The organism is Pseudoclavibacter sp. JSM 162008, assembly GCF_041366455.1.
Taxonomy (GTDB): domain Bacteria; phylum Actinomycetota; class Actinomycetes; order Actinomycetales; family Microbacteriaceae; genus Pseudoclavibacter.
On the sequence record NZ_JBEWYX010000007.1, the window covers coordinates 1 to 113,992 of the forward strand.

Annotated in this window: 98 protein-coding genes, 1 tRNA gene and 1 pseudogene (1 of these 100 cut by a window edge); 54 read left to right on the plus strand and 46 right to left on the minus strand. The window is 69.1% G+C overall.

Going from position 1 to position 113,992, the window contains the following annotated elements:
• Positions 1 to 251 precede the first annotated feature (251 nt).
• The 7 genes from ABVF28_RS07435 (at position 252) to ABVF28_RS07465 (ending at position 10,575) form a co-directional block, all read left to right on the plus strand.
• Positions 252 to 1,466 (plus strand): DUF6361 family protein, encoded by a 1,215-nt coding sequence (locus tag ABVF28_RS07435; protein WP_371030025.1) that lies wholly within the window; start codon positions 252 to 254, stop codon positions 1,464 to 1,466.
• Entirely contained in the window at positions 1,459 to 3,327 is a 1,869-nt protein-coding gene (locus ABVF28_RS07440; protein ID WP_371030026.1) for a phospholipase D family protein, read from the plus strand. The genes ABVF28_RS07435 and ABVF28_RS07440 overlap by 8 nt, the downstream gene beginning before the upstream one ends.
• Positions 3,324 to 6,722 (plus strand): helicase-related protein, encoded by a 3,399-nt coding sequence (locus ABVF28_RS07445; protein WP_371030027.1) that lies wholly within the window; start codon positions 3,324 to 3,326, stop codon positions 6,720 to 6,722. The genes ABVF28_RS07440 and ABVF28_RS07445 overlap by 4 nt, the downstream gene beginning before the upstream one ends.
• 272 nt (positions 6,723 to 6,994) lie before the next feature.
• A complete protein-coding gene (locus tag ABVF28_RS07450; protein WP_371030028.1) occupies positions 6,995 to 7,807 on the plus strand; it encodes a hypothetical protein in 813 nt (270 codons plus the stop codon).
• Positions 7,808 to 7,967: 160 nt separating this feature from the next.
• Positions 7,968 to 8,642: a DUF433 domain-containing protein gene (locus ABVF28_RS07455; protein ID WP_371030029.1), complete on the plus strand. Its 675-nt coding sequence runs from the start codon at positions 7,968 to 7,970 to the stop codon at positions 8,640 to 8,642.
• A 1-nt stretch (position 8,643) separates the two neighbouring features.
• Complete coding sequence (locus tag ABVF28_RS07460; RefSeq protein WP_371030030.1) at positions 8,644 to 9,051, plus strand: hypothetical protein; 408 nt, start codon at positions 8,644 to 8,646, stop codon at positions 9,049 to 9,051.
• Between the two features lie 108 nt (positions 9,052 to 9,159).
• Complete coding sequence (locus ABVF28_RS07465; RefSeq protein WP_371030031.1) at positions 9,160 to 10,575, plus strand: APC family permease; 1,416 nt, start codon at positions 9,160 to 9,162, stop codon at positions 10,573 to 10,575.
• Positions 10,576 to 10,747: 172 nt separating this feature from the next.
• Here the strand turns inward: ABVF28_RS07465 and ABVF28_RS07470 are convergent, their stop codons facing one another.
• Both ABVF28_RS07470 and ABVF28_RS07475 read right to left on the minus strand, forming a co-directional pair.
• Positions 10,748 to 11,818: a GIY-YIG nuclease family protein gene (locus tag ABVF28_RS07470; protein ID WP_371030032.1), complete on the minus strand. Its 1,071-nt coding sequence runs from the start codon at positions 11,816 to 11,818 to the stop codon at positions 10,748 to 10,750.
• Positions 11,769 to 12,347, minus strand: coding sequence for a hypothetical protein (locus ABVF28_RS07475; protein WP_371030033.1), 579 nt, complete (start codon positions 12,345 to 12,347; stop codon positions 11,769 to 11,771). The genes ABVF28_RS07470 and ABVF28_RS07475 overlap by 50 nt, the downstream gene beginning before the upstream one ends.
• A 212-nt stretch (positions 12,348 to 12,559) precedes the next feature.
• Between ABVF28_RS07475 and ABVF28_RS07480 the strand changes: the two genes are divergently transcribed.
• The 5 genes from ABVF28_RS07480 (at position 12,560) to ABVF28_RS07500 (ending at position 16,837) form a co-directional block, all read left to right on the plus strand.
• Positions 12,560 to 13,513 (plus strand): ADP-ribosylglycohydrolase family protein, encoded by a 954-nt coding sequence (locus tag ABVF28_RS07480; RefSeq protein ID WP_371030034.1) that lies wholly within the window; start codon positions 12,560 to 12,562, stop codon positions 13,511 to 13,513.
• A gap of 138 nt (positions 13,514 to 13,651) precedes the next feature.
• Positions 13,652 to 14,236 (plus strand): hypothetical protein, encoded by a 585-nt coding sequence (locus ABVF28_RS07485; protein ID WP_371030035.1) that lies wholly within the window; start codon positions 13,652 to 13,654, stop codon positions 14,234 to 14,236.
• 102 nt (positions 14,237 to 14,338) lie between these two features.
• Complete coding sequence (locus ABVF28_RS07490) at positions 14,339 to 15,388, plus strand: PLP-dependent cysteine synthase family protein (RefSeq protein WP_371030147.1); 1,050 nt, start codon at positions 14,339 to 14,341, stop codon at positions 15,386 to 15,388.
• Positions 15,389 to 15,461: 73 nt separating this feature from the next.
• Entirely contained in the window at positions 15,462 to 16,055 is a 594-nt protein-coding gene (locus ABVF28_RS07495; protein WP_371030036.1) for a TetR/AcrR family transcriptional regulator, read from the plus strand.
• Complete coding sequence (locus ABVF28_RS07500; RefSeq protein ID WP_371030037.1) at positions 16,052 to 16,837, plus strand: SDR family oxidoreductase; 786 nt, start codon at positions 16,052 to 16,054, stop codon at positions 16,835 to 16,837. The genes ABVF28_RS07495 and ABVF28_RS07500 overlap by 4 nt, the downstream gene beginning before the upstream one ends.
• Before the next feature lie 64 nt (positions 16,838 to 16,901).
• Here the strand turns inward: ABVF28_RS07500 and ABVF28_RS07505 are convergent, their stop codons facing one another.
• Positions 16,902 to 17,258 (minus strand): zinc ribbon domain-containing protein YjdM, encoded by a 357-nt coding sequence (locus tag ABVF28_RS07505; RefSeq protein ID WP_371030038.1) that lies wholly within the window; start codon positions 17,256 to 17,258, stop codon positions 16,902 to 16,904.
• 135 nt (positions 17,259 to 17,393) lie between these two features.
• Here ABVF28_RS07505 and ABVF28_RS07510 point away from each other — a divergent pair, with 135 nt between their 5' ends.
• The gene (locus ABVF28_RS07510; RefSeq protein ID WP_371030039.1) at positions 17,394 to 17,774 is read left to right on the plus strand and encodes an SdpI family protein; all 381 of its coding nucleotides are present in this window, start codon (positions 17,394 to 17,396) and stop codon (positions 17,772 to 17,774) included.
• A gap of 54 nt (positions 17,775 to 17,828) precedes the next feature.
• Here ABVF28_RS07510 and ABVF28_RS07515 read toward each other — a convergent pair whose 3' ends face one another.
• From ABVF28_RS07515 to ABVF28_RS07585, 15 genes are all read right to left on the minus strand, one after another.
• The gene (locus ABVF28_RS07515; RefSeq protein ID WP_371030040.1) at positions 17,829 to 18,131 is read right to left on the minus strand and encodes a cupin; all 303 of its coding nucleotides are present in this window, start codon (positions 18,129 to 18,131) and stop codon (positions 17,829 to 17,831) included.
• 43 nt (positions 18,132 to 18,174) lie between these two features.
• Positions 18,175 to 18,375, minus strand: a complete 201-nt coding sequence (locus tag ABVF28_RS07520) for a hypothetical protein (protein WP_371030041.1) — start codon at positions 18,373 to 18,375, stop codon at positions 18,175 to 18,177.
• Positions 18,376 to 18,523: 148 nt separating this feature from the next.
• Positions 18,524 to 19,585, minus strand: a complete 1,062-nt coding sequence (locus ABVF28_RS07525) for a M17 family metallopeptidase (protein WP_371030148.1) — start codon at positions 19,583 to 19,585, stop codon at positions 18,524 to 18,526.
• A 392-nt stretch (positions 19,586 to 19,977) separates the two neighbouring features.
• Positions 19,978 to 21,222, minus strand: coding sequence for an amidohydrolase family protein (locus tag ABVF28_RS07530; protein WP_371030042.1), 1,245 nt, complete (start codon positions 21,220 to 21,222; stop codon positions 19,978 to 19,980).
• Complete coding sequence (locus tag ABVF28_RS07535) at positions 21,219 to 21,695, minus strand: GAF domain-containing protein (protein ID WP_371030043.1); 477 nt, start codon at positions 21,693 to 21,695, stop codon at positions 21,219 to 21,221. Before ABVF28_RS07535 ends, ABVF28_RS07530 begins: the two co-directional genes overlap by 4 nt.
• Positions 21,692 to 23,200, minus strand: coding sequence for a helix-turn-helix domain-containing protein (locus tag ABVF28_RS07540; RefSeq protein WP_371030044.1), 1,509 nt, complete (start codon positions 23,198 to 23,200; stop codon positions 21,692 to 21,694). Before ABVF28_RS07540 ends, ABVF28_RS07535 begins: the two co-directional genes overlap by 4 nt.
• Complete coding sequence (locus ABVF28_RS07545) at positions 23,197 to 24,285, minus strand: DUF917 domain-containing protein (protein WP_371030045.1); 1,089 nt, start codon at positions 24,283 to 24,285, stop codon at positions 23,197 to 23,199. The genes ABVF28_RS07540 and ABVF28_RS07545 overlap by 4 nt, the downstream gene beginning before the upstream one ends.
• On the minus strand, positions 24,282 to 25,625 hold the full coding sequence (locus tag ABVF28_RS07550; protein ID WP_371030046.1) for a hypothetical protein: 1,344 nt from the start codon (positions 25,623 to 25,625) through the stop codon (positions 24,282 to 24,284). Before ABVF28_RS07550 ends, ABVF28_RS07545 begins: the two co-directional genes overlap by 4 nt.
• Before the next feature lie 90 nt (positions 25,626 to 25,715).
• On the minus strand, positions 25,716 to 26,711 hold the full coding sequence (locus ABVF28_RS07555; protein ID WP_371030047.1) for an ABC transporter permease: 996 nt from the start codon (positions 26,709 to 26,711) through the stop codon (positions 25,716 to 25,718).
• Between the two features lie 12 nt (positions 26,712 to 26,723).
• Positions 26,724 to 28,226 (minus strand): sugar ABC transporter ATP-binding protein, encoded by a 1,503-nt coding sequence (locus ABVF28_RS07560; RefSeq protein ID WP_371030048.1) that lies wholly within the window; start codon positions 28,224 to 28,226, stop codon positions 26,724 to 26,726.
• Positions 28,227 to 28,301: 75 nt separating this feature from the next.
• Positions 28,302 to 29,306, minus strand: a complete 1,005-nt coding sequence (locus tag ABVF28_RS07565; RefSeq protein WP_371030049.1) for a sugar ABC transporter substrate-binding protein — start codon at positions 29,304 to 29,306, stop codon at positions 28,302 to 28,304.
• A gap of 45 nt (positions 29,307 to 29,351) precedes the next feature.
• Positions 29,352 to 31,046 (minus strand): hydantoinase B/oxoprolinase family protein, encoded by a 1,695-nt coding sequence (locus ABVF28_RS07570; protein ID WP_371030050.1) that lies wholly within the window; start codon positions 31,044 to 31,046, stop codon positions 29,352 to 29,354.
• Between the two features lie 3 nt (positions 31,047 to 31,049).
• Entirely contained in the window at positions 31,050 to 33,104 is a 2,055-nt protein-coding gene (locus ABVF28_RS07575; RefSeq protein ID WP_371030051.1) for a hydantoinase/oxoprolinase family protein, read from the minus strand.
• 277 nt (positions 33,105 to 33,381) lie between these two features.
• The gene (locus ABVF28_RS07580; RefSeq protein WP_371030052.1) at positions 33,382 to 34,503 is read right to left on the minus strand and encodes an NAD(P)-binding domain-containing protein; all 1,122 of its coding nucleotides are present in this window, start codon (positions 34,501 to 34,503) and stop codon (positions 33,382 to 33,384) included.
• Positions 34,496 to 34,987 (minus strand): MarR family winged helix-turn-helix transcriptional regulator, encoded by a 492-nt coding sequence (locus ABVF28_RS07585; RefSeq protein ID WP_371030053.1) that lies wholly within the window; start codon positions 34,985 to 34,987, stop codon positions 34,496 to 34,498. The genes ABVF28_RS07580 and ABVF28_RS07585 overlap by 8 nt, the downstream gene beginning before the upstream one ends.
• A gap of 96 nt (positions 34,988 to 35,083) precedes the next feature.
• Between ABVF28_RS07585 and ABVF28_RS07590 the strand changes: the two genes are divergently transcribed.
• The 5 genes from ABVF28_RS07590 to ABVF28_RS07610 all read left to right on the plus strand — a co-directional run bounded on the left by ABVF28_RS07590 (position 35,084) and on the right by ABVF28_RS07610 (position 38,410).
• The gene (locus ABVF28_RS07590) at positions 35,084 to 36,172 is read left to right on the plus strand and encodes an LLM class flavin-dependent oxidoreductase (RefSeq protein WP_371030054.1); all 1,089 of its coding nucleotides are present in this window, start codon (positions 35,084 to 35,086) and stop codon (positions 36,170 to 36,172) included.
• A complete protein-coding gene (locus ABVF28_RS07595; RefSeq protein WP_371030055.1) occupies positions 36,165 to 36,935 on the plus strand; it encodes an NADPH-dependent F420 reductase in 771 nt (256 codons plus the stop codon). The genes ABVF28_RS07590 and ABVF28_RS07595 overlap by 8 nt, the downstream gene beginning before the upstream one ends.
• A 96-nt stretch (positions 36,936 to 37,031) precedes the next feature.
• Complete coding sequence (locus ABVF28_RS07600) at positions 37,032 to 37,214, plus strand: antitoxin (RefSeq protein WP_104251373.1); 183 nt, start codon at positions 37,032 to 37,034, stop codon at positions 37,212 to 37,214.
• Between the two features lie 216 nt (positions 37,215 to 37,430).
• On the plus strand, positions 37,431 to 37,955 hold the full coding sequence (locus tag ABVF28_RS07605; protein ID WP_371030056.1) for a hypothetical protein: 525 nt from the start codon (positions 37,431 to 37,433) through the stop codon (positions 37,953 to 37,955).
• Positions 37,956 to 38,017: 62 nt separating this feature from the next.
• The gene (locus ABVF28_RS07610; RefSeq protein ID WP_371030057.1) at positions 38,018 to 38,410 is read left to right on the plus strand and encodes a hypothetical protein; all 393 of its coding nucleotides are present in this window, start codon (positions 38,018 to 38,020) and stop codon (positions 38,408 to 38,410) included.
• A 139-nt stretch (positions 38,411 to 38,549) separates the two neighbouring features.
• Here the strand turns inward: ABVF28_RS07610 and ABVF28_RS07615 are convergent, their stop codons facing one another.
• The gene (locus ABVF28_RS07615; protein WP_371030058.1) at positions 38,550 to 43,160 is read right to left on the minus strand and encodes a metallophosphoesterase; all 4,611 of its coding nucleotides are present in this window, start codon (positions 43,158 to 43,160) and stop codon (positions 38,550 to 38,552) included.
• Positions 43,161 to 43,350: 190 nt separating this feature from the next.
• The gene (locus tag ABVF28_RS07620; RefSeq protein ID WP_371030059.1) at positions 43,351 to 44,679 is read right to left on the minus strand and encodes an NAD(P)/FAD-dependent oxidoreductase; all 1,329 of its coding nucleotides are present in this window, start codon (positions 44,677 to 44,679) and stop codon (positions 43,351 to 43,353) included.
• Positions 44,680 to 44,902: 223 nt separating this feature from the next.
• Here ABVF28_RS07620 and ABVF28_RS07625 point away from each other — a divergent pair, with 223 nt between their 5' ends.
• The 3 genes from ABVF28_RS07625 (at position 44,903) to ABVF28_RS07635 (ending at position 47,695) form a co-directional block, all read left to right on the plus strand.
• Positions 44,903 to 45,754 (plus strand): ABC transporter permease, encoded by an 852-nt coding sequence (locus tag ABVF28_RS07625; protein ID WP_371030060.1) that lies wholly within the window; start codon positions 44,903 to 44,905, stop codon positions 45,752 to 45,754.
• A 64-nt stretch (positions 45,755 to 45,818) separates the two neighbouring features.
• Entirely contained in the window at positions 45,819 to 46,874 is a 1,056-nt protein-coding gene (locus tag ABVF28_RS07630) for an ABC transporter substrate-binding protein (protein WP_371030061.1), read from the plus strand.
• Positions 46,875 to 46,876: 2 nt separating this feature from the next.
• The gene (locus ABVF28_RS07635; protein ID WP_211891819.1) at positions 46,877 to 47,695 is read left to right on the plus strand and encodes an ABC transporter ATP-binding protein; all 819 of its coding nucleotides are present in this window, start codon (positions 46,877 to 46,879) and stop codon (positions 47,693 to 47,695) included.
• 200 nt (positions 47,696 to 47,895) lie between these two features.
• Here ABVF28_RS07635 and ABVF28_RS07640 read toward each other — a convergent pair whose 3' ends face one another.
• From ABVF28_RS07640 to ABVF28_RS07655, 4 genes are all read right to left on the minus strand, one after another.
• On the minus strand, positions 47,896 to 48,774 hold the full coding sequence (locus ABVF28_RS07640) for a sugar phosphate isomerase/epimerase family protein (protein WP_371030062.1): 879 nt from the start codon (positions 48,772 to 48,774) through the stop codon (positions 47,896 to 47,898).
• The gene (locus ABVF28_RS07645) at positions 48,771 to 49,949 is read right to left on the minus strand and encodes a dihydrodipicolinate synthase family protein (RefSeq protein WP_371030149.1); all 1,179 of its coding nucleotides are present in this window, start codon (positions 49,947 to 49,949) and stop codon (positions 48,771 to 48,773) included. Before ABVF28_RS07645 ends, ABVF28_RS07640 begins: the two co-directional genes overlap by 4 nt.
• A 23-nt stretch (positions 49,950 to 49,972) precedes the next feature.
• Entirely contained in the window at positions 49,973 to 51,130 is a 1,158-nt protein-coding gene (locus ABVF28_RS07650) for a Gfo/Idh/MocA family protein (RefSeq protein ID WP_371030063.1), read from the minus strand.
• A 108-nt stretch (positions 51,131 to 51,238) separates the two neighbouring features.
• Positions 51,239 to 52,276: a LacI family DNA-binding transcriptional regulator gene (locus tag ABVF28_RS07655; protein ID WP_371030064.1), complete on the minus strand. Its 1,038-nt coding sequence runs from the start codon at positions 52,274 to 52,276 to the stop codon at positions 51,239 to 51,241.
• A 100-nt stretch (positions 52,277 to 52,376) separates the two neighbouring features.
• On the opposite strand from ABVF28_RS07655, the gene ABVF28_RS07660 reads away from it, so the two are divergent.
• Positions 52,377 to 53,528, plus strand: a complete 1,152-nt coding sequence (locus ABVF28_RS07660) for a glycerate kinase (protein WP_371030065.1) — start codon at positions 52,377 to 52,379, stop codon at positions 53,526 to 53,528.
• Between the two features lie 19 nt (positions 53,529 to 53,547).
• Here the strand turns inward: ABVF28_RS07660 and ABVF28_RS07665 are convergent, their stop codons facing one another.
• Both ABVF28_RS07665 and ABVF28_RS07670 read right to left on the minus strand, forming a co-directional pair.
• Positions 53,548 to 54,063: an O-acetyl-ADP-ribose deacetylase gene (locus ABVF28_RS07665; protein WP_371030066.1), complete on the minus strand. Its 516-nt coding sequence runs from the start codon at positions 54,061 to 54,063 to the stop codon at positions 53,548 to 53,550.
• Positions 54,064 to 54,116: 53 nt separating this feature from the next.
• Positions 54,117 to 55,268 (minus strand): Fic family protein, encoded by a 1,152-nt coding sequence (locus ABVF28_RS07670; protein ID WP_371030067.1) that lies wholly within the window; start codon positions 55,266 to 55,268, stop codon positions 54,117 to 54,119.
• A gap of 262 nt (positions 55,269 to 55,530) precedes the next feature.
• Here ABVF28_RS07670 and ABVF28_RS07675 point away from each other — a divergent pair, with 262 nt between their 5' ends.
• Positions 55,531 to 57,141, plus strand: coding sequence for an L-lactate permease (locus tag ABVF28_RS07675; RefSeq protein ID WP_371030150.1), 1,611 nt, complete (start codon positions 55,531 to 55,533; stop codon positions 57,139 to 57,141).
• 111 nt (positions 57,142 to 57,252) lie between these two features.
• On the opposite strand, the gene ABVF28_RS07680 is transcribed toward ABVF28_RS07675, so the two are convergent.
• Positions 57,253 to 57,645, minus strand: coding sequence for a VOC family protein (locus tag ABVF28_RS07680; protein WP_371030068.1), 393 nt, complete (start codon positions 57,643 to 57,645; stop codon positions 57,253 to 57,255).
• Between the two features lie 184 nt (positions 57,646 to 57,829).
• A complete protein-coding gene (locus tag ABVF28_RS07685) occupies positions 57,830 to 60,829 on the minus strand; it encodes an ROK family protein (RefSeq protein WP_371030069.1) in 3,000 nt (999 codons plus the stop codon).
• Between the two features lie 202 nt (positions 60,830 to 61,031).
• Here ABVF28_RS07685 and ABVF28_RS07690 point away from each other — a divergent pair, with 202 nt between their 5' ends.
• Positions 61,032 to 61,694 (plus strand): carbonic anhydrase, encoded by a 663-nt coding sequence (locus tag ABVF28_RS07690; protein ID WP_104311206.1) that lies wholly within the window; start codon positions 61,032 to 61,034, stop codon positions 61,692 to 61,694.
• 247 nt (positions 61,695 to 61,941) lie between these two features.
• On the opposite strand, the gene ABVF28_RS07695 is transcribed toward ABVF28_RS07690, so the two are convergent.
• The 4 genes from ABVF28_RS07695 to ABVF28_RS07710 all read right to left on the minus strand — a co-directional run bounded on the left by ABVF28_RS07695 (position 61,942) and on the right by ABVF28_RS07710 (position 65,629).
• Entirely contained in the window at positions 61,942 to 62,937 is a 996-nt protein-coding gene (locus tag ABVF28_RS07695) for a putative zinc-binding metallopeptidase (protein ID WP_371030070.1), read from the minus strand.
• Positions 62,938 to 63,066: 129 nt separating this feature from the next.
• The gene (locus ABVF28_RS07700) at positions 63,067 to 63,768 is read right to left on the minus strand and encodes an RraA family protein (protein WP_371030071.1); all 702 of its coding nucleotides are present in this window, start codon (positions 63,766 to 63,768) and stop codon (positions 63,067 to 63,069) included.
• Entirely contained in the window at positions 63,765 to 64,754 is a 990-nt protein-coding gene (locus ABVF28_RS07705) for a hydroxyacid dehydrogenase (protein WP_371030072.1), read from the minus strand. The genes ABVF28_RS07700 and ABVF28_RS07705 overlap by 4 nt, the downstream gene beginning before the upstream one ends.
• Positions 64,755 to 64,828: 74 nt before the next feature.
• Positions 64,829 to 65,629, minus strand: a complete 801-nt coding sequence (locus ABVF28_RS07710) for an IclR family transcriptional regulator (RefSeq protein ID WP_371030073.1) — start codon at positions 65,627 to 65,629, stop codon at positions 64,829 to 64,831.
• A 104-nt stretch (positions 65,630 to 65,733) separates the two neighbouring features.
• Here ABVF28_RS07710 and ABVF28_RS07715 point away from each other — a divergent pair, with 104 nt between their 5' ends.
• The 5 genes from ABVF28_RS07715 to ABVF28_RS07735 are packed head-to-tail and all read left to right on the plus strand — an operon-like array spanning position 65,734 to position 70,946.
• On the plus strand, positions 65,734 to 66,720 hold the full coding sequence (locus ABVF28_RS07715) for a Bug family tripartite tricarboxylate transporter substrate binding protein (protein ID WP_371030074.1): 987 nt from the start codon (positions 65,734 to 65,736) through the stop codon (positions 66,718 to 66,720).
• On the plus strand, positions 66,717 to 67,367 hold the full coding sequence (locus tag ABVF28_RS07720) for a tripartite tricarboxylate transporter TctB family protein (protein ID WP_371030075.1): 651 nt from the start codon (positions 66,717 to 66,719) through the stop codon (positions 67,365 to 67,367). The genes ABVF28_RS07715 and ABVF28_RS07720 overlap by 4 nt, the downstream gene beginning before the upstream one ends.
• Positions 67,367 to 68,884, plus strand: a complete 1,518-nt coding sequence (locus tag ABVF28_RS07725; RefSeq protein WP_371030076.1) for a tripartite tricarboxylate transporter permease — start codon at positions 67,367 to 67,369, stop codon at positions 68,882 to 68,884. Before ABVF28_RS07720 ends, ABVF28_RS07725 begins: the two co-directional genes overlap by 1 nt.
• Complete coding sequence (locus tag ABVF28_RS07730) at positions 68,881 to 70,095, plus strand: CaiB/BaiF CoA transferase family protein (RefSeq protein ID WP_371030077.1); 1,215 nt, start codon at positions 68,881 to 68,883, stop codon at positions 70,093 to 70,095. Before ABVF28_RS07725 ends, ABVF28_RS07730 begins: the two co-directional genes overlap by 4 nt.
• On the plus strand, positions 70,092 to 70,946 hold the full coding sequence (locus tag ABVF28_RS07735; RefSeq protein WP_371030078.1) for a citryl-CoA lyase: 855 nt from the start codon (positions 70,092 to 70,094) through the stop codon (positions 70,944 to 70,946). The genes ABVF28_RS07730 and ABVF28_RS07735 overlap by 4 nt, the downstream gene beginning before the upstream one ends.
• On the opposite strand, the gene ABVF28_RS07740 is transcribed toward ABVF28_RS07735, so the two are convergent.
• The 4 genes from ABVF28_RS07740 to ABVF28_RS07755 form a co-directional block, all read right to left on the minus strand.
• Positions 70,936 to 71,754, minus strand: a complete 819-nt coding sequence (locus ABVF28_RS07740) for a carbohydrate ABC transporter permease (protein WP_371030079.1) — start codon at positions 71,752 to 71,754, stop codon at positions 70,936 to 70,938. The two genes, ABVF28_RS07735 and ABVF28_RS07740, sit on opposite strands and share 11 nt — an antisense overlap.
• Positions 71,751 to 72,665, minus strand: coding sequence for a carbohydrate ABC transporter permease (locus ABVF28_RS07745; RefSeq protein WP_104311227.1), 915 nt, complete (start codon positions 72,663 to 72,665; stop codon positions 71,751 to 71,753). The genes ABVF28_RS07740 and ABVF28_RS07745 overlap by 4 nt, the downstream gene beginning before the upstream one ends.
• A gap of 72 nt (positions 72,666 to 72,737) precedes the next feature.
• Positions 72,738 to 74,096 carry an ABC transporter substrate-binding protein gene (locus ABVF28_RS07750; protein WP_371030080.1) on the minus strand — a complete coding sequence of 453 codons (1,359 nt, stop codon included), beginning with the start codon at positions 74,094 to 74,096 and terminating at the stop codon, positions 72,738 to 72,740.
• 54 nt (positions 74,097 to 74,150) lie between these two features.
• Positions 74,151 to 75,335 carry a PfkB family carbohydrate kinase gene (locus ABVF28_RS07755; RefSeq protein ID WP_249312507.1) on the minus strand — a complete coding sequence of 395 codons (1,185 nt, stop codon included), beginning with the start codon at positions 75,333 to 75,335 and terminating at the stop codon, positions 74,151 to 74,153.
• Between the two features lie 123 nt (positions 75,336 to 75,458).
• On the opposite strand from ABVF28_RS07755, the gene ABVF28_RS07760 reads away from it, so the two are divergent.
• The 4 genes from ABVF28_RS07760 (at position 75,459) to ABVF28_RS07775 (ending at position 79,579) form a co-directional block, all read left to right on the plus strand.
• Positions 75,459 to 76,208, plus strand: coding sequence for a DeoR/GlpR family DNA-binding transcription regulator (locus ABVF28_RS07760; RefSeq protein WP_104311229.1), 750 nt, complete (start codon positions 75,459 to 75,461; stop codon positions 76,206 to 76,208).
• A complete protein-coding gene (locus tag ABVF28_RS07765; protein WP_371030081.1) occupies positions 76,205 to 77,560 on the plus strand; it encodes a 6-phospho-beta-glucosidase in 1,356 nt (451 codons plus the stop codon). Before ABVF28_RS07760 ends, ABVF28_RS07765 begins: the two co-directional genes overlap by 4 nt.
• A gap of 466 nt (positions 77,561 to 78,026) precedes the next feature.
• The gene (locus tag ABVF28_RS07770) at positions 78,027 to 78,815 is read left to right on the plus strand and encodes a DUF475 domain-containing protein (RefSeq protein WP_371030082.1); all 789 of its coding nucleotides are present in this window, start codon (positions 78,027 to 78,029) and stop codon (positions 78,813 to 78,815) included.
• Positions 78,816 to 78,877: 62 nt separating this feature from the next.
• On the plus strand, positions 78,878 to 79,579 hold the full coding sequence (locus ABVF28_RS07775) for a carbonic anhydrase (RefSeq protein WP_371030083.1): 702 nt from the start codon (positions 78,878 to 78,880) through the stop codon (positions 79,577 to 79,579).
• A gap of 17 nt (positions 79,580 to 79,596) precedes the next feature.
• Here ABVF28_RS07775 and ABVF28_RS07780 read toward each other — a convergent pair whose 3' ends face one another.
• On the minus strand, positions 79,597 to 80,394 hold the full coding sequence (locus tag ABVF28_RS07780) for an SDR family NAD(P)-dependent oxidoreductase (protein ID WP_371030084.1): 798 nt from the start codon (positions 80,392 to 80,394) through the stop codon (positions 79,597 to 79,599).
• Positions 80,395 to 80,653: 259 nt separating this feature from the next.
• Here ABVF28_RS07780 and ABVF28_RS07785 point away from each other — a divergent pair, with 259 nt between their 5' ends.
• On the plus strand, positions 80,654 to 81,439 hold the full coding sequence (locus ABVF28_RS07785; protein ID WP_104311234.1) for an SDR family oxidoreductase: 786 nt from the start codon (positions 80,654 to 80,656) through the stop codon (positions 81,437 to 81,439).
• A 151-nt stretch (positions 81,440 to 81,590) separates the two neighbouring features.
• On the opposite strand, the gene ABVF28_RS07790 is transcribed toward ABVF28_RS07785, so the two are convergent.
• Positions 81,591 to 82,967, minus strand: coding sequence for an MFS transporter (locus ABVF28_RS07790; RefSeq protein WP_258068017.1), 1,377 nt, complete (start codon positions 82,965 to 82,967; stop codon positions 81,591 to 81,593).
• A gap of 191 nt (positions 82,968 to 83,158) precedes the next feature.
• Between ABVF28_RS07790 and ABVF28_RS07795 the strand changes: the two genes are divergently transcribed.
• From ABVF28_RS07795 to ABVF28_RS07805, 3 genes are read left to right on the plus strand one after another with little or no spacing between them, the layout of a single operon-like run.
• A complete protein-coding gene (locus tag ABVF28_RS07795) occupies positions 83,159 to 83,821 on the plus strand; it encodes a response regulator transcription factor (protein ID WP_371030085.1) in 663 nt (220 codons plus the stop codon).
• Positions 83,818 to 85,440, plus strand: a complete 1,623-nt coding sequence (locus tag ABVF28_RS07800) for a sensor histidine kinase (protein ID WP_371030086.1) — start codon at positions 83,818 to 83,820, stop codon at positions 85,438 to 85,440. The genes ABVF28_RS07795 and ABVF28_RS07800 overlap by 4 nt, the downstream gene beginning before the upstream one ends.
• On the plus strand, positions 85,434 to 86,366 hold the full coding sequence (locus ABVF28_RS07805) for a TAXI family TRAP transporter solute-binding subunit (RefSeq protein ID WP_211891728.1): 933 nt from the start codon (positions 85,434 to 85,436) through the stop codon (positions 86,364 to 86,366). The genes ABVF28_RS07800 and ABVF28_RS07805 overlap by 7 nt, the downstream gene beginning before the upstream one ends.
• Positions 86,367 to 86,449: 83 nt before the next feature.
• Here the strand turns inward: ABVF28_RS07805 and ABVF28_RS07810 are convergent, their stop codons facing one another.
• Positions 86,450 to 87,721: a DUF445 domain-containing protein gene (locus tag ABVF28_RS07810; protein WP_371030087.1), complete on the minus strand. Its 1,272-nt coding sequence runs from the start codon at positions 87,719 to 87,721 to the stop codon at positions 86,450 to 86,452.
• A gap of 105 nt (positions 87,722 to 87,826) precedes the next feature.
• Here ABVF28_RS07810 and ABVF28_RS07815 point away from each other — a divergent pair, with 105 nt between their 5' ends.
• The 3 genes and pseudogenes from ABVF28_RS07815 (at position 87,827) to ABVF28_RS07825 (ending at position 89,707) form a co-directional block, all read left to right on the plus strand.
• Positions 87,827 to 88,114, plus strand: a complete 288-nt coding sequence (locus tag ABVF28_RS07815; RefSeq protein ID WP_371030088.1) for a hypothetical protein — start codon at positions 87,827 to 87,829, stop codon at positions 88,112 to 88,114.
• A gap of 347 nt (positions 88,115 to 88,461) precedes the next feature.
• Positions 88,462 to 88,608, plus strand: coding sequence for a hypothetical protein (locus ABVF28_RS07820; RefSeq protein WP_371030089.1), 147 nt, complete (start codon positions 88,462 to 88,464; stop codon positions 88,606 to 88,608).
• A 106-nt stretch (positions 88,609 to 88,714) separates the two neighbouring features.
• Positions 88,715 to 89,707: pseudogene (locus tag ABVF28_RS07825) on the plus strand (IS481 family transposase).
• A gap of 181 nt (positions 89,708 to 89,888) precedes the next feature.
• Here ABVF28_RS07825 and ABVF28_RS07830 read toward each other — a convergent pair.
• Complete coding sequence (locus ABVF28_RS07830; RefSeq protein ID WP_371030090.1) at positions 89,889 to 90,608, minus strand: GNAT family N-acetyltransferase; 720 nt, start codon at positions 90,606 to 90,608, stop codon at positions 89,889 to 89,891.
• A 208-nt stretch (positions 90,609 to 90,816) separates the two neighbouring features.
• On the opposite strand from ABVF28_RS07830, the gene ABVF28_RS07835 reads away from it, so the two are divergent.
• Positions 90,817 to 92,367 (plus strand): DUF222 domain-containing protein, encoded by a 1,551-nt coding sequence (locus ABVF28_RS07835; protein WP_371030091.1) that lies wholly within the window; start codon positions 90,817 to 90,819, stop codon positions 92,365 to 92,367.
• A gap of 394 nt (positions 92,368 to 92,761) precedes the next feature.
• On the opposite strand, the gene ABVF28_RS07840 is transcribed toward ABVF28_RS07835, so the two are convergent.
• The 3 genes from ABVF28_RS07840 to ABVF28_RS07850 form a co-directional block, all read right to left on the minus strand.
• Positions 92,762 to 92,899 (minus strand): hypothetical protein, encoded by a 138-nt coding sequence (locus ABVF28_RS07840; protein WP_371030092.1) that lies wholly within the window; start codon positions 92,897 to 92,899, stop codon positions 92,762 to 92,764.
• Positions 92,900 to 92,985: 86 nt separating this feature from the next.
• The gene (locus ABVF28_RS07845; RefSeq protein WP_371030093.1) at positions 92,986 to 93,816 is read right to left on the minus strand and encodes a Cof-type HAD-IIB family hydrolase; all 831 of its coding nucleotides are present in this window, start codon (positions 93,814 to 93,816) and stop codon (positions 92,986 to 92,988) included.
• Positions 93,817 to 93,819: 3 nt separating this feature from the next.
• A complete protein-coding gene (locus ABVF28_RS07850; RefSeq protein ID WP_371030094.1) occupies positions 93,820 to 95,286 on the minus strand; it encodes a PLP-dependent aminotransferase family protein in 1,467 nt (488 codons plus the stop codon).
• 97 nt (positions 95,287 to 95,383) lie between these two features.
• Here ABVF28_RS07850 and ABVF28_RS07855 point away from each other — a divergent pair, with 97 nt between their 5' ends.
• Entirely contained in the window at positions 95,384 to 95,530 is a 147-nt protein-coding gene (locus ABVF28_RS07855) for a hypothetical protein (protein ID WP_179557363.1), read from the plus strand.
• 149 nt (positions 95,531 to 95,679) lie between these two features.
• Positions 95,680 to 96,579: a type II CAAX prenyl endopeptidase Rce1 family protein gene (locus tag ABVF28_RS07860; RefSeq protein WP_371030095.1), complete on the plus strand. Its 900-nt coding sequence runs from the start codon at positions 95,680 to 95,682 to the stop codon at positions 96,577 to 96,579.
• 219 nt (positions 96,580 to 96,798) lie between these two features.
• Here ABVF28_RS07860 and ABVF28_RS07865 read toward each other — a convergent pair whose 3' ends face one another.
• Positions 96,799 to 97,122 carry a branched-chain amino acid transporter permease gene (locus tag ABVF28_RS07865; RefSeq protein ID WP_371030096.1) on the minus strand — a complete coding sequence of 108 codons (324 nt, stop codon included), beginning with the start codon at positions 97,120 to 97,122 and terminating at the stop codon, positions 96,799 to 96,801.
• Positions 97,115 to 98,026 (minus strand): AzlC family ABC transporter permease, encoded by a 912-nt coding sequence (locus ABVF28_RS07870; protein WP_371030097.1) that lies wholly within the window; start codon positions 98,024 to 98,026, stop codon positions 97,115 to 97,117. Before ABVF28_RS07870 ends, ABVF28_RS07865 begins: the two co-directional genes overlap by 8 nt.
• A gap of 79 nt (positions 98,027 to 98,105) precedes the next feature.
• On the opposite strand from ABVF28_RS07870, the gene ABVF28_RS07875 reads away from it, so the two are divergent.
• The 4 genes from ABVF28_RS07875 to ABVF28_RS07890 all read left to right on the plus strand — a co-directional run bounded on the left by ABVF28_RS07875 (position 98,106) and on the right by ABVF28_RS07890 (position 101,193).
• The gene (locus ABVF28_RS07875) at positions 98,106 to 98,540 is read left to right on the plus strand and encodes an Lrp/AsnC family transcriptional regulator (RefSeq protein WP_104311247.1); all 435 of its coding nucleotides are present in this window, start codon (positions 98,106 to 98,108) and stop codon (positions 98,538 to 98,540) included.
• Positions 98,537 to 99,757, plus strand: coding sequence for an MFS transporter (locus ABVF28_RS07880; protein WP_371030098.1), 1,221 nt, complete (start codon positions 98,537 to 98,539; stop codon positions 99,755 to 99,757). The genes ABVF28_RS07875 and ABVF28_RS07880 overlap by 4 nt, the downstream gene beginning before the upstream one ends.
• A 219-nt stretch (positions 99,758 to 99,976) precedes the next feature.
• Positions 99,977 to 100,858, plus strand: a complete 882-nt coding sequence (locus ABVF28_RS07885; protein ID WP_104252443.1) for an SDR family oxidoreductase — start codon at positions 99,977 to 99,979, stop codon at positions 100,856 to 100,858.
• Positions 100,859 to 100,914: 56 nt separating this feature from the next.
• On the plus strand, positions 100,915 to 101,193 hold the full coding sequence (locus tag ABVF28_RS07890; RefSeq protein ID WP_104311250.1) for a Rho termination factor N-terminal domain-containing protein: 279 nt from the start codon (positions 100,915 to 100,917) through the stop codon (positions 101,191 to 101,193).
• Positions 101,194 to 101,257: 64 nt separating this feature from the next.
• Here ABVF28_RS07890 and ABVF28_RS07895 read toward each other — a convergent pair whose 3' ends face one another.
• Positions 101,258 to 101,920, minus strand: a complete 663-nt coding sequence (locus ABVF28_RS07895; protein WP_371030099.1) for an MBL fold metallo-hydrolase — start codon at positions 101,918 to 101,920, stop codon at positions 101,258 to 101,260.
• A gap of 173 nt (positions 101,921 to 102,093) precedes the next feature.
• On the opposite strand from ABVF28_RS07895, the gene ABVF28_RS07900 reads away from it, so the two are divergent.
• The 7 genes from ABVF28_RS07900 to ABVF28_RS07930 form a co-directional block, all read left to right on the plus strand.
• A tRNA-Glu gene (locus tag ABVF28_RS07900) sits at positions 102,094 to 102,169 on the plus strand.
• Between the two features lie 243 nt (positions 102,170 to 102,412).
• Entirely contained in the window at positions 102,413 to 104,068 is a 1,656-nt protein-coding gene (locus ABVF28_RS07905) for an ABC-F family ATP-binding cassette domain-containing protein (RefSeq protein ID WP_371030100.1), read from the plus strand.
• Between the two features lie 131 nt (positions 104,069 to 104,199).
• The gene (locus ABVF28_RS07910) at positions 104,200 to 105,090 is read left to right on the plus strand and encodes a PP2C family serine/threonine-protein phosphatase (RefSeq protein ID WP_371030101.1); all 891 of its coding nucleotides are present in this window, start codon (positions 104,200 to 104,202) and stop codon (positions 105,088 to 105,090) included.
• A 2-nt stretch (positions 105,091 to 105,092) separates the two neighbouring features.
• Entirely contained in the window at positions 105,093 to 106,880 is a 1,788-nt protein-coding gene (locus ABVF28_RS07915; protein WP_371030102.1) for an FHA domain-containing protein, read from the plus strand.
• A 2-nt stretch (positions 106,881 to 106,882) separates the two neighbouring features.
• Positions 106,883 to 108,652, plus strand: a complete 1,770-nt coding sequence (locus ABVF28_RS07920) for a serine/threonine-protein kinase (RefSeq protein WP_371030103.1) — start codon at positions 106,883 to 106,885, stop codon at positions 108,650 to 108,652.
• Between the two features lie 26 nt (positions 108,653 to 108,678).
• On the plus strand, positions 108,679 to 109,470 hold the full coding sequence (locus ABVF28_RS07925) for a hypothetical protein (protein ID WP_249312502.1): 792 nt from the start codon (positions 108,679 to 108,681) through the stop codon (positions 109,468 to 109,470).
• 159 nt (positions 109,471 to 109,629) lie between these two features.
• A protein-coding gene (locus ABVF28_RS07930; RefSeq protein ID WP_371030104.1) for an Ig-like domain-containing protein crosses the window boundary here: on the plus strand, positions 109,630 to 113,992 show its 5' portion. Its footprint extends 992 nt past the window's final position; only the first 4,363 of its 5,355 coding nucleotides appear in the window; the start codon lies at positions 109,630 to 109,632; its stop codon lies off the right edge, out of view.

A 113,992-nucleotide genomic window follows, 5' to 3' on the forward strand; every position in this document is an offset into this window, starting at 1 on the left:
GTGTTCCACTGGGCGAACCGCTACAACACACGCCGACGCCACTCCGCGATCGGCCAAATCACCCCGAACAGCTACGAGACCGCCTACACGGCGACCACATCCGCTACCCTCGCGGAAGCGGCATAACCGAACCGACACCGTGTCCACGATCGAGGGTCAAGGCCCGTCTTTCGATGAGTCACGACTCGGCAGACATATCTACTCTGCATCAAGGACGGACGAGTCGGGTGCGGACACAGGAGAATGTGCCCATGCCCTCCCTCATCGCCTGGCTCGACGCTTCCTCCGAAGAGCAGCGTCGCATGCGCGACATCATCGGTCTTTTCACCGACCGCGAAAGCCGAGACGAGCTCGGGCTCAGCGCGATCCGCGACCCGCTCGGCGACATGCTCTTCCCCGGCACCTCCGTGCTCCACACACGCGCCCGCTACATGCTGCTCGTGCCCTGGGCCTACGCACGCGCATCCACCCACGCCACCCCTGCAGCCGAGGCCGACAACCTCGAGCGCACGCTCATCGGCGCGATCAGGAAGACCGACGACAACAGCGGTCTCATCGGCATGACCGCCGGCGCGGCAGTGCGCACCCTTCCATCGTCGATGTACTGGGGCCTCCTCGGCCGCCTCCAGATCCGTACCGACCCCAGTGCCTCCCGGGCAGACGCGCTCGCTGAGCACCTTGCCGCTAACGGCGGGGGAGACCTCGACGAAGCAGGAACGCAGCACAGCGCCTGGCACACCAGCATCCCCAAACCACCGTCAGGCTTCCCGAAAGAGCTGCCGGGCGGGTTCGCCCTCCGCCGCGGCGAAGCCGAATGGCTTCGCGAACGGATCCTCACCACCACGCCAGGGACACTCCTCGCGCACCTCACGCAAGACGGCCCCGGCGAAGACAGTCGAGCACCCTGGGAGGATTCCGCCGTGCTCCGGGCCACCGGCGACGCGCGCGCGGTCCTCGACCACGCACGAGCTTTCTCGGCCGTCGTCCACGGCGCCCAACTGCTCTACAACCTCCTGCTCGCCGAGGCCTACGAAGCCGCCGGTTACGACGCCGTCGCCAACCCGGTCGACGACTACCGGCAGCGCCTCACCGCCTGGGCCTCGACGCTCCCCGAACACGTCGACCTCAAAACCTGGAACGTCGATGAGCTCATCCACCGAGTCGAACTGCAGCGTGGTCAGATTGTGCCCGCTCGCACGCGCCGCTTCGTCACCGCCTGGACCGCGCTGCTGCGACACGGGACACTCGACGAGCTCGCCGACAACGGCGAAGCGAGGGCACTCGTCATCAAATGCGAACGTGAGAGCAAAGGTGCCCAAGCCCGCATCGGCGACCCCAAGCGCCTCGTGAACTGGAGCGGCGGGTCCGGCGCGGGGGCACTCGCCTACCGGTGGAACAGCGTGCGACGGATGCTCGTCGACCTGCACGCAGGCCTCAACGCGCAGAGCGGAGCGAACGATGCTTGAACCCCAGACCCGGGCCGCCCTCACTGAGCAGCTCGCCCCACCACCCGGCTACGAGCTCGTGCACGCCGTCGGCACCACGTTCACCCTCGACCTCGCCACCGCACTCACTGTTCCTCTCTGCTTCGCCTCGCACCGGGTGAGCTCCGCCGACGACCAGCTCGGCATCCTGAACGCCATTCGCCGCGCCGCAGACCGCATCGACGTGTTCGCGCAAGCCGGCGAGATCTCCATGGGCACCACCAGCAAGCTCGTCGCCTTCCTCGAGCCGATGCTCCACCCCGTCACTGCCCGCCGCGGGATCTTCCACCCCAAGGTCTGGTACCTCGAATACGCGGCAGGCGAGCACCGCAGCTACCGGTTCCTCTGCGCTAGCCGCAACCTCACCGCCGACCGCAGCTGGGACACTCTCGTGCGCCTCGACGGCACCCCTGCCCCGGCCGGCCAAAAGCTGGATGCGCGGCGCAAGAACAAACCGCTCGTCACGCTGCTCAAAACACTTCCGAAGCTCGCCGTACACCCCGTCGCCGCCGACCGGATCGCCCGCATCGACGCGCTCGCCGACCGTTGGGGCACCGTCCAGTGGGAACTGCCAACCGGCGTTCGAGACCTGGCGTTCCACGCGTTCGGAGTCGGCGCATCCACCCGCCCAGAGCTGTCAGGGCGCAGAGCACTCGTGGTTTCGCCGTTCGTCACCGACGACGGCCTCGCCGCACTCCGCGACAAGCTCTGGGGTGAGACGCACCTCGTCTCGCGCGTCGAGACCATCGACCGGCTCGCACCCGCGACGCTGCGCAGCTCGAAGCTGCAGACCCACGTGCTCGACGGCGCCGCCAACGACACGGCCGACATCGAGACCGGCGACGACGACACTGCCGACAACGCCGCAGGGCCCGCCGCCGCGGTAGTTCCCGCCAAACCCGTGCGCGCGGCCGACCGCCTCGTCGGGCTCCACGCGAAGGTCGTCATCGTCGACCACAAACACACCTCGCGCGTCTTCCTCGGCTCCGCCAACGCCACCAGACCCGGTTGGGAGACGAACGTGGAAGTCATGGTCGAGCTCATCGGCAAGACCTCGGTACTCGGTGTCGACGCCACCCTCGCGGCCCTCGGCAATCTCATCGAGCCCTACCAGAGCGACGGCGGGGCATCGGAGCCCGAGGACGAAGCTGCCGAGGCTCGTCTCGAGGACCTCCTTCGCGGGCTCGCGGGCCTTCGCATCCACATCGAGATCGGCGGCGACGGACCGTACTCGCTGCGCGTCCAGCTCGGCGACGGCGACCGGGCTTCGTTCGAACGCCGCATCGCAAAAGCTGGAGCCACGCTGCACTGGCACCTCCTGCCGCGGCCCGACCTGCGGCGGGCCGCATCCACCCTCGCCAACCCGCAGGGAGAGACCCTGGACGAGGTGGCGCTCACCGACATCAGCCCCTTCGTGGTGCTCACCGCACGCGACGCCGACGGACGAGAACGCAGCACCATCGTGGTCGCAGAGCTCGCGGGCGACATCGCCGAGCGGCGCGACGCGATCGTCGCCAGCCAGCTCACCGACCGGGCGTCGTTCGTGCGGCTCCTCACCCTCCTGCTCGAACTCTCGGGCGTCGCGATGCCCGCCGTCGAGGGGACAGGGGCGACGGGCTTCTTCGGCACCGCAGTCGGAAGCGATGCGGTGGAGGGGGGCGGGCTCTTCGAAGCGCTCCTCCGCGCCGTCGCCGCCGGACACGACGGGCTCGCCGACGCGAAGCGCATCATCGACTACCTCGCCAAACACGGCGAAGACCAAGCCATGATGCCTCCAGGCTTCGACAGTCTCTGGAACCAGGTGTGGGCCGCGCACCTCGAACTCACGGGAGCCACAGCATGAGCGCGGTCGACGCCAACGCCGTGATGGACGGACTCAAGGGATTTCAGCGAGACGCCGTCGCCCACGTCATCGACCGTTTCTACGGTGCAGACAGCGCCGCCGCCTCAGGGCGCTTCCTTGTCGCAGACGAGACCGGCCTCGGAAAGAGCATCATCGCCCGAGGCGTCGTCGCACGCAGCGTCGAAGAACTCGAACGCAGGCGCATCCCACGCATCGACATCGTCTACGTGTGCAGCAACCAGGACCTCGCCAGACAGAACCTGAAGCGCCTCAACGTCACCGGCGAGACGCAGATCGAGATGACCACGCGGCTCACGCTGCTCGCGAAGCAGAGCAAGAAACTCGACGGCGGCGAAGCCGGCAACTCCAAGGTCAACCTCGTCTCGTTCACTCCCGGAACTTCCTTCAGCGGCGGCGGCTGGCGGCAGGGCAACGCCGACGAGCGCGCCATGCTCGCCGTCGTGCTCGACCACCTGACCGGAGCGGATGCAGCGCAGCGCAGGGCGACGCGGGTGATGTTCACCGGGACAGTCAAGAGCACGGATGCCTTCGCGCGGCGCGTCGACTGGCTCAAGCGCGAGCTGGATGGTCCACCAGATTCGGTCATCGCGGACGCCTTCCATGCCGACATTGAGCACTCGGGCGAGCTGGCCCGGTTTGAGCAGCTCCGCGACGAGATGAGCGGCCTTGAGCGCATCCCTTCGGAGATCTGGAACCGCGTGCAGAACTCCATCGCTAAGCTGCGCCACGCGCTCGGCAAGGCCGGCGTCGACACCCTGCAACCCGACCTCATCATCCTCGACGAGTTCCAGCGCTTCAAGCATCTACTGGACCCGGAGAGCGGCGAAGCGGGCGAACTCGCCGACGCCCTCTTCCAGCACCCCGCCGCGAAGGTGCTGCTGCTCTCGGCCACCCCGTACAAGCCCTTCACCAACGCCGAGGACGACGAGGACCACAGTGCCGACTTCCTCGCGACGATCCGTTTCCTCATGGGAGGGCAGGCGGGTGCGGATGCGCCAGTCGCGGGCGCCCTTGCCGCGTACCGTCACGCGCTCACGAGCGGGGCAGACGCCGCCGCCGCTGCCACCGACGTCAGCCTCGCGCTGCGCCCCGTGATGACCCGCTCGGAACGGCCCGCACTCGGCGAGCGCGAGGACCTCGTGCAGGTCAGGCACCTCGGCTCGCAGGACCCGACCGCCGCCGACGTTCTCGATTGGGTGACCCTGCAAAGGCTCGGCGGCGCGCTCCAGGCGCCCATCGATCTCGAGTACTGGAAGTCGATCCCGTACTTCTCGAACTTCATGGACGGCTACAAGCCAGCCGCCCGGCTCACCGCCGCGCGGGATGCGGCTCTGGCAGCCGCTCATACCAACACGTCGGCTTGGGCCGACGCCCAGGATTCCCAGGACACACAGGCGAACCAGCAGTGGAGGCTGAGCAGGGGTGCCGTGTTCAGGAGCGGCGCATCCACTCGCAGCTCGACGAGCATCGACCCCACCGCCATCGCAGCTGCCCTCGGCGCGACCCGCTCTCTTGACCCGGACGCGTTGCGTCGCTTCGACCCGGTCGACCTCGGCAACAGCCATCTGCGGGCCCTCGCCGACGACACCGTCGGTCAAGGCTGGTGGCAGCTGCTGTGGGTGCCCCCGACCATGCCCTACGTGACCCCCGGCGTGGTCTACGAGCCCTTCGCCGACGGCTCGGTGACGAAGCAGGTCATCTTCTCGGCCTGGTCCGCCGTGCCGGGCGCTGTCGCCGGACTCCTCAGCTACGAAGCCGAGCGACGCATGGCCGGCGAACGCACGCTGTTCCGCGAGAACTCCACCGACGGGCGCAAAGCCGTCGCCGCGCGACGGCTCGCCTACAACCTCAGCGAAGGCGAGCGCCCCGCAGCGATGTCCACACTCGCGCTGTTCTGGCCCCATCCCGCCCTCGCCAGCATCGGCGACCCGCTCGCCGGCGCACGCTCCGCGGGATCCGAGGTTGCTGGCTACGCCGGGACGCTGCTCGGCCCAGACGAGCTGCTCGAACGAGTCGAACGCAGACTGTCCGGGAGGAGCTCCGCGACCGGGGCGAACGCCTACTTCGCCTACCCCGGAGCCGTGCCCAAAGAGCTCGCCTCAGCGTCGGCGTCCGACCTCATCCGCGAGCTGCACGACCCAGGTGACGAAGGCGAGGGCCACGGAGAACTCCGCGGGGCTGAACGTGGCTCCAAGGGGCTCACACTGCACGTCGCGGAAGCCTTTGACCTTGCGCGAACGGCTGGCCCTGCGACCTACGGGCACGAGACGAGCGACGAGGTGATTAGTCGCGCCTACGGGGCCGAGGCGGACCAGAGCGCTGGCGGAACTGACCTCGCCCGCCTTGCCGCCTTCGCACCCGGCAACGCTGCCCTCGGAGCGATCCGGTCGGTCGCCGGGCCCCTCGTCACCGAGGGCGGCGCGTGGCGGGCGGCATTCGCGCTCGCGGAGGGAATCCGCTCACTCTTCAATCGACCAGAGAGCATCGCGTTGCTCGAGACCCTGTACGGCAGGAACGGGGAGGGCTCCCGCGACCCAGACGAAACACGGTGGCGCCGCGTGCTCGACTACTGCGCCGACGGCAACCTGCGCGCCGTGCTCGACGAGTACCTCTTCCAGCTTCACAGCGAGAACGGTGGAGCAGAGGTTGGGGACGATGAGTTGCTCGCTCTGGCCAGGCGCGCGGTCGAGGCCATGACGCTGCGCCCCGCCCGGTACGTGGCCCACGACACCACCCTCGATCGAGGTGACATCCCGTTGACGGCGCGCTTCGCACTGCGCTACGGCGGCAAGCAGAACACGGACGCGGATGCGAAGACCGGTGCCCGCCAGGGCGAAGTGCGAGGAGCCTTCAACAGCCCCTTCGCGCCGTTTATCCTCGCCTCAACGAGTGTCGGACAGGAGGGCATCGACTTCCATTGGTGGAGCCACTCGGTTGTGCACTGGAACCTGCCGTCGAACCCCGTCGACTTCGAGCAGCGTGAAGGACGCGTGAACCGATTCGCTGGCCACGCCGTGCGCAAGAACGTCGCGGCCGCGCACTGGGCTGACGCCCTCGCATCGACGGATGCGCGCGCCTGGCGGGCCGCGTTCGACGCGGCCGAGGGGGTCGATAACGGTTTGGGGGAGTTCTCGCCGTGGTGGATGTACCCGGGAGACGCACGCATCCACCGTGTGATCGCTCAGTACCGGCTTAGCCGCGACGCGGTGAAGTACGAGCGGTTGCGGAAAGCGCTGACGATGTACCGGCTCACCCTCGGCCAGCCGCGGCAAGAGGACATGATCGAGCTGCTCGCGAAGCGCGGGGCGGACGCGGGAGACATGCCGACGATTGATTTGCGGCCACCGGTGCGCACGGAGCCCACGTCGGAATAAGAACTCGCAGCGGAGCGGGTTGTGCTTGCTGACAGGCCGCGTCCGTCAGGAGCGTCATTCTGGAGCTCACTGCCCCGGTTCAGCAAGATGGTGCTCGATTTGAGTGCTTCGTGGATTATCTGAAGCGAAAGCTGGACATTGTTTCCCCGGCGTATCGTCCGCTGAGATTGGATGTCCTCGGATTGTCGGTGTAATCCTTGGAGGATCCGCCCATCCCCCGGGTATTGAGGTAACTGTCGCCGAGTTGGATGCAATTCCACTACACTCGAATCGTGGACATCTCCCTCGATATTGGCTCTTTCGTTCTCGGTCTCGTTACGGCTATCGTCATCCCCTTCGCCATATGGTTGATGAGGCAGGGGGAGCGCGAGAAGTTGCAGAAGCGGCAGGAGTACGAAGAACTCCAAGAGGCGTTCGAAATTCATGCCGCGCTCACTGACCCAGTGGTGCTTGAGGCGCTTTCCAAGAGCGCTGAAGACGAGCAGGCTAGACGTTTCCTCACTGCACTCCACGCACGTTCGAGCTATCGCTTCGATGCATTCTCCAAAGAATTCGAGATTCCCGAAAAGGTTGAAGCTATTATTCGCGAGGAACTCGAGAGCATCAATGAAGCCTTGCCGGCTGAGACGAGTACCGCTCAGCAGGTTTTCGACGAGAAGGCCCAGCGGACTCAAAACCATCAGAAGGATGCGACAGTGCAGTCCCGGGTTCTTGAGTTTGCGCACCACTTATCAGAAAAACCCGTGGCGCGCGGTGATTCTTCGCGCGTGGCGCCTCAGTATCGCGATCTGTTCCAAGCGGTTCGCGTCACTGGCCCTGGACAAGCGACGGAGATAACGCTTCCTGATGGGGAGAATGGGATCTGGTTCGCGGGTAACGGCAAGGGTGATCTGCCTGCCATCGTGGCTCACATGGGACGCAAGGGTTGCGAACTCAACTCGTCGAAGGCTGGCGCATTCAAGAGGCGACTGGAAGCTCACAACACGAGCGGTGACGCGCTGGCGACAGCGCTAGTCAGCGAGTTGCGTGACTTGGCCACGCGCAAGAGTGCTTGCTCGTGTGGTGTTCCGCTCGTTTTCAGCTAGAGCAAGACCTCGCGCTATGCAGGGCCGAGGCGACCGCGGGAGGGTTATCCGGAGCGACGAGGTTCGGGTTGTCGGAACGAAAGCCTCACCGGCATCAGGGATCTGTAGCTCCGAGGCTCGCTTCCGATCGCCTTCTCAGGCTGTCGAGTACTCTGTTTGCATGCAAACGCGTCTTGCCGATCCCGCCTACACCCTGCCGCTCTATGGCAAGAGCGAAGCGGCACAGATCGTTCAGGCGCCGTCCTCGTCGTTCGCTCGCTGGGCCAACGGGCAACAGTTCGCACAGCGCGACGGTCAAGCAGGTTGGACGCCTCCACTCCTCACGGGAGTGACCGAGGGGCGAGGCCTCACCGTTCCCTTCGATGCCCTTGCCGAGGCGTTCATCGTCGAGTCGTTTCGCAAAGCAGGACTTCATATGACGCGCATCCGTCCCGCAGTGGAGGTGCTCCGCAAGGAGATGGGCTTACGGCAGGCGCTGCTCAGCGACAAGCTCAGGACTGACGGGGCCGAGATTCTCTACGAAAAGGGAGAAGACCAGCTCATCGTTGTTCGGAATGGGCAGGGTGTCTTCAATGAAGTTGTCGCGGAGTTCCTGGAGAGCATCGACTACGGTGATGGCTTCGCGCAGCGTATTCGCCTCCCGTTCTTCGAGCCCATCGACGTGATGGTCGACCCACGTCTGAACGGGGGGCAGCCCACGATCGCCAGAATCGGGGTCAGCATTCACGACGTCGTTGGCCGCGTAAAGGCTGGTGAGTCCAAACGCGATGTTGCCGAGGACTACGGGCTGACAGCTCCTGAAATCCGCTCGTTAATCACGCGAGCAGCAGCCTGACATGTCGGGGCCTCGGTTTCTCCTGGATCGCTCTCTCGGGCAGCGAACGGTGCGATCGAGGCTCGAGGGTGCCGGTTGGTGGGTGACGACGCTCGCCGCCGCATTTGGTGACGCTGAGGCCCAACGAATGCAGGACGAGACGTGGATCGCGGCCGGCACCGCGGCAGGGTTCATTCTCCTCACGAAGGATCACCGGGTAGCCACGAGACCGCTTGAAGCGCACGCCATCTACACTCACGACGCACGCGTCGTCTCGTTGGCGAGCGGCAGCCGAACCGGGGAGCAGATGGCGGAACTCTTCTTGCTGCACGAGCGGCGCATCCATGGGCTCGCCGACGCTCGCGGGCCGTTTGTATACTCCCTGTCTCCCAGTGCGATGAAGCGGAAAACGCTGAATCTGCTGTACTAGGGACCGCCCAGGATGCGTGCTGGCCAGCCCGTTGCCGCACTACAGTTCTCAGGTACCCGCGCGAGCCCACCCCCTATCTTCGGCTCGCCCGAGAAGAGGACCCCACCTTTGACGCAGACACTTACCCGCAAGCTCGGCGTGCCCGGAATCGTGTTCATGGTGATCGCGGCCGCCGCGCCCATCACCGTGGTCGCCGCGAACTTCCCGATCATCTTCGGCGTGTCCGGCTCCGTCGGGGCGCCGCTCATGGTGCTCGTCGCCACCGCGATCCTGCTGCTCTTCTCCGTCGGCTACGCGTGGATGACTCCGCACGTGCCCGACGCGGGCGCCTTCTACTCGTACGTTGACCGCGGTCTCGGCCGTCGCCTGGGGTTGGGTACCGCATCCATCGCCCTCCTCTCGTACGTGCTGCTCACTGTCTCGATGACCTGCTACCTCGGCGTGCAGGCCGGCAACCTCGTCGAGCTGTGGACCGGGATGCAGGTGCCCTGGTGGCTCATCTCCGCCCTCATGATCGCGATCGTCGGGTTCCTGGGCTACCGCAACATCGACCTCTCCGCGAAGGTGCTCGGCGTCGTGCTCGTGCTCGAGGTCGTCGCGGTCATCGTCATCGACGTGGGCGTCCTCGCGTCCGGGCGCGAGCTCACGACGCTGCCGTTCAGCGTCAGCGAGGCGGTCTCCGGAACGCCCGGCCTCGGCCTGCTGTTCGCGTTCCTCGGTTTCTTCGGCTTCGAAGCAACCGCAGTGTTCCGCAACGAGGCCCGCGACCCGGAGCGCACCGTTCCCCGCGCCACGTACATCGCCGTCATCGCGGTCGGCGCCCTCTACTTCGTGTCGTCCTGGCTCGTCATCGCTGGCCTCGGTGCCGACGACGCGGTCGCCCTCTCCAACGAGGACCCGGCCGGCGTTGTCGTCGGACTCGCCGGCGAGGTGGTCGCACCGATCATGGCCGACATCGTGCAGGTCCTCGTCGTGACGAGCATGTTCGCGTGCATGCTCGCGTTCCACAACATCGTCACCCGCTACCTATTCACGCTGGGGGAGCGCGACGTGCTGCCCCGCACCCTCGCCGCCGTGCACCCGAAGCACTCGGCACCGTCACGCGCATCCCTGTGGGTCACCATCATCACCGCAGTCGTGGTCGTCGTCTCCGCGCTCGCGCAGCTCGACCCCGTGCTGCAGATCTACACCTGGTACTCCGGAGCCGGCGCCGTGGGCGTCATCGTCATGATGACCCTCGCGAGCTTCGCCGTCGTCGCCTTCCGCGCGCGATTGAAGCGGGATGCGGCCGAAGGGGTGGCCTCGTCGTGGGTCACGGTCGCGTCGCTGGCCGGCGGCATCGGGCTTGTCCTCGTGCTGATCATCGCGATCTGGAACTTCCCGTTCCTCGTCGGCGGAGTACTGGCCGCGATCATCTGGGGTGTTGTGCTTGCCGGGTTCTTCGCCGTCGGGACGCTGCTGCCTGCCCGCGCTGGCGTAGACGCAACACCGGCTTCCGCGCCTCAGACTGCCCCTCGCGCGTAACCGAAGCATTTCGCTTCCCCGCGCACTGTCTGACCGGAGGAGCCGCCGAGGCGCTGTGAGCTCCGGCGGCTCTGGCCGCACAGAACGGGCACTCGGTCCCGGACGATGTACCTCACCCGCAGCGAGCCGCCGCCCGGGCAAGTGATCCGGCCTGACCGTCAGGCCCGAGCGTTCACTGGAGGTGGCGCCACCCCGCCGCGTGATTGAGGAGCACCTGCGTCTCAACGTCAGAGTCGTCGTCTCGGTTCTCCACCAGCACCGTGTTCAGCAGCTCGTGCTTGAGCACCTGCTCTCCGAGAGGGATGCCCCAACGTTTCCCTTCCGGGTAGAACTCCCACTCCCCGTCGTAGTCGATGCGCCAGGCATATCGAACGACAGTCTGACCGCTTGGCGTCGGGATACCCAGGAGCAGTTCCCGCGGACGGTCTCCGGCCCCTTGCATCCACGAGGCGACCCTCCAACCCGCGATGGGCCAGTAGCGGCGAGCTCTGACGCTCGCCTCTGCGCCTTCCCAGGGATCGTCCGGGTCCCAGCCGCGCCGCTCGCGTTCGACATCGACTGACTCGAGCACCTTGATCCGGTCGGCGAGAGCATCGAAGTCTGCCGAGAGCAGAGTCGTGTCGGCCAGCCGATTCTCGAACAGAGCGAGCGGCTCGCGCGTCCCCTTCACGAGAAGCACCGGATGGCTGAACGGCTGGACGCTGACATTGCGTCGCCGCGGGCTTATCTCGACAGGTATGCGAGGGAACGAGGCACTTATCGGTTCTTGGCCTCTGCCGTCCTCGCCCTGCTCGACTTCCTGGATCAGCGTGCCAGGGATGCGGGTCACCTGCTGTCCATGCCCGGGCGTCGCGTTCGACAGTGAGCGGCCCTGTGTGCGAAGCAAGGCCTCAACGAGCGTCATCGCGAGTTGCTCCGCGTTATAGGCGTCTTTCTCCGTCTCGATACCCTCCGCGAAGATGAGCGCAGGAATCGATTCACCTCGTTCCAAGATGCGACGAATCGTCGCCTGCTTCGAACCGAGTCGCTCGGAGACGATGAGCGCATCCTGGACGTCCCTGGAATGCTGCTTCCAACGTCGTCCTTTTCCCTTACCCACATAGAACACTGCGTACACGTCGTCTTGGCCATAGCGAGCGACCTTCGGATCGATGAGGCCATAGACATAGAACGTTTCGTCGGTCGAGGAAGGCTCAGACATGGGCCCCTCCCGCCATCGCGGGTGTTGCATCCATGCTTCCATCGAGCTCGCGGAGCACACTGCCACTTCGCTCCCAGCGCACGCCGCTGGGATCGGTGAACGCTATGGAGTGCACGCGCCATTCGGGGCGCTTCGTGATCGGGTGAATGGCGCCCTTGATGTAGCTTCTCGGCTTCGCGAGGGACCAGGGGAATTTCTTGTTGCGGAGCATGACGAGATCCCCCGGCGGAACGATGCTCAACGTCGCGTCTTTGTTGGTGCCTGCAAGTGAGCTGCTTCGAACGACAACATCATGGACAGGAGCGTTCGAAGAGTTCTGGATCCTCACGCCGTCGCGCTCTTCGATGGGCGCACCACCAGACAGCTCGAGCTCGTGATCGGGGCAGGAAACCGTCCACGCAGAAATCAGCGTCGCTTGCTGTTGTCTGATGCGATTCGCGTTGGCGTGATCGCGAGCTCGTTCGATCGTGAACAATGCCGCGGAAGTCCTGCCAGCCCAAACTGCAGCGGCGAGAGCAGAGACTGCAGCGAACGCTGCTACCCACTCGGCGATGCTTCCCCAGAATTCCATCTGTCCCCCCGGACCTCCGCACGATTCGACGTTGAATCGACGAGGTGAACGTAGCGTCTTTTGCAAGCCAGCGTGACGCCGCTTGGGTGCATTCGCGTACTGGTCGACTTTTTCGGCCTCTTTGCTACGCCAGTACGCAGGATTGTCTCGGACTCGACCTCTGCTTCAACCCGCGCAGCGTGCTTGTCGGTGGCACGTCGCACACTAGAGGCATGACCCTCACGCCACCCCAGCTCGACCGCGCACGCGGCTCCGTCCTCGCATCTGCCGTCGGCGACGCCCTCGGCTCGCAGTACGAGTTCGGGCCGCCGCTCTCGGATGCGACGCCCGTGTCCTACGGCGTCGGCGTGTTCGGCCACGCGGTCGGCGAGTGGACCGATGACACCTCCATGGCGATACCGATCCTCCAGGCCCTGGCCGTGGGGGAGTCGCTGAACGACGCCCGCGTGCTTGCGCAGATCGTCGTCGCCTGGCGCGAGTGGGCTCGGGATGCGAAAGACGTCGGAGCGCAGACGCGCACCGTGCTGTCCGCCCTCGAAGGCGACGTCACCGAGGACAGAGCCCGCGGCACGGCGCGCGACGTCCACCTGCGCGCCGGCCGAAGCGGCGGCAACGGCGCCCTCATGCGCACCGGCCCCGTCGCCCTCGGCTACCTCGCCGACGGCCAAGAGCGCGACCTCGCCGACGCCGCCACCCGCATCGCACAGCTCACCCACTGGGAAGACGACAACGCCGACGCCTGCGTGCTCTGGTGCCTCAGCATCCGCCACGCCATCCTCACCGGCGAACTCGACGTCCTCGGCCAGCTCGACGCCATCCCCAACGAACGCCGCGACCGGTGGCGCGGCTTCACCGAGGAAGCGCTCGCGCCCGGTGCGCACCCGCGCGACTTCTCCGAACAGAACGGCTGGGTCGTTCGCGCCTTCCAAGGCGCACTCTCGGCGATCGCCGGTGCGACCTCCGCAGTGGATGCACTCGAGCGGGCCGTCCGCGGAGGCAACGACACTGACACCGTCGCCGCCATTGCAGGCTCACTCGCCGGCGCCGTCTACGGCGCGAACGCGCTGCCGCCCGCCCTCGTCGACCCCGTGTACGGCTGGCCGCGGCTGCACGCCGCCGACCTCATCGCGCTCTCCGACTCAGCCGTCCTGAAGCGGAGCACCTGACGTAGCGGCGACCCTGAACGCACGCGCACGGCGCGCGCCAGCCTGCTGCCGGACATGCGAGCCGACTCCTCGCCCGGGTTGCGCGAGCTGATGCGTCTCGAGCCGATCGGTCTCGCGGCCAGCCCGTAGCCTGTCGGTATGTTCTCCGCGCATCCCCGACTCCTGACGGCACTCGCGACCGCGCTGCTCGCCTCCACCGTGCTCAGCGGATGCGGGCCCGCCTACCCGGAGATCCCTCGCGACGCCGAGACCGGCGGGCAGACGCTCGTCGAGCTCGAGGACACCCTCGACTCCATCGAGGGGCTCACCTTCTCCGACGTCGGCGGGTCGGCCCCCAACGTCAAGGGCAACACCGGGTTCGGTGTGAATGTGACCCTGGAGGAGGGGTACCAGCTCGCCAACCCTGGCGCGCTCCTCGTCTTTCTCACCGAATCGGCGTGGTCGGTGCGCGACGGCTACATGCCGAACATCGCAGTCGAGATCCGCTACACAGGACCCGTGGACGACGGCATCGACATGACCGCCGTCGGCATCGAGACCGGGTGGGTGCCGAGCACCTCCTCGACTCCCGGGGTTGCCGACAACGGCTTCACCAGCGTGTCCGTTCCCGTCGCCGACTACGCCACCGAGAAGGGCGTGCCCGAGAACGCGGTGCGACTCGGGCCGTGGCCCGGCGACGTGCCCGAGGTCCCGACCGGGATGGTCGTCGAACGCCGAGACTGACCGGCGCGCCGACCTCACCGGCCGCGGCGAAGCATCCGGCCGCTCGCGTCGCATACTGGATCGGTGGCACACGCAACCGAGACCCCAGACCGACGCCAGTGGATGCGCGAGGCGATCCGCGTGCTCGAGGCCGACGCCAACCGCAGCGCCGACACGCACCTCCACGTCTTCCCGCTGCCGCCCGAGTGGGGCATCGACCTGTATCTGAAGGACGAGTCGGTGCACCCGACGGGGTCGCTCAAGCACCGCCTCGCGCGCTCCCTCATCCTCTACGCCATCGTGAACGGGCAGGTCGGCCCGAGCACGACGCTCGTCGAGGCGTCGAGCGGGTCGACCGCCGTGTCGGAGTCGTACTTCGCGCGGATGCTCGGGCTGCCGTTCGTCACCGTCGTGCCCCGCACCACGAGCCCCGAGAAGATCGAGCTCATCGAGTTCTACGGCGGCCGCTGCCACATGGTCGACGAGCCCCTCCACGTGTACTCCGAGGCGGAACGGCTCGCCGACGAGCTCGACGGGCACTACCTCGACCAGTTCACCAACGCCGAACGCGCCACCGACTGGCGCGGCAACAACAACATCGCGAAGAGCGTCTACTCGCAGATGACGCTGGAGCGCTTCCCGATCCCCAGCTGGATCGTGGTCAGCGCCGGCACCGGCGGCACCTCCGCCACCTTCGGCCGCTACGCCAGGTACTGCGGGCACGACACCCGTCTGGCCGTCGTCGACCCGGAAGGCTCGGCGTTCTACGAGGCCTGGAAGACCGGAAACCGCAGCCACGCGACCGGTCGGGGCTCGAAGATCGAGGGCATCGGCCGCCCACGCGTCGAACCGTCGTTCATCGAGACCGTCATCGACGACATGATCCAGGTGCCGGACGCCGCCTCCGTCGCCGCGATCCGCGTCCTCCGTGAGCGCACCCAGCATTGGGCGGGCGGATCCACCGGAACGAACCTCGTGGGCGCCTTCCAGATCATCGCGCGGATGCTCGCCGCCGGTGAGAAGGGCAGCGTCGTCACCCTCATCTGCGACGGGGGAGCCCGCTACGCGAACACCTACTACAACGACGCCTGGGTTGCGGCGCAGGGTTGGGACCTCGAACCCCACCTCGACCGGATGCATGCGTTCCTCGACACGGGCGAGTGGAACGACTGAGGACAACTCGAACCTGCACCACACGTCGTCCGCACTTTCTGGACAACCGTCCGAAACTTGTTAGGCTCGTCGTGTGCCAACGACCGCCACGCCTCGCTCGCCTGACCCTCGCCCCGCCCGGACGCAGGCCGCGATCGTCGCCGCCGTCGAGGAGCTGTCAGCTCGTGGCAAAGAGGTCACGGTGCCAGCGATCGTTGCCGAAGCCGGCGTCAGCCGCTCGACCTTCTACGCGCAGTTCCGCGACCTCGACGCGCTCGCCGTCCGCATCCTCACCGAGGTCTTCACGCAGATCGAGGAACTCGACCTGAGTTTGCGCGCGTCCGCGACCCCCATCGAGACGGCCCGGGCGACGACCTCGCAGCTCGTCGCCGAGTTCGCGAAGCGCCGCACGCTCTACGCCGGCGTGCTCGGCAGCCGGACGACCACGGAAGCGGCCCGGGCCGTCCGCGCGGCCTTCGCCGAGCAGGCCCTCGGCACCATGCGGCTCACGGTGCCCGCAGGCCTCGACCCGAAGGTCGCCGCCGAGTACGTCGCGGGCGGCAGCCTCGCCGTCATCACGGCCTGGCTGCTCAGCGACACACCAGAACCCACCGAACGCGTCCAGCAGCAGCTGCTCGCGCTCCTCCCCGCCTGGCTCATCAACGACGATAAGGACACCCCCTCATGACCCGCACCTACGTAGTCACCGGCTCGGCCTCCGGCATCGGGAAGGCCACCGCCGAGAAGCTCCGCGCCGACGGGCACACCGTCATCGGCGTCGACCTCAAGAACGCCGACATCAACGCCGACCTCACGACCGCCGAGGGCCGGGCCGAGCTCATCACCCGCGCCGAGGAGCTCAGCGGCGGCGTGGTCGACGGCGTGCTCGCCATCGCGGGCCTCGTCATCCCGGCCCCGGTCACCGTCGCTGTGAATCATTTCGGCGCCGTCGCCACGCTCGAGGGCCTCCGCCCGCTGCTCGCGAAGTCGGACGCGCCCCGCGCAGCCGTCGTCGCATCCCTCGCCGCGCTCGAGGAGGTCGACCAGCAGCTGCTCGACCTCATCGAGTCGGGCGACGAAGCTGGCGCGCTTGCCTACGCCGACTCGCTCGGTGCCACCGCCAACGCGACGGGCTCTTCGGTGCTCTACACAACCTCGAAGCTGTCGATCGCCCGCTGGGTTCGGAAGAACGCCCCCACCGCCGAGTGGGCGAAGGCCGGCATCGCGCTCAACGCCGTCGCGCCCGGCGTCATCCTCACCCCCATGACCGCGGCTGCACTCGAGACCGAGGAAGGCCTCGCGGCGATGGATGCGGGTGCCCCGGCACCATACGGCGGCCCGGCCGCCGACCCCATCCAGGTCTCGGACCTGCTCGCGTGGCTCACGAGCCAGGACAACGGCTACGTCACCGGGCAGGTCATCTTCATCGACGGGGGAGCGGAGAGCATCCGCCGGCCCGAGCTGGTGTAGCGAGCCCAGGCTCATCAACGAAGCTGGCCGGCAGCGAGAATCCCGCTGTCGGCCGGCTTCGTCGTCAGCCCACCTTCTTGACCACGCTCGACTTCAGCTGCATCTGCCCGAAGCCTGGCACCTTCGCGTCGATGTCGTGGTCGCCGACGCCGTCCGTGATCAGGCGGATGCCGTTGACCTTCGTGCCCACCTTGACCGTTCCGCCGCCTGCGCCCTTGACCTTGAGGTCCTTCGCGATCGTGACGGAGTCGCCGTCGGCCAGCACGTTCCCGACCGAGTCCCGAACCTCGACGTGTGCCTCGGCACCGTCGGCGTCACCGGACACCCACTCGTGGCCGCACATCGGGCACACCAGCAGTGCACCCATCTCGTAGGCGAGCTCGCTCGCGCACTCGGGACACGGGGGAAGCTGATCAGGCATCGAGGCTGACCTCCAGGGAATCTCGCCGAACAGGAACGTCGACAACGCTAGGGCACGAGGACCTGCCGCATAGAACGAGGAATACGCGCCCGCCGGCGGGAACGCGACGACGGCCTGCTCCGTACGATGGTGCAGATGGATACTCCCCTTGCCGCTCGAATAGTGCTGGCAATCGTCATGGCGGGCTCCGGGCTCCTCGTCATGTGGATGGCCCAGGCCGCCGCCTCGGGCCAGCTGAAGCGGAACGACATCGCAGGCATCCGCACGCCGAGCACGATGTCGAGCGACGTCGCCTGGCTCGCGGCGCACATGCGGTCGAAGCGCGCCACGATGACGGCCGGCGTCCTGGCGCTCGTGACCGGCCTGGTGGTGATGATCCCGATGCCCAACCCGGTCATGATCGGGGTTGTCTTGGCGGGATGCGCGGCCCTGCTCGGGTTCGTCCTCTACGGTGCCCGCATTGGCGTCCGAGCGGCGAAGGCGGTCGGGGAGAAGCCGAGGGGATCGGCCAAGTAGTCGCAGTCGCAGTCGTAGTCGCAGCCGACGGAAGGCGCCGCCGTGGCGCGTGACTCACGCCCCTGGTGCCGCTTTCGCCTCGACCTCCACGAACGTGAACTGCTCGTCGCGGTCGTTCACGATGTTGTGGTGCGCGCCGGCCTCGCGGCTGTAGCTGACGCCCGCCGTGCACTCCATCGCGAACGGGTCAGCAGTCTCGGTCTCGACGGTCAGGGTCCCGGTCGTCTGCGGCACGACGACGTACGGCATCGTGTGCGTGTGCCAACCGGTCTCGGCGCCGGGCGCGAAGTGCCACTCGGTCACGCGGAATCGGTCGTCGTCGACCTGGACGGTTGGGGTGGCGGCGGGGCGAGTCATGACACGACGCTAGCGGTCACAACGGCCTGACGTGCCCATCCGTCTAGTTCTGCTCCTCGGCAGGGTTCTCTTCCTCCTGCTGCGTCTCTTCGGTGCGGTCGCGGAGCTTGTCCGCCATCGCGGCCGCGCCGTCGCGCCCGTGCTCGCCCTCGACCTCTTCGATGATGTCGCGCAGGTTCTCGTCGCCCGTCGAGGAGTCGTTCGAGTCGCCGGACGCGGGGGATACGTTCTGTAGGGTCGTCATGGCGCGACCGTACGCGAACAGTCTGGCTGGCGCATCCGTACCTGCTCGAACGTGCACCGCGCACACAGCCGCCTGTCCCGGGTTCCAGATACGAGGAATCCACCGTTCATGAGCCCGCGAGGTCGCCCTGCCTCCGTATGCCTGGGGGTCAGCGGCGACCTGCGCCGCCCCGAGCAATGAACTCGGTGAGCAGGCGCACGCCGAACCCGGTGCCGCCGCTTGCCGAGAAGGCATCCACAGATGTCTTGAAGGCGGGTCCGGCCATATCGATATGTGCCCACGGAATGCCGCCGACGAACTGATGCAGGAGCAGCGCAGCCGTCGATACGCGGGCCTCGGCCTTGCCGGGGAAGTTTTTGTAGTCAGCGATGTCCGAACGAATCTGTTCATCGAGCTCCGGCTGCAGCGGCATCCGCCAGACGAGATCGCCCGAGCGTGAGCCGGCATCGGTCAGGGCTTCGGTGAGCCGTTCGTCTGACGCCACCAGGGCGGCGTATCGCGAACCCAGTGCGTGGTGCGCGGCATAGGTGAGGGTCGCGAGATCGATGATGGATGCTGGGTGGCTCTCAGCAGCCAACGCAAGTGCATCCGCCAGAATCACACGCCCCTCGAAGTCGGTGTTCAGGATCTCCAGCGTCGATCCATCGCGCAGGACGACGACGTCGCCCGGACGGACGGACTTCGGGCCAGGCATGTTCTCGACCAGCGCGATGACGGCGCGAAACGACCTGCCCGGTGCGAACTGCGTGAGCAGGGAGAACACCGCGACGAGAGCCGCGGCGCCTGCCATGTCCGACTTCATATCCATGAGCGCCTCGGCAGACTTCAAGGACAGCCCACCCGAGTCGTAGGTGACTCCCTTGCCGACAAACGTGCACTCGGCTGCGTCCTCGCCGAACGCCAACTCGAGCAGCACGGGAGAATTGTCCGCGCCCTTGCCAATCGCGGTAATCCCGCCGAAGCCCTGGGCTTCGAGCTCAGCCGCGTCGCGGCGTGCCACGCTCACGCCGAGTGGGAGCAGCAGCTCCGCGGTCCGGTCAGCGAACAGCGTCGGCGTCAAGGCCGAAGCGGGAAGGTTGACGAGATCACGTGCACGGGCGACGGCTCGTGCCAGAGCGAGCTCGAAGGGCGGCGCGTGCGTGGCGCCGCCGTCCGGCTGCCGGATGCTGACCCTGAGGGACGACGATCGCAGGTTCATCGAGTCCAGCATCCGGAACTCGTAGCCGCCCTCTGACGCCCCAGCGAGCGTGGCCGAGCGCTGCACTTCCGCCGGACCCGCCCCCCGGTCGAAGAACGAATCGAGGTCCACCACCAGGTCGACGGATGCACGTTCCGCCGACCCGGTTGGCAGCGCCTGGGAGACACGCCGCGCCCCCGCGCTCGCCGCTAAGCGAAGCTGAGCGGCGTTCCCGGATGCGCTGAAGCCCAGCCCTGTGGAGCACACGACCTCGCCGCCCTCCTCTTCGATTCGAGTCTGACCAAGCCGAGCGGCGAAGCCGTCGATTGATCTGGCACCGAACGACGCACCGGTACCGGCGTCGGGACCGGTTCCCGAACCGATGCCGCTGTCGTCCGCCCAGACCCCGCGCAGCACAACCCGGTTCACTGCGAAGCCGCTGCCGATGCCGACGCCGCGATGGGAACACCGTCCAGCACGACGCGGGGCCGCTGCCGTGACCACAGCAGCTCCGGCGTCTCAAAGGGGTTGCCGTCGAAGATGAGCACGTCGCCGAACGCGCCGGCGCCGATGCGGCCGAGCCGATCCTCTCGGAGCAGGGCCGCGTTGACCGATGTGAGGCTGCGCAGCAGCTCGAGCACGCCCGTGACGTCGCTCTGCAGTCGGAGCCCCTGCAGCTGCTCGCTCTCGAGATCACCCATGAGGTCGGAGCCGAACCCGACGGGCACGCCGGCGTCTCGGGCGAGCTCGATGGCGTGTTTCCCCTGCTCAAGCACCTCCGCGTTCTTGCTCAGTCCGACTTTCGTCATCCCCAACGATCGCCCGTGGCGCGACATCGCGTCATAGGTCACGAGTGTCGGAACGAGGTAGGCTCCCGCCTCGCGCATCGCCTGCGCGGTTGGCGGATCTAACAGGTTGCCGTGCTCGATCGAGCGCACTCCGCCGAGCAGTGCATGCTGGATGGAGTCGGGGGAGTACGCGTGTGCGGCGACGTACGAGCCGCGGCGCCCCGCCTCCTCGGCGACGACCTTGATCTCTTCGAGCGAGTACTGCGGGATCTTGAGCGGATCGGAGGGAGAGGTGACCCCGCCGGAAGCCATGATCTTGATGGCGTGCGCGCCCCCGTGCATCCGAGTTCGAACCGCGCGGCGCAGGGCCTCGACGCCGTCAACGATCTCCAGGCCCGGCCCCGAGTGGAAGCAGAGCGTATCGTCGGCACCGGTCGGGTCGCCGTGCCCGCCGGTCTGGCTCAGGGCCGCACCCGTGTAGTAGTAGCGCGGCGACTCGATGAGCCCCTCTTGGATGCCTCGGTGGAGACCAGCATCGCCGCCCGCGACGTCTCGCACCGTCGTGAATCCGCGGTGCAAGGTGCGCCCGAGCCGCTGCTTCGCGACAAGCGCCACGTAGCTGAGCAGGCGGGTCTCGTTGGTGAGCAGCGTGAGCGAGAGGGCGTACGCGTGCAGGTGTGCGTCGATGAAACCGGGAGTGACCAGGCCGCCCTTCGCGTCGAGCGTCGGCACGTCTCGTGACGCGGCGTCGACGGTCTGCTCGTCCACGATGAGACCGTCCACGATCAGCACGTCCCTGGCCTCGAGTGACTCAGACGTGCCGTCGAAGACGAGTCCGTTGCGGATGCGGAGCGACCCGCCCCGCGTGGTGAAGCGGGTCATCGGGACACCTCGGGGAACGCTTCTGCTCGGGCTGCCGCGACGGCTGCAGTCGCCCGGGCCGTGATGTCGAGCGCCACTTCGACCGAATCGGAAGTCAGGCTCCCTTCGCTGCCGAGGAAGTTGATGGAGCCGATGGTCTCTCCGTCGAGCACCACGGGAGTGTTCACGATCGCACCGCAGCCGAGGCCCTCGATGGTCTCCCAGTCGAAGAAGAACTCGCGCACCGCGTCGCGGTCGGCGCCAAGGAACGCCTGCTGCCCTTCCACGACCTGCGTCTTCCAGAGCGGCGAGGTCTGCGACGGGTCCATGCGCTTGCGGCCGCCGACCGCGTAGGTATCGGGATGCGTCGAGTACAGGCGGGACACCTCCGTGCCGTCCGGCGTGAGAGCGGTCATGGTGACGAGGATGCTCGAGAGCCTCGTCGCCGCCTCCCTGGCGGCATCGGCGAGGGAGAGCTGTGCGGGTGCGGTCATTCGTGGGACTCCGATTCGTGGTTGGTTCGGTCGGTAAGGGGGAGGAGCTGTTGGGGGCTGTCGGCGACAAGCGCTGTGAGGAGCAGGTGCACCGGCAGGATCAGCTCTGGCCGATCAGGGCTGATCCCGAGCTCGGCGGCGCGACGCAGCCGCCCCTGCAGCGTGTTGCGGTGCACCCCGAGCCGCATGGCCGCGGCCGTGCCGGACCCCGCCGCGTCGAGGTAGGCGAGCACGGCTCGCATGACCTCGTCTGCCTGCGGATCCGCGAGAAGGTCCGGGTAGCTGACCTCGGCAAGCGCCAGCGCATCTTCGCGGGGTAGCAACCGGCGAAGCAATGGGACGCCGATGTTCTCGACATCGACGATCTCGCTCCTGCGCGCGAGTCGTGAAGCGAGATGCGCACGCCGCAGCAGCGCCGATTCCTCTCCCGCCGACCCCGATGCGAGGCCCACGGCCAGTTCAAGTCGACGTGCCTCGCCGCCCAGACCGGACAGGAGGCCTTCGAGGCTGCGCCGCAGCTCGGATTCCGCTCGCTCCTGCGGCACGAACGCGAACCAGCCGCCGGATGCGCGGGCCAGAGGCAGCTTGGGGAACGCGGTCCGCCACCGTTGCGAGACGACCGGCGCGAGGCGCGCGGCGGCCAGATCATCGTCGTGTTCGACCCGCAGCACGACCACCGTCAGCGGTGCCCCGTGCCGCGCACGTGCGTCATCGCGGGGGGATCTCACGGTGGCCTCGCGGTCCAGGGAGGGTGCCGCGGGCGTGCCGGCGAGCTCTGCGAAGCTGAGCAGCGGCGCGGCCGCGTCGATGTCGGCGAGCTCTTGAGCCATAAGGAGCGAGTGGATGGTCGCGGCGGCTCTCGCGAGCGCCTGGTCGGCGAACTCCTGCTGGCCGCGTGCAACGAGGGCACGCAGCTCGCAGTCGTACGCTCGGGGGTTCAGCACGCGGCGAACCTCGATGGCGTCCGCCGGCGGTTGTCCGGCGCCGAACAGCTCGATGCCACCCACCACGAGGTGCACCCCTGCGCCTCCGAACTCCAAGGCAAGCGCCTCGAGCGCCCGTTGCGGCGACGTCGATCTGGCGACGCGCGACTGCAGCGCATCCAGTCGGCTCAGCACGCCGGCCTCCAGCGCTCCGAGCTCTCTGGCGAGCGACACCGCCGCTCGGTCGATCGTGGAGCTCGTGGTGAGGAGCGCGACGCCGAAGCGCCTGGCCAGTTCGATGATCGAGTCGGAGAACACCTGCTCGGAGACGATCACGGCGACGGCGTGCCGCTCCCACGCGTAGCGGAGCGCGACCGAGACGACCCAGCCGCCGAGCGCCAGCTCTTCGCCGAGAAGCACGATGCTGTCGGGGCCGACGCCGAGCACGTCGTCGACGTTGGTGATGATGATCACCTCGCGCACTGCCTGCGGGTGCGCGGGCAGGTGATGCGGAGTGAGCTCGTCGCCCGACTGCGAGGCGAGGAGGTCGGTGAGGTTCACACCTCGACGTGGAGCGATCACCGGCGGCCCCTCTCGCCGAGGCCACTGACGGAGTGGGTGGTCATCGGAGCCAGCAGCGACAGCCCGTCTGGCGTGTACCACTGCTCGGCGGCAGGGAACGACACGAGGTCGAGCTTGTTGCCGACCCAGAGATCCTCCAGGCTCGTCACTCCCGCGTCCTCTGGCCTCAGCATCGTGATGATGTCCGGGATGATCGCGTGCACGGCTCCGTCGACGAGCATCATGAGGATCTCGTTCTGAATCTCGAGGCGGATGATCCGCCCCTGCGCCTCGTCCACGAGCGTGACGCTCGACGGCCGGTCGGGGAGGCCGGGCAGGGTGGGGCGGGACAGACCCTCCACGGCGGTGACACGAGCGCGGATGGCCTTCTTCATCCCGAGGAGCCTGGTCAGCTCAGCATGCTTCTCGTGGGTGAACTTCTCTGAGTCCAGGATGCGGCCGATATCGATGAGGCGACTGATGCTGCCGACGACCCCGTGCTGCACGAGTTGCGCCCCCGTGACCGGGTACGAGGCTGTCGCGGCCCAGCCGCCGAGCTCGGCGGCCAGCGCGCGCACGATGCGTTCCGCGCGAGCGGGGGTGAGGACTTCGAGGACGGCGGTCTCGCCCGTCGGGCCCGTGAGCCCGATGGGGCCTGCGTTGAGGCCGGCGAGCGCGAACGTCGTCTGATCGAGCAGCGGGAAGACGCGACCCATGGGGTCGGCATCTACCAGGGGCAGGCCCGTGCGGAGCGCGACGTACAGCGGCACGATGGCGTTGATGCTCGCCGCGGCCAACGGGAAGACGCCTTGGAGCGGCTGGCCGAGGTGCGCGGCGAGGAGCTCTAGTGCCGTCTCGAACTCGTCTCCCACTGGAATCATCTCCGAGGGCATGAGGCCCTTGTTCACGAACCCGAGTGACGCTGACATGGCGTCGCGGTCGAGCTCGTCAGGCGAGACGAGCAGGGGCCTGCGGCCGGTGGCGGACATGGCGGAGAGCGCGAGGTTGCGGTACTGGAGGCTGCCGCCGTGGTCGACGGTGCAGGCGACGAACAGTGCGCCAGTGCAGAGGTGGCGCACGTCGGCCTCAGTCAGCTCTCGCTTCACGCGCCAGCTCCCAGGCTCGGGACGGTGCCGGCGACCGGCGTGCGCGAACCCTCGGGGAGCTGGGAGGCATCGAGCCCCGGCTTCGCTGTCTGGGCGACGCCGCGCACGCGGATGCGCACCATGTGGGTCTCGCCGTATGCGGTGCTGAGCACGCGGGATTCGGCGATGCGCACACCCGCCGGTTCCGCCCCCGCCGCCACGAGGTTGGCGCGAGCGACGGTCTCGCCGTGTTGGAGCGCCCGGTTCATGCCTGCCGTGTCGAGCGCCGTCGTCACGCTGTGGTGCCAGTACGACATGGGTGCGACGGCGGCGCCGACCGCGACGAGGTCCTCGCCGGTGACCGCCGACGGCGCGAGTCCGAAGGGGGCGAGGACCCTCTCGCCGCCCGGCACCAGTACCGTCGCCGTCGGTGTCGCTGAACCGGCGAGGAGGATCTCCGTGAGCGGCACGACTCGGGCCGCGCTCGAGGCGAGGGATGCGCCCCCGGGAAGATCGGTGCGGTTCAGCATCGCCGGCAGACCGTCGATGAGTTCGCCGATCACGACGCCGCCCTCTCTCGCGATCACGATCCACCCTTCCGACCTGCCGACGATCGTCGCTGCGCCGATCAGCGACACCGACGGTTGCGCGCGGAACGAGTGGACCGGGGTGATGGGGAGTCGGCTGAGCGGCGTGCATCCACCGTCGTTGGTCGTGACGAACGCCCGCACGGCGTCGTCAGCGAGCGTCGCGACGGCGTCGGCCAGCCCCGAGGCGAGCAGTTCGGCGCTCGTGAGCAGCAGCGAGTTCACGACCGCGGTGAACTCTCGCGAGAGGAGGCTGTCGCTGGAGAACGAACTCGACTCGACCACGCTCGCGGCTGAGGATCGCGCCCGGAAGGCGGCCGCCGTGCGGCGCTCGTGCTCGGCGTTTACGGGGGAACCGGCGGCGGAGACAACGATCTGCGCCCCGGCCGGCACCCGGTCGACAAGGCGGTGCAGCTCCGCGGTGCTCAGCTCCACGAGCTCGTGGCCGAGCGCGTTGTGGCCGCCTCGCAGCGCCTCGACTCGCACGGGGATGTCCTCGGCCGCCCAGAAGTGCGTGCGCGGTTCGAGCGGGGACCGGGGCTCGATGAGCACCGACGTCACGTTCGCGCTGGCGTCGAGAGCCAGCACCTCGCTCACGTCGAACACCACCGAGGAGATCCGTTCCCCGCCTGCGTCACGCAGCTCGGCGATCGCCGCGGCGACGGAGGCCACGAAGCCGAGCTGCGACCTGGCCCCTGCCGAGAGCACTCGGCCGTCTCCGAGCACTCCGACTGCCGATATTTCGTCTTCGGACACGCGAACGCCGATCCGCATGGTGCCTCCTCGCTCCAGTTCACTGCATCGTGCGCCTGATGACGCCGCCTGCGCCAGCCTTTCGCGCGGACGCGCGGCACGCTGTCGGGTCTATCCTCCCGCCCGTCTCGACTTCCGTGACAACCACGCATCCGCCGCGACCGCGATGAGGATCAGCGCGCCTGTGACGACCTGCTGGTAGGTCGTGTCCCAGCGGAGGAGATTGAAGCCGTTGCCGATGACCGTGAGGATGATCACGCCGACGACCGTGCGCCAGACGGCACCGGCACCGCCCAGGATGCTCGTCCCGCCGATGACGACGGCGGCGATCGCGGTGAGCTCCATCCCCGTTCCGAGTGACGGTTGGGCGGAGCCCGCCCTGGAGGCCAGGACCATGCCGGCGGCGGCCGCGCAGACGCCGTTGATGGCGAACACGGAGATGTGGATGAGCGGGGTCCGAACGCCAGAGAGACGAGCCGCCTCCTCGTTGCCACCGACGGCGTAGATGCGTCGGCCGAACGTGGTGCCCCAGAGGACGAAGCCGAGCACGAGCGCCGCGACCGCGAAAAGGATCGTGCCGCCAGAGATGCCGCCGAACACGGGTGTCGCCCAGACCCGGAAGCCCTCGAGATGCTCGGCCGGAACGGCGAGGATCATGCCGCCCGTGAGCACCACGGCAAGGCCGCGGTAGATGATGCTGATGGCGAGGGAGCCGATGAAGGAGTTCACCCGTGTTGCCACGATCATCGTGCCGGTGAAGGTGCCGAGCAGTGCTCCGACCAGCAGGGCGAGCGCGAAGCCCACCCCGACCCCGAACTGCGAGGTGAAGTAGACGCCCGCGATCGCGGAGACGGCCAGGGTCGCGGAGGAGGAGAGGTCGAAGACGCCAGAGACGATGCAGAGCGTCGCCCCGACAGCGAGCAGTCCTATGACGACGGCCTGGTCGAGGAGGTTCACGATGTTCTGGCCGGTGAGGAACGTCGACGTCGAGAGGCTCAGGTAGACGATGATGGCGAGCAGGCCGCCGAGGATGCCGAAGTCCTTGAGATCGATGCGCTTATGCAGCGGCCGCGTCTCGGCCTCGACGGGCACGGTGTCAGTGGTCACGGTGTTCAACTCCTAGAGAAAAGCGGCGGACATGATGTCCTCGCGGTCGGCGGGACTCGTGAACTCGGCGGCGATGCGGCCGTGGCGCATCACGAGGATCCGATGCGCGAGCGCCATCACCTCTTCGAGCTCGGAGCTCACGACGATGACCGCTGTGCCGGCTGCGGCGAGGTCGAGGATGAGGTTGTGGATGTTGACCTTGGCGCCGATATCGACGCCTCGAGTCGGTTCGTCGATGAGGAACACCTTCGGGGGAGTGATGAGCCACTTCCCGAAGAGCGCCTTCTGCTGGTTGCCACCGGAGAGCGCACCAAGCGGCACGTTGCGTACGGTGCCGCGCACGTCGACGGTCGCGATGACGCGGTCGACCGACTGCCGCTCCGCCCGACGGTGCAGGATCCCGCCCGTCTGCCTGGATGCGAGCGACGGCAGGGCGATGTTCTCGACGGTGTCTCGGCGCAGCACGAGGCCGCTCTCCTTCCGCGACTCGGGAACAAGCGCGAGGCCTCGGTCGATCATCTGGCGGATGCTGTTGCGCTTGACCTCGGATCCGTCGACCTCGATCGTCCCAGCGCTGATCCTGTCGGCACCGAACAGCGCCCGGAGCACCTCTGATCTGCCGCTGCCGACGAGCCCGGCCAGGCCGAGGATCTCGCCCCGTCTGACGTCGAGGGAGATGTCCGTGACTCGAGCGCTGCTCATGCCAGATGCTCGGAGCACAACAGGAGCATCCGCCTGGATGGGTTCCGGAGTTCGCGAGAGCGCGGCGACCTCGCGCCCGACCATGAGCCGCACCAGCGACTCGGTGGAGTGCCCGGCGGCGGGTTCCGTCGTGATCTGCGCCCCGTCTCGCAGCACGGTGATCCGGTCGGCGATACCGAGCACCTCCTCAAGGAAGTGCGACACGATGACGATCGTCGTGCCCCTGGCTGCGAGGGCCCGGAGCACGGCGAGGAGCTGCTCCTTCTCTCCCTCGCCGAGCGCGGCCGTCGGCTCGTCCAAGCAGAGCACTCGGGACCCTCGAGCCAGGGCCTTCAGGATCTCGACCTGCTGCGCCTTGCCGAGCGGGAGCGAACCGACAAGCGCCGACGGGTCGAGGTCGAATCCCGACTCCTCGCAGAGGCGGTCGAACTCCATCCGGTCGGCGGCAGGCGTCGCGAAACCGGCCGCGTTCGCCCAGCGCCCGAGGAAGACGTTCTCGAGCACCGTGCGCCTCGGAAGCAGCGCCAGCTCCTGAGCGATGAGCGAGACGCCGTGTGCGATCGAGTCGCGAGGGCTCGAGAGCCGGATGGGGGTGCCGTCGAAGGTGAGCGTGCCGGCGTCTGCGGGGATCGCGCCGCCCAGGATCTTGAGGAGCGTCGACTTGCCCGCACCGTTCTCGCCGAGGAGACCGTGGATCTCGCCTGGCACGATCTCGAGGGTGACGTCGCGCAGCACGGAGACGCCGTTGTAGGACTTCCCGACTCCGTCGAGTCCGATGGTTGGTGTGCGGGGGAGTACCGCGGTGCTGTCCACAGCTGCTTCCTCTCGTGTCTGCGGTCATCGGGCCTGGGGGCCTGGCGGGGCGTCACGCCCCGCCAGGCAACCGGGTCAGTCGTCGTAGGTCGACTCGAAGCCCTCGAGGTTCTCGGCGGTGCCGATGCCCTTGCCAGGTGCGAGGTCGGCCTCGTTGATGGCGACTTCGACCTCTTCGCCGTTGTGCTTGCCGATGCCGAGCTCAGCGGCCTTGTACCCGTTCGCGTAGTTGTCGAGCGAGTACGTCGCGAACCAGTCGCCGTTCTTGACGGCTTCGATGGCCTGCCTGGATGAGCCGTTGCCGACGAACAGCACATCGCTGTCGGCGCCCGCCGCGAGCTTCGCGCCGCCCACCGCCTGTGCTGAGCCGATGACCACGTCGACGTCCGGGTTGGCTGTGATGATGTCCTGGAACGCGGCCTGGCCGGTGTCCGCCGTGTAGCCGCCCTCGACCTTGGCGACGACGTCAGCGCCGCCCTCGGTGAGGGTGTCGACCACGGCCTGCGTGCGGGCATTGTCGAGGGCGAGGGTGCGGAACCCCTCCATGTACGCGACCTTGCAGGGGTCGGACCCGGCCTCTTCGCACGCGAGGAGCCCCATCTCGCCGAGCTTCTCGCCGTTGGTCACAGCCGGATCGACAATCGAGATGGCGCCCTCGATCTGCGGGTCCACCATCTCGAAGTCCGGCCCCACTGCGGTGAACTCGACGACGACCGTGATCCCTGCCGAGATCGCCGACTCCAGCGGCTGCTGGACCGCGAGGTTGTCGTTCGCCTGGATGATGATGACGTCGAACTGGCCTGTCGTGACGGCGTCGGTGATCTGCTGCGCCTGCAGCTGCCCGTCGAAGTTCGAATCCACGAACTCCGCGGTCGCGCCGAGCTCTTCCGCAGCGGCTTCGACCCCGCCCCACGTGCCCTGTGCGAAAGAGTTGGCGGCCGCGAAGCCGAAGAACCCGATGTTCAGTGTTTCCTCGCCGCCGCTGGCGGTTGCCTCCGGTGCAGCGCCACTGCAGCCGGCGAGAACGGCGACCGAGGCGAGCGCGATGCCCGGGAGGAGGACAGCATTCCTAGTCTTCATGATGAGTGCTCTTTCTCTGGAGGGGAGTGAGTGTCGCTAGGGGGATCAGGATGTTGGCTGGTAGCCGTAGTCGGCTGCGGCTCGTTCTGCCGTGATGAAGCCGTTCTCGACGTCGTAGCGAATGGCCGCAGGGTCACGCTTGCTTGCGTTGCCGTATCCGCCTCCGCCGCCGACGGCGAGGCGCACGACAGTGCCCTTCTTCGCGGGTTCCGCGTTGAGCTTCAGCGTGCGCTTCTCCTCTGCGGTGCCTGGGTTGATGACCACCTCGGGGCCCGTGGCGCCGCTGCCCTCGAAGAGCCCCCACGCGGGAGTCTTCGAACGCTCGAACCAGAGGCCGAAGACGCCGTCGGCGAGGAACTCGTACTCGCGCACGACGCCGTTGCCGCCGCGCCACTGGCCAGCTCCGCCGGAGTCGGGACGGATAGAGTACTCGCGGATGCGGAACGGCCACTTGGTCTCGACCATCTCGATGGGGAAGTCCTGCAGCGAGCCGTTGACGTTGTTGATGAGCGCCGACTCGCCGTCCGCACCGTTCCACGCACCCCAGCCGCCGAGGGTCGCCTCCATGGAGACCCACTCGCGCCCGACGCGCGGGTCGAATCCGGCACTCGTTAGGATCATCGAGTCACCGTGGCTGGCCGCAGCGACCCGATCCGGGAGTGCTGGTGCCAACGCGCGGGACACCATGTCGATGAGCATTCCGAGGTGGGAGAAGTACCACTGGCAGGCGGCGGGGGCGACTGCCCCGAGCACGGAACCCTCTCGCACCTTGACGGTCAGCGGGCGGAACGAACCGCCGTTGGAGTTGCTCTCCGGGCTGACGAGGATCTTGTAACCGACCCGCAGCGCCGAGATCGTCTGCGCGACCCCGCAGTTCACCGGCCCCTCGGTCTGGTCAGCCGACTCGGTGACATCGAACTCGATCTGGTTGCCTGACACCGTCACGACGAGCTTGATCGGGATCGGCACGTCCAGGTTGATGCCGTCGTTGTCGAGCACGCCCTCAGCCGAGTAGACGCCGTCCGGGATATCCCGCACCCGCTCGAGCTCCAGCGCCTCGGTCTGGCGGAAGATCTCGTCGCGCGCCGTCTCGATGACGTCGATCCCATACTTGCGAACCAGTTCCTGCATCCGCACAGCACCCATCCGGAGGGCCGCCACCATCGCGTGCATGTCGCCGATGGTCTGATAGGGGAAGCGGGTGTTCGTCTGGATGAGTTCGACGACGTCGGTCTCGACGCCGGCCGACATCAGCTTCACCGGCCCCATACGGAAGCCCTCCTGGAAGATGCTCGTCGAATCCATCGAGGCCCCGACATCCTTGCCGCCCACGTCCATCCAGTGCGCGCGGGTGGCCGAGAACCCGACGAGGCCACCGTCGACGAAGACCGGCGCGAAGATCGTGACGTCGTTGAGGTGCGTGCCGCCGATGTACGAGTCGTTGAGGATCCAGACGTCGTCCTCCTGCCAGACGTCGCGCCCGTACTTCTCCTCGACCGCTCTCGAGCACGTCTCGATGTTGCCGAGGAAGAGGGGGAGCCCCGCGGACTGACCGAGCACCGCGTGGTTCTTGTCGAGGAGAGCGACCACGCAGTCACCGCCCTCGTAGATGATCATCGAGTAGGCCGAGCGGATGAGCGTGGCGTTCATGTCCTCGGCTGCGCTCGTGAGGGCGTTGCGGATGATCTCCACGGTGACCGGGTCGACCGTGACGGGAGCGAAGGTTGTGGTGGAACTCATGGTTCAGTCCTCACTTTCGATGTCGAGGTTGGTGATGATGAGTGAGCCGTGCGCGTCGACGGAGACCTCGAAGCCCGGGGGAACCACGGTTGTGGCCGTCGCCTCGATGACGATCGCCGGGCCGGTGAAGGTGTGACCTGCGAGGAGCTCGTCGCGCTCCGTGACGAGGGTGTCGAGTTCCTGCCCGTCGAAGATGACCCTCCTGGTCTCATGGGTGAAGGACGGCGATTCGGCTTCGCCGATGTAGTAGGTGGATGCGCCCTTCAGGCGACCCACGACCCGGGTGCGTAGGGTCACGATCTCGAGTGGGGCACCGAGCGTCGAGTGCCCGTACCTTGCCTCGTACGCCTCAGCGAAGCGCTCGCCGAGTGAGGTGAGGAACCCTTCCGTCAGGGGCTCGTCGGCCGACTCGAGGGGGATCGTGAGGAAGTACTCCTGCCCGACGTAGCGGACGTCGACGGCGTGCTCCGCGTGCCGGTCATCGGCCGGGATGCCCTCGCTCTCGAGCGAGTGCAGGGCCATCGATTCCACCTCGCGCAGCACCCGCGACATGTCCGTCGCGTCGACGTCCTCGTCGAGGAAGTAATACGGCTCCGTGAAGTCTCGACGGATATCGCCCTGCAGCATGCCCCACGCCGAGAAGGCGCCGGGGAAGCGAGGCACGACGGTCTCCCGGATGCCCAGCTCCTTCGCGAGGAAGACCGCGTGCATGGGGCCGGCGCCGCCGAACGCCACGAGCGAGAAGTCGCGGGGCTCGATGCCGCGAGAGATGGTGATGGTGCGGATGGCCTGCGCCATCTGCGAGTTCGCGACGTTGCAGATGCCCTCTGCCATCTCGACGACGCTGAGGCCCAGCTCGCCGCCGACGGATTCGAGCGCAGCGTTCGCCGCGTCCCGGTCGAGGTTCATCTGCCCACCTGCGAAGTTCTTCGCATCCACTCGCCCGAGGACGAAGTTGGCGTCGGTCACGGTCGGCTCGGTGCCGCCACGGCCGTAGCACGCGGGTCCCGGCTGCGCGCCAGCCGAGCGCGGCCCGACTCGAAGGCCGCCAGCCTCCACCCAGGCCACCGAGCCGCCGCCCGCGCCGATGGTGTGGATGTTGACGATGCTCATGAGCATCGGGAGGCCCTCAAGGGTCGCCTCCGTCGAGACATCCGGAACCCCGTCGACGACGAGCGAGACGTCGAAGGAGGTGCCGCCCATGTCGACGCCGATGAGGTTCTTGTTGCCAACGATCTTCGCGAGGGCCTCGCCGCCGATGGCACCGCCGACCGGACCGGAGAGGAGCGTCTGCAGGGGCCGTTCGCGGGCGGAGTTCGCCGTGAGGACACCACCGGACGACTGCATGATGTGGAGGGGAGCCTCGACACCGCGGTCGCTGAGCTTCTCCTCGAGATCGACGAGGTAGTTGCGCACCACGGGGCCCGTGTACGCCTCGATCACGGCCGATGAGGTGCGCTCGTACTCGCGCCACTCCTTGGCCGCTTCATGTGAGAGGGCCACGGTGAAGTCGGCACCGAGCACCTCGCGGATGATCTCGCGGGTCCGGAGCTCGTGGGCCGCGTTGCGGTAGCTGAAGAGGTAGGCGACGGCGACGGCGCCGTAGCCCTCCGCCTTCGCACGCTCGGCCGCGCTACGCACGGCGGCTTCGTCGAGCGGCTGGAGTTCGGTGCCGTCGTACTGGAAGCGGCCGACGATGCCGACGACATCCTTGCGCTCGACGAGGGGTTCTGGCTTGTGGTACTGCGCGTCGTAGAGGCGAGTGCGTGGTCCGCGGGCGATGTGGTAGACGTCCTCGACACCCTGCGTTGCGAGGAGCAGCACCCGTACACCGCGTCGCTCGAGGAACGCATTGAGCCCCTGGGTCGTGCCGTGGACGAGGAAGTCGATGTCGGTGAGATCGCCGACGATCGATTCGAGGCCGCTGAGCACGCCCGTGCTCAGCTGGCCAGGTGTGGTTGAGGATTTCGTTGCGCTGAACTCGCCGGTTTCCTCGTCGAACCGGACAATGTCAGTGAATGTTCCGCCGATGTCCATGGACACCCTGTAGCTGGTCATGTAGTGCGCCTTCCGCTGCGTGCGTCTGATTAGTTGAGAACTCTAGAAACGCGGAAGCGGGGGGCGAGTGCAGATCGTCACCGATGTGCTGCAGGTGGTGTGCATGGTGCACTTCTGGCTGATGTTGAGCAGCGGGTCGTGGGTGGTCACCCGCCGAAATATGCCGGATGCGCGCTCGCCGACCACGGTGCACGCGGCATGTTTCGAGTGTGTAAGAACCTCGAAATCGGGCGTGCGCGACGCCAGCGGGGTGCCGAACGGGTTGTGGAGACTGGAGCTAGGGCTGGAGCGACTTGAGGCGGCTGGGCGGTTCCAGCTTCTCGATCGCTCGCACCGCATCCCGCCCGGCCCGGTTCGCGCCGACCGTCGACTGCGACGGCCCGAACCCGATGAGGTGGATGCGTGGCTCGTCGGCGACCTGCGTGCCCCGAATCGTGATGCCGCCGCGCTCGTTGCGCAGCCCCAGTGGGTCGAGGTGCGCGAGGTCGGCGCGGAACCCAGTCGCCCAGAGGATCGCGTCCACCGGGGTGAGGGTGCCGTCGGCCTCGCGCACCCCGTCCGGCTCGATCGCGGTGAACATGGGCCGCCGCTGGAGCGCCCCGCGGTCGCGCGCGGCGATCGCGTACGGCGACCAGCCGAGGCCCGTGTAGGAGACGACGCTGCTCGCCGGCTCGCCCGCCTCGACGTCGGCGATGACCTTCGCGATCGTGGTCCGCCCCTCGACCTCCGGGTTGAAGCCGCCCTCCAGGAACACCGGTTCGCGCCGCGTGTACCAGAACGTCTGGGCCGTGCGCGAGATCTCCTCCAGCTGCTGCACGGCTGAGATGCCGCCGCCCACGACCGCGACGCGCGCGCCCGCGAACTCCTCCGCCGACACGTAGTCACGCGTGTGCAGCTGCCGCCCGAGAAAGGAATCCTGGCCCGGGATGCGCGGCAGCAGCGGGTTGTTCCAGGTGCCGGTCGCGTTGATGATCGCGCCGGCACGCCATGGCCCAGCCGCATCGGTGTGCACGAGCAGCTCACCGCGGGGGTCTGCATCGACGCGCGAGACGTCGAGCACCCGAACCGGCCGCAGGATGGGCAGCGGATGCGCCCGCTCGAACGCAGCGAAGTACCGAGGCACCGCATTCCGACTCGGCTCATCGTCACTGCCGGGCGTGCGCGCGAACGTCGGCAGGTCGAAGATGCCGTTCACGGTCGCCATCGTCAGCGACTCCCAGCGGTGCTGCCACGCGCCACCCGGCTCGGGGTTCGCGTCGAGCATCACGAAGGTGCGTTCGGCCCCCGGCTCGTCCAGGGCACTCACGAAGCCCCGCCGCTGCAGGTGGAACCCCGCCGAGAGCCCGGCCTGCCCGGCACCGATCACCACGACCGTCGCGAAGCGGGCGTTGTCAGCCAAGATCGGACCCGCCCTCCGACTCGTCGAGTCCCAGGTGCCCGCGCAGCGCATCCGTCAGCGCCTCGACCTGAGCGAGCTGCTCGGGGGAGAGGGCGTCGAGGAACAGCTCCTGCACGGCCTTGAGGTGCGGGACCGAGCCGCGGCGGAAGGCTGTCGCCCCTTCTTCGGTGAGGCTGACCACCGACCCGCGCGTGTCCTCGGGGCACGGGTCGCGGCGCAGCAGCCCGCGCTTCTCCATGCGGCCGAGCTGATGCGAGAGGCGGCTGCGCTCCCAGCCGACCGACGCCGCGAGCTCGGAGGAGCGCAGTGAGCGCCCCGGCGCCTCGCGCAAGGCGAGCAGCACACCATAGTCGCCCGTCGACAGCGCGGACTCGCTCTGCATGCGGCTCGCGAGGCGGGAGTTGAGCACGCCCGTCGTCTCGATGAACCCGCGCCAGACGCGCAGCTCCTCGGCGCTGATCTGCGTTCTCGGCGATGCGTTCATGAGGCCTCCAGAGTTCGGAATGCCTCCATCATGCCACGTAGTTGACATATCAACTACCCTGACGCATGATTGACGCGTCAACTACTTGGAGGACCCATGAGCACGCAGCAGGGAACGCAGATGAGCGCAGTGGACGCAGGCCGGTTCCCGTTCGAGATCGGCCTCAACTCGTTCGGCGACGTGCCGAACGTCAACGGCACGCCCCTGTCGGATGCCGAGACGGTTCGCCTCCTCGTCGACGAGGCCCGACTCGCCGAGCAGGTCGGCCTCGACGTCTTCAGCATCGGCGAGCACTACCGCGAGGGCTTCGTCGACTCCGCGACCCCCGTCATCCTGGCCGGCATCGCGACCGCGACCGAGCGCATCCGCCTCGGCTCTGCCGTCACCGTGCTCAGCACCAACGACCCCGTTCGCCTCTACAACGAGTTCTCCACCCTCGACGCGCTCTCGAACGGGCGCGCGCAGATGGTCGTGGGCCGCGCATCCCAGACCCAGTCGTTCCCGCTCTTCGGCTACGACATCGCCGACTACGAGCAGCTCTTCGAAGAGAAGCTCGACCTCTTCATGCAGCTGCAGCGCAGCGACTCGGTCACCTGGTCGGGCAGCGTGCGCGCGCCGCTCGTGAACCAGACGCTGCACCCCACCATGCGCCCCGGCGGCATCCCCACCTGGGTGGGCGTCGGCGGCAGCCCGGACTCGGTCGTGCGCGCCGCCCGCTACGGCCTGCCGCTCATGCTCGCCATCATCGGCGGGCAGCCCGAGCGCTTCGCCGGCCACGTCGACCTCTACTACCGGGCGCTCGAGAAGTTCGGGATGCCCGCGAACCGGGTCGGCCAGCACGCCCTGGGCCTCGTCGCGGAGACGGATGAGGAAGCCGCCGAGACCTGGTGGGAGTCGTGGAAGCCCATGGTCGAGATGATGGGGAAGGAGCGCGGCTTCTACCCGCCAACCAAGGAGCGCTACCTCATGGAGCTCGAATCCGGCGCCCTCTTCGTCGGCTCGCCCGACACGGTCGCCGCGAAGATCGCGCGCATGGTGGAAGCCCTGCGCATCAGCCGCTTCGACCTCAAGTACGACGTCATCGGCCTGCCGACGGACGCACGCGCCCAGACCATCAGCCTGCTCGGCACCGAAGTCGCACCCCGAGTGCGCCGACTGCTCGCGAAGGAGTCCATCAATGTTTAAGGCCCAGCTCGACCCGAACCGCCCCAGTGAGGCCCTGCCGACGATCGGTATCCTCGGCGCAGGCAAGGTCGGCACCGTGCTGGCCCGCCTCCTCATCGGCAGCGGCTACCGGGTACTCATCTCGGGTTCCGGGGCGCCGAGCAAGATCGACCTCATCATCGACGTCCTCGTGCCGGGCGCGACCACGGGCACGAGCGCTGAGGTGGCGGCCGCGGCCGACGTCGTCATCCTGGCCCTGCCCCTCGGCAAGGCGCTCCCGCTCGGCGCGCGCGAGACGCTCCCGCTCGACGAGCTGCGGGGCAAGCTCGTCATCGACGCGATGAACTACTGGTGGGAGATCGACGGCGTGCGCGACGACCTCAACGACCCGACCGTGGCGACGAGCGAGCTCGTGCAGCGGCTCCTCTCCGACTCGCACGTCGTGAAGGCGTTCAACCACATGGGCTACCACGACCTCGACGAGGGGCCGAGGCCGACCGGTGCCCCCGGCAGGCGGGGGATCGGCATCGCGGGTGATGACGATGCCGACCTCGCGGCAGCGGCAGCGCTCGTGGATGCGGCCGGCTTCGACCCCGTGCGCGTCGGCACCCTGCACGAGAGCTTCCTGCTGCAGCCGGGCAGCGAGCTCTTCGGCGCGAACTTCCCCGCCGACGAGGTTCGTGCCGCCGCCGCGCGCTTCCCGACCACCGAACGCGGCCTCGAGCTCGCCGCGCAGCGGGCCGAGAACGACCGGACGGTACCAGCGGACACCGTGCGAGTCTGACCGCACGTCAAGCTCCCGCACACCCCGCATCCACGTGCGGATGCTCAACTCGATGCAACGCAATCGCGTTGATCCGACGAAGCGAAGGAGACCACCATGGTGTTCGAGAACATCGGCGACAAGGCAGCCCAGGCAGCGAACAGCGAGCAGGGCGAGCAGCTCACCGACCACGCCTTCGACGCGGCCGGCGACCACGCGGAGACCGCGATCGGCAACCAGCACGACGAGCACATCCAGAAGATGCGCGACGGCGCTGACGCGGCAGTCGGCAACGAGTGACGACGAGCCACTAGCTCGCGCGACAGCACAGGAAAGGCCCGCCACCGGCGGGCCTTTCCTGTGTCCGGGCCGCTTCCTGAACGAAGCATCCATGATCCTGGGTGTCCCGTGAATCCATTTGACTGACCCCAGACCCAGCCTCATAGGGTCGAAGACGTCGGGCCACAACCGGCACTCACGCAACATGCACTCGATGAGCACACTCACGGAGGAAACATGAAGCTGAAGAACACCGTCACCCTGGCCACATCCATCGTCGTCGCTGGAGCACTCGGCGTCGCAGGCAGCACCGCCGCGAACGCCGCCCAAGCACCCATCACCGTCGCAGCCACCGCCGCCGACAGCGGGGGCTACTCGCAAGAGGCATTCGCCGCAGAAGTCGAATACACCGCCTCCCTGAGTGCTGAGGAGCAGGACGCTCGCGTCCAGCAGCTCATGGCAGAGGCGAGCGCCGAAGCAGAGGCCGTCGAAGGCCGCGCCGCGCTGCCACTCATCCCGTTCGCGGTCGTCGCGGCCTGCATCGGCTCCGCCGGATACGGCGCCTACTCGACGTACAAGTCCGGCGACCCCGTCGACTTCATCGCGCAGACCGTGATCGGCTGCATCCCCTTCGGTGCCGCAGCCAAGCCCGTCGTCGTGACCCTCATCAACGCCAACAAGCCGCTCGTCATCTCCGGCCTCAAGGCGCTCGGCCTCGGCGCGAACTCCGCCATCATCCTGGCCCTCGGCGGCGACAGCTGAGGCAGGTGAGCTGAGAACGCGTCCACGTCCGCAGGCGACAACCACGAACAGGAGTCCCACTCATGAGCAGCAGCACTGAGCAGCGAGACGGCAGTCGACTGGCCGTCACGGCGTCAGCGGTCTTCTTCGGCGGCACCGCCGCCGCATCCACCGTGCACAGCACGGCAGGGTGGGCGGATGCGCTCCTCGCGGGTCCGGTCGTGCTCGCGCTGATCCTGCTCGCCGCGACAGCGTGGGTGGCGCGATCCCGTCCGGCCGCCGCCAGCCGCCGCGCATCCGCGACCTACCTCGGCGTCGCCCTCGTGGCCAGCATCGGGATCGCGGTCGTGCTCGCGCTCACGGGCGCCGAAGCTGGCCTCCTGCTCTACGCGCTGCCGCTCGGCTCGGCCCTGCAGCTCGCGCAGCTGGCACGCTCACTCACCGAGGGCCGGGCAAGCCGACCCGTGAACGGCTGACGGGCGCGCAGCGGCACGTCGCACGCCCCGAACGACAGACTGCGGGCGGTGGAACAGAGGTTCCACCGCCCGCAGTCTGTTGTAGTCTCCGCGCCAGCTCGTCGCTGTCAGCGAGACGCTGTCAGCGAGACGCTGTCTGCTAGGTGTTGCCTGCGCGACCTCGCCGGATGAGCGTGAGTGCGGCGCCTCCTGCGAGGAGCGCGAGCGCCCCGAGGACCCAGGCCAGCGTCGATCCGTCGGCGCCCGTCGCAGCGAGCTCGTCGCCAGCGGCTTCGGATGCATCCGGGCCGTGCGCCTCACCCGTGCCGTCAGCCTCACCAGAGCCATCAGGGGAGTCGCTCTGCTCAGGATCCGATGGTCCCTCCGTCTCGGAGGGGCCTCCCGGAGCAGACGTCTCACCTGGTTCACCTGGCACGCCGGGCTCGCTCGGCCCCGGCGTCTCTCCGGGCCCCGTCGCTTCGATGACCGTCAGCTCGGACACCCGCGACAGGCTCACCGCACCGAACGGGTCCGCGGTGCGCACGTACCAGCCGAGCTCGCCGAGGGGCGCATCCGCCCAGCTGGCCGTGAGGGTGGTGCCGCTCGCCACGTCCTGGAACGACGCGATCTCGTCGCCCGTGAGGATCTCCGCGGCGAAGGAATCCGTGCCGAGCGTCCGCTCGCCGGGTTCGATCCCCAGGTCCGCGTAGGCAAGCTCGAACTCCTGCGGCGCATCCGCGAGGCTCGGGTCGTCCGAGTTGTGCACATCCAGCGACGGCGAGTAGGTGCGCACGATCATGCGCTCGCCCTCGTTGTCGAAGTGCATGAGGCGCAGGAAGCCGAGGCCGCCCTCCGGCAGGCCCTGGTAGTCGAAGAGCATCGAGTGCACCTTGCGGTCCGGGGTTCCGTCGCCGTTGTCGTCGAACTCGTCGACCCGCGTGAACGCGTCGTGGTAGTGCCCCGAGATGACCATCTTGACGTTCGGGTTCGGCGCGACGACCTCATCCATGACGCGCTGGGGGATCTCACCGAGACCGCCGGTCGTCAGCATGAACTCGTGCTGCGCGATCACCGCGACCCGGTCGGGGTGCTCGGCGAGCACCTCGTTCATCCACGCGATGCTGTCGTCGTTCGGCAGCCATCCCGTGTAGAGCATGAGGAAGTCGATGCCGCCAGCCGACACCAGGTCGAAGTGGCCGCGGTTGTCCTCGTAGGAGCCGCCGTACCAGGGTTTGCCCGCGAAGCGCTCCTCGCCGAAGTACTCGCCGTAGTACGAGTAGTCCTCGAGGTCGTTGCCCACGTCGTGGTTCCCGGCCAGCACGCCGTACGGCAGGCCGGCGTCGTCGAGGCGCTGGTACTCGGGGTCGGCGTTCTCCCACTGGTAGCGCTGGTCGTAGTCGTCGATGATGTCGCCCGTGTGGAACAGGTACTGCAGGTTCAGCTCCTCGCGCTGCTCCAGCAGGTAGGAGTGCATCGCCTGCTGGTGCTTGTACGGCTCGCCCTCCATCGTGTTCTCGTTGTAGTACTGCGTGTCCGACTCCCAGGCGAGCGTGAAGTCGTACTCCGAGCGGGGCGTGTCCGCCTCGTTGTTGGGGGTCACGGGCGTCGTGCGGTCGCTGAGGTTCTCTCCGGCGAAGCCCTCCGAGTGCTGCACGAGCACCTGCACGCTCCCGTCGCGGGCGTACGAGGCCGCAGCCACGGTGCCTTCGAGGGAGATCTTCTCGTCGTCGGCGGATGCGGTGTGCCGGGTCACCTCGTCCCAGCCGCTCCCGTCCACTCGCAGGGCGGAGAGGATGACGGTGCCGTCGGCGTTCGCGGTGCCGTCCCAGCTGACGCGCACCTGCGCATCCTGCTCGCCGTCCCGCAGCGCGACGTCGAAGAGCTGATACGGGAACTCGGCGTTCGAGGTCACCTCGGCGGTCAGGCCATCGACGCTCGCGAGCTGCTCGAGGGACTGCCCGGTCGGGATGCTCGTCGGGTCGCGGTCGACGCTGGCCGCGTCGTTCACGGTTCCAGCTGCCGTCGTGACGCCGCCATCAGCGAGGTCCGCCCGGCGACCCTCGAGGAACGTCACGTCGAGCGCGTCACCGGTCGGGTCCTCGACCTTGGCCTGCAGCTCCACGCCGCCCGCCTCGACCTCGGCTCCCTCGGCTGGCCAGATCGACGACGAGGAGGGGTGCTCCTCGGGGGTCGTGAACCCGGTGCGCCACGTCTCGGCGTTGCCGAGCGCATCCGTCGCCGTCACCTCGACCTCGTGGCCGCCCGCGGGCAGCGTCACCGAGGAGGTGGTGTGCGGCAGCTCGATCGGCGCGCCGTCGAGGGTCGCGGTGACCTCGCGGACCCCGGACCCGGCGTCGCTCACCTGGGCGTCGATGACGAACTCGCCCTGGTACTCGCCGCCGTCGCGGAGCTCGGAGGAGACGGTGGGGGCGGTGTTGTCGACCAGCACCTGCCTGGTCACGCTGTCGGTGCCGTCGGTGCCGTCGGTGCCGTCGGTCGCCGAGATCTCGACCGGGCCATCCGCCGTGCTCGTCGTGTCCCACTGCGTCGAGGCCGCGGCGAACGCGTCGTCCGGCAGGGCGAAGCGCGCGTCGTAGAAGTCGTACTTCCCGGCGCTGTCGCCCATGGCCAGGCGCAGAGCTGGGTCGTCGTAGCCGATGGGGCGCAGGGTGCGGCCGTCGGGCAGCACGAGGCGCAGGTCCCAGACCGTGAAGTCGTCGTTGTTCTCGGCCTCGTCGATTTCCGGCGCCTTCTTCGAGCCGGCCCAGATGCTCACCACGAGCTCGTCGCCGAGCTTCGTGTACTCGAGCGGCACGGGCGTGACGATGGTCTCCGACCCCTCGTAGATGCCCTGGTCGAAGATCGTGAGCACGTCGTCGCCCACTCGCACGCCGTTCTTGAAGTAGTAGTCGACCCCGGTCGCCTCGAAGGCGAAGACGGGAGCCCCCTCAAGCGACGGCGACGTCTGCTGCCGCTGCCCGCCGATCGACAGCTCGATCGGGCTCGGGTACTGGTCACCCGCGGCGGCGATCGTCGTGGTGCCGCCCACGTACTGGCCTTCGTCGACGTTCAACCGCACGGGGGCCGAGCTCGCGCCGGCCACCTGCACCCGCCGCGGCTCCGTGACGACACGGTTGGTGCCGTCCGAGACCGTGACCGTGTACTCGTACCAGCTCTTGCCCGTCAGGTCGGCGACGTTCACCGAGGTCGTGAACATGCCGTCGCCCGCGTCCGTCAGGTTCAGCTGCACCGGGGTCGCGTCGACGTCGTTGCGGAGCTCGACGGCGACGGTGCGCAGCTGCGTCTCGTCGCTCGCCGCGAAGCGCAGCTCGAAGTCGGCGGCCGGGTCGATCTCGGCCGCGGTGCGGTCCTCGATGGTGGGCGGCGTCGCATCCGCCGGCACGATCGTGAGCCCGGCCGGCACCTGGTCGGCCTGCACCGAGCCCGGGGTCGCCGGGGCGAGGCCGAGCAGGTCCTGCTTCGTGAGGTCCGCGGCCGACGTCGTGTAGCGGATGCCCTGATCCGCCTGCGTGTCATCGGTGCCGGGGGTCACGTTGTAGAACGCCTGGTTGACGGTGTGCCCCGTGTTGGTGGCGATCTCCATGCCGCGGGCTCCGCTGTTCGCCATGCCGCCGGAGAAGACCTCGACGAGGTTCTCGCCGAGCGTCAGCTCGGTGCCGAACGTGGCGTTGAACTCGGCATCGCCGAGGTCGTCGTTCTGGCCGTTCTTCACCCACAGCACGAGGGTCTCGCCGGCGGGGATGCTGACCTCCGCCGGGGTCGCGGGCCAGAGCGCGGACGTGCCGCTGTCCGGGTACAGGTAGGTGAGGGCATAGTCGCCGAAGCCGATCGCCTCGCTCGACGCGTTGTACACCTCGATGAACTCGTAGCCGTCGCCCGTGCCGACGTTGCTCGAGTCGGGGAGCAGCTCGGTGATCTGCAGCGGCGACGTCACGACGCTCGCGTCCGGCTGCGGGTCGAAGCCCGGTTCTGGTGGGAGCGTGGGCGTCGGCTCCGTGGGTGTCGGCTCGGTGGGTTCCGGCTCGGCGGGTTCCTCCTCGCCGTCCTCGGGCGCGCCGGGCTGGAGCGCTTCCGGCACGACCACGCCGGGGGAGCGCTCGGCCTGCTGCCCGAAGACGTCGAGGCTCAGCTTCGAGGCTTCCTCAGGCACCCGGAAGTGCACGGCGAGGTCCTCGCCCATGGAGTCCTTGGGTGCGTGCGACCACGAGGTCAGCGCCTCGCCGCGGAGCACGCGGATGCCGCGGTCGCCACCGTTCGCCATGCCGGCCTGGCCGGTCACGCGCGCGACCTGGACGCCCGCATCCACCCCGTGGTGGTCGCGGAACTCGTCGACGGTGCGGGCCGACGAGTCGACGGCCCCGTTCGCGCTCGTGTAGCTGAGCCAGAGCACGGCGGTCTCGCCTGGCGCGAGGACAAGCGGCTCCTCGACGCTGAGGGGGACGTCTCGCGACCGGTCGTCCGAGTCGACGTACGAGTACGCGAACGAGTAGCCCTCGGCCGCGAGGTCGACGGGGGCCGCCGACGTGTTGTGCACTTCGAAGTACTCGAAGTTGTCATCGCCGACGTTGTTCGCGACGATCTCGGTGACGATGATGGCGGACTGGCCCGCGTCTGCGGGCGACGAGACGGGCGCCGCTGGCAGCCGGCCTGAGACGGCGGCGGACGCGGCGGGGGCCATCGTGAGGACGGCGGCCGCGACGCAGGCGGTGGTCAGCGCCGCGAGCGGGGCCCTGACGTGGTGGCGTGGCATGGGGGAATGCACCTCCGGGAGCATGTGGGGGACCCGGGGAACCGTATGACTCGCGAGCAACCGGCCGGTGACACGAGGTCGATGGCAGGTGACGGGGAGGTTGCCGACCACGTTACCGACGTCTGCTACCGCGCGAGGCGGGGCGGGGTCGCCGACTGGTGACCTCGCCCCGCCTCCGTGCGTCAGGTGGTCAGCGGATGCGCGTGCGCAGTGCTTCCGTCGACGTCACGCCCTCGTCGATGACCGCGCGCGCGGCGTCGCGCAGTGCCTCATCCTCGCCGACGTCCCAGAGCAGCACGCCAAGCGGGGCACCCGAGTCGTCGCGGTAGTAGAAGACGCGGCTCGCGTCGGACTCGCCCGCTTCGGGCAGTTCCGCCTCGAGCACGTCGAGGTCGGGATCGAGCGTGCCGACCGCCTCCCACCGCGTGCCGAAGACCATCGAGTAGAAGTACGGGGTGTGCGAGTAGGGGTCAGTGGCGCCTGCCATCGAGCGGCCTACGGCGGTGCCCATCTCGGTGGCGTTGTCGACGTGCTCGACGCGCGTCTGCCCGAGCACAGGGTCGGGGTAGACGGCGATGTCGCCGGCCGCCCAGATGAATGGGTCGCTGGTGCGCAGCTGCTCGTCGACGACCACGCCGCCCTCGTCCACGACGAGGCCTGCCTCCTCCGCGAGGTCGACGACGGGGGTCACACCCAGCCCGAACACCACGAAGTCGGCCTCCGTCTCAGCGCCGTTGTCGAAGACGACCGTGACACCCGTGGTGGCGGTCGGCGATGCTCGCACCTCGGAGGCGGCGGCTTCCGCCGCGACCCCGTCCGCGGCCTGCGCGGAAGCATCCTCGAGCGTGTGCGCATCCGCGGCCACCTCGAAGTCGGCGCGCACCTCGTCGCGCACCGTCTCGACGCGGCGGCCCGGGATGAGGCCGACGCCGTGCTCGACGTAGAGCTCCTGGAATCGCGACGCGAGGGCGGGCGGGAAGGTCGACGCGCCGAGCACGTCGTCGGGGAACACCAGGTCGACCTCGACGTCGTTCTGGGCGAGGGCGGCGGCCATCTCGGTGCCGATGTAGCCCCCGCCGACGACGATGGCGTGCGAGCCATGGGCCGCCAGCGCGCGGAGGCGTCGGTAGTCGCTCGCCGAGCGGAAGAAGAAGATGCGGTCGCTCTCGGGTGCGGCCACCTCGACGGGCTTCGAACCGGTCGCGATCAGCAGCCTTCCGTAGGTGATGGTCTCACCGCCGCCCGTCGTCACCGTCTTCGCTGCACGATCGATGCCGGTCACGAGGGTCCCGAGCGTGATCTCCGCGCCTGTCGCCTCGCTCGTGCCGAGCGGCGTCTGGTCCCAGGTGAAGTCGGGGTCGACCCAGAGCTTCTTCGACAGCGCGGGCCGCGCGTAGGGTTCGTCGACGTCGGCGCTGAGGATGCCGATGGTCCCCGCCTCGTCTCGTTCCCGGATGCCGCGGGCCGCCGCATCCGCCACCATTCCGCCGCCGATGATCAGGTAGTCGTAAGCGCTCATGCCATCGAGGCTACGAACCGCGCTCGGGTGGTGGCTGGGAAGACCCGCGCCACGCGGATGCGTTCGGGAACCCCGGGGCCCACCGCCACGGAAAGCGCTCCCTGCATCACTGACGGTTGTCTCGCGGATCATTACGCGTTATGTTTGAGCCATCGGGAAAGCGGTTACCGCCAGTCGCTCCCTCACCCGAATCCAACTCTTACAACGCTGTAAGGAGCTCCGCATGACGAGCTCTACCACCAACACCCCGGTCATCGGCTCGCCGAGTGACGTGCAGACGCCCCCTCCCGTCAGACGACGCTCCATCGCCAAGGGGCTCTCCGGCTACACCTACCCGGCCATCTTCCTGATCGTCGCCTTCGCGGCCTGGTGGGCCGTGACCGAGACCGGAACCGTCGCCTCCTACATCCTGCCCTCGCCGGCCGACACGCTCGCGGCGTTCACCGACAACCCGCAGTACCTCTGGGACAACACGTGGGTGACCACGGTCGAGACCGTCATCGGCTTCGCACTCTCCGTGGTCCTCGGCATCGCCGTGGCCGTCATCATGGTCTACTCGCGCACCCTCGAGCGCACCTTCTACCCGCTCATCCTCTTCGCGCAGGTCATCCCCAAGATCGCCATCGCCCCGCTCTTCATCGTGTGGATGGGGTTCGGACCGGAGCCCAAGATCCTCGTCGCCGTGCTCATGGCGTTCTTCCCCATCGTGATCGCCGGCATCAGCGGGCTCCGTACGATCGACCCGGAGATCCTGGAACTCACGAGCACCATGGGCGCCTCGCGGTGGAAGACCTTCGTGAAGGTGCGCTTCCCGGCCGCCCTCCCGGAACTGCTCTCCGGGATGAAGGTCGCCGCGACCCTCGCCGTCACCGGTGCCGTGGTCGGCGAGTTCGTCGGCGCCAACGCGGGCCTCGGCTACGTCATCCTGCAGGCAAACGGCAACGTCGACACGGCCATGCTCTTCGCAGCCCTCATCATCATGTCGCTGCTCGGCATACTGCTCTTCGCCGTCATCCTCGTCGCCGAGCGCTTCCTGGTGCCCTGGCACGCCTCACGCCGCAACCTCGAGAGCTGACCCGCGCCCCGCGCTTCAGCGTCCACCCACCCAAGACCCCGTACCGAACTACGAAAGGCCCCTCATGTCAAAGAAGACAATCCGCACCGGGCTCGTCGCCGCCGTCGCCGCCAGCGCCTTGCTGCTGACCGCCTGCTCGGGCAACGCATCCACCGAGCCCGCGGCCGGAGGAGGTGACGCAGGAGGCGAAGGTGGCCTCACCGACGTGACCCTCATGCTCAACTGGTACCCGTACGGCGAGCACGCGCCGTTCTACTACGGGGTCGAGCAGGGCATCTTCGAAGAGCACGGCATCAACCTCACGATCCAGGCAGGTCAAGGGTCGACGAAGACGGCACAGGCCGTCGGCCAGGGGCAGGTCGACTTCGGCTGGGCCGACACACCCGCCGTGCTCGCGAACATCGACAAGGGCGTGAGCATCCGCAGCGTCGGCGTCTTCCTCCAGACCACCCCGTCCGCAGTGCAGGTGTTCACCGACTCCGGGATCACGACGCCGGCCGACCTCAAGGGGGAGACGATCGCGACCTCGGCCGGTGACGCGCCGACGACGACCTTCCCGCTCTTCCTCGAAGCCGCCGGCCTTGAAGAAGGCGACGTCACGCAGCAGAACCTCGACGCCGCCGGGAAGATGGCGGCCATGATCAACGAGCAGGTCGACGGCCTCATCGGCTTCGCGCACGACCAGGGCCCGACCATCGCGGCCCAGAGCGGCAAGGATGTCACCTACCTCAAGTACTCCGATGTCGGCCTGAACTTCTTCAGCAACGGCCTCATCGCCAACACCGACCTCATCGAGAGCGACCCCGATCTCGTCGAGAACATGGTCGCGGCCACGTCCGAGGCGTACGCGGCCGCCACTGAGGCCCCAGAAGACGCGGTCGCCGCGATGGATGGCAAGGACCCGCAGATGCCCGCCGCCGAGGTGCTCATCGAGCAGTGGAACAACACCATCCCGCTGCTCACCTCGCCAGAGAGCGACGGCAACGCCCCCGGCGTCAACACGACCGCCGACTGGGAGGCGACCATCGACGTCCTCTCCACCGCGGGGCTCATCGACGAGGCCAAGCCTGTCGAGGAGTACTTCGACGCCAGCTTCGAGCCAAGCGGAGCGGCAGAATGAGCATGACGATCAACGAGCGCACCGCCCCCGCCTCGACGGGCGGCAGCCAGGACTACCTCCTCGGCATCGACGACGTCGGCATCCGCTTCGAGACGAAGCGCCGCAGCGTGCAGGCGCTCCGCGACGTCGACCTGCACGTCCGCAAGGGCGAGTTCGTCTCCATCGTCGGGCCATCCGGATGCGGCAAGTCGACGCTCCTCCGAGCCGTCGCCGGGCTCACGATCCCGACCGAGGGCACCATCGAGCTTCGCGGCTCCCGCGTCACCTCGCCGAGACAGGACGTCGGATTCGTGTTCCAGCGCCCGGCGCTGCTGCCGTGGCGCGACGTGCGCGGCAACATCATGCTGCAGGCCGAGATGCGAAACCTCGACAAGGCCGCGGCGTCCAAGCGCTGCGACGAGCTCCTGGAGCTCACGAGCCTCTCCGACTTCGCCAAAGCGCTCCCGCACGAGCTATCCGGCGGCATGCAGCAGCGTGTCTCGCTCTGCCGCGCTCTGCTGCATGACCCCGATGTGCTCCTCATGGACGAGCCCTTCGGAGCGTTGGATGCGCTCACGAGGGAGCACCTCAACGTCGAGCTCCAGCGCCTCTGGGCGCAGACCGACCTGACCGTGCTCCTCGTCACGCACTCCGTGCCTGAGGCGGTCTACCTCGCGAGCAGGGTCGTCCTCATGGGGCCGCGTCCCGGCACGATCATCCAGGAGTTCGACGTCGATCTTCCTCGCGAGCGCGAGTACGAGCCGACCCTCGAGGACCCGCGGTTCCACAAGGTCGCCGGCCGCATCCGGGAGCTGCTCGGCAGCCCCATGGGTGGTGACTGACAGCCCCCGAACCGGCGGCAGCCACGCGCCAGGCCCGCTCACCCCACAGTGGGCGGGCCTCTTCGCGCGCGAGGAGTCTCTCGCCCGACTCGATTGCGGCGGCACGAGCGGTCAGGACGCAGAGAAGCAGATCGGAACGGACACAGCAGAGCGCCTGCCCCGGTTGGGGCAGGCGCTCTGCGGTCTCGCGGTGTGGCGGTTCAGCCGTGGACGGGCACAGCGAGGTGGGTGCCGACGTGCGCGTCGAACGCTGCCACCGTGTCTGAGACGGCCTCGTCGTAGCCCTTCGCCCACAGCTCGGCGTTGAAGACCTCGACCTCCACGTCGCCGCTGTAGCCGGCAGCGTTCACCCACGCCGTGAGCTGCGCGAAGTCGATCACGCCCGCACCCGGGAGGTGCCGGCTCAGCAGCACGTCAGCGGGCAGAGGCGTCGCCCAGTCGCACACCTGGTAGGACGCGATGCGCCCGGCGCGACCGGCGCGCGCGATCTGCTCCTCGGCCTCCGGATCCCACCAGACGTGGAAGGAATCGATGACCACGCCGACAGCGGGACTGCCGACGCGGTCGGCGAGGTCGAGCGCCTGCTTGAGCGTCGAGAGCACCGCGCGGTCGGACGTGTACATCGGGTGCAGCGGCTCGAGCACGAGCGTCACACCGGCGGCGTGCGCCTCGGGGGCCAGCTCGGCGATGGCTTCCTCGAGGCGGCCTCGGGCGCCGGCGAGGTCGCGGCTGCCCTCGGGGATGCCGCCCGCGACGATGATGAGCGACGCCGATGACCCTTCGGCGCCGGCGGCCGCGAGGGTCGCCGTCTCGTCGATGGCCCGGCGGTTGTCGTCGAGCGCTGCTCGTCGCTCGGGGCCCTCCGTCATCGTCGCGAACCCCCCGCGGCAGTGGCTCGAGAAGCGCAGCCCCGAGTCGGCGAGCATGCGCGCCGACTCGGCGAGGCCGGCCTCGGCGACCGGCTCACGCCAGAGCCCGATGCTCTGCACGCCCTGGCGGACGGTCGCATCGATGGCGTCGCGGAGCGAGGCGTGCTTGATGGTGGCCTGGTTGATCGACAGGCGTGGATGCGGGCTCACGCGTCGACTCCGTTGAGGCGCAGCATCGAGTGCCAGCGGTCGGCGGCGAGCTCGGGGCGTTCGAGAGCCCCGGACGCGTTCGCGAGTTCCACGATGCGGGAGAGGTGCGGGAGGCTGCGGGCCGCGTGCAGGCCGCCCACCATCTGGAACGCATCCTGATGCCCGTTGAGCCAGCTCAGGAACGCGACGCCCGTCTTGTAGTAGAACGTGGGTGCCGCGAACACCTGACGCGAGAGCTCCTGGGTGGGCTCGAGGATGCGCCGGAACTCCGCGGGGTCACCCGCGTCGAGCGCCTGCACGGCGGCGGAGGCGTTCGGCGCGAGCACGCTGAAGGCCCCGAGAAGGGCGTCCGAGTGGATGCCCCTGGCGTCGTCCTCGATGAGCTCGACGTAGTTGAAGTCGTCGCCGGTGAACATCGTGACGCCCTCAGGCAGCCGGGCGCGCACGGCCCGTTCGGCGTCAGCGTCCAGCAGGCTCATCTTGATGCCGCTGACCTTGTCGGCGTGCTCCTCGATGAGGGCGATGACAGTGTCGGACGCCTGCTGCCAGGCGTCGGCCCCGAAGTAGCCGCGCAGGGACGGGTCGAAGGCGGTGCCGAGCCAGTGCAGCACCGCCTTCGACGAGACTGCTCCGAGCACGCGGTTGTAGACGCGGAGGTAATCGGCGGGGGATTGCGCCGCGCGTGCGAGGTGCCGGCTCGCCATGATGACGGGAAGCGCGCCCTGTGCCTCCGCGAACTCCAGCTGCTCCAGGTACGCGCGCTCGATCTCGTCGAGCGTCAGCACCTCCTCGGTGCGGGAATCCGTGTTGACGCCGACGGCGACGCTGCCACCGGCCTCGTTCGCTGCCGCTGCGCTTCGGGCGATGAGCTCGCGCGTCGCGGCGGCGTCGAGACCCATGTTGCGCTGCGCCGTGTCCATGGCGTCCGCGACGCCGAGCCCCCACGACCACAGCTGCCTGCGGTAGCCGAGCGTCGCATCCCAGTCGATGTCGGCCGGCGCGCCCGGCACGTTGTCCGCCGTCACCCGCGGGATGACGTGTGCCGCCGCATAGAGCTCGCGCGAGCGGAGCGGACCCACAGGTCGCTGGAACTCCGGTGCCTCGAGCAACCCGACGCGTGACGCGGAGCCTTCGGGGGACAGCAGTGCGAGGCGGGTGCCGGTCGCTTGGCGCATCCCGTCGATCAGCTGCGTCGTGGTCACTTTGCGCCACCCTGATCAGCCAGCGACACCCGGCGGCCCGAGGCGTTCGACTCGAGAGTGGCCTCGGCGAGCAGCATGCCCTTGGCGCCTGAGCGGAAGTCGTAGTCGTGCGTGCCGTCGTCGAGCACGTAGCGGAGGAACTCGATCCACTGCAGCTTGAAGCCGTTGTCGACGGCATCGTTCTGCGGCACCTCGATCCAATCGGCTGAGTAGTCGTGCTCATCGCGCAGATCGGGGTTCCAGGTGGGCTTCGGCGTCACATTCCGCGGCTGCACCTTCGCGCCGAACAGGCCGACGACGGCGCTGCCGTGCGTGCCGTCGACGTGGATCTCGACGAGCTCGTCACGGTTGACGCGCACCGTCCAGCTCGAGTTGAACTGCACGATCGGGCCGTCGGCGAGGTCGAAGATCGCGTAGGCGGCGTCATCGGCGGTGGCCGTGTAGCGCTTTCCTGACTCGTCGACGCGCTCCGGGATGTGCGTGCGCGTCTCTGCGTAGACGGACGAGATCTCACCGAAGAGGTTCTCGATGACGTAGTTCCAATGCGGGAACATGTCGACGACGATCCCGCCGCCGTCTTCGGAGCGGTAGTTCCAGCTCGGGCGCTGCGACGGCTGCCAGTCGCCCTCGAAGACCCAGTAGCCGAATTCGCCGCGCACCGAGAGGATCTCGCCGAAGAAGCCGCTCTCGATGAGGCGGCGCAGCTTCAGGAGGCCCGGCAGGTAGAGCTTGTCGTGCACCACGCCGTTCTTGATGCCAGCGGCTTCGGCCTCCTCGGCGAGCGCCAGCGCATCCGCGTAGCTCTCGGCGGTCGGCTTCTCGGTGTAGATGGCCTTGCCGGCCGCGATGGCCTTGCGGATCGCGGGCACCCGCAGGCGGGTGATGAGGGCGTCGAAGTAGACGGGGAAGTCGTCGTCGGCGAGCGCCACGTCGAGGTCGGTCGTGTACTTCTCGATGCCGTGCTTCGCTGCCAGCTCGCGAAGTCGTTCCTCGTTGCGGGCAACCAGGTAGAGCTCGATCGGGCGGCGTGTCCCGTCCGAGAGCGGGATGCCGCCTTCGTCGCGAAGCGCCAGCAGCGAGCGGACGAGGTGCTGGCGGTAGCCCATGCGCCCCGTCGCGCCATTGACGATGATCCCGAGCTTGTCCGTGGTCATATTCATCCTCTCGTCTGAGCCTCGGCGTTGAGGCTCTGATCAGCGTATTGGAAAGCGCTTACCGAGACAAGCAGAACGAACAAGATCGAACGTCGGAGCATGCTGCCGTCAGCTGCGCCGCGGCGTGCTCTCCCGGATGACGACGCCCGTGTTGACGGGGAGCACGACCGGCCCGTCCTCACCGCGTTCGGCGAGAGCGAGCCGAACCGCGCGATAGCCCATGTCGCTCAACGGCGCGACGACGGTGGTCAGCGGGGGCGTGACGTCGCGGACGAGCGCGATGTCGTCGAAGCCCGCGACCGACACATCCCGACCCGGTTCCCGGCCGAGGTCCCGGAGCGCGGTGAGGACGCCGGTGGCCATGAGATCGCTGGTCGCGAAGATCGTGTCGGTGTCCGGAAACCGGGAGAGGAGCGTGCGAAGGGCCTCGTAGCCGCCATCGCGCGTGAAGGCCGCCGAGATGACGGCGTCGTCGTCGACGCTGAGGTCCGCCTCGTCGAGGCCCGCACGGAACCCATCCACGCGGTCGCGGTTCGTGAGCAGGTCGAGCGGGCCCGTGATGATCCCGAACTCGCGTCCGCCCTGCCCGACGAGCTGGCGGGCGAGTTCCTGCGCGCCTGCCCGGTTGCGAAGCTCGACGACGTCGAACGGCGACGGAGCCTGGGCGACCAGCACGACCCTCCCGCCGGAAGCCGCGTAGGCGAGCAGCTGCTCTTCGAGCGCCGACTGCTGGGGGTCGTCGATGCGACGCGAGCCGGTCAGGATGATGGCGCGGGGGCGCTGCCCGCGCAGAGTTCGCACGATCTCGAGTTCATTCGTGACGCTGCGCTCGGCCGCGGCGATCGTCACGATGAGGTTCGCTTCCTCAGCTCCGCGCATGACGCCTGCGGCGATGGCGCTGAAGTAGGGGTCGGCGATGTCGCTGACGACGACGGCGATGGTCGAGGAAGCACCGCGTGCGACGGCCTGCGCGCTGAGGTTCGGTGAGTAGCCGAGTCGATCCGCGGTCTCCTGGACGCGCTTGCGGATCTCCTCGTTCACGCGCCTGCCAGCGCTGCCGTTGATGGCGCGCGAGGCCGTGGCGATGGAGACGCCCGCAGCCTGCGCGACCTCCCCGAGCGTGACGTGATTTCCGTGCCGACTCACGGGTCTCCTCCCCGGCGTGCAGCGTTGCGCGCCACTCTGACGAGAAGGAGCCTAGTGGGAAACGCTTTCCTCGCGCTGGGCTCCTCGGTAGATTGGCGGCATGCAGCGTCGAATCGTCATCGCACCGGACTCGTTCAAGGGCACCGCTTCGGCGGCGGAGGTCGCCGCGGCGATCAGGCGTGGTTGGCAGCGCGCGAGGCCGGATGACGAGTGCGTCGAGGTGCCGATGGCTGACGGGGGTGAGGGCACGACGGCTGCGATCGCAGGTTCGGTGCCTGGGGCGCGAGTTGTCGTCGTGCCGGTCGAGGGGCCGCTCGGCGACCCGGTGGATGCTGCGCTCGTCGAGCTGCCCGACGGCACGTGGGTGGTCGAGCTCGCCGAGACGAGCGGGATCGCCCTCCTCGAGCGGGTCGACCGGGACTCCTGCTTCCGCGCGTCGACCGTCGGGCTCGGTCAGGCCATCCGGTACGCGACCGAGCACGGCGCGAGGCGCGTGCTGGTCGGGCTGGGCAGCAGCGCGTCGACGGACGGCGGGGCTGGCCTCCTCGCGGGGCTCGGCGTTCGACTGCTCGATGGTGCCGGGGCGGTCATCCCTCCGGGAAACGGCGGGCTGCACGCGCTCGAGACGCTGGACGTGTCCGGCCTCGCGCCGCTCCCCGTCGACGGCGTCGTCGCGCTGACGGACGTCGTGAATCCGCTGTTCGGCGAGCTGGGGGCAGCGTCCGTCTTCGGACCGCAGAAGGGCGCATCCGCCGATGACGTGCCGACGCTCGAGGCGGGGCTCGCTCGTCTTGCCGAGGTGCTCGGCGGGGCGCCGGAGACAAGCGGGGATGTGGCCGCGCTCACGGCTCGGCCGGGTGCTGGAGCGGCCGGCGGGACGGGGTTCGGGGTGCTCGCCATCGGCGGCGAGATCTCGGCGGGGGCCGTCGCCGTCGCTGACGCGATCGGTCTGCCTTCACTGGTGCGCGGCGCGGACCTCGTCATCACGGGGGAGGGCAGCTTCGACGCGCAGTCCGAGGCGGGCAAGGTGCCGTCGCTCGTCCGCGCGCTCGCGGAAGAGGAGGGCGCGCGCTTCGGAGTGATCGCAGGGCGGGTCGGGCTCGACGCGGAGCAGCGCGAGACCCTGGCGCTCGCCGGGGTCAGTATCCTGTCGCTGTCGGAGCTCGCCGGCTCGGGGCAACGCGCCATGGAGGAGACCCTGCACTGGGTCGAGGTCGCAGGGGAGCGGATGGCGCAGGCGGTCGAGTTCTAGGTCGGCGGGCTGGCGGGACTCAGGCGCCGAGGCCTCGAGCGCTGAGCGCGCGCTCGACATTCGCGAAGATCTGCGGGTCGCGTGCCACGAGGCGTACCTCATCGACGCGGGTTCCCGATTCGGCGATGGTGTCGACGGCCGCGGCGATCGCGTCGTCGAGCGGCCACGCGTAGATGCCAGCGCTGATGAGCGGGAACGCGAGCGTCGTCGCGCCCAACTCGTCGGCGACCTCGAGCGAGCGCCGGTAGCACGAGGTGAGCAGCGACCGGTCGCGCTGGCCCGAACCGTAGTCAGGCCCAACCGTGTGGATGACCCACCGGGCCGGCAGGTCGCCAGCCGTCGTGTATCCGGCGTCCCCCGTGGCGAGGCCGTCGGGGAAGCGGGCGATGCAGTCGCGCAGCACGGCGGGCCCGCCCGCGCGGTGGATGGCTCCGTCGACGCCGCCACCTCCGCGCATGCCGTTGTTGGCGGCGTTCACCACCGCGTCGACCTCCTGCAGAGTGATGTCGCCGAGAACCGGCACGATGCGCGTCATGCGAGCAGTCTCCCGCAGCCGCGTCAACAGAACCGGTGAATGCAGCGCGGAGATCACCGACGGGCGCGTCGGACGTCCGCCGTGAAGTCCTCCAGGGCTTCGAGGATCCCCGAGTGCTGCCACACCTTCCCTCGGCGCCTGCCGGTCTGCTCCGTGATGACGCCGCGTTCCGTCAGCAGAGACAGCGCGCGATTCGCGGTCACGACATCGACGGCGAGGGCACGCTGCACGAAGGCCGAATCGACGATGGGCTGACCGATGAGCAACGGCAGCAGCCGCAGCCCGGTCGCCTGGGGGCGCACGCCCGCGAGGAGCTCGCGTGATTCGTCGAGTGCCGACCGCAGCGCATCCACGAGGTCCCCACCTGCTGCTGCCGCGAACCTCGCGGCCCCCGCGAAGGTACGCACGATCGGCTCGGCGTCCCCGGCCCTGAATGCACCGAGGGCATCGAAGTAGCGATCGAGGTCGGTCAGCAGCCCTGCGGAAAGCGGCACGGTGGTGTGCGAGGCGATGCCGCTGGCGCGCAGCATGATCTGCACGAGGGCACGTCCCGTTCGTCCGTTCCCATCAATGAACGGATGGATCGTCTCGAACTGCGCGTGCGCGACAGCGATCTGCAGCATGGCCGGCAGGTCCACGCGATCCGCGAACGCTAGCAGATCGGCGAGCGCCGAGGTGATGATGTCGGGTTGGGGGGCGACGAAGTCGGCATCGCGTGGACCCGCATTCCCCTTCCCGATCCAGACGAGTTCCCCGCGGAGCTGACCGGCATGCTCTTCCATGCCTGGCTGGTGCGCGAGCAGCTCACGGTGCATGGACAGGATGGCCGAGACGGACAGACGCTCCGTCAGCGCGACTGCGGCTTCCATTGCACGAACGTTGCCGATGACCGTTCGCGAGTTCGAGGAGGAACCGGCCCCGATCTCAGCCAGCGCGAGCTGCTTGGCGCTCACGGTGAGGTTCTCGATCTGCGAGCTGGACGCGCTCTCCGTCCGAAGCAGGATGGCCGACATCGGCCCGAGTGCTGCGCTTCCCGTGCCCAGCACCAGCGCGGGGCGGCGGTCGAAGTCGCTGAGAGCTCTCGTCGCATCCTCGAGGTCGGCGCCGAGCTCGCCGGTGAGCGACGGTGACCAGTTCGAGAGCTGTGCAGGTACCGCCGACGAATACGTGCCGGTCTGGCGCTTCACCTCAGAGCGGGAGAACAATCGGGGATCAGCGGGTCGCCAACTGTGCAGCGATGAACTGGCCGCGGGGACGGCGAGCATCCGCTCAGATGGATTCCCTGCCGATGTCATCATCCTCCGAGCTTAGTAACACTTCTCGCGGGAAGTGTTACTAAGCGAGTGTTGGAGAGAAACGCTCGCATGCCGGCACCCGCGCCCGCTACTGTGACGAGCAGAGCTGAGCGCGCTCTCCCCGATGCGCTCCGCCCCGCAGCGAACGGAGCCTCCCGTGGTCACTAAAGAACTGTGGATGCAGGACATCGACCCGTTCGGGAACCCGTGGCTGTCGGCGCTGGTCGCCGTGATCCCCATCGCCATCTTCCTCATCTGCCTCACGGCGCTCAAAATGAAGGGCATCCTCGCGGCCAGCATCGCCGTCGTCGCCGAGATCATCGTCGCCCTGATCGCGTTCGGGATGCCGGGCACCGCCGTCGCAGGGTCCGGACTCCTCGGCATCCTCACCGCCATCTGGCCCATCGCCTACATCATCGTCATGGCCGTGTGGCTCTACCGCCTCGCCGTCGCCAGCGGACGCTTCGACGTGATCCGCGCATCCATCTCCGGCATCTCACCCGACCAGCGCATCCAGGTGCTGCTCATCAGCTTCGCCTTCGGCGCGTTCCTCGAAGGCGCGGCAGGCTTCGGCGTGCCCATCGCGATCTGTGCCGCCCTGCTCGTGCAGCTCGGCTTCAAGCCCGTGAAAGCCGCCATGCTGTCGCTCGTCGCGAACGTCGCCGCCGGCGCCTACGGGGCCATCGGCATCCCGGTCATCGTGGGCGCGCAGGTCGCTGGCGTCGAAGTGCTCGAGATGTCCCGCACCATGATGCTGCTCCTGCAGCCCCTCACGTTCCTCGTCCCGTTCCTGCTCGTCATCATCCTCGACGGATGGCGCGGACTCCGCGAGACCTGGCCGGCGACCCTCCTGGTCAGCGTCGTCTTCAGCGGGGTGCAGGCCAGCGTCCTCTGGTTCCTCGGCCCTGAGCTGGCCGACCTCGGCTCCGGCCTCGCCGCCATGCTCGCCCTCTTCGCCTTCGGCCGGGTGTGGCAGCCGAAGCGCATCTTCCGCGAGAGCGGGGAAGCGGCACCCGCCGTCGAGCGACACAGCGTCCGCGAGATCGCCGTCGCCTGGAGCCCCTTCTACATCCTCACCGCCCTCATCCTGGTGTGGAGCATCCCCGCCTTCAAGCAGCTCTTCGGCGCCGACGGTCCCCTCGCCGCCGCGGTCATCAAGTTCCCCATCCCGGGACTCACCGGCCACATCGCTCTCCCGAGCGGCGACCCCGTCGCCAGCACCTGGGACTTCGCGCCCATCAGCGCCACCGGCACCGCCATCCTGCTCGCCGTCATCGTGTCGTTCCTCACGACGCCGAGCCTCAGGGCAGCCGACCTCTGGCACGAGCTCGTCGCAACCTTCCGCGAGCTCTGGCAGGCGCTCGTCCTGATCGCGCTCATCCTCGTGCTCGCGAACATCGCCAACTACTCCGGCGGGTCGGCCAGCATCGGCAGCGCCCTCGCCGCCGTCGGCCCCGTCTTCCCGCTTCTCGCACCCATCATCGGGTGGCTCGGCGTGTTCCTCACGGGGTCCGTCGTCAACAACAACACCCTCTTCGGGCCCCTGCAGGTCGCGACGGCGGGACGCATCGGCGTCTCGCCCGAACTGCTTGTCGCCGCGAACACGGCGGGCGGCACGACCGCGAAGGTCATCTCACCGCAGTCCATCGCGATCGCGGCCGGTGCCGTCGGGCTCTCAGGGCGGGAGGGCGAGATACTGCGCACGTCCATCGGCTACAGCCTCGGGATGCTCGCCTTCATCTGCGTGTGGAGCTTCACGCTGTCGGTGCTGCTGCCGGTGTAGCCCGCGCAGCCGCTGGTCCCGGCTCGCTTCAGGGGCGCAGCGTTGTGGCGTGGTGCGGTTCCGAGCGCGGCGACCAGCGCTCTGCCACAACTCCGCGGGAGGACGCGGGCCTCACTTCGAGACGAAGAACTCCAGCGCGATCTGGTCGGGGTCCTTGAAGCTCAGCGCGTAGCCGTACGGAGCCTCGACGATGCCGCCGTGCTCGATGCCGCCCGCGGTCAGGTGCTGCGCCCAGGCCTCGAGCTCATCCTGGTTCTCTACCTCGAACCCGAGGTGGTCGAGCCCCGGAGAGAAGGGGGAGAACCCGGCGTCGTCGCCGCGATCGTGCTGTGTCAGGCCAAGGTTCGTGCCGCCGGGCAGCGCGAACAGCTTGCGGTGCAGGGTCGCATCGTCGATCTCGGTCGCTGGCTCGAAGCCGAACACCTGCTCGTAGAAGGCGACGCTCGCTTGGAGGTCGCGCACGGTGACCGCGACGTGATGGAGGTTCGTGAAGGTGGGCATCATCGCTCATTCCTGCGCGCCTCGGGGGATGCGCGCTCCGCTCACCGTCTCACGCCGCCCCCGTGAGATCCCGGGGCGCGGCGTGAAAAAGCTGTGGCGAACCTGCACCCAGGAGCGGGAGGCGCGGTTCGCCACAGCGTCGGACCGGGCGGGCAGCGCAGTCTGCGCCGCCCGGTCTCCCCAGATGTCAGCGCAGCGCTGACACCCCACGGAAGCGCAGCGTGACCAGCTGGAACGGGCGCACGGACAGCGCGAGCGCGCCCTCAGCATCCACGATCGCCGTCTGGTCGACGTCACGCTCGAGCAGGTCGGTCTCAGCGACCGACTCGAACGCGAACCCGGGCGTCACGACCGCCCGAGCCTTCGCACCGCGAGCCTCATAGAAGCGGACGACCACGTCGCCGCTCCTGTCCTCCGCCAGCTTCACGGCCTCGACGACAACCGCGGGGTTGTCGACCGTGAGCAGCGGCTCGATCGGCGCCGAACCCGTCACCGGGCGCGGGCCGACGTTCAGCCGGTAGCCCTCAGCGGCCGCATCCAGCACATCCGCGCCCACGCGCACCGAGGTGCGCAGCACATGCCGTCCCTGATCGGCGTGCGGGTCCGGGAACGTGGGCGCCCGCAGCAGCGATTCCCGCACGAGGGTTGTCGTGCCACCACCATCCCGGGTCGTGCGCGTCACATCGTGCCCGTACGTCGAATCGTTCGCGACGGCGACGCCGTAGCCGGTCTCGCCGACGTGCACCCAACGGTGCGCGCTCGTCTCGAACCGCGCCACATCCCACGACGTGTTGCGATGGATCGGCCGGTTCACGTGCCCGAACTGGATCTCCGACGACGACCGCTCCGCGTGCACGTCCAGCGGGAACGCCAGCTTCAGCAGCTTCTGCCGCTCGTGCCAGTCGACGTCCGTCGTCAGGTCGAGCGTCGGGCGCCCCGCGCTCAGCGACAGCTCCTGCACGAACGTGCTCGCTCCGTCCGAACGCGACACCTTGACGACGACCCGGTCGGTGCTCTCCGAGACGACCTCGATCGAGTCGACCGAGCGGATCGGCCGGCCGTGGCGCTGGTAGTGCACGTCGATGTCCCACGCATCCCACTGCGCGGGCGTATCGCGGTAGACCCACAGCTCGGCAGCGCGCTCGCCGGCCGGAACCAGCTCGCGGTCGGCGGCGACGTCGAAGAGCGATGAGACGAGCCCGTCGGCGTCGATCGTGACCCGCACGAGCGAGTTGTCGAGCACCAGGTCGTCGCCGGACCGCGTGAGCGTCACTGGAGAGGTGTCGGCAGTCGAGCTCGCACCGGATGCGCCACCACCGAGCGCGGGCACGCCGTCCACGGCGTACGGTCCGGCGTTCGCGAGCAGCGCCGTGTCGCCCTCGCCCGTCAGCGAGCCGAGCGCCGAGGCGATGAGCGTCTCGAGCTCACCCGCGACCCGCTCGTAGTGCTCCTCCGCGACCTGGTGCACCCAGGCGATGGAGGAGCCGGGCAGGATGTCGTGGAACTGCTGCAGCAGCACCGTCTGCCAGGCCGACTCGAGCTCGGCGTAGGGGTAGGCCGTGCCCGTGCGGATGGTGGCGGCGGTCGCCCACAGCTCCGCCTCGCGCAGCAGGTGCTCGCTGCGGCGGTTGCCGCGCTTCGTGCGTGCCTGCGACGTGTACGTGCCGCGGTGGAACTCGAGGTAGATCTCGCCTGACCACACCGGCGGCTGCGCGAGCTCGGCCTCGGCCTGCTCGAAGAACGCCTGCGGGTTGGTCATCTCGACGGTCGGGGAGCCCTCGAGGTTGCGCGTGCGCTCGGCCGCCGCGACCATCTCGCGCGTCGGGCCGCCGCCGCCGTTGCCGTAGCCGAACGGCACGAGCGACGAGTTCGCTTCGCCCTTCTCCTTGTAGTCGCGCTGCGCCTTGTGCAGCTCCTCCTGCGAGAGGACGGAGTTGTAGGTGGCGACGGGCGGGAAATGCGTGAACACCTGCGAGCCGTCGATACCCTCCCAGTTGAACGTGTGGTGCGGCATGACGTTCGTCTCGTTCCACGACGGCTTCTGCGTCAGGAAGTACTTCGACCCTGCTGCCTTGACGATCTGGGGGAGCGCCGCCGAGTAGCCGAAGCGGATGGCGCCGAGGAGGGCCGGCTCGATGCGGCGCCAGAACGGGCCGCCGAACACGATCGTGTCGACGTCGAGGAGGTTCACGATGGAGACGATGGCTCGCGAGATCTGCGTGGCGACCCCCGTGACGATCTCGCGCGAGACGGGGTCGTGCCGCATGGCGAGCGCCGTGAACTCCGTGAAGAGTCGATCGACGTCGTCGAAGTCGGCGCGGTCGACGGGGGAGTCCGACGCGATGAGGCCGGCGGCGAGCGCCCGCTGCACGATGCGGTGCGGGACGACCAGGTCGCCGACGCAGCCGCGCCTCCCGCACGAGCAGACGGGGCCATCCGCCTGCACCATGATGTGCCCCATGTCGCCCGCGTTGTCGCTCGCGCCGCGCAGCACCTCGTGGTTGATGACGAGCCCGATGCCGATGCCCGTGCCGTAGTAGAAGAACGCGAAGTTGTCTCGCCGCGGGCCCGAATCGACCCACAGCTCCGCGATCGCGGCCGCCGTGACGTCCTTCTCGAGGACAACCGGGAAGCCGGTCGCCTGGCTGAGCGCATCCCGCAGCGGCACGACGTCCCAGCCGTCGAGCATCGGCGGGTCGAGGACGTTGCCGCGGGAGGCGTCGAGGGGGCCCGGGGCCGCGATGCCGACGCCGAGCACCTGCTCGCGGGGGATCGACTGGCGTTCGAGGATCGCCGAGATCTCGTGCGCCATGTCGGCGATGACGCCCGCGGGGTCCGGTGCCGTCGGCGTGCGTGCGCGGTGATCTGCGACGACCGAGCCCGCGAGATCGAGGAGGGCGTAGGTGATGACGGTCGGGTCGAGGTGCACGCCCACGGTGTACCGGCTCGACGCGTTGAGGCGGAGCAGCGTGCGCGGCTTTCCAGGTCCCGTGATGAGGCGTTCGCCCTCGCGCACGAGGCCACCGTCGATGAGGCGGCGCGTGATGTTCGATGCCGTCTGCGCGGAGAGGCCGCTGGCCTGCGCGACCTCGACCCGGCTCAGGCCGTCTGGCGCGCGGCGGTTGAGGTCGAGGATGACGGCCTGGTTGAACTCGCCGACCGCTCCCAAATTGTGTCCACGGCGCACGCGCCACCTCCCATCGGCCCTGATCTTGGGAACTGACGTTCTCACATATTCCGCAATATCGTTGACGCCTGGCGATTCATCAGGAGAATCTCGCCCCCGGAGGGTGAGTACGCTTGGACGGCGCCACGCCCCCGTACGTGGCATGAGCATCCGGCACCGGATGCACCTCGGCAGTCACAGGTTTCAGCACGAAGGAGCAACGATGACGGCAGCAAGAGTCACCCCCCAGCAGGCTTGGGATGACCTCGTCCAGGGCAACGAGCGCTTCATCAAGGGCGACCTCCTCCACCCCCAGCAGAGCGCGGCCCGCCGCACCGAGATCTCCGGAAGCCAGGCGCCGAACGCCGCGTTCCTCGGCTGCTCCGACTCGCGAGTCGCCGCGGAGATCCTCTTCGACTGCGGCCTGGGCGACCTCTTCGTCGCCCGCAACATGGGGCAGATCGCCAACGAGAACACGACGGCGACCATGGAGTTCGCGGTCGCCGAGCTCGGCGTGGCCGTCATCGTGGTGCTCGCCCACGGCTCCTGCGGCGCGGTCAAGGCCGCCATCAACCAGACCACGGCGCACCCGCGCGACGTGACGCCCGCCATCAAGGACGAGCTCGCTCGCATTCAGCCCTCCGTCCAGGAGGAGTGGTTCACGAGCGACCAGTCGACGCCGTACGTCGACGAAGCCCAGATCGATCCGGATGCTGTGGGGCGTCGCCACCTGTACTCTACGATCAACGCGCTCGTGCGCAGCTCGCGCGTCATCAGTGACGCCGTCGCGAGCGGCGCGCTGAGCATCGTCGGCTGCCAGTACGAGCTCTCGGACGGCCGCGTCGCGCCCGTGACAGCGATCGGCCAGCTCACCATCACCCGGTAGGGCTCGCCGCCGTGGTCGTCACTCCCCGCGACACTTGCCGCGGTCCGCGCCGGAGCGACGGCATGAGGGCACGGCAGACGTTCGAGGCGTACGGCCGCCGGGCGCGGGAGTACGCGGACCTGCTCGGAAGCATCTCGGCGACGCCGGGTTCATCGTCGAGCAAGCGCACGCCCGAACGGATGCGGGAGCCCGGCCGCACGGCGCGATCGTCGCGACGCGCGCATCCGGTGCCTGAGGGTGACGCCGGTCAGGCCGGGATGCTCGAGGGCTCGCGCAGCGAGTGGATGAACGCGAGCTTCTCGATGACCGTGTCCGGCAGGACGAACGGGTAGAGGTCGCGCTGCCCGAGCGAGCGGTTGACGACGTTCATGGCCGTCGCGAACGGCATCCAGCTGTCGAGGACCACGTCGCGGGCCGACGCGCCCGGTTCCGGCGCGGGCAGCAGCTCGAAGGCCACGGCCGTCTCGAGGGTGTCCTGGATGTGCAGGTAGTGGGCCCAGGTCTCGGCGAAGTCCTCGTACGGGTGCATGGTCGCGTAGCTGCTCAGGTAGTCAAGCTGCCACCCCTCGGGAGGGCCTTGGTCGTAGTGCCGGTCGATCTCGGCCTGGTAGTCGGCGCGCTCGTCGCCGAACAGCTCTCGTGCCTCGTCGATGCGGTCGGTCTGCTCCACCAGCTGCCACTCGTAGTAGTGCCCGCTCTCGTGGCGGAAGTGCCCCAGCATCGTGCGGTACGGCTCGGCGAGGCGCTGCCGCACCTGCTCGCGGTAGCTGTCGTCGCCCTCGGCGAGGTCGATGGTGATGACGCCGTTGGCGTGGCCGATCGTAACGCTCTCCGACACGCTCGAGAGCAGGTCGAAGACGGGCGTCTGGCCGACGGTCGCGGGCTCCCCGCTCGCCTTGGGGCGGGTCGCGAAGCCGAGGCGGGTGAGGTCGCGCACGAGGTGGCGCTTCGATTCCTCGGCGATGGGGAAGAGGCGCAGCCCCTTCGCGTCGGCGTCGCTCGGCCTGGTGCGGGTGAGCTGGCAGCTCTCGCACAGCCCGCCAGGCTGCGCCGTCAGCCACGTGCATCCGGCGAGCTCGGCGTTGCTGCACCGCCGCAGGCCCGCGTCCGCCGCCGCTTCGCCGCCTTCGACGAGCACGTCGTCGAGGCCGAGCACGTAGCCCAGCTTCGACGAGCAGCGCTCGCAGGACACGGAGTCGAAGAAGACCTCGTTCTCGCACACATCGCAGTGGAACCGTCGCACGGGGAAGCCTCTCTTGGGCCGCGGCTCGGGGGTGCCGCGACGACCGACGGATCACTGTACGCGGCGCCGGGTGGGAGGTCCCGGCTCTTGACAAGCCGCGCCTCGCGCCCCGTCCGGCGGCGATGGCGATCAGACGGGCAGGCCCTTCTGGCGCAGGAGCGCGTTGAACCGTTCGGGGTCGGAGGTGCCCTCCTCGTTGTGCTTGCGGATGCGGGCTTCCCGGTCGAGGTGCCTGCGTGCGTCCTGCAGGAGCGACTCCGCTCGCGGTGCTGGAACGGCGAGGACGCCATCGAGGTCCCCGAGCACCAGGTCGCCCGGGTTCACGACGAGGCCCGCGATGGACACGGGCACGTTGATCTGGCCCGGGCCGTCCTTCGTGGGTCCGCGGTGCGTGTGTCCGCGCGCGTAGGCGGGCATGCCGCCTTCCCGCCATTCGGCGACGTCGCGCAGGGCCCCGTCGATGACGAAGCCGCCGAGTCGCTTGGTGATGGCGCTCGTGCGGATGAGCCCTCCGATGACCGCCTGGCTGAGGTCGCCGCCGCCTTCGATCACGATGACGTCGCCCGGGTGGGCATCCATCATGGCCTTGTGCACCATGAGGTTGTCGCCAGGCCGGATCTTCACGGTGACGGCCTGCCCCGAGAGCGGCGCTTCGCCGTGGTAGGCGTGGAGGCCGAGCGCGCCGACGGAGCGCCCCAGGCAGTCGCCGGCGACTGCGACAGGGATCTCACGGAACGCGTCGATCAGGGATGCCGGGAGGTCGGGTGCACGCTCGCCGATGAAGTAGCCGGTCGGCCAGGCGGGTGGCGCGGTGGGGTCCTGCTCGGTCATGCGTTGCTCCGTTCGATCGAGAGAGTGGTGGGGTTCACGCAGGACCGTGCGTCCGGGGGCGTGCCCTCGAGGAAGCCGAGGATGTTCCGGGCGGCGGCCAGTGCCATGGCCTCCAGAGCCGCTGGGGTGGAGCCCCCGACGTGGGGCGTGACGACGACGTTCGGGCAGTCCAGCAGCGGGTTGCCGGGCTCCATGGGCTCCGACCAGGTGGTGTCGAGGCCCGCACCGAAGAGCTGGCCGCTGCGAAGCGCCTCGACGAGGGCGGGCTCGTCGATGACCTCGCCGCGGGCCGTGTTCAGCACGATCGCATCCGCCGGCAGCAGGGCGAGCTGCTCGGCCCCGATGAGGCCGCGCGTCCGTTCGCTGAGCGGCACGTGGATGCTCAGCACCTCGGCCTGCGCGAGCAGCTCTTCGAGGTTGCCGACCATGGTCAGCTCCGGGATGGGGGAGTCCAGTCCGAATCCCGGGTCGAAGGCCAGCACGCGCATCCCCGTCGCCGCCGCAGTGCGCGCGACCCGCTGACCGATCTGGCCGGCACCGACGAGGGCGAGCGTGGCGCCAGCGAGCTGCCGCCCGTCCTGGGCCCTGCTCCAGCGTCCCTGCCGGATCTCCGCGTCCATCCAGGACACCCGACGTGCGGCGTTGAACATGAGCGCGATCGTGAGCTCGGCGACCGACTGGGCGTTGGCGCCCGGCGTGGTGAAGACCGGGATGCCGTGGGCGGTCGCCGCGTCGACGTCGATGTTGCCGACGCCGACGCCGTGCTTCGAGATGACCCGGAGCGTCGGGCAGGCCTCGATGGCTGCGGCCGACAGCTCGACGGTGCGGGAGATGACCGCGTCGACGGCCTCGCTGGCCATGATCTCCTCGACCTCGGCGCGACCCCCGCCGTCGGGCAGGTAGATGATCCTGCTTCCGGCCTCCTCCAGGGTTCGAACCCCGGCGTGACCGAGTCGTGGGGCCGTCACGAACACCGTTGCGCTCATCGCACCGTCTCCTTCGTCGGTTCAGGGTCCTGCTTGGATTGCGGGCGCGGGCGGTCTCGAACCGCACCGCGAGGTCATTCGAGTGCGGGCGGCAGCCCGGTTCGCGGCACGTCGCGGACGCAGGCGCGGAGCGCGTCGACGAACTCGGGGATGCGGGCGTCGACGAATCTGGCCGTCGGTCCGCCGAGCACGACGACGACGGGCTGCAGGTGGGGTCGGTCCGGGTTCTCGGGCACGAGCATCGCCAGGCCGCTGTTGCCGGACTCCCGCTCGCCGTGGCTGAGGCCCCAGCCCTGCTCGCGGATCTCATCCACACGACGGCGCAGCGCGGCGGTGTCGATGTCGATGCTCTCGTCGGCGTCGAGCTGGGCGAGCACCGCGTCGAGGGCTTCGGGCCGCTCTCCGCTGAGGAGGGTCGTGGATGCGGCGCCGAGCCAGATGGGCAGCTTGTCGCCGACCTGGACGACGTGGCGGATGGTGTGCCGCCCGGGTGCCTGCGCGATGGCGACGCGCTTGAGGTCGCGGCGGACGTAGAGGCTCACGGTCTCACCGGTCTGCTCGGCAAGCTCCCGGAGTCGGTCGAGCGTGGCTGCCGGAGCGGACCAGGCCGCCTTCGCGAAGGCTCCCCAGCGGATCATGCGGGGGCCGACGCTCACGCGGCCGTCGGGCAGGAGCTGCAGCATCCGCTCGCCCACGAGGGTGTCGACGAGGCGGAGCACGGTCGTGCGAGGGAGCTCGCAGCGGCGGACGATGTCGGAGACGGCCAGCGACTGGCCTTCGTTCTCGAAGCAGTCGAGGACATCGAGGGCGCGGCTCACGGCGCGGATGCCACCCGGCTCTGACCGCTGGGCGGGGGCGTCGTCGGCGCTTGTCATGGGGTCTCCGGCTTCGGATCGTTTGCTTGCCCGGTCACACTAGCGTACCATCTGGTGGACAGAAGTGTCCGCTGTGTGGACAAGTCAATCACAAGGGAGTGATCGTGACAGCAAGACGGAAGCTCATGGGCGGACTCGGCATCGCCGCGACCGCCGTGCTCGTCGGGATCGCGGCGTTCGACGCCAGCGACTCGACGACCGGGACCGACCCGAGCACGAAGCTCACGTTCATGGCGCCAGCGGCGCCAGGCGGTGGATGGGACGGAGTGGCACGGGAGGCACAGCAGGCGCTGCGTGCAGACGGGATCGTCAACAACGTCCAGGTCGTCAACGTGCCCGGCGCCGGAGGCACCATCGGACTGTCGCAGTTCGTGGGCCTGGGCGCTGACCCGACCAACCTCATGATGACGGGGACGGTCATGATGGGCGCGATCAACGTCAACGACTCCGCCGTCGACCTCTCCGACACGACACCGATCGTGCGGCTCGCCGAGGACTACGAGGTCTTCATCGTGCCGGCGGACTCGCCGTACCAGACCCTGGATGACTTCATCGCCGACTGGAAGACGGACCCGCACGCGCTCGCCGTCGGCGGTGGCGGTGTCGGCGGCACCGACCATCTCCTCGCCGGCCTCGTCGCGGAGGATGTCGGCATCGACCCGGCCGAGCTCAACTACGTCTCGTACGCGGGCGGTGGCGAGGTGCTCACCGCGCTGCTCTCGAACACCGTCGCCGTCGGGGTCAGCGGCTACAACGAGTTCAGCGACCAGATCGAGGCGGGCAGCCTCCGCGCGCTCGCCGTGTCAGCGGAAGAGTCCGTCGACGGCATCGACATCCCCTCCCTCATGGACCAGGGCGTCGACGTCCACCTCCCCAACTGGCGAGGCATCGTCGCCCCTCCCGGCATCACGGACGCAGAACGCGACCAGCTCGTCGGGATCTTCGAGGACATGGTCGCCACTCCCGAATGGCAGGACACGCTCGAACGCAACAACTGGGAGCCAGCAGTGCTCACCGGCGACGAATTCGCCGCCTTCATCGAAGAAGACCAGGCGAGAGTCGACCAGATCATCGAGGAGCTCGGACTATGACCGGCGTCATCCCCACCTCAGCGTGGACGCAGCACGACACCACCGCGAGCCCTGGCTGGTGGCGCCGCCGCACCGGACTCATCGTGCCGGGGATCCTCACCCTCGTGGGGATCGGCCTCGTCATCGGCACCGTCACGATGGCCGTGCCGAGCAACGTCTCGCAGCCGGGCCCGCAGATGTTCCCGGCGATCATCTCGGTCGCGATCTTCATCGTGGCGGCCTTCCTCGCCGTCGACGTCATCCGCAACCCGGAACCGACGCGAGTGGCAGAGCCGGACCTGGCTGAGCTCCGAGGCGAGAAGAGGGTCGTCGACCAAGAGGTCGATGAGCTCTCCGACTTCGACCGCGACGAGCTCGCGGTCGTGCAGGACAAGGAGCTCGCGGCCGAGCACATCAGGCCGCGCACCAACATCCGCTCCCTGCTTGGCGCCCTCGGCACGACGATCGTCTTCATCGCCGCGCTCACCCCGCTCGGCTGGCTGCTCTCCGGCGCCTTCCTCTTCTGGGGTATCTCCAGGGCCCTCGGCAGCCGCCGACCCGTGTTCGACATCTTCCTCGCGCTCGCGATGTCGTCCATCGTGCAGATCGCGTTCTCGATCGGGCTCGGCCTCAACCTTCCTCCCGGCATCTTCGTAGGAGTCCTCTGATGGATACGCTTGCAAACCTCGGGGAAGGGTTCCTCACGGTCCTGACCCCCATCAACATGCTCTGGGTGCTCATCGGCGCCGTGCTCGGCACGGCCGTCGGGGTCCTCCCCGGTCTCGGCTCAGCGATGGCCGTCGCCCTGCTCCTCCCCGTCACGTTCTCGCTCGACCCCATCGGCGCCTTCATCATGTTCGCTGGCGTGCTCTTCGGTGGGCTCTTCGGCGATTCGATCGCCGGCATCCTCATGAACACGCCGGGCAACAGCACGGCGATCGCCGGATCGATCGAAGGCCATGCCATGGCCAAGAGCGGACGAGCGGCTCAGGCCCTCGCCACCTCGGCCGTCGGCGCCTTCATCGGCGGCATCCTCGCGTCGATCCTCGTCGTCTTCTTCGCGCCCCGTCTCGCTGAACTCGCGACCCTGTTCGGCCCCGCCGAGTACCTGGCGCTCGCCATCTTCGCGTTCATCGCGATCTCTGCGGTCGTGACGCAGTCCATCATCCGCGGTCTCGCCGCGCTCGTCCTCGGCCTGGCCATCTCCGTCGTCGGCATCGACTCGATCTCGGGCACATCGCGCTTCACGGCCGGCATCCCCGAGCTCTTCGACGGCATCGACATCGTCGTCATCACGGTCGGTCTGCTCGCGCTCGGCGAGGTCTTCGCCGTCGCAGGGCGCCGCGGCTACTCCGACGACACCGGTCTCATCCAGTCAAAGGGGCGCCTCTGGCTCTCGCTCAGCGAGCTCCGCCAGGCGATGCCGGCCTGGCTGCGGGGGACCGCGATCGGCGTTCCCTTCGGCATCATCCCCGTCGGCGGCGCCGAGGTGCCGACGTTCCTCTCCTACGGCGCCGAGCGTCGACTCGACAAGCGCCGCAAGAAGCCGATGTTCGGCTTCGGCGCCATCCAGGGTGTCGCCGGCCCGGAAGCTGCGGGAAACGCCACCGCGGGAACCGCCATGGGCGCTCTGCTCGCGCTCGGCCTGCCCACCTCGGCCACCGCTGCGATCCTCCTCGCCGCCTTCCGGCAGTACGGTCTGCAGCCAGGGCCGCTCCTGTTCGAGCGCTCGAGCGAACTCGTCTGGGCGCTGCTCGCGAGCTTCTTCATCGGCATGGTCGTGCTCCTCATCCTCAACCTCCCGTTCGCGCCGCTCTGGGCGAAGCTGCTGAAGATCCCGCGCCACTACCTCTACGCGAGCATCACGCTCTTCGCGATGCTCGGCGTCTACGCCACGAGCGGCAAGATCCTCGACCTCGTGCTCGTCGTGGTGATCGGGCTCATCGGATTCACGATGCGGCGCTACGGGCTGCCCGTCGCCCCGATGCTCATCGCGATCATCCTCGGGCCGCTCGCCGAGACCGAGTTCCGCCGGGCGATGGCCGTCAGCGAGGGTGACCCCGGCGTGCTGATCGACAGCCCCATCACCATCACCCTCTACTCCGTCCTCGCACTCACCGTGGCGTTTGTCATCGTGCGGGTCATCCGCACGAAGCTCGCTGCGAGAAAGGAAGTCACGGTATGACCGAGACCCCATCAGGCCCACTCGCGGGAGTCCGCGTGCTCGACATGACCAACGTGCTGGCGGGGCCGTACGCCTGCTACCAGCTCGCCCTCATGGGGGCGGAGGTCATCAAGGTCGAAGTGCCAGACGGCGGAGACCTCGCCCGCAGGCTCGGGGCTGACTCCGAGCTCAACGGCAGCCTGATGGGGGTCTCCTTCCTGGCGCAGAACGCCCAGAAGCGCTCGATCACGCTCGATCTGAAGTCGGACGGCGGCCGGGAGGTCATGCGGCGCCTGGTCGCCGAGGCCGACGTGCTCTGCGAGAACTTCCGGCCAGGCGTGCTCGAGCGGCTCGGCTTCGGCTGGGAGGCGCTGCGCGCCATCAACAGCAGGCTCGTGTACTGCGCCATCTCGGGCTTCGGCCAGACGGGGCCGCTGCGCTCGAAGCCGGCCTACGACCAGATCATCCAAGGTGGGTCCGGGATGATGAGCGTCACCGGCACCCCGGAGACTTCCCCGCTCCGGGCCGGCTACCCGATCGCCGACACGCTCGGCGGGCTCGCGGCCGCGTTCGCGATCTCGTCCGCACTGCACGGACGCGAGCGCACCGGGGTGGGCTCGAGCATCGACGTGTCGATGCTCGAGACCGCCGTCACCGCAATGGGGTGGGTCGTGTCGAACCACCTCGTCGCCGACCAGGTGCCACGCGCCCTCGGCAACGACAACGGCACGGCCGCACCGTCCGGGACCTTCCAGACGGCGACCGGGGCGCTCAACATCGCGGCGAACAAGCAGGAGCAGTTCGTCGCGCTCGTCGCGGCGATCGGCCGACCCGAGCTGGCCGACGACCCGCGCTTTCGCGACCGGGAGGATCGCAAGCGCTTCCGGGCGGAGCTCACGCGCGAGATCGAGCAGGCGCTGAGCGCGCACGACACGGCGCACTGGGAGGACCTGCTCTCGGAGCGGGGCGTGCCGGCGGCTGCCGTTCTCACCGTTCCCGAGATGCTCGCCAGCCCGCAGATCGTCGACCGGGAGCTCGTGCACGACCTGCCCTTCCCCGGGCGCGACGGCGAGACCCTGCGGGTGCTCGGCAACGGCATCCGCCTCGATGACCGACCGAGCGCCCCCACCGTTCCGCCGCCGGGGCTCGGCGAGCACACCGACGAGATCCTGCACGAGCTCGGCTACGACGACGGGCAGATCCGAGCACTTCACGAGGAGCGAGCCGTATGAGCAGCACCACCGGCCACCAGCCCACCGTCGACGACGCGACCGCGTGGTGGAGCACCAGCGTCACCCGCATCGCCCCAGGGGAGATCGAGCTCCGCGGCTACCCGATCGAGGAGGTCATCGGCAACGTCGGGTTCGTGAGCACGATCTGGCTCCTCACGACCGGGGCGCTCCCGACGAGGGCCGTGTCCGAGCTCCTCGAGGCGACGCTCGTCGCGAGCGTCGACCACGGCCCCCAGGCGCCGTCGATCGCCAGCGCGCGCATGGCCGCCACCTGCGGCGTGGGCCTCAACTCGGCCGTCGCCAACGGCGTGAACGTGCTCGGCGACACGCACGGCGGTGCAGGCCAGCAGTGCGTCCAGCTGCTCAACGACCTCGTCGAGCGGCACGAGTCCGAAGGGGTCGCGTTGGAGCAGCTCGCCCGCGAGGCGATCGCCGACCACAAGGGCCGGGGCGCGTTCGTGCCGGGCTTCGGGCACCGGTTCCACCCGCGAGACCCGCGCCGCGACCCGCTGCTGCGGCTCGTCGAGGAGGCCGTCGCCAGGGGGGACATCTCGGGCCGCTGCCTCGCCGCCGGTCTGGCGCTCGAGCGCGCACTCGAGCGGGGCGAGCGGCGCATCCCGATGAACATCGACGGCATCTCCGCCATCGTGTACGCAGAGCTCGGCGTGCAGCCGGAGCTCGCGAGGGGCCTCTTCGTGCTCTCGCGCTCCGTGGGGATCCTCGCCCACGCGTGGGAGGAGAAGCAGGCGGGTCAGCGCATCAAGGGCCCGCTGCCGCCGCCCCTGCTCGCCGACTACACGGGTGAGGCGACGCGCGACGTGCCCGGCGCCCGCCGGGCGGCTACTCCCTGACCGCCCCCTCGAGCATCCCCTGGATGAAGTGGCGCTGCAGGAAGAGGTAGAGCACGACGACGGGCAGCGCCACCATGATGGCGCCGGCCGCGAGCAGCGCGGTGCCCTGCGTGTACTGGCCCTGGAAGAACGCGAGGCCGAGGGGCGCCGTGCGCACGCTGCCGTTCGGCGACATCACGAGGGGGATGAGGAACTCGTTCCACGTCCACATGAACGTCAGCAGCACGAGCGTGAGGATGGCGGGCCGGCCGATCGGCACGAGCACCTGCCAGAGGATGCGCATGGAGCCGGCCCCGTCGAGCTTGGCCGCGTCGATGAGGGCCTGGCTGGAGGAGCGGAAGTAGGTGCGCATCCAGAACGTGCCGAAGGCGATCGACATGGCGATCTGCGGGAACGCGACCCCCCACACCGTGTTCGTCAGCCCGACGGTGCGCAGGTCGAAGTAGAGGGGCACGATGAACGCCTCCGTCGGCACCATGATGCCGAGGAGGAACAGGTAGAAGATCGGTGTCGCGCCCCGGAACTTCATGGTGCCGAGCGCGTAGCCGGCAAGGATGGAGGCGAGCACGGCGACGACGACCACGATTGCCGCGACGACCACCGACGTGAGCATGTACTGCCCGAAGCGGGCGACCTCCCAGGCCGTGGGGAAGTTCTCCCAGTGGAAGATGCGCCCCTCCTGGGCGACGGTCGCGTTCTCCGGCCCGAACGCGAGGGTCACGATGACGCTGATCGGTCCGAGGATGACGAGCCCGAAGACGCCGAGGATCAGGTAGTTGGCGACCTTCTCGAAGACGGAGACGTTCATGCGCGGTCCCCGATCCGGTTCACGACGAAGTTGATGGCGAAGACGATGAGGGTCAGCACAGCGCCGACTGCCGTGGCGGCCCCGACCTCGCCGAGCTCGAACGCCCGCCGGTACACCTCGAAGCTCGGCACGGTCGTCGACGTGCCGGGCCCGCCGCTCGTGGTGACGTAGATGAGGTCGAAGGTCTTGAGCGCGGCGACGATCGTGAGGGTCAGGGCGACCGTGATCTCGCCACGCACCGACGGCAGGGTGATCGAGAAGAACTCGCGCACGGGTCCCGCGCCGTCGAGCCGCGCGGCCTCGTAGAGCTCCTTCGGCACGCGGCTCATGCCGGCCATGAGCAGCACGGTCACGAGGCCGAGCGACACCCACGAGCCGATGAGTCCCACGGCGGGCAGCGTGAAGGTGTAGTCGCCGAGCCACGCCCGCGTCCAGCTCTCCAGCCCGACGAGGCGTAGCAGCCCGTTGAGGGGACCATCCGGCGCGTAGATCTGCCGCCACGTGACGGCGACGACGACCATCGCGATGACCTGCGGCAGGAAGATGAGCGTCCGGAAGAAGCCGAGGCCCCGCACCCTCGCCCGCGTGAGGATCGCCGCGAGCATGAGTCCGACGGCAAGGGGCAGCACCGCGTAGAAGAAGATGAGCACGAACGCGTGCCCGAAGGCCTCCCGCAGCCGCTCGTCCTGCACGATCTGCACGTAGTTGTCGAAGCCGACGAAGGTGGATGCGCCGAGCCCGTCCCACTCGAAGAACGAGAACTGCACGGCCCGACCGAGCGGGAACAGCAGGAACGTGCCGTAGAGGAGGAACGCGGGCGCGAGGTACGCGAAGGGCACCCAGGCGGGGGTGCCACGGCTGGCACCCCTCGCTGGGCGGCGCTCGCGCGCCGTCGGGTCCTTGATCGTCATCCGCGGAGACGCTCGGGCCGTGCACGCACGGCCAGGCCTAGACGGATGCTCCTCATCAGCGACGACACCGGGTCACTCGTTCGCTGCAGTGAAGGCCGCGTAGTCGGTCTCGAGGGCCTCGGTGAACTGCTCAGGCGTGAGCTGCCCGTCGATGAGCCCCTGCAGGGACTGGCCGATGGTGTCGCCGAAGGTCGGCGTCGCGTAGTCGAGGTAGGGGAGGACGCTGCCCGACTCGGTGACCTCGCCGAAGGCGCCGTAGATGTCGGCGAAGACACCGGAATCGGGCGCCAGCTCGGCGGACTTGTTGACGGGCAGGTTGCCGGTGTCGGCGAGGATCTGCATCGCGTCGTCGCTCGTCAGGAAGTCGATGTACGCGGCCGCGACGTCGGTGTTGTCGGCCGCCGAGGTCATCGCGAACGGGAGGCCGGTGCCGCCGGTCGTCGCCAGCGCACCGTCATCCGTCTTCGGCACGAAGAAGCCCAGGTCGTCACCCATGCTCGCCTCGAGGTCGGCCGCGAGCCACGAGCCGCCGATGAGGAAGACGCCGTTGCCGTCTGCAAGCGCCTGCCAGGCGGCGTCGTAGTCGGTGCCGTTCACGCCGCTGTTGAAGTAGCCGTCATCCACCCAGCCCTTGAGGGCGGATGCCGCCTCCACGTTCTCCGGCGTGGTCCAGCTCGCGCCGGGGTTGCCGAGCCCGAGGTTCGTGATGGTCTCCGCATCCACGTAGCCGCCCTGCAGCGGGCCGAACACGTGCCCGGCCGGCCACTGCTCGATGTTGCCGAGCTGCATGGGCGTCTCGCCCGCCGCCTTCGCCGTCGCGAGCGCGGAATCGAACTCCGACCAGGTGCCGGGCACCTCGATGCCGAGCTTGTCGAGCTTCGCCTTCGAGTAGAAGATGCCGACGACCTCACCGACCTGGGGGAGGCCGTACAGGTTGCCTTCGCCGAACACCTTCGCGTCGTCGCTGTACGTCGAGTACTGGAGGATCGACTCCTGGTAGCGGTCGAACCAGCCGTACGCCTCCGCGTAGTCGTCGAGCGGGCGCAGCTGCCCGGCCTCGACGAACGCCCCCATCGTGTTGCGGCCGTTGTTGGCCTGCACGACGTCGGGCGCGTTGTCGTCGGTGAGCGCCAGGCGCAGCGTCGTCGCCAGGTCGTCGAATGCCTGCGAGTTCCGCTCGATCGTCACGTTCGGGTACAGCTCCTCGAACGCCGCGTTCAGCTGCTCGATCTGCTCGTTCTGCCCGCCGCGCACCTCTTGGTCCCAGACGGTGAGCGTCACGTCCCCGACCTGTGAGATGTCGGTGCTGATGTCGCCTGCCGGCTCGGCGGGGCCGTCTGTCTGGCCGGTGCCTGGCGCGCAGCCCGCCAGTGCGAGGACGAGCGCCAAGCCGCCTGCGGCCGCCGCGGTTCTCCGGTGCTTCTCGTACATGTTGGGCCTTCCTATCGCAGCGGGGGAGCAGAGGGTAAAGATATCGCTTGGGCGTCAGCCGACGGGATTCTCGTCGCGCGGGGCGGGACCCTGCCCGCCCGAGAGGCTGTGCCTTCCGGGAGGGAAATGGTCGACGAGGCGGAAGGTCGCCTCCGCACGGCGCACCGCGCCGGCGCGCTCGGGGGGAAGCACGTCCTGCAGGAAGCCGTAGCGGCGGATGAGGTCGGCGTCGCCGGAAGCTCGCGTCGCCTCCCACCAGTCGGCGATGTCACCCCAGCCGGGCGCGGCGAGCGAGCCCCCGAACTGCTGCACGGCGAGCGCCGAGCACAGCGCGGAGAACGTGAGGCGCTGCTCGAGCGGCCAGTCGCGCAGGGTCCCGAGCACGAAGGATGCGCCGAACACGTCTCCGGCCCCCGTCGCGTCGTACGCGCGAACCGGCACGGCCGGCACTCGGACCTCCTCGCCGGTCGCGGAGTCGATGCCGATCGCGCCGTCCTTGCCGCAGGTCACGACGACGAGCGGCACGTGCGCGGCGAGCGCGCGGGCTGCGGCGAGCGGCGACTCGGTGCGCGTGTACTCGACCGCCTCGCGCTCGTTGGGCAGGAAGGCGTAGCAGGAGGCCAGCGGTTCGAGGACGGCCGGGTCCCACGCGCCCGTGTCGTCCCAGCCCACGTCGGCGAAGATGCGGGTGCCCTGGCCCGCAGCGCGCAGCCACCACGGCTCCTGCTCGAGGCTCGACATGACGCCCAGCTCGGTGAGCGCGGTGCGGCTCGAGATGCCGTCGCCCAGCAGCGCGTCGCTCGAGATCGGGCTCGGGTGCCCGTGGGTGATCATGCTGCGGTCGCCGTGCTGCGCCACCGAGACGGTGACGGCGGTGTGCCAGTTCTCGAAGCGGCGCGAGCGGCTCAGGTCGATGCCCTCGTGCTCCTCGAGGAGCTCCCAGCACCAGCGCCCGTAGACGTCGTCGCCGAAGACCGACGCGAGGGAGGTCGTGAGCCCGAGGCGGCTGGCGGCGACCGCCAGGTTCGCGATGCCGCCCGGCGTCGACCCCATGCCGTCTGCCCACACCTCGGTGCCGGCGCTCGGCACGCCGTGCAGGTCGGTGAACACGATGTCGAAGAAGACGGAGCCGGCGAGCACGACGTCGAAGCGTGCATCCGCCGTCGCTCCTGCTTGCGGCGCCTGGAACTGGGCGGGCGCCTGGATCGGGGGCGACATGGGGTCGCGTGCGGAGTCCATCGCGGCTCCTCTCGGGTGCAACAGCGGTGTTGCTCACACATCCTGCGCGGTGATCGTTCGTGCGTCAAGTCGTGCTCACTCGCGCTTGAATGCTGCGCGTCTGTGACTGCTACGATGCCTCGCATGCTCACCACGACCCGCCAGGCTCGCATCCTGCAGTCGCTGCGCGCCGACGGGCAGGTCACCGTCGAGCAGCTGGCCGTGCAGTTCGGGGTCTCGCCGTCGACGGTGCGCCGCGACCTCAACGCGCTCAGCGCGGAGGGCCTGCTCCGCCGGGTCAGAGGCGGCGGCAGCGTCGAGCCCGACCGGGTTCCGTTCTCCGAGGTCGCGACGCACCAGAGCTCCGAGAAGGGCGCCATCGCGGCCCGAGCCGCCGAGCTGGTGCGCGACGGCGACGTCGTCCTCATCGACATCGGCACGACCACCGCCCACCTCGCGAGAGAGCTGCGCGGCCGACGCATCACCGTCATCACCTCGAGCCTCGCCGTCGTCGATGCGCTGCGGGACGACGACACGGTCGAGCTCATCGTGCTCGGCGGGGTCGTCCGGAAGAACTACAGCTCCATGGTGGGCGTGCTCACCGAGCAGGCGCTCGCGCAGATCCGGGCCACCGTCTGCTTCCTCGGCACCAGCGGCATCAGACCGGACGGCACGGTCTCCGATACGACCGGGACCGAGGTTCCCGTCAAGCTCGCGATGATCGCGTCGTCGCAGCGGACCGTCGTGCTCGCGGATGCGACCAAGTTCCCCGGTGTCGGGCTGCTGCGGGTCTGCGGGGCCAGCGATATCACGGGTGTCGTGACGGAGAGACAAGCGGACCCGGCGACGCTCGCCGTGCTCCGCGAAGCGGAAGTAGAGGTGATGTTCTCGTGAAGCTGACGATCATCGGAGGCGGGGGGTTCCGCGTCCCCCAGGTGTTCGAGGCGGTCGCGTCCGACGACGCTCCCGTCCGCATCGACGAGCTGAGCCTCTACGACATCTCACCTGAGCGGCTCGCGATCATCCGCGTGATCGTCGAGCGCATCGCGAGCGAGCGTCGATTCGCACCAAGGATCACCGTCACGACCGACCTCGAAGAGGCGCTCCAGGGCGCCGACTTCGTCTTCAGCGCCGTCCGCGTGGGCGGCACGGCGGGGCGGGTGGCGGATGAGCGCATCGCCCTCGAGCTCGGCGTGCTCGGCCAGGAGACGGTCGGCCCGGGCGGGCTCGCCTACGCGCTGCGCACGATCCCGTTCATGATCTCGCTGGCGGAGACGATCCGTCGGGTCGCGCCGGAGGCGTGGGTCATCAACTTCACCAACCCGGCGGGCATCGTCACGGAAGCTATGCGCGGCGTGCTCGGCGGTCGCGTCGTCGGCATCTGCGACACCCCGATCGGTCTGCTGCGGCGGGCCGCGGCCGTCGCGGGGGCACCAGCGGCGGCGCGTCCGGGCGCCAGCGCCTCCTCGGAGCTCGCCTTCGACTACGTCGGGCTCAACCACCTCGGCTGGCTGCGCTCCCTCGAGGTCGACGGGGTCGAGCGCCTGCCGGAGCTGCTCGCCTCCGATGCCGCGCTGCAGCGGATCGAGGAGGCACGCCTCCTCGGCTTCGACTGGGTGCGGGCCCTCGGCGCGCTGCCCAACGAGTACCTCTACTACTACTCCTTCACGCGCGAAGCCAACGAGAGCATCCGCGCCGCCGCCTCCACGAGGGGCGAGTATCTCGACGTGCAGCAGGGAGCGTTCTTCGCGAACCCAGGCACGGACCCCTTCGAGTCCTGGATGCGAACCCGTCACGAGCGTGAGGCGAGCTACATGGCCGAGAGTCGCGAAGAGGGCGAGGAGCGCGAGGTCGAGGATGTTGCTGGAGGCGGCTACGAGAGCGTCGCCCTCGATCTGATGGCGGCCCTCTCGTCGGGAACGCCGGCGACCATGATCCTCAATGTGCGCAACGGCGGACTCGTTCCTGCCCTGCCTGAGGACGCGGTGGTCGAGGTCGGCTGCGTCGTCGATGCCGACGGCGTGCATCCGTGGCCGATCGCCCCCGTCGAGGGGGAGATGCTCGGGCTCATGACCCAGGTGAAGGCTGCCGAGCAGCTCGTGATCGAAGCAGCCACCCGCGGCTCCCGCGAGCTCGCCTGGCGTGGCTTCGCTGCGCACCCGCTCGTCGATTCCGTTGCAGTGGCCCGCAAGCTCGTCGACGGCTACAGTCAGCACTTCACGGGCATCGGTCGTCTCCTCCACTGATTGCGCCCTTCACTCCGCGCGAGGAATAAGGGTTCACTTTCTGGGACCCACGCTCGCCGTGCCGCGGGGGGGGGGGGGGGGGGGGGGGCAGGGTCGAGGCGAGTGGTCCGATCTGCCGAGTTCGGCAGCCGGGTTCCGTCATAGTTCCGCGCCAGCGTGACACGAGACCCTGCTTCAGCGCCAGGCGTGCTACCGGAAAACCCGCACTGCTCAGCTGAATCATGGGTTTACGACGACCCCCCGCTCGGCGCGTGCTGGCGACTCGTGACGCCGAGCGTCGCAGCCGGATCTCCTGACGGGTGGTTCCCCTATTCCCCGGGTCTCATGGGCCCCTTGGGTGACGCAGATCGCCGGGCGGACCAGGAAAAATGCATCGTCGTTCACTTCCCGGTTAGCTTGGACGGGTCCAAGACGAGGTGGGGGAGCCCCGACTCCGCTCGTCCGCCTCATCAGTCAGGAGAGCCTATTGATTCGGAAGCTCCACCATGTCCTCACCGTGCCGGTTATTCTCACGGCCGTCGTCGCCCTCGTCGCCTGGGAGGTGCTCGGCCTGCAGATCGCCGTCGCATTCCTCTTCCTCGTCGTGCTCGAGACGACGATGGGGGCCAAATCCGCAGTACCCATGGCGGGCGTCGCAACTCGCATCGACGAGCGGTCCCGCCGCATCTTCCTCACGTTCGGGCTCGTCGTGGGCGAGCTCCTCGGGCGCCTGCTGCTGCCTGAATTCGCTGTTGCGGTCGAGCACGCCCGGGAAGGGGACACGCACCTCTGGCAGGCGTTCATAGAGGTCGTCACCAATCCGAGCGCGTTCGCAGCCGATCTCCTGCACATTCGGCCGGCGATCGCCGCCTACGGAGCAGTGTTCGTGTGGCTCGTCTTCGCGGAGTACCTGTTCAACACCGATCGAGCCGATCGCGGGTCGTGGCTCGGGCCCGCGGAGGCGCGCCTGGCGCGAGTCCGACGCCCGTGGCTCGCATCCGTCTCGACTGCCGTGATCGGCGCGACTGTCGGCGCGTTCCTCGTGCCGCCGCATGCCGCCCTCATCATCTTCGCGTGCGGTGCCGCCGGCGGCGCCAGCGCGCTCAGCATCCTGCTCTGGGCGAGTCTCATCGCACCGATTCCGGGCATCGTCGCGAGCTGGGTCGCCACCGTCATCATCCTCGCAGCGCTCATCACGTCGCTGCCGATCTGGGAGCGCTTCGTCGACAGCCTCCGATCCCGCCTCGCGGCCGCTCAGGAGCGCCTCCGCGCCTGACGCGCCCCGCAGAACCTCCAGTGCAGGCGCATGCCTGTCAACCTCGAAAGGAAACAGAAAGAATGACCTCACCACGCGTCACCCCCCAGCAGGCCTGGGATGCCCTCGTCGACGGCAACGAGCGCTTTATCAAGAGCGACCTCCTGCACCCGCAGCAGAGCGCCGAGCGCCGCACGGAGCTCTCGGGGAGTCAGGCGCCGAACGCGGCGTTCCTGGGCTGCTCCGACTCGCGCGTCGCCGCCGAGATCCTCTTCGACTGCGGACTCGGCGACCTGTTCGTCGCCCGCAACATGGGGCAGATCGCCAACGAGAACACGACGGCGACCATGGAGTTCGCGGTCGCCGAGCTCGGCGTCGCCGTCATCGTGGTGCTCGCGCACGGCTCCTGCGGCGCGGTCAAGGCCGCCATCAACCAGACCACGGCGCACCCCCACGAGGTGACGCCCGCGATCAGGGACGAGCTGGCGCGCATCCAGCCCTCCGTGCAGGAGGAGTGGTTCGCGAGCGACCAGTCGACGCCCTACGTCGACGAAGCCCAGATCGACGCGGATGCCGTCGGTCGCCGCCACCTGTACTCGACGATCAACTCGCTCGTGCGCAGCTCGCGCGTCATCAGCGACGCCGTCGCCAGCGGCGCGCTCAGCATCGTCGGCTGCCAGTACAAGCTCGCCGACGGGCGCGTCACACCGGTCACGGCGCTCGGGCACCTCGCCATCAATCGCAGATCGCAGATCGCTGATCGCGCTCGGCCCGCGTCGCGCTGACGAACCCTTGCGGTTCGTCAGCGCGACGCGCGGTTCATCCCGCGCAGCAGCAGCCTGCGAGGCGCGAACCTCGACGCGAGCGTGAGCGTCGTGTTGACGGGACCGGGGACGACCGACGGCCCTGGGTCGCGCTTCCTGAGGGCCCGCAGGGTGATCGCCACGACGCGGCGGGCCGTCATGCGCGGCAGCCCGGAGCCGATGTCCTCGCCCGCGACGTCGAAGAACTCCGTCGAGGTCGGGCCAGGCGCGAGTGCGAGCACCCGCAGGCCGGTGCCCGCGGATTCGGCCCACAGGGCTTCGGTGAAGCTCCGCACGAAGGCCTTCGTCGCCCCGTAGACCGCGAAGCCAGGCGTCGGTTGGTACCCGGCGACGCTCGCGACGTTGACGAGGAAGCCGTCACCCTGCCGGAGCTGCCCGATGAACGTCTGCGTCAGGTCGACGAGCGCCGCCACGTTGAGGGCGATCTCCGCGCGCACGCGTTCCGCGTCCTCGTCATGGAAGGCACCGCTCGTCGCGAATCCGGCGTTGTTGATGAGACTCGTCACGTGCACGTCTCGGCGTTCGAGCTCCGCGTTGAGCATGGATGCGGCGCCCGCCGCGCCGAGGTCGGCGGCGATCGTCGAGACGGTCACCCCGTACCGGCTTCGCAGCTCGTCGGCGAGGTTCTCGAGCTTCGCCTCTCGGCGGGCGACGAGCACGAGGTCGCTGCCGCGCGACGCGAGCTGGCGCGCGAACTCGGCGCCGAGGCCAGAGCTCGCGCCCGTGACGAGCACGGTCTGCGATCCGAAACGGAGGGGAGGCTTCCGAGAAGTCATGCGGCCAATGTACGGGGGTGCTTCCGGTGAAGCCTCTGGGCGGCGTCCGGATGCGTCGCGAACCTCCGAGAATTGTTAGGCAGCCTACTGAAGTGGACTAAATTCGAGGCGGACGCTTGCCTCAGTTCTAGGCTTGAGCCACCCTCGGCGCCCACGCCTCGGCTCTCCTGAACTGTGCTCATGGGCACGGTCCGCCGCGTAGCTCTGCGGCACCTCTGTCATTGAGCGAAGGCTCACCCAGCGCTAAGGACCCTCACCCATGACTCGCACGTACGTCGTCACAGGCTCGGCAACCGGCATCGGCAAGGCGGCGGCGCTGAAGCTCAGAGAAGACGGCCACCGCGTCATCGGGGTCGATCTCGCCGGAGCCGACATCAACGTCGACCTCACGAGTGCGGAAGGTCGGGCCGAGCTCATCGCGCAGGCCACCGAGCTCAGCGGGGGCATCGTCGACGGTGCGCTCGCGATCGCAGACCGCATGCGGCCTGCCTCTGAGACGGTCTCGGTGAACCACTTCGGGGCCGTCGCCACGCTCGAGGGCCTGCGGCCGCTGCTCGCGCTGTCGGATGCTCCGCGCGCGGCGGTCGTCGCCACGCTCGTCGCGCTCGAGGAGGTCGACGCTCAGCTGCTCGACCTCATCGAGACGGGTGACGAGGAAGCGGCCCTCGCCTACGCGGACGAGCTCGCATCCGCGGTGACGCCCCTCGGCTGGTCCGTGCTCTTCACCACGTCGAAGCAGTCCGTCGCACGCTGGGCGAGGCGCGCGGCGACCCTACCGGAGTGGGGTGGCGAGGGCATCGCCCTGAACGTCGTGGCTCCGGGGCGCGCGTTCATGTCCATGACGGCGGGCGCGCTCGAGACGTCGGAGAGCCGCGCAGCGCTCGGTCGTGAAGAAGCAGTCCCTGACGGGCAGCTGACGGGCGACCCGAGCCACGTCGCGAACCTCCTGGCGTGGCTCACCAGCGAGGACAACGGCTACGTGACCGGCCAGGTCATCTACGCCGACGGGGGAGCCGAGAGCACGCGCCGCCCCGCGCTCATCTGATTCACGCGCCCGCGCCATCCGCCGCGCCCCCGTCAACGACGATCGCCTGCTCCGGACCTCAGCCCGGGTTCGTCCAGGTGCATCCATACGAAGAATGCAGGCTCGTCGCGAGACGAGCCTGCATCCCCCGTATGGGTGCGAACCGTTGAGATCAGCGGATGCCGGCGACCTCGCGGTCCTCGCGCTTGGCGTCCCGCTCGTCGTCCTTGGCGCGCATGGCCTTCTCGTCGTCGAGCCAGTTCACGCCCTTGTTGTTGAGGAAGAACACGTACACCACGAGGGACGCGGCGATGGCGATGGTGACGTAGATGATGAAGAGCGGCACCTGCTGGGCTTCGCCCGCCGCCGTGTAGAGCAGCGGCGCGGTGCCGCCGAACAGCGAGTTCGCCATGGCGTAGCCGAAGCCGACGCCGAGGGCGCGGATGTGCGTCGGGAACAGCTCGGCCTTCACGACGGCGTTGATGGACGTGTAGCCGGTGAGGATCACGAAGCCGCCGACGAGGATGCCGAACGCGGCGAGCTCGTTGGTCTGCTGCGGCAGGTACGTGAGCAGGAACCAGGTGTACAGCACACCGCCTGCGCCGAAGAACACGAGGAGCGTCTTGCGGCCGACGATGTCGGAGAGCCAGCCGCCGATGGGCTGCAGCAGCATGAGCACGGTGAGCGCGATGAGGTTCAGGATCGTGCCGGAGACGACGTCGTCGCCCGCGAACGCCTTCTTCACGATGCCGGGGCCCGTGACCGAGTAGGTGTAGAACGCGACCGTGCCGCCCATCGTGATGAGGAAGCAGAGGAGGAGCGGACGCCACTGGTGCAGGATGAGCTCCTTCATCGAGCCGGAGGAGCGCGACGTGCCGTCCTTGACGGACTCGATGGCCGACTCGCTGAGCGACTCGTCCATCGTGCGGCGCAGGTAGAAGACGACGATGGCTGCGACGCCGCCGATGCCGAACGCGATGCGCCAGCCCCACTCGGAGATCGCCTCGGTCGGCATGGACAGGACCATGACGAGCAGCGTGGCCTGCGCGAGCACGTGCCCACCGACGAGCGTCACGTAGTGGAACGACGACAGGAAGCCGCGGCGTCCGCGGATGGCGGCCTCCGACATGTACGTCGCGCTCGTGCCGTACTCGCCGCCCGTCGCGAAGCCCTGCACGAGGCGGCACATGATCAGGATGATCGCCGCACCCGCACCGATGACCTCGGCCGACGGGGTGAGCGCGATGATGAACGAGCAGCCGGCCATGATCGACACGGAGACGGTGAGGGCCAGGCGGCGCCCATGCCTGTCCGCGAAGCGCCCGAAGAACCAGGCGCCGATGGGACGCATCAGGAACGTGACGGCGAAGATCGCCCAGATGTAGATCTGCGAGTTCTTGTCCTCGGAATCGAAGAACTGGAACTCGAAGTAGGAGGCGAAGACCGAGTAGACGTAGACGTCGTACCACTCGACGAGGTTGCCGGCCGAGCCCTTCAGGGTGTTGGAAACCGAGCGGCGAAGGCTGCCCGGCTGCTGTGTCGTCGTCATTGACTTCTCCATCGTCGTTGATCTGCTGCTGACCGCGGGGTGGAGCCCCGGCCCCACCTCGGTGTGGGTGTACTGCACCACTCTCGACAGCGGGCGAGGGGCGGCGGGCGGATCCTTACATTCCCTTTACGTGCGTGCCGTTCGCTCGCCCGTGTCGGCGGCCACCGTCGGTGCGCGCCTACCATTGGGGCATGCGTGTGCTCGTCGCCGAGGATGACGCGTCCGTCTCCGCCGCCCTCGCGGCCGTGCTCGGGCGCGCCGATCACGCCTGCCAGCAGGTCGCCCGCGGCAGCGACGTGCTCCTCAAGCACCGCGACGTCGACCTCGTGCTGCTCGACCTCGGCCTCGAGGACATGGACGGGCTCGAGGTGCTCAGACGTCTGCGTCAGGTCAGCCAGGTGCCCGTCATCGTGGTCACGGCTCGCGGCGACGAGCGTTCCACGGTGCGCGCCCTCGGGCTCGGCGCCGACGACTACCTCGTGAAGCCCGTGCGCATGCACGAGCTGCTCGCCCGCATCGACGCCGTCGCCAGACGTCGAGCCCCGACGGTCGAACCAGAGGTGGTGCACGTCGGCGAGGCCCGCATCGAGCTCCTCTCCCGCCGCGTCGCGGTCGGCGACGACGAGGTGTCGCTGACGCCGACCGAGTTCGAGCTGCTCGCTGTGCTCGCGAAGCGCGTCGGCCGCGCCGTCAGCAGGCAGGAACTGCTCGACCAGGTGTGGGGCGATGCCTACGCGGCGACCTCGCGGTCCTTCGACGTGCACCTCGCGCAGCTGCGCCAGAAGCTCCCGGCTGTCGCGATCACGACGATCCGCGGCTTCGGCTACCGGCTCGAGACGAAGCCAGCCCGATGAGGCTGCAGGTGCTGCTGCCCCTCATGCTCTTCGGCCTGCTCACGGTGATCGCCATCATCATCCCCGCAAGCGAGGGCATCGCCGTGAACCGCACCCAGCAGCTCACCCTGCAGCGGGCCACATCCATGGACCAGATCGTGCAGCGCGCCGAGACGGCGGTCGCGAGCGACGACGCCGCCGGCCTCATCCGCTACCTGGACCGTTTCGCCGACGTCTACGGCGAATCCGCGATGGTCGTCGACAGCGAGGGCGCGCTCGTCGCCTCGACCGGCGACGTCGACCTGGATGCGCGTGCCGCGTCGCTGGTGCTCGCCGCGGCGCGCACGGTGCCCCAGCGCTCCATCCCGACCATCTACCCGTGGAGCGATGACACGCACCTCGTCGCGGAGCCCTTCGCGAACGGCTCGAGCGCCGCATCGGGTGCCGTGCTGCTCGAGGTGAACCAGGCGGAGGCGAAAGCCGAGATCACGGGGTGGTGGGTGCTTGTCGCGCTCGCCGGCGTCCTGCTCCTGCTGCTGCTCTTCGCGGCGTCGCAGTTCTGGACGAGCTGGGTGCTGCGCCCCGTCCGCGCGCTCGACGCCGCCGCCAACGCGCTCGCGGAGCAGCGAGAGCCGGACCTGGCTGCGGCGACCGGACCGCTCGAGCTGCGGCGCCTGTCCTCGTCGTTCGCCCGCATGTCGAGGGGCGTCGAGGACGCACTCGAACAGCAGCGCGGGTTCGTCGCGGAGGCCTCCCACCAGCTGCGCAATCCGCTCGCGGCGATCCGCCTTCGCATCGACGCCCTGCCCCGAGACGACGCTGATGAGGCCGAGCTGGAGGCGGTCGGTGGCGACCTGGACCGTCTGGAGCACGTCGTCGACCGGATGCTCGTGCTCGCAAACGCTGAGCATCGCGCGACGGCGGAGGCCAGCGGGCGGAGGACGGGGTTCGCCGACGGGGCCGCCCGCGAGCACGTCACGTCCGCGGCCATGCTTGCGGCGCCCCACGAGGAGCGGTTCCGCGACGAGGGGATGCGGCTGCGCGTCGTCGACGAGCGCGAGGTGCGCGTGGTCTGTCGGAAGAGCGACCTCGAGGAGATCGTCGAGACGCTCCTCGACAACGCGAGGAAGTACGCGGGGGGAGGGGCGACGGTCACGATGGGGTTCGTCCTGGAGGGTCCCGAGCACGGGGGCGAGGCAGTGCAGACGTCGGGGTCGGTGCAGGCGCACGTGCACGTGCACGGCCAGGGTCTGGCCGGCGGGCCGGGGTCGCGCCCGCCTGCGGAGCGTGGAGGCTTCAGCGGCGCCACGGGCGACGGGGCTTCCGACGCGCAGGACGGTCTTGAGGGCTTCGACGGACACGAGGGCTTCGACGGATACGAGGGTTTCGACGAGTTCGAGGGCGCAGTCGGGCACGCGCTTCTCGAGATCAGCGACGACGGGCCCGGGGTTCGCGACGACGAGCTCGCGCAGCTCGGCACGAGGTTCTGGCGCTCGCCCGACCATCGGGCGAAGCCGGGCACGGGGCTCGGCCTCGCGATCGTCGGGGAGCTCGCGAGGGCCAACCGGGCCTCGGTCAGCTACGACCGGGCGCCCGAGGGCGGGCTCCGGGCACGCGTGCGTCTGGTGCGCACGTGGTGAGCGTCACGAGGCGTGGCTTCCTGCTGGGCGCAGGCGCGGCGGCGGCCGCCACCCTCTCGCTCGCCGGGTGCTCGCTCGGGCAGGCGCCCACGCGCATCCGCATGGCGTGCGGCGAGCAGGGCGGCACCTACGTGCAGTTCGGCGAGCTGCTCCGCGACGCACTCGGCAGGACCGGCACGACGGGGCTCGAGGTCGTGACGACGGGCGGCAGCGTCGCCAACCTCGCCCTGCTGCAGGCGCGAGACGCCGAGCTGGCCATCGTGCTCGCCGACGCGGCCGCGACCGACGCGCAGAACAAGGTCGCGATCGGACGCGTCTACCAGAACTACCTGCAGTGCTTCGTGCGCAAGGATGGGCCGGTCGGTGGCGTGGAAGACCTCGCGGGGCGGCGGGTCTCGGTCGGGGCGCCGCAGTCCGGGGCGGCGCTGACCGCCAGGCGTGTGCTCGACTCCCTCGGCCTCCTCGACGGGGACCAGGCCGCCGTGGTGTCCGAGCTGTACCTCGACGAGGCCATCGCCGCGATCGAGGCTGACACCGTCGACGCGATCTTCTGGTCAGGCGGGTTGCCGCTGCCGGCGGTGCAGGACCTCGACGCGGCGGTCGATCTGCTCGACCTCACGAGCGCGCTCGAGTCCCTCGAAGCGGAGCATCCTGGTGTCTACACGCTCACGGCGGTGCCGGCGAGCACCTACGGGAGCGATGAGGCGGTGCCGGCCATCGGCGTCTCCAACTACCTGCTCGCGCGCCCCGACCTGCCTGACGACGTCGCCCGAGCCCTGGTCGACGTGCTGATCGGGGACGCCGCGAAGCTCGTTCCGGACGGTTCGCTCGGGGTGCAGTACCTGACCGCCTCGAACCTCATCGACACGACCCCCATCGAGCTGCATCCCGCGGCTCAGCGCCGGTACCGGCAGCTGTACGGATAGTCGACGGGGCCACGCTGAGGCCGCTTCGCTGGGCGGGGCGGCGGCGGGGGCGGGGCGCAGTCGGGTGGTGCTCGTGCTCGTGCTCAGCCCAGGAAGGCGTGCGCGACCGTGAAGATCGTGACGCCGGCGAGCGCCCCGACGATCGTGCCGTTGAGGCGGATGTACTGCAGGTCGCGGCCCACCATGAGCTCGATCTTCTCGCTCGTCTCCTCGGCATCCCAGCTCGCGACGGTGTCCGAGATGATCGACGAGATCTCGTGCCGATACCGGTCGACGAGGAACACGGCCGCGTCGATGACCCACGTGTTCACGCGCTGCTGCAGCTGCGCATCCGTCGTCAACCGCTGGCCGATGTCGACGAGCGCCGCCGTGACGCGCGTGCGCAGGGTGCTCTCGGGGTCGGCGAGTGAGCGCAGGAGTCCGCTCTTCGCGGCGTTCCACGCCTCGGCGGCCAGCTCGCGCATGCGCGGGCTGTCGAAGATGTTCCCCTTGGCGCCCTCGAAGCGGGCGATGAGCTCGGGGTCGTGCTGCAGCTGGTCCGAGAGGCGCGCGAGGAAGCCGTCGATGGCGGCGCGGGCCGGATGCGCGTCGTCGGCCCGCACGGCGGCCACGAACTTCACGGCCTCGTTGTAGGCGGTGGTGTCGACGAGCCTCGTCGCAACCGACGGCACCCATGAGGGGAGGCGCTTCGAGACGAGGCCGTCGAACGCGGACTGGTTCGCGGCCAGCCACGCGGCGGCGCTGTCAGCGGCGAGGTCGACGGCACCCCGGTGCGCGCCCGTCGCGACGACACGCGACATCCACTCGCCGAGGGGCGGCGCCCACTGCGGCTCCACGAGGTGCTCGCGGGCGAGATCCTCGATGAGGCCCTGCACATCGTCGTCGCTGAGGGCCTCGAGCACGCCGGTCGCCATGATCGACGCCTCCGAGGCGATGCGCTCGGCATGCTCCGGTTGCTCGATCCACTCGCCGAGGCGAGACGCGATCGACGTGGCCTGCAGCTTCGCGCGCACCACGTCGCCGCGCAGGAACTCGGTCTCGACGAACTCGCCGAGGGTCCTGCCGATCTCGTCCTTCCGCTTCGGGATGATCGCCGTGTGCGGGATTGGGATGCCGAGCGGATGCCGGAACAGGGCCGTCACCGCGAACCAGTCGGCGAGGGCGCCGACCATGCCGCCCTCGGCCGCCGCGCGCACATAGGCGAACGCGGGCACGTCGCGCTGGAGCGCGAACGCGACCACGAACACGACCGCCATGAACAGCAGGGCACCCAGGGCGACCGCCTTCATGACCCGAAGGCTGCGACGGCGCTCCTGATCGGCAGGACTGAGGAGCTCGGTCGGGGTGCGCGACATGCGGTCATCCTCGCACGCGGCGGCGCGTCACGACTGCGCGACGACCCAGGTCTCGCGTGGGTCTCCGGGGATTCATCGACTACACCAGATCGGCAGACTGGACGCATGACCCCGCACCACCAGCGCACCTTCAGATCAGCCGCAGACGGGTCGGCGGCGACGTCGTTCATGTGGTGGACCGTGTTCCTCCTCATCGGGGTGCTCAGCGGGGTCGTCTCGACGCTCGCCTCCACGCAGCTCGCCGTCGGCACGGAACACCAGGAGACGCTCGGCGTCGTGCTGTGGGCGTCCATCGCCGTCAGCGGCGTGTGCGGGGTCGGGGCGTTCGTCGCCTTCATCCGCACGGTCTACGTGCTCCTCGACCGCAGCGACCGGCGGTGGGGCGGCGAGTAGGGGAGGCGCGGCGCCGGGTGGTGTTGATGGGATGGCCGGGAGGCGTTTGCGGGCGGCCTTTGCGGGCGGCCCGGTGGGGTTCGCGGGTGACCTGGCGGTGTCTGCGGGCGGCCTGGCGGGGTTCGCGGTGACCGGAGTCCTCTGTGCAGGGTGACCGGGCGGTGCGGGCTGGGTGCGGTCAGCGTGCGGCGGTCGTGCGGTGCTCAGCTGAGCCGGTGACGTCGGTGGCGAGGCGATCGAGCGATTACCGCGTGGCCTTCGGACCGCGCGGGTCCATCAGCAGGCCAGGGTGACGTCCGTCGTGCAGCCGATGCGGTGGCCCAGGCGCAGTTCATAGGGTGGATGACATGGATATCTCGTCGATGATCATGGGCGCAGCCATCGCATCCGTCATGTGGATCGGGTTCGTGCCCTGGTCCCGGCTCAAGCACCTCCGCGAACTCGAGGCGCAGGCGGCGGGGGATGCCGGCGAAGGGCCGAGGTCGTCGTCCTAGCTGTACTGCCCAGGGACGTTGGTTGATGTGTGAAATCTTGAATTGAAGAAGACCTCCGGTGGAGGGTGGAGCTGTCTAGTTCCCCATCTCAGTACCGGAGGTCTTCGTGTCTCACGCTAATGCGGCTCTTGCTCCTATTCAAAGGCTGCGCATCGCGCGGCTCATCGTCGATGAAGGATGGCCGGTCGCTCACGCTGCTGTGTTCTTTCATGTGTCGTGGCCGACCGCGAAGTGGTGGGCTGTTCGGTACGCGGCCATGGGGCGTGACGGGGTCCAGGATCGGTCCTCGCGGCCGCATCGTTCCCCGAGGCGCACGAGCCCGGAGCTAGTGCGCAAGATCGTTCATCTGCGGTGAAAGAAACGCCTAGGTCCGGTCGCGATCGGCGCAAAAGTCGGGATGCCGGCCTCGACCGTTCATGCAGTGCTGGTCCGAGTGCGGCTGAACCGTCTGCATCATGTCGATGTCAGAACTGGTGAGCCCATCCGTCGCTACGAGCACGATAAGCCTGGTGCGATGATCCATGTCGATGTGAAGAAGATCGGCAAGGTCCCCGATGGTGGTGGTCATCGGTTCGTCGGCCGCCAGCAAGGAAACAAGAACATCCGGGCCACCGCTGGGCGACCCACGAACAACAAGCGCGGCCAGATCGTGGGCACCAGCTTCGTTCACACCGTCATCGATGACAACTCCCGGGTCGCCTACGCGGAGATCCACGGCGACGAGACCGGTGCGACCGCGGTCGCAGTGCTGCGACGAGCGGTGAGCTGGTTCGAGGCTCGTGGTGTGACCGTTGAACGAGTGCTCTCGGACAACGGCTCCGCCTACAAATCTCACGCCTGGCGCGACGCTTGCCACGAGCTCGGAATCAAGGCGAAGAAGACCCGCCCGTACCGGCCGCAAACGAACGGGAAGATCGAACGCTTCCACCGCACCCTCGCAGACGGCTGGGCATTCTCGCGCCACTACAACAGCGAATCAGCCCGCCGAGCAGCACTCCCCGGATGGCTCCACGAATACAATCACCACAGGCCCCACACCGCCATCGGAGCAAAGCCACCCATCAGCCGTTTAACCAACCTGCCTGGGCAGTACACCTAGCTAGCCGACAGCCGACAGTCGACAGCCGGCGGTCGCGGGGCGGCGGCGGACGCAGCCGAGTACGGTGCCGTCACGGCCCGCCAGGCTGGGGGGCCCGAGCGTGCTTCTATCACGGCTCCCTGGCTGGGGGAGTCCGAACGTTCTGACGCGGAGGACGCTCAGCTCTCGAGTTCGCGCGCACTCACCAGGGTCGGCCCCGCAGATCGACCGGGCCAGGCGGCCAGGCGTAGACGTCGCCTCGGAGCGGGTAGATGAGCACGGGTGCGCCGTGCTCGAGGATCGTCTCGGGAGTGCCGCTCGTCGAAGGCGTGCCACTCATCGCGGGAGTGCCGTCCGGCGTGGACATGCCGCTCGTCTCGGGAGTCGCGCTCGTCTCGGGAATGCCGCGTGGCGCAGCAGTTCCGCTCGGCGTTGGCGCGCCGTCCGGCGTGGGCGTGGGCGTGCGTCTCGTCGCGGGCGCGCGCGAGACGCTCTGCTCTGTCACGCGGATGCGGTGCCAGCCGGTGCGCTCGTAGAACGGGACGACCTCCTCTCGGCAACCGAGGTAGCCGTACTCAAGGTCCAGGTTGGCTCGCATGGCTGCTTGAGCGGCCGACATGGCCAGGTCGTCCAGCCCTCGGCCGCGAAATCGGGCGTCGACGAGGACTCCTCCCGTGACCGCGACGACGGTGCTGGAATCGCCGACCGTGATCTCTCGGGGCTGAAATCCGACGTGCGCCACGACAGTCCCGGCCGCGTCGTGGACGATGGCGTGCATGGAAGCCGGCGCGTAGCCGTATGGGTGGTCGGGATCCCACGGCCCGTGCTCGTCGAAGTACTCGCGATCGAAGAGCGTCCGCAGGGCCGCGAGGTCGGCACACGTGAGCGCCTCGTGGGCGACAACTCGTGGCGTGAAGGTCATCCCGTCAGCGTAGGTCGCGCGCGATTGCTGGGGCGCAGGAGCACCGAGATCGCCTGTCTTCCGATGGAATCACTCTTGCCATCAGGGGATATCCGTGAGCGCGAACGGTGTCGAAACTAGTTTCGATGTTCTTCCACAATCCCCGGTCAACCACTGGTTTCTGGTGCGGTCCAGTGCTAGGCTGGTGGTGATCTTGGGGGAGGTTATCGTGGCATCGCAGTTCGAGCAGGAGACGTATCGTCAGTCGTCGACGGAGACGGCGGTGGTCGATGCGCTGCTCGAGGCCAGGTGTCAGTTGGCGGGGCTTCCGGATGCGGAGATCGTGGTCGCGTTGCGGGAGCTGGCGGCTCGTCGGCGTGTGTTGGATGCGGCGTTGGTGGAGGTCGCTGGGGAGTTGCTGCGGCGGGAGGATGAGTCGCCGCGTGCGGAGTCGGTGGCGCGGAAGTCGGGGTTTCGGAACCTGACGGCGATGGTGGAGCAGGTGCTTGCGGTGCGGCCGTTCGAGGCGAGCACGCTGGTGCGGGTGGCGGCGGCGACGCGGGAGCGGATGAGCGTGACGGGCGAGCCGATCCCGGCGAGGTATCCGGCGGTGTCGCAGGCGGTTGGGTCGGCGGTCATGTCGATCGCGCAGGCGTCGGCGATCACGAAGGGCTTGGATCACACCGGGAACCGCGTGGGCGTTGACGAGCTCGAGCGGGCCGAGAGAGAGTTGGTCGCGTCCGCGTGCGGGGTGAACCCGGAAGACGAGCAGCCCGCCGTGCCGAAAGTGCTGGAGGTGCAGGCGGCGACGTGGGTGTCGTACCTGGACCCGGACGGCGACGAGCCGCGGGCCGACAAGATCGCGGAGGAACGCGGGCTGTGGATCTCCCGCCGCAGCGACGGCGCGGTCACCGGGAAGTTCGTCGCGACGCCCGAGCAGGGCGAGCAGCTGCTGTCGGTGTTCGACGCGCTGCTCTCACCACGGCGCAGGGTGGAGTTCCCGGCGGCGTCCGAGTGCGGCGAACCCCTTGCCCCGGCCCTCGGCGCCAACGAGCTCCCGCTGGCCCACGACAACGCGCACCGCGACAGCGAAAACGACAACGACAACGACAACGACAACGTAGAGGTTCCGCTGGCGGACCCGCGCTCCACCGAGCAGCAGCGCATCGACGCGCTCACGATGCTCGTCCGCGCCTACGCCGAATCCCCAGACGCGCCCCGAACGGGCGGCGAAGCGCCCACCGTCATCATCGTGACCACCAAGGCCGGCATCGCCGGAACCGCGACCCGACCCGAGGACGTCCCGCACCTCGAGCGCACCGGGGAACCAGTCCCGCCGAGCGTCGCCGCGCAGCTGCTGTGCGACGGGTTCATCCGCGTCGCGACCCGCAGCAGCACCGGGGAGATCCTCGACCTCGGCCGCAAGCAACGACTCTTCACCACCGCCCAACGCCGAGCCATCGCGATCCGAGACCGGCAATGCCGGGCCCCCGGATGCAGCGCACCCGTCCGCTGGTGCGAAGTGCACCACGCACAGCCCTGGAGCGAAGGCGGACCCACCGACGCGAAACACGGCATCCTGCTGTGCTCCTTCCACCACCACGAAGTCCACCGCGGACGGCTCGTCCTCACCAACGGCAACAACGGACGCTGGCACGTCGTCCCCGCGCTCGGACACCACGCCCCACGCAGAACCACCCGCCGCCGCGCCTACACCACCACCAACACCACCGCCACCACCGCCCAAGCCGCGCGCCCACAGATCAACCGAAGACCCTAAACAAGCGAGGCCCCTCAACACGCGAAAACCCTCAGCACGCGAAAACCCTCAGCACGCGAAAACCCTCAGCACGCGAAACCCCGCGCCACACGATGACCCTCAACAACCGAAGACCCGGAACGAACGAAGACCCGGAACGAACGAAGACCCGGAACGAACGAAGGCCCGGAACGAACGAAGGCCCGGAACGAGCGAAGACCTGGAGCGACCGAAGACCCGGAACAACCGAAGCCCCTGAAGCCGCCCGCTGGGCAGGCTCGGGTCTCTTCGGGCTTGGTGCGGAAGATCAGACAGTCGGCGCGGAAACGCGAAAGTGCCGCCGAGATCACGAAGACCAGGGCGGCACCGGTTGCTGTCCAACTCCGCTCACACGGAGCGGGATGCAGCAGCGCGACTAGAGCTGCGGCTGACGAGTGTTGTAGCCGAAGCGCGTGGGGCGCTGCGCATAGCCGTCCTTGCGGACAGCGCGAACAGTCTCAGCGGCGAAGGCGACAATCGCCACAACCCCGATACCAATACCAAGAAGTTCCATGGGTCCACCTCCGTGATCTGCCGGCGGGCGCCGGATATTGCATATCCAATCGCATCCGCCCGGGCGTGTCGCGGTCCACTCGGGGGTCAGTGGACTGGTCGCGCCGCGTCAATCCGCGCCCCCGCGAGCCACTCCTCCAGGAAGACCGCAACCCCATCATCAGTGTTGCTCGGAATCACCGACTCGACCACCGCGAGCGCCTCAGCGCGCGCGTTCGCGACCGCGATCGGGTGGCCGACCACCTCGAACGCCGGCAGGTCGTTGTAGTTGTCGCCGAAGTAATACAGGTCCTCACGACCAACGCCCAGCTGCTGCGCAACCGCGAGCAGGCCCGTGCCCTTCGAGCAGTCCGCGCTCGCGATCTCCAAGTAGGTGTCCTTCGATCGGTAGCTCACAACACCGGAACGCGCACCAAGCGCCACCTCGAGCGCATCCACCAGCGCAGGATCGCCCATGCACATGATCTTGTGCGGAGGAGTCGCATCCACCTCCCCAGACGCGACGAACTCCAACGCCGAAGTCGCCTCCGGGTGCACCCACGTGTGCGTGCGCTCCCGCTCGGTCCACTCGTCCTCGTTCCAGGCGTACCAGTGCTCACCGGCGAAGAAACTCGCATGCAACCCGGACGCCTCGCAGTGATCGGCGACGAACCGCGCATCCGCGGGCGAGATCGGCACATCATGCTGCACCTCACCGCTCCCCGAGAGCACCAACCCGCCGTTGTACGCCACCAAAGGCGACCCGATACCGCCGTACAGACGCTCGAGCACCCGCATCGACTCGGGGGGCCTCGACGAACAGAGCACGAAGTGGTGGCCGGCGGCCCGAACCGCCGAGATCGCCTCGATCGTCCTGGACGAAAGAGTCCGCTGCGCGCTCAGCAAGGTGCCGTCGATGTCGCTGATGAAGAGAACCATGGACTACACCATCTCAGGAAGACGCGTATCCGCCATCGACCGGACGTCACGAACCGACAGCTGCGCCCACGCATCAGCAAGCATCCGAGTGCCCGCCTCCAGGTCAGCGATCGGCGCCGTGAACGGCACCCGCAGGAACCGCTCCAGGCTCCCATCGATCGAGAACTTCGGCCCAGCGACCAGCGCCAACCCGCGCGCCTCCGACAGCGACGTCATGGCGGAGCTCGCCGACTGCGCGAGATGCACCCACATCGACAAGCCACCATCAGGCAGAGGCACATGCCACTCCGGCAGATGCAAGCTCAGCGCCTCATGCAGTGCGTCCCGGTGGCGACGCATCTGCTCGCGGCGCCGCGGCAGCAGCTCGGGCAGGGCCCGCACGATCCGCTCCGCAAGAAGCTGCTCGATCTGCGGCGTCCCAAGATCACCCGCAGGGCGCGCCTGCACGAACCGGCGAATCAGCGCCGCATCGGCCCGGATCCAGCCGATGCGCAGGCCAGCCCAAGCGGCCTTGCTCAGCGACCCGACCGTCACGACCCCCGAACCGGAGAACGGCGACGCCCCCCGCGCGTGGCGCGCAAAGGGGCCGTCGTCCCACGGCCGGTCGATGGACAGATCAGCGGTCGTCTCGTCCACGATCAGAATCGTGCCAGCCGCACGCGCCGCCTCCGTCACGAGCACGCGATCCTCGGGCCGCATCGACGCCCCCGTCGGATTATGGAAGTCCGGGATCAGGTACGCGAGCGCCGGACGCATGCGCTCGATCGTCTCGACCAGATGATCGATCTCCCACCCGCCCGTCGTGACCGGCGTCGCGATGAGCCGTGCGCCCGCCCGCCGCATCGCCTCGTAGGCGTGCGGATAAGTGGGCGACTCCACGAGCACCACGTCCGACCGCGTGAGCAGCGTGTGCGCCGTCAACGAGATCGCGTGCTGCGCACCCATCGTCACGATGATCTGGTCTGCCGTCGTCGGAAGACCCCGCGCCGTGTACCGGTCCGCGATAGCCGACCGCAGCGACAGCGTTCCCAGGAGGTCGAAACCCGGGGCCGCGAGCGCGAGCGGCATCGAGCTCGACGCGTCCGCGATGATCTCCGCGAGCCCCTCGACCGGTGGCGGCACCGCCCGCGCGAAGTCCACGCCGAAGTTCTCACCCTCCCCAGTCGGACGGTAGTCCTGCCGACCGAGCCGGGGGAGCGTCACACGACTCCCGGACCCCTGGCGACTCAGCACGTGCCCGCTGTCACGCAGCGACTGATACGCGGCCACGATCGTCGTGCGGCTCCGGCCAGACTGCACGGCGAGCTCCCGCTCAGACGGCAGGCGAGTGCCGACGGGAATGCGCCCGTCGACGATCAGCAGGCGGATGCGCTCGGCCAGGGCCTCGTACGCCGCCGAATCGTCGCGCAGCTCACCCGCCAACGACAGCAGGGTGCGGGCAGAGATGCGAGAACCAGACGTTGACTCCATGGATCCAGTATGCGCGAAGTGGACCGCGACGGCCAGGCCAATACAGCGATTGGATGTGCCCAACAGCACGACTCGCGCACCATCACGGAGGTGGCCCATGGAACTCAGCCCGCTCATCGTCATCGCTCTCATCGTCGCCCTCATCGCTGCAGCCGGGGTGGCAGCCACCCTCGTCGTCATGATGCGGGACGGCTACCGGGCGCGCCCACTGCAGTCCAATTACGACTCGCGCCAGCCGCTCTAGTCAGCCCGCGCTCACGACCCGGCCGGCGCCCGGCCACGACCCACGCGCTCGAACCAGTCCACGACCGACGCCAACGACTCGGCCCTCGGGTCCACGCCCGTGATGCGACGTCGCGACCAATACACTGGCCGCAAGCTGGGGGAGGCGGCATGGCAGGCGCAGAGCACGGACGGCGGCGAGTTGCGACGCTCGGCCGAGGGGTCGCAACCACTCGAGCCCTGGTGGCTGCCGCCGTCATGGCGACCCGCCTCGTGGTCTCCACCGAGGTCTCATCGTTCCTCTTCGGGGTCGACGCGACCGCCGCGAGCGGGTTCGGATCCCGAGTGCTCGTGGCGTGCTGCGTCACGCTCATCGTCGTCGGCGTCATCCTGCTCCTTCGGCGTCGGTGGGATCGCCGATCGCTCGCCGGCATCGGGCTCACGGGCCTCCGGGCCGACGCCTCCGGGTTCGCCCTCGGCCTCGGCACCCTCGTCGCCGCCGGCCTCGCCATGCTCCTGGCGCTCGAGGTCACCGGCGTCGTGAGCCTCATCGCCCTCGACCCCGCGCGGCTCCTCGCGTTCCCCGCCACCAACACCGTCATCGCGCTCCTCCTCGAAGCCGTCCCCGAGGAACTCGCGATCCGCGGCTACGCGCTCACGAACCTCCGCGATGCCTTCCCGCCCGCCCCGGCAGCACTCCTCAACATAGCGACGTTCCTCGTCGTCCCGATTCTGGCCATCACGCTCCAAGGTGCCCTCGCGGCTGCTCGCGGGACGGGCGACGAGGTCCTGCTGGCTCCGGCGGGCGAGGACCCCATCGTCTACTACACGATGCTCACCGCCTTCGGATACCTCCTGATCTGCGCGCGCGACGCCACCGCATCTGCCACCGTCTGGACGAGCATCGGCGCCCACCTCGGGTGGCTCACCATGAACCGCCTCGTGCTCGGCGGCGACAGCGTCCAGTTCGAGATGGACGACCTCGGCATGCTGCTCTTCTTCGCCGGCTACGCGACCGTCTCGGTCATCGCCTTCAGCTGGCTGCGACGACGCCACAGCGCTGCCAGGTGAGAAGGCTGCCAGCAACGACGGCGCCACGCATGGTGGCCGCCAGGTAGGGCAGCCGCCGGGTACGACGTCCGCGAGTCGCGCTGCTGGAAGCCCACAGGGCCGCGGTGAAGTAAGAGCCGCGGTGAAGCAGGGGCCGAGGTGCATCAAGGGGGGAGGTGAAGCAGGCCGTGGAGATGGCTCAGGGGCGCGAGCGAGAGCGCCGGCCGTGCGGGTGAGCAGCTAGAAGAGGTTCACGAGCACGACGAAGGTCGCCGTCCCGAGTCCCACGCTGAGCAGCGTCCGGCGCCCGAACCCCAGGTGCACGCCGATCGTCACGGCAAGCGCAATCGCCGCCCACAGGGATGTGCGCGGCTCGACGGCGAAATCGCTGAAGGTGACCACCGCGAGGATCGCGAGGATCCCCGCGGACATCCACACGGCAAGCCGCTGCACCGTCTTCGAATCGCGCAACGGCTTGAGCGCCGCGAACGGCACCGCGCGCAGCGCGAACGTGATGCCACCGCAGACGGCGAGCGCCCCGACGAACCACCACACGTCAGACATCGCTCACCTGCGCCTCCCCGCGGTCGCGCCTCGCGGCCACCAGTGCGCGCACCGCGAGCGCCACGGCGAAGAGGATGAGCGCTGCGAAGAGCGGAGCGTCCGGCACGAAGAGCAGCCCCAGCGAGACGCTCAAACCGGCGATGAGCAGCGACGGCACATCCTCGCGGGAGCGGATCGCGTCAAGAGCCAGCACCGTGAAGAGCGCGCACAGCGAGAACTCGAGGCCCTTGATCTCGCCGGGGAGGATGCTTGCCAGCGCCACGCCGGCCAGGCCCCCGCCGACCCAGTAGGTCTGGAGTGCGAGCTGCAGGGTGAGGAGGCGAGTCGCGGAGCGCTGCGCGGGAGGGATGGGTGTCACGATCGCGTAGGCCTCATCGGTCATCGCCCAGATCGAGTAGAGGCGGGCGAGGCGCCCGCGCACCAGATGCAGCGGGAACGAGAACGCGTAGAACACGTGCCGGAAGTTGACGAAGAAGGTCGTGAGCGCCATCGTCGCGATCGGTGTTCCCGCCGCGATGAGGCCCACCAGCAGGAGCTCGATCGACCCCGCGTAGACGAACACCGACAGCGACGGCGCGACCCACCAGGGCAGCCCAGCCTGCATGACCAGCACCCCGAAGGCCACGCCGAGCGGCACCACGCCGAGGCCCGCCGCGAGCGAGTCGCGGAGCCCAGCTCGGATGCGCGCGCCGCGGGTCGATGGGGCGGCCAGGGGTGGGGCCAGTGTCGCGGTCAGGCTCGGATCCGGGCTCGCGGCAGTGTTCGCGCGTTCATTCCCTCCTGCTCCCGCGTTCGCGGCCCTGCCCGTGCCTGCGCGCATGCCCAGCGCACGCGCATCCCGAGGCCTCGTCGCGGCGGGCCTAGGGGGCGCGGCGTCGCGCGCTTCGGCGTCTGGGGTGGTCATGCGGAGATCTTGGCACGTCGGGCGCGCATGCCGAGAGCGAATTGGAGCCTTGCGACGTCAGATTCGGCAATAATCAAGTGTGGACACCATCGATCGCGCAATCCTGCGCGAACTGCAAGCGAACGCCCGACTCACGAACGCCGAACTCGCGCAGCGCGTGGGGCTGACGCCGGCGCCCTGCCTGCGCCGCGTGCGCCGCTTGGAGGAGGACGGCGTGCTGCTCGGATATCACGCCGAGGTCAACCCGGACAAGGTGGGGCGGGCCTTCAAGGTGCTCATCGACGTCGACCTCACGAGTCAGGCGCACTCCACGGTGGAGGCGTTCGAGTCGCAGGCTGTCGAGCTCACCGAGGTGACCGAGGTGCGCCGCATGTTCGGCTCGCCCGACTACGCGTTCCGCGTCGAGGTCGCCGACCTCGAGAGCTTCGAGAAGCTGCTGCGCGAGAAGATCTGGCGGCTCCCCGGCGTCCACCGCGTCACCTCCCACTTCACGATGAAGGTGCTCAAGGGGTGAGCGCGGCGTCCCCGTCGCCCGCGCCACGACGCGAGCGGGCCTGGATCGCCGCGGCCCCCGCTGTCCTCATGATGGCCTGGGGCGGCAACCAGTTCACGCCGCTCCTGCTCCTCTACCGCAAGGTCGAGGGCTACTCGGCGCTGCAGGTCGACCTCTTCTTCGGCGCCTACATCCTGGGCCTCATCCCCGGCTTCCTCATCGCAGGCTCCCTCTCCGACCGCTTCGGCCGCAAGCCGGTCATGATCGCCTCGGTGGCGCTGAGTGTCGTCGCCGCGGTTGTGCTCGCCCTCGGCAGCGCGAGCCCGACCGCGATGATGGTCGGCCGCCTCCTGTCCGGCGTCTCGGTGGCCTTCGCGATGGTCGTCGGCACGACCTGGATCCGCGAGCTCTCGAGCGGAACCGTGGCACCCGCCATCGCGGCGAGGCGCGCCTCGCTCACCATCACCGGCGGATTCCTCCTCGGCGCCGTCGTCGCCGGCCTCCTCGCGCAGTGGGCGCCCTGGCCCACCGTGACCCCGTACGTCGTGCAGCTCGCGCTCACGGCCGTCGCCGCCATCGCGCTCGCGCGCGGAACCGAGACCGCCGGCCCGCGGCCCCTTCGATCGGGTGAGGAGCGGCCGCCTCGACCGATCGTCGACGTGGCCATCGCGCCCGAGCACCGCCGTCGCTTCCTCACGGTCATCCTGCCGATGGCGCCGTGGGTCTTCGCGGCTCCCGCGCTCGCGTTCGCCGTCTCGCCGGCCATCGTCGTCGAGCGGCTCGGGGGCCTGGAGATCGCCTTCGCCGCCCTCCTCACGCTCGTCACGCTCACGGTCGGGTTCCTCATCCAGCCCAGCGTGCCGCGCATCGCCGCGCGCGTCGGGGGTGCCTCCGGCTCGGTCGGCCTCGGGCTCCTCGCCGTCGGGGCGCTCATCGTCGCCGCCAACGTCGCCGTCCAGTCCCCGCTGCTCGCCTGTGCGGCCGGCGTGCTCCTCGGCGGGGCGTACGGCATCTGCATGCTCACCGGCCTCGTGGAGGTGCAGGCCATGGCGGGAGCCCGCAACCTGGCGGGCCTCACCGGCCTGTACTACGCGCTCACCTACATCGGCTTCGCCCTCCCAGCCATTCTCTCCGCGCTCGCGCCGACGTTCGGCATGACCTCCCTGCTCGTGACCGTCGCCGTCGTGGCGAGCGGATGCGCCGCCCTGGTCGCGTTCAGCGCGCGACGCACCCGGTGACGCGCGCCACCAGGCCCCGCCGCTGCTCGATCCGCCGCTGCTCGATTTGCCGGCGCCGCGCAGACGTCGGACGCGCGGAGCACTGAGCGCGCACGCACCTGCCGATCAGGGAACGTCAACGTTCGATCCCTAGCGTCGTCGCTACATCGCGTGCCGCGACCGCCGCGTCGATGCCAGACCCACGATCACCACGAACCACCGATCAGACGGAGGCGAACGATGACCGCTCTCACCGACCCCAGAAACCGTTTCAGCGACTCCGGCTTCCCCAGCCAGGAGCAGCAGCAGCCAGGCCTCACCACCGAGACCACGCCAGCCCCCGACCACGGGGAGAGCAGCTACACGGGCCACGGGCGCCTCAAGGGCCGCCGCGCCCTCATCACCGGTGGCGACTCCGGCATCGGCCGCGCCGTCGCCCTCGCCTACGCACGAGAGGGCGCGAAAGTCGCCATCTCGTACCTGCCCGAGGAGGAGGCGGACGCACAGGAGACCGCGCGCCTCATCAACGAGGCCGGCGAGACCGGGCTCCTCCTCCCCGGAGACCTCCGGAACGAGCAGTACTGCTCCGAGATCGTGCACGCGACCGTCGCCGCCTTCGGAGGCATCGACCTGCTGGTCCTCAACGCCGCCTACCAGCGCGACCGGACGAGCATCGGCGAGACGCCGACGGAGGAGATCCGGCGCGTCATCGAGACGAACCTCGAGGCACCCATCTACACGCTTCGAGCCGCGGAAGAGCACCTGCCGCCCGGCGCATCCGTCATCTTCTCGTCGTCGGTGCAGGGCTACGAGCCCAGCGATGGCCTCTTCGACTACGCGATGACGAAGGCGGCCCTCGTGTCGCTCACCGAGTCGATGGCGAAGGAGTTCGGTCCGAAGGGCGTCCGCGTCAACGCCGTCGCCCCTGGTCCCATCTGGACGCCCCTCATCCCGGCGACTGGCTGGGACGAGGAGAAGCTCGCGAGCTTCGGGCAGGACACGCCCCTGGGGCGGGCCGGTCAGCCGGCTGAGCTGGCGGGCGCCTACGTCTACCTGGCCTCCGACGACGCCACCTACACGACCGGAGCGATCATCGCCGTCACGGGTGGCAAGAACCTCTGACGTCGACGGACGCCGAACAGGCGACCCGACCCGGATCGAAGCGAGAGGAGCGGATCATGCCCAAGAACTCGAACGCCGACGACCAGCCGAGCCTGAAGGACCAGGAGCTCTACGAGAAGCTGCGCGACGAGGGCAACTCGAAGGAGAAGGCCGCCCGCATCTCGAACGCCGCCGCCAAGAAGGGGCGGAGTGAGGTCGGGAAGAAGGGCGGCGAATCCGGATCGTACGAGGACTGGACCGTCGCGGACCTCAAGCAGCGCGCGAAGGAGCTCGACCTCACGGGCTATTCGGACAAGCGCAAGGACGAGCTCATCGAGATGCTCCGCGAGCACTGAGCGGACTCGCCCGCCCCGCTGGGGATGAGCTCACGAGAGCCCGTCCCGAGCGGGGCGGCGGCCGTCAGTCGAGTTCCAGCGTCTCGAAGGGCTGCAGGTCCACGAGCAGTGCACCTGCGCGCTCCGCCGACTCGCGGAGCCGAGTCGTTGCCAGCGACTTCCCGACCTTGGCGAGCAGCATCTCGTGCACGGGCAGCACCCGCTTGGGGCGCACCCGCTCGATGTAGTCCATCGACTCCGCGATGCGCATCCACGGTGCGTTCGCGCACACGGCCAGCACGTCGATGTCGATGCCCTCCGGCGCACTGTAGGCGTCGCCGCCGTAGTAGAGCGCCCCGTGCTCGACGAGCACCCCGACGTTCTCGATGCGGGGGATCGAGCTGTGGATGATGGCATGCTCGCCGCCGAAGAATGCGAGGTCGAAGCCTCCGACCAGCACCGACTCGCCGGCGGAGACATCGATGACCTCTCCGATGTCCGGGAGATCCGCCGCGATGATCTTCTCGGCCGCGGAGGGCGTCGTGAAGATCGGGGTCTTGGGGTTCCTGGCCAGGATGCGGGTCAGCTGCTCCGGTGTCCAGTGGTCGTCGTGCTCGTGCGTGATGACGATGGCGACCGTGCCTGCCGCCTCGGTGATCGGGGTCGTGAACTTCCCCGGATCTATGAACAACCGCGACCCGCTCTTCTCGATCGAAAGCGCGGCGTGCTCGAGCTTGGTGAGGCGCATGTTCCCCCTAGACGGATTGCGGCCTCCCTGGAGGCGCGGCGATCAGACAACGCTAGCAACCGACGTCTGGCTGGTGCCTCTGGAGGCCCGGAATGGCGCGCGACGCGCCGTGCCCCGAAACCCGACTTGCATTGTCTTCCCGCCGTGTGCCAGAATATCCGAGTTGCCAAAACGGTCCCATCGTTTAGCGGCCTAGGACACCGCCCTCTCACGGCGGCAGCGCGGGTTCGAATCCCGCTGGGATCACCAACGAAAGCCCGGCTCGAGAAATCGAGCCGGGCTTTCTGCATGCGCGGCGGATGTGTCCGCACCGGGCTCGGTTGACGCGTGCCCTGCTCGGGGATACGTTGGGATGGTTCCTGTTCCCAATAGATTGGCAGGCCGGTGAGGATTCTCGACGCCCCCGCAACGCACACTGTGCGCTGACGACCGTCGAACCCACCTTCTGAGGCTTCCGGTGTCAGTGCGCGCACTGAACCACCAGGGAGCATCGTGTCTACGTCGACACCTCACACCGTCACGCCACTCGCCTTCGAGCGCCTCAGCCTGAGCTGGCCGGATGGGACGCGGGCACTCGACTCGCTCACAGGCGCCTTCCCACCGGGCCGGACCGGTCTCGTCGGCCGCAACGGCAGCGGCAAGTCGACGCTGCTTCGCCTGCTCGCGGGCCGGCTCGCCCCGACGGGCGGCACGATCCGGGCGGACTCGGACGTCGCCTACCTGCCGCAGCAGCTGACCCTCGCCACGGGTCTCCCCGTCACCGCCCTCTTGGGCGTCGACGAGAAGATCGCGGCCCTGCGCGCCATCGAGGGCGGCTCCATCGACACGGCCGTGTACGACGTGCTCGGGGATGACTGGGACATCGAGGTGCGCGCCGAGGCCGAGCTGCGAAGCCTCGGCCTCGACGAGGCGATGCTGACCCGCACCGTCGGCAGCCTCTCCGGCGGCGAGGCCATGCTCGTGGCCGTGGCCGGCCTGCGTCTGGGTGGTGCGCCGATCGTGCTGCTCGACGAGCCCAGCAACAACCTCGATCGGGAGGCGCGCGCCAAGCTCACCGGGCTCGTCGCAACGTGGCGTGGCACGCTCGTCATCGCCAGCCACGACGAGGAGCTGCTCGAGCACGTCGACCAGATCGCCGAGCTCCGGCGAGGGGAGATCAGCCTGACCGGCGGCGGGTACAGCACGTACCTCGAGCAGCTCGAACGCGAGCGAGCCGCGGCCGCTCAGGCCCTCCGCTCGGCCGAGGGCACGCTCAGATCCGAGCAGCGCGACCGTCGAGAAGCCGAGGCGAAGATCGCCAGCAGTCTCCGAGCAGGGAAGAAGGCGCAGGCCAACAAGCGGGCACCGAAGATCCTCATGAACGGGCAGAAGGCGCGCGCGCAGGTGTCCGCGGGGAAGCTCCGAGGGGAACACGACGCGCGCCTCGCCGACGCTCGAGCCGCCGTGGACCGGGCGGAGGAGCGCGTGAGGGACGACGCGAGCATCCGCATTCAGCTGCCGGACCCCGACGTCGCGTCGTCGCGTCGGCTCGCGACCCTCGAGGTGCCGGATGCGGCAGGCGAGCTGCGGCCGATCGTGGTGATGGGGCCGGAGCGCATCGCCCTCACCGGTCCGAACGGCTCGGGCAAGACGACGATCCTCGACGCGATCGCCACCTCGGCCGACGCGGGCGGCGCCGAGGGGGCTGCGCGCATCGGCACGCGCGGGGGAGCGTGGGTCACAGCATCCACCACCCGTGTCGGATACCTGCGCCAGCGCCTCGACGGTCTGGACGACGGGGCGAGCGTGCTCGACAACGTGCAGCGGGCGGCGCCGGAGACCTCCGTGCAGGAGCTCAGGGCACAGCTCGCCCGGTTCCTGCTGCGGGGAGCCGTCGTCGAACGGCCCGTGGCCTCGCTCTCCGGCGGCGAGCGCTTCCGTGTCTCGCTGGTTCGGCTCCTCCTCGCGACCCCCGCCTCCCAGCTCCTGCTGCTGGACGAGCCGACCAACAACCTCGACCGGGAATCGACCGCGCAGCTCGTCAGTGCGCTCGGTGACTATCGGGGAGCGCTCATCGTCGTGAGCCACGACGAGCGGTTCCTCGGGAGGCTCGAGGTGACCAGACGGCTCAGCCTCGACTCGGCAGGCAGCGTCGTCGGAGAGGCGTGAGGCCGGGATGGCGTCGCGGCGGGTCTCGCAGCAGGGCCGCCGCAATGCCACAATGGATGCACGCGCGATCTACGCGTACAAGGTGTGCCTTCTGGGCAGGCCACCCGGGCAGAGTTCCAGAGGTGCTATTTGTGAATACTGAACTGGCTTCGTCGTACGCGCGCGCGGAGGAAGCCGTCGCGCTGCGCGTGAGTGCCGCCAGCGACGTCGGAAGCGTGCGCCAGGTCAACGAGGACTCCGTGCTCGCGCGCATGCCCGTCTTCTTCGTCGCCGACGGCATGGGCGGTCACGCGTACGGCGACCGCGCGAGCCAGACCGTGGTCGCGACCTTCGATGAGGAGTTCCAGGTCGAGGAGCCCGCGACGCCGGACCGCGTGCTGCGCACCATCGACCGCGCGAACCGTGCGGTCCAGGACCTCGTGACCGAGGCAGACGGCCCAGGTGCCGTCGCGGGCACGACGCTCTCCGGCATCGCCCTCGTCGACCTTGCCGACCTCGGCGCAGAGCTGCTGCACTGGATGATCTTCAACGTCGGCGACTCCCGCGTGTACGGCTGGAACGGACGCGCGCTCGTGCAGGTCACCGTCGACCACTCGGCCGTGCAGGAGATGGTCGCCATGGGGCTCATCTCGGCCGCCGACGCGCTCATCCACCCCGACCGCAACGTCATCACCCGCGCCGTCGGCTCCGAGAGCGACGTGGAGGCCGACATCTGGCTCATGCCGGTGCACGGCCACCAGGTGTTCCTCGTCTGCTCGGATGGGCTCACGAAGGAGCTCAGCGACGAGCAGATCTCGCAGGTCATGCTCGAGTACCACTCCGACCCGGAGCCCGAGCTGACGCTCGCCGAGACGCTCGTGCAGACGGCGGTCGAGGTCGGCGGACGCGACAACGTCAGCGTCGTCGTCATCGACTCCGAATACGCGAACGCCGACCAGGTGTCCGCTGCGCCCACCGTGACGACCGGGCCGATCGCGGCCCCGCCGGCCGACGACAGCTTCGAAGACACGACGCCGAGGTAACGATGACCGAGGCACCCCACGAGGTCACGGCACACGCTCCCGTCATCTTTCGTCAGCGCCGCCACGCGCTGCTGCTCCCGCGTCCGCTCGCATCCTCGCAGCGCGCGGATCCGGCCCTCGACGCGGCAGAAGACGCTGCGGCCCCGGGAGCCGTCGACGCGGCCCGCCTGGCGTTCACCGACGGCGCCCTCTCGTACGACCGTGTGCTCGGGGCCATGCTCGGCGGCGGCCCGCTCAGCGAGGTCGCCCCGTTCGTGTACCTGATCCGCGACGGCAACGGCCTCCGGGTCCTCGCGCGGGGACCGCTGCGTGTTGTCGAGCTGCCCAACGCACCACGAGTCGGGATGCGGCCGGCCGTCATCAGCGCGCGGGAGGCGCTCACCTGGGTCGAGGCCGTGCTGCCGGCCGCGCGCGGCGTCGAGGTCACCGTCGAGGACGACGGGCACGGACTCGACGAGGTGCCGATCCAGCTGCTGTTCGCGGACCACGACGACGACGTCGCCGAGACATCGGCCCCGAGCCTCCAGGCCGTGGAGACGACCGCCGACCCCGACCTCGACGGCGCCGTCGGCCCGGGGGAGGCCGTGCAGGAACATTCGCAGTCGCTCGAGGCGCAGCTCGAAGGGGCCCCACGCTCGCCCACAGCGAAGGCGGAATCCGGCGAGGCGTTCCCAGAGGCGACGATTCTCGAGCTGCCCGTCGACCTCGAGCTTCCCTCAGATGACGAAGGACGTTCCCGCGACGAATCGGCCGCGCTCGACAAGCCCGCCTCCGAATCCGAATCCGAATCCGAGCCTGCAGCCGAAGGTGACGCGGCCGCCGACGGTGATGCAGCAGCCGAAGGCGCATCGGAGCCCGAGACGAGCGAGGACGCGGACCTCTCGAATCGCGACGCGCAGACGTTCCCCGTGCCGATCCTCGACGCGGAAGCGCAGGCCGACCTGATCGGCGAGCATGACGGCCGCACGATCCTGAGCGACGAGGCGAGCCGCATCCGCCAGGCCGCATCCGCGCGCCGAGCCGCGCGCGAGGAACCCCAGGACCACGCCGACCCGGCGGCAGCCCAGCTCGGGTCGGTCCCTCCCCAGCACGTCGCCTCGGCGGGCCGCCTCGACCGCCCGGAACAACTCGACCGCCCCGACCGCCTCGACCGCCTCGACCGCCCCGACCGCCCCGAGAGCGGGGAGCACGACGGCCTCACGGTCGCCGGGGGATCGATCCAGGACCTCAGGCGCGACCGCGCCAGCCAGGTCGGGCTCGGCGAACTCGGTGAGACGGTGCTCGCGCAGGCGCTGTCGTTCGAGACGCACCCGGAAAGCGAGGGCCCGACGCTCGCGCCGCAGGTGGGGCCCGCCCCGCTCGCCGCGCCAGCACCCTCCGCCCCGCCGCCCGCGCCCGCGCCTGCAGCCGCGCATCCCACCCCGTCGAGCACACCCGCCTACGTCGTCGAGCTGTCCACTGGCGGCACGGTCGCGCTCGCGGGGCCGCTGGTGCTCGGCAGGGCCCCGAGCATGGGGGCGGAGCAGACCGGGGGCGTCGAGCCCCACCACGTCAAGCTCACGGGCGCGACCGACATCTCCCGCAACCACGTGCTGATGAGCGTCGAGGGTGGCGTCATCGTCGTCACCGACCTGCACTCGCGCAACGGCACGGACGTCGTCATGCCGGGTCGCGGCCCGCAGCGGCTGCGAGCCGGTGAGCCGACGGCGGTCATGCCGAACACGGTCATCGACCTCGGCAGCGGCATCTTCCTGACCGTGCGCAATCTGTCCATGACGGCGAGCCACTGACGGTGGCCGGGCAGCGACGGACGCCAGCGGAGCCGCCCGAGATTCCCGGCTACCTCTACCGAAAGCACTTAGGTTCCGGCGGCTTCTCCGACGTCTTCCTCTACGAGCAGCAGTTCCCACGAAGGCTCGTCGCCGTCAAGGTGCTGCTGGGCGGCGACGACCTCGGCGAGACGAGCAGGCAGGCCTTCATCGGCGAGGCCAACCTCATGGCGCAGATGTCGTCGCACCCCTACATCGTCACGATCTTCCAGGCCGACGTCGCGGGCGACGGCCGCCCCTACTTCGTGATGGAGTTCGCGTCGGGCCTCAGCCTCTCCGAACGCTACAAGCGAGAGCGGATCCCCGTCGAGGAAGTGCTGCGCACGGGCGTGCGCATCTCGAGCGCCGTCGCGACCGCACACGCGGTCGGCATCCTGCACCGCGACGTGAAGCCGGCGAACATCCTCACGAACGACTTCGGCTGGCCGGCGCTCACCGACTTCGGCATCTCCTCCGCCGTCGACGATGAGCTCGCAGACGCCGGCGATCTCGTCGAGTCCGCCCCGGCAGGGGGCGGCGGACTGTCGGTGCCATGGTCCCCGCCGGAGATGTTCGAGGACGAGCCGAAGCCCGACGTGCGCAGCGAGGTCTTCTCGCTCGGCGCGACCGTCTACTCGCTGGTCGCAGGGCACACCCCGTTCGAACGCCCCGGGCAGAAGAACTCGACGCTCGACCTCATCTCCCGCATCGAGCGCGGATCCATCTCACCCATCGACCGCGGTGACGTCCCCCGGTCGCTCGTGAGCGTGCTCCACAAGGCGATGGCCCGCAACCCCGCCCACCGCTACCAGAGCGCGGTCGAGTTCGCGTACGCGCTGCAGCGGGTCGAGCTCGAGCTGAACTACGCGCCGACCGCCATCGACGTGCCCAACATGACGATCTCCGCTCCCAACGCGACCGGGGATGCGGATGCGGATGCGGATGCGACGAGCCTGCGGCCCGTCTCGCTGGTCAACGCGCAGGTCCACGAAGGGGGCCGCGCGAGCAAGGCCGAGCTGACGTCCGCACGCGCGGTCGTCCGGGTCGCCGCGCAGCAGTCGCCGGGTGGGTTCGCGGCCCGGTACGAGACCGCCAGCGGCCCACGAACCGGCAGGAAGCCCCGTGGGGCCGACCACGCGGGCGCGCAGTCGAGCGATGACTCCGGCCCGACGACAGCCCGCCGCATCACGACACCTGGCCAGGCTTCGGCTGGTCCAACGCCGATCGCGCCCTCGTTCGCGGGCGCATCCGGAAGCCAGCAGCTCGCTGATGCGAGGGGCGAGGCGACGATGGCCGCCGAGCTGGCGGGCGTCAGCGAGGCCAACGCGGCGGCATCCAGACGCAGGCCGTCGCGCAACGCCCTCGTCGGTCTCATCGCGGGCGGCCTCGTCGTCGTCATCGGCGTTGCCGCCGCCGCCGCGTGGATGCTCACTCCCGGGGACGAGGAGATCGGCCGCGCCACCGCCACCCCAGTGTCGATCGACGCTGGTGGCTTCCCTCCCGTGCTCGTGGCCCCCGTCGCCGTCCGCAGCCCAGACGGAGCCGTCACCTTCTCGTGGTCGAACCCCGACCCGCAGCCCGGCGACGTCTACTACTGGACCGTCGGAGAGAACGGCAAGGACGGTGCGACGACAAGTGAGACATGGGTCGTGATCCCGGGAGTACCGGAGGGCGCCCAGGCCTGCATCGAGGTGGAAGTGCGGCGCGGCGGGAAGGTCAGTCCGGAACCGCTCGATGTCTGCTACCCGCAATGAGCGCGCCGATCCGCCATGATGGACCCATGAGTGAAAGCAAGTACACCTCTGCGGTCGACGCGAGCGAGATCCCGGAAGAGGCCGTCGAGATCTCCGACAGCGACGAGCGAGTCGTCAGCGAGGTGCCGCCACTCGGACCGCTGCGCGTCGAGTTCGTGGGGGAATGGTACGAACTGGACCCGGCGGCGCCGTTCACGATCGGCCGCGACGCCGACCTCGTCATCGACGAGAACCCGTACCTGCACCGACAGTTCCTCGTGCTCCAGGCCGAGTTCGGCATGTGGTGGCTCTCCAACGTGGGCTCCGTGCTCTCGGCCACGGTCACCGACGACTCGGGCCAGGTGCAGTCCTGGCTGTCGCCCGGCGCGAAGCTGCCGGTCGTCTTCCAGCACATGCAGGTCATGTTCACGGCCGGCTCCACGACGTACGACTTCGCCATCCACTCTGCGTCGGACTTCTACAACACGTCCCACGTCAACATGTCCCCATCCGGCAACACGACGCAGGCCGTCATCCACCTCACCGAGACGCAGCGCGAGCTGATCCTCGCGCTGGCGGAGGACGTCCTGCGCAACTCCGTTCCGGGGCGCGGCGTCATCCCGAGCTCGGCGGATGCGGCCGCTCGCCTCGGCTGGACGCTCCCGACCTTCAACCGGAAGCTCGACAACGTGTGCGACAAGCTCGACAAGTTCGGCGTCTCTGGACTGCGGGGCGGGCGTAGCAAGCTCGCGTCCAACCGCCGCGCCCGCCTCGTCGAGTACGCCATCTCGACGCGTCTCGTGACTCCGGAGGACCTCGACATCCTCGACCGCCGCTGACACCGCCTGGCAGCCGCCACAGTCGTCCGGGGGAGCCTCGCCTCCTTCAGGAGGACGAAGGGGAGCCCTCTCGGTCGCGCCCGCGTCCGCTCCTCGTGCACAATGATGTCCGTGCGCCTTGCGTGAGGCGCTGAGGAGCTCTGCTGGGGGTGGGGAAGCATGCGCCGAACAGCGCCGAGGCCGAGGGGACGCCGCCAGCTCGCGATGACGCTCGTCCTCGCCCTCCTCGTGGGAACACCCCTGCTGTTCGCGCTCCTCCACGAAGGGTTCGCGGCCGCCGAGATCGAGGTGGAGAGCAGCGACGTCTGGGTCTCGAACAGCCAGGAACTGCGGGCGGGGCGCCTGAACGCGCAGATCCAGGAGCTCGACGCGAGCGTGAGCCTCGTCACCGCGGACGTGGGCATCCTGCAGGACGGCGACACCGTATTCCTGCACGACCAGACGAGCGGCTCCCTCGGACGGGTCGACCCGGCGCTCACCGACCTGCGGGAGAGCATCCTGACGCCGGCCGGCAGTCGCAGCTCGTATGGGGGCGGCGTGATCGCGCTCCTCGACCCTGCCACCGGCAGGCTGTGGCTCATCGACGCCGCGCAGCCGCTCGCCTTCGACGCGGCGACCGCGGAGCCGGTCGCGGAGCTCGGCCCGGACGCGCAGGTCGTCGTCACGCCGCTCGGCACCGTGCTGGCAGTCTCGCCCGAGAAGCAGCAGATCCTGCGCATGGAGGGCCTCGGGGCTGAGCAGAGCTGGGAACCCCTCGCTGGTTCCCCCGGCGCGTACGAGCTGACCGCTGTCGGGGAGCAGCCGGTGGTCTTCGACCGTGAGGCCGGCTCGCTGCTGGTCGATGGCGAGGCCAGGCCGGTCCCCGCGGAGGCCCTCCGCGTGCAGCTGCCTGGCGCGGCGGCCCCCGAGGTCGTGTTCGCGACCGTCGACGGAACCCTCCGGGTGCCCCTCGGCGGCGGCGACCCGGTCAGCGTGCCGGCCGGTATCGACGGCTCCCTGGCCACGCCGCAGGGCACCGCGCGTCCCGCGGTGGTCGGCGGATGCACGCACGCGGCCTGGGCGCAGGCCGGAACCACGATGGTCGCGTGCGGTGAGGGCGAGCCGCGGGTCCAGTCGATGTCGACGCCACCGCTCGGCGAGATCCTCTTCCGGGTCAACCGGAACGTCGTCGCGCTCAACGACATCGCGACGGGCCAGGTGTGGCTGCCGCAGGAGAACATGCGGCTCGTCGAGAACTGGAACGAGCTCGTGCCGCCCGAGGATGCCGACGGCGTCGAGGGGGAGAACGAGGCGACAGAGGAGTCGTTCGAGGCGACACTCGCCGAGCGGGGCGAGGTGAACACGCCTCCCGACCTGGTGGACGACGTCTTCGGCGTGCGCGCCGGATCCACGGGGTACCTGACGGTGCTCGACAACGACTCGGATGTCGACGGCGACATCCTCACGATCACCGGACTCGCGGGCGACGTGCCCGAGTCCTTCGGCGAGCTGCGCCTCATCGACGACGGGCGAGCCCTCCAGTTCCGAGCCGCCGACGGAGCCTCCGGCGAGCAGACGCTCACCTACACGGCGACCGACGGCAGGCAGGGCGGCGTCGCTGAGGCGCGGCTCACGATCCGGATCCAGCCCGCTGACGCCGAGAACCAGGCCCCCACGACGAACAGGACCAGCACGGTTGCCGTCGAGGCCGGCCAGAAGATCTCCTACAACGTCATCCCCGACTGGATCGACCCGGACGGCGACCCCATCTTCCTGCAGGGGGCCACGGCACCCGTCGGCGACGCCATCGGCTTCACGCCAGACGGACGCATCACGTTCACGGCGGCCAGCGCGGAGCTGGGGGAGCGGGTCGTGCCCTATCTCGTCTCCGACGGCTCCTCGCAGGCCGCCGGCGAGCTGCGCATCCGGGTCGAGGCGCCAGGCACGCTCGGCCCGATCGGGACGCCCGACTACGCGAGCGGCGTGGTCGGCGAGACCGTCACCGCGCAGCCGCTCGTCAACGACCTCTCACCCAACGGACAGGCTCTTGGTCTGGTCGAGATCGCGGAGCTCGGCACGGCGACCGGAGGGGCCGGGTTCAACCCCGACCTGGGCACGGTGACCTTCACCTCCGAGACCGCGACGACCGCCTACGTGCAGTACACCGTCACGGCTGGCGCCGCCACCTCGGTCGGGATCATCCGCTTCGACGTCGAGGACCCCGCGGCGGAGCCTGCGCAGGTGACCGCGGTCCGCGACCTCGCCTACCTGCGTCCCGGCCAGTCGAACGCCGTCGACGTGCTGGGCAACGACGTGTCCACGGGCACTGGCGTGCTCTCCGTGCAGAGCGTCGAGACGACGGATGAGGCGCGCATCGCGGGGCTCGCCGTCGAGCTCATCGACAACACGATCGTCCGTCTCTCCTCGCAGGCGGCCATCCAGCAGGCCATCGAGCTGCCGTACACGATCACCGACGGCACGGCGACGTCCGTCGGCTACATCGTCGTCGTCCCGGTCGAGCCGGCCGTGACGCACGAGCCTCCCGTCGCCGTCGACGACACCAGGCGGGTGCGCGCCGGCGACTACACGAGCGTCTCCGTGCTCGAGAACGACTCGCACCCGGACGAGGCGCAGATGTCGCTCGCGCCGGAGCTCACCAACGTGCAGGTCGGCGACGGCTACACCTTCGTCTCCGGCGACGACGTCCGCCTTCAGGCGCCGAGCGAGCCGGGCACCTACTCGCTCGGGTACACCGTCGTCGACGAGCACGGCGAGCAGGCCGGCGCGAACCTCACCTTCCAGGTGACGGCTCCCGACGAGTCGAACAACCGGCCGCCGGAGCCGGGCACCGACACCGCCAGGGTCTTCGAGGGCGCCAGCGTGCGCATCGAGGTGCCCCTGAACGGCATCGACCCAGACGGAGACTCCGTCGAGCTCACGCAGCTCGTCGACGTCCCCAAGCTCGGCTCGGTGCGGGAGATCACGCAGACCTCCTTCGTCTACGAGGCCTTCGCGGGCGCCTCCGGAACGGACGTGCTGCGCTACGAGGTCGTCGACGGCTACGGTCAGCGCGCGGAAGGCACCATCAAGGTGGGCGTCGTCGCCCGCGCCGCCGCGACCGCGCCTCCCGTCGCCGTCGATGACAATGTGCGCGCCAAGCCCGGCTCGCGCATCGCGGTCCCCGCGCTGCAGAACGACTCCGACCCGAACGGCTACCCGCTCGAGCTCGTGCCCGAGCTCGTCGGGGTCGACGCGAGCCTCGACGCCGAGGTCGACGGCGACTCCGTCATCGTCACGGTCCCGAGCGACGGCGAGTTCGTCTCCGTGCCCTACACGATCACCAACGGCCAGGGAGGTCAGGACGCCGCGTTCATCCACATCACGATCAGCGCGGATGCCCCGACCCTCCCGCCGACCGCGACCGACCACGTCGTCCGCCTCGACGACTTCGCCGGCGCGGAGACGCTGAGCGTCAACGTGCGCGACGGCGCGACGAACCCAGGCGGGCGGGTGAGCGAGCTCGCCGTCGACCTCGTGGGTGCCGGGGCCGGGGCGGCGCAGGTCGAAGAGGACGGACGCGTGACGGTGACGCTCAGCGACGTCAGGCAGATCATCGTCTACCGGCTGACAGCGGAGGACACAGGGCTCACGGCGGCCGGATTCCTCATGGTCCCCGCCCTCATCACCGAGGAGTCGAAGCGGCAGTCGCCGTTCCTCATCCCCGACCTTCCCGCGCAGAAGGTCAAGGTCGGCGAGTCGATCTCGTGGAACGTCAACGACCTCGTCCGGGCGCCCTCCGGCAACCGCGTCGTGATCATCAACCCGGAGGAGGCGTGGGCCGAGCAGGCAGACGGCAGCCCCATCGTGCAGAGCGACACCGAGCTCAGGTTCACGCCGAAGCCAGGGTTCCGCGGGCCCGCATCCATCACCTTCCAGGTGTCGGATGCGGACGGCGACAACGACCCGAACGCCGGCATCGCGACCATCCGGGTGCCGATCGCCGTCGGCGACCCCGACTTCTTCGACGTGGCCCCCACATTCGTCGCTCCGCAGCTCACCATCGAGCAGGGCACGGAGCAGAGCTTCGACCTGAGCACCGCCACCGGGCACCCCAACAAGGACGTCGTGCCCCAGGTGCAGTTCTCGAAGCTCACGGGCGGAGCGGGAGACCTCACGGCGTCCCTCGACGGCAGCACCGTCAAGGTCGGGGCCGGCGTCACCGCGAAGGTCGGCACGGTCGCGAAGTACACGGTCACGTACACGTTCCGCGAGTTCGTGCAGACGGGCACCGTCACCGTCACGGTCGTCTCGACCTCGAAGCCGCTGCCGCGCGCCGTGCCGGACGAGCAGCTCGCCCGACGCAACGAGCCCGTCACCATGAACGTCACCGCCAACGACTTCAACCCGTTCCCCGAGTCGCCCCTCGAGCTCCTCGCCGCGAGCGACGTGTCTGGCGGTGCCGAGAAGGCTGCCGTGTCAATCGTGGACGGGCAGCTGCGGATCGTCCCGGCCGCGAACTTCATCGGCACCATCACGGTCAGCT

What these genes read in the sequence shown, in the direction of transcription:
- ABVF28_RS07435 (WP_371030025.1), top strand. Translation starts at nt 252, where the DNA reads ATGCCCTCCCTCATCGCCTGGCTCGACGCTTCCTCCGAAGAGCAGCGT.
- ABVF28_RS07440 (WP_371030026.1), top strand. Translation starts at nt 1,459, where the DNA reads ATGCTTGAACCCCAGACCCGGGCCGCCCTCACTGAGCAGCTCGCCCCA.
- ABVF28_RS07445 (WP_371030027.1), top strand. Translation starts at nt 3,324, where the DNA reads ATGAGCGCGGTCGACGCCAACGCCGTGATGGACGGACTCAAGGGATTT.
- ABVF28_RS07455 (WP_371030029.1), top strand. Translation starts at nt 7,968, where the DNA reads ATGCAAACGCGTCTTGCCGATCCCGCCTACACCCTGCCGCTCTATGGC.
- ABVF28_RS07460 (WP_371030030.1), top strand. Translation starts at nt 8,644, where the DNA reads ATGTCGGGGCCTCGGTTTCTCCTGGATCGCTCTCTCGGGCAGCGAACG.
- ABVF28_RS07470 (WP_371030032.1), bottom strand. Translation starts at nt 11,818, where the DNA reads ATGGAAGCATGGATGCAACACCCGCGATGGCGGGAGGGGCCCATGTCT.
- ABVF28_RS07475 (WP_371030033.1), bottom strand. Translation starts at nt 12,347, where the DNA reads ATGGAATTCTGGGGAAGCATCGCCGAGTGGGTAGCAGCGTTCGCTGCA.
- ABVF28_RS07480 (WP_371030034.1), top strand. Translation starts at nt 12,560, where the DNA reads ATGACCCTCACGCCACCCCAGCTCGACCGCGCACGCGGCTCCGTCCTC.
- ABVF28_RS07485 (WP_371030035.1), top strand. Translation starts at nt 13,652, where the DNA reads ATGTTCTCCGCGCATCCCCGACTCCTGACGGCACTCGCGACCGCGCTG.
- ABVF28_RS07490 (WP_371030147.1), top strand. Translation starts at nt 14,339, where the DNA reads ATGCGCGAGGCGATCCGCGTGCTCGAGGCCGACGCCAACCGCAGCGCC.
- ABVF28_RS07500 (WP_371030037.1), top strand. Translation starts at nt 16,052, where the DNA reads ATGACCCGCACCTACGTAGTCACCGGCTCGGCCTCCGGCATCGGGAAG.
- ABVF28_RS07505 (WP_371030038.1), bottom strand. Translation starts at nt 17,258, where the DNA reads ATGCCTGATCAGCTTCCCCCGTGTCCCGAGTGCGCGAGCGAGCTCGCC.
- ABVF28_RS07510 (WP_371030039.1), top strand. Translation starts at nt 17,394, where the DNA reads ATGGATACTCCCCTTGCCGCTCGAATAGTGCTGGCAATCGTCATGGCG.
- ABVF28_RS07515 (WP_371030040.1), bottom strand. Translation starts at nt 18,131, where the DNA reads ATGACTCGCCCCGCCGCCACCCCAACCGTCCAGGTCGACGACGACCGA.
- ABVF28_RS07520 (WP_371030041.1), bottom strand. Translation starts at nt 18,375, where the DNA reads ATGACGACCCTACAGAACGTATCCCCCGCGTCCGGCGACTCGAACGAC.
- ABVF28_RS07525 (WP_371030148.1), bottom strand. Translation starts at nt 19,585, where the DNA reads ATGCTGGACTCGATGAACCTGCGATCGTCGTCCCTCAGGGTCAGCATC.
- ABVF28_RS07530 (WP_371030042.1), bottom strand. Translation starts at nt 21,222, where the DNA reads ATGACCCGCTTCACCACGCGGGGCGGGTCGCTCCGCATCCGCAACGGA.
- ABVF28_RS07535 (WP_371030043.1), bottom strand. Translation starts at nt 21,695, where the DNA reads ATGACCGCACCCGCACAGCTCTCCCTCGCCGATGCCGCCAGGGAGGCG.
- ABVF28_RS07550 (WP_371030046.1), bottom strand. Translation starts at nt 25,625, where the DNA reads ATGCGGATCGGCGTTCGCGTGTCCGAAGACGAAATATCGGCAGTCGGA.
- ABVF28_RS07565 (WP_371030049.1), bottom strand. Translation starts at nt 29,306, where the DNA reads ATGAAGACTAGGAATGCTGTCCTCCTCCCGGGCATCGCGCTCGCCTCG.
- ABVF28_RS07570 (WP_371030050.1), bottom strand. Translation starts at nt 31,046, where the DNA reads ATGAGTTCCACCACAACCTTCGCTCCCGTCACGGTCGACCCGGTCACC.
- ABVF28_RS07575 (WP_371030051.1), bottom strand. Translation starts at nt 33,104, where the DNA reads ATGACCAGCTACAGGGTGTCCATGGACATCGGCGGAACATTCACTGAC.
- ABVF28_RS07585 (WP_371030053.1), bottom strand. Translation starts at nt 34,987, where the DNA reads ATGAACGCATCGCCGAGAACGCAGATCAGCGCCGAGGAGCTGCGCGTC.
- ABVF28_RS07590 (WP_371030054.1), top strand. Translation starts at nt 35,084, where the DNA reads ATGAGCACGCAGCAGGGAACGCAGATGAGCGCAGTGGACGCAGGCCGG.
- ABVF28_RS07595 (WP_371030055.1), top strand. Translation starts at nt 36,165, where the DNA reads ATGTTTAAGGCCCAGCTCGACCCGAACCGCCCCAGTGAGGCCCTGCCG.
- ABVF28_RS07600 (WP_104251373.1), top strand. Translation starts at nt 37,032, where the DNA reads ATGGTGTTCGAGAACATCGGCGACAAGGCAGCCCAGGCAGCGAACAGC.
- ABVF28_RS07605 (WP_371030056.1), top strand. Translation starts at nt 37,431, where the DNA reads ATGAAGCTGAAGAACACCGTCACCCTGGCCACATCCATCGTCGTCGCT.
- ABVF28_RS07610 (WP_371030057.1), top strand. Translation starts at nt 38,018, where the DNA reads ATGAGCAGCAGCACTGAGCAGCGAGACGGCAGTCGACTGGCCGTCACG.
- ABVF28_RS07615 (WP_371030058.1), bottom strand. Translation starts at nt 43,160, where the DNA reads ATGCCACGCCACCACGTCAGGGCCCCGCTCGCGGCGCTGACCACCGCC.
- ABVF28_RS07620 (WP_371030059.1), bottom strand. Translation starts at nt 44,679, where the DNA reads ATGAGCGCTTACGACTACCTGATCATCGGCGGCGGAATGGTGGCGGAT.
- ABVF28_RS07625 (WP_371030060.1), top strand. Translation starts at nt 44,903, where the DNA reads ATGACGAGCTCTACCACCAACACCCCGGTCATCGGCTCGCCGAGTGAC.
- ABVF28_RS07630 (WP_371030061.1), top strand. Translation starts at nt 45,819, where the DNA reads ATGTCAAAGAAGACAATCCGCACCGGGCTCGTCGCCGCCGTCGCCGCC.
- ABVF28_RS07635 (WP_211891819.1), top strand. Translation starts at nt 46,877, where the DNA reads ATGACGATCAACGAGCGCACCGCCCCCGCCTCGACGGGCGGCAGCCAG.
- ABVF28_RS07645 (WP_371030149.1), bottom strand. Translation starts at nt 49,949, where the DNA reads ATGCGCCAAGCGACCGGCACCCGCCTCGCACTGCTGTCCCCCGAAGGC.
- ABVF28_RS07650 (WP_371030063.1), bottom strand. Translation starts at nt 51,130, where the DNA reads ATGACCACGGACAAGCTCGGGATCATCGTCAATGGCGCGACGGGGCGC.
- ABVF28_RS07660 (WP_371030065.1), top strand. Translation starts at nt 52,377, where the DNA reads ATGCAGCGTCGAATCGTCATCGCACCGGACTCGTTCAAGGGCACCGCT.
- ABVF28_RS07665 (WP_371030066.1), bottom strand. Translation starts at nt 54,063, where the DNA reads ATGACGCGCATCGTGCCGGTTCTCGGCGACATCACTCTGCAGGAGGTC.
- ABVF28_RS07680 (WP_371030068.1), bottom strand. Translation starts at nt 57,645, where the DNA reads ATGATGCCCACCTTCACGAACCTCCATCACGTCGCGGTCACCGTGCGC.
- ABVF28_RS07690 (WP_104311206.1), top strand. Translation starts at nt 61,032, where the DNA reads ATGACGGCAGCAAGAGTCACCCCCCAGCAGGCTTGGGATGACCTCGTC.
- ABVF28_RS07700 (WP_371030071.1), bottom strand. Translation starts at nt 63,768, where the DNA reads ATGACCGAGCAGGACCCCACCGCGCCACCCGCCTGGCCGACCGGCTAC.
- ABVF28_RS07705 (WP_371030072.1), bottom strand. Translation starts at nt 64,754, where the DNA reads ATGAGCGCAACGGTGTTCGTGACGGCCCCACGACTCGGTCACGCCGGG.
- ABVF28_RS07710 (WP_371030073.1), bottom strand. Translation starts at nt 65,629, where the DNA reads ATGACAAGCGCCGACGACGCCCCCGCCCAGCGGTCAGAGCCGGGTGGC.
- ABVF28_RS07720 (WP_371030075.1), top strand. Translation starts at nt 66,717, where the DNA reads ATGACCGGCGTCATCCCCACCTCAGCGTGGACGCAGCACGACACCACC.
- ABVF28_RS07725 (WP_371030076.1), top strand. Translation starts at nt 67,367, where the DNA reads ATGGATACGCTTGCAAACCTCGGGGAAGGGTTCCTCACGGTCCTGACC.
- ABVF28_RS07730 (WP_371030077.1), top strand. Translation starts at nt 68,881, where the DNA reads ATGACCGAGACCCCATCAGGCCCACTCGCGGGAGTCCGCGTGCTCGAC.
- ABVF28_RS07735 (WP_371030078.1), top strand. Translation starts at nt 70,092, where the DNA reads ATGAGCAGCACCACCGGCCACCAGCCCACCGTCGACGACGCGACCGCG.
- ABVF28_RS07740 (WP_371030079.1), bottom strand. Translation starts at nt 71,754, where the DNA reads ATGAACGTCTCCGTCTTCGAGAAGGTCGCCAACTACCTGATCCTCGGC.
- ABVF28_RS07745 (WP_104311227.1), bottom strand. Translation starts at nt 72,665, where the DNA reads ATGACGATCAAGGACCCGACGGCGCGCGAGCGCCGCCCAGCGAGGGGT.
- ABVF28_RS07750 (WP_371030080.1), bottom strand. Translation starts at nt 74,096, where the DNA reads ATGTACGAGAAGCACCGGAGAACCGCGGCGGCCGCAGGCGGCTTGGCG.
- ABVF28_RS07755 (WP_249312507.1), bottom strand. Translation starts at nt 75,335, where the DNA reads ATGGACTCCGCACGCGACCCCATGTCGCCCCCGATCCAGGCGCCCGCC.
- ABVF28_RS07760 (WP_104311229.1), top strand. Translation starts at nt 75,459, where the DNA reads ATGCTCACCACGACCCGCCAGGCTCGCATCCTGCAGTCGCTGCGCGCC.
- ABVF28_RS07775 (WP_371030083.1), top strand. Translation starts at nt 78,878, where the DNA reads ATGACCTCACCACGCGTCACCCCCCAGCAGGCCTGGGATGCCCTCGTC.
- ABVF28_RS07780 (WP_371030084.1), bottom strand. Translation starts at nt 80,394, where the DNA reads ATGACTTCTCGGAAGCCTCCCCTCCGTTTCGGATCGCAGACCGTGCTC.
- ABVF28_RS07785 (WP_104311234.1), top strand. Translation starts at nt 80,654, where the DNA reads ATGACTCGCACGTACGTCGTCACAGGCTCGGCAACCGGCATCGGCAAG.
- ABVF28_RS07790 (WP_258068017.1), bottom strand. Translation starts at nt 82,967, where the DNA reads ATGACGACGACACAGCAGCCGGGCAGCCTTCGCCGCTCGGTTTCCAAC.
- ABVF28_RS07795 (WP_371030085.1), top strand. Translation starts at nt 83,159, where the DNA reads ATGCGTGTGCTCGTCGCCGAGGATGACGCGTCCGTCTCCGCCGCCCTC.
- ABVF28_RS07800 (WP_371030086.1), top strand. Translation starts at nt 83,818, where the DNA reads ATGAGGCTGCAGGTGCTGCTGCCCCTCATGCTCTTCGGCCTGCTCACG.
- ABVF28_RS07810 (WP_371030087.1), bottom strand. Translation starts at nt 87,721, where the DNA reads ATGTCGCGCACCCCGACCGAGCTCCTCAGTCCTGCCGATCAGGAGCGC.
- ABVF28_RS07815 (WP_371030088.1), top strand. Translation starts at nt 87,827, where the DNA reads ATGACCCCGCACCACCAGCGCACCTTCAGATCAGCCGCAGACGGGTCG.
- ABVF28_RS07820 (WP_371030089.1), top strand. Translation starts at nt 88,462, where the DNA reads ATGGATATCTCGTCGATGATCATGGGCGCAGCCATCGCATCCGTCATG.
- ABVF28_RS07830 (WP_371030090.1), bottom strand. Translation starts at nt 90,608, where the DNA reads ATGACCTTCACGCCACGAGTTGTCGCCCACGAGGCGCTCACGTGTGCC.
- ABVF28_RS07840 (WP_371030092.1), bottom strand. Translation starts at nt 92,899, where the DNA reads ATGGAACTTCTTGGTATTGGTATCGGGGTTGTGGCGATTGTCGCCTTC.
- ABVF28_RS07845 (WP_371030093.1), bottom strand. Translation starts at nt 93,816, where the DNA reads ATGGTTCTCTTCATCAGCGACATCGACGGCACCTTGCTGAGCGCGCAG.
- ABVF28_RS07850 (WP_371030094.1), bottom strand. Translation starts at nt 95,286, where the DNA reads ATGGAGTCAACGTCTGGTTCTCGCATCTCTGCCCGCACCCTGCTGTCG.
- ABVF28_RS07855 (WP_179557363.1), top strand. Translation starts at nt 95,384, where the DNA reads ATGGAACTCAGCCCGCTCATCGTCATCGCTCTCATCGTCGCCCTCATC.
- ABVF28_RS07860 (WP_371030095.1), top strand. Translation starts at nt 95,680, where the DNA reads ATGGCAGGCGCAGAGCACGGACGGCGGCGAGTTGCGACGCTCGGCCGA.
- ABVF28_RS07865 (WP_371030096.1), bottom strand. Translation starts at nt 97,122, where the DNA reads ATGTCTGACGTGTGGTGGTTCGTCGGGGCGCTCGCCGTCTGCGGTGGC.
- ABVF28_RS07870 (WP_371030097.1), bottom strand. Translation starts at nt 98,026, where the DNA reads ATGACCACCCCAGACGCCGAAGCGCGCGACGCCGCGCCCCCTAGGCCC.
- ABVF28_RS07885 (WP_104252443.1), top strand. Translation starts at nt 99,977, where the DNA reads ATGACCGCTCTCACCGACCCCAGAAACCGTTTCAGCGACTCCGGCTTC.
- ABVF28_RS07890 (WP_104311250.1), top strand. Translation starts at nt 100,915, where the DNA reads ATGCCCAAGAACTCGAACGCCGACGACCAGCCGAGCCTGAAGGACCAG.
- ABVF28_RS07895 (WP_371030099.1), bottom strand. Translation starts at nt 101,920, where the DNA reads ATGCGCCTCACCAAGCTCGAGCACGCCGCGCTTTCGATCGAGAAGAGC.
- ABVF28_RS07915 (WP_371030102.1), top strand. Translation starts at nt 105,093, where the DNA reads ATGACCGAGGCACCCCACGAGGTCACGGCACACGCTCCCGTCATCTTT.
- ABVF28_RS07925 (WP_249312502.1), top strand. Translation starts at nt 108,679, where the DNA reads ATGAGTGAAAGCAAGTACACCTCTGCGGTCGACGCGAGCGAGATCCCG.